General features: G+C 72.2%; 71 protein-coding genes (1 of these 71 running past the window's edge). 48 read left to right on the top strand and 23 right to left on the bottom strand.

Annotated features, from left to right (window positions below):
- The 9 genes from ACGFIO_RS13250 to ACGFIO_RS13210 form a co-directional block, all read left to right on the top strand.
- On the top strand, nt 1-539 hold a 539-nt coding region (locus ACGFIO_RS13250), incomplete at its 5' end, for an FG-GAP-like repeat-containing protein (protein ID WP_392825971.1).
- Between the two features lie 275 nt (nt 540-814).
- Complete coding sequence (locus ACGFIO_RS13245; protein WP_392825969.1) at nt 815-2,695, top strand: glycosyltransferase family 4 protein; 1,881 nt, start codon at nt 815-817, stop codon at nt 2,693-2,695.
- Nucleotides 2,692-3,135 (top strand): hypothetical protein, encoded by a 444-nt coding sequence (locus tag ACGFIO_RS13240; protein WP_392825967.1) that lies wholly within the window; start codon nt 2,692-2,694, stop codon nt 3,133-3,135. Before ACGFIO_RS13245 ends, ACGFIO_RS13240 begins: the two co-directional genes overlap by 4 nt.
- Nucleotides 3,132-3,758, top strand: coding sequence for a hypothetical protein (locus tag ACGFIO_RS13235; RefSeq protein WP_392825964.1), 627 nt, complete (start codon nt 3,132-3,134; stop codon nt 3,756-3,758). The genes ACGFIO_RS13240 and ACGFIO_RS13235 overlap by 4 nt, the downstream gene beginning before the upstream one ends.
- A gap of 13 nt (nt 3,759-3,771) precedes the next feature.
- Nucleotides 3,772-4,380, top strand: coding sequence for a hypothetical protein (locus ACGFIO_RS13230; protein WP_392825962.1), 609 nt, complete (start codon nt 3,772-3,774; stop codon nt 4,378-4,380).
- Nucleotides 4,381-4,383: 3 nt separating this feature from the next.
- Nucleotides 4,384-4,995: a hypothetical protein gene (locus tag ACGFIO_RS13225; protein WP_392825959.1), complete on the top strand. Its 612-nt coding sequence runs from the start codon at nt 4,384-4,386 to the stop codon at nt 4,993-4,995.
- Between the two features lie 4 nt (nt 4,996-4,999).
- Nucleotides 5,000-5,755 (top strand): hypothetical protein, encoded by a 756-nt coding sequence (locus ACGFIO_RS13220; protein WP_392825957.1) that lies wholly within the window; start codon nt 5,000-5,002, stop codon nt 5,753-5,755.
- Complete coding sequence (locus ACGFIO_RS13215; protein WP_392825955.1) at nt 5,755-6,219, top strand: hypothetical protein; 465 nt, start codon at nt 5,755-5,757, stop codon at nt 6,217-6,219. The genes ACGFIO_RS13220 and ACGFIO_RS13215 overlap by 1 nt, the downstream gene beginning before the upstream one ends.
- A 3-nt stretch (nt 6,220-6,222) precedes the next feature.
- Nucleotides 6,223-9,486, top strand: coding sequence for a hypothetical protein (locus tag ACGFIO_RS13210; protein ID WP_392825953.1), 3,264 nt, complete (start codon nt 6,223-6,225; stop codon nt 9,484-9,486).
- On the opposite strand, the gene ACGFIO_RS13205 is transcribed toward ACGFIO_RS13210, so the two are convergent.
- The gene (locus ACGFIO_RS13205; protein ID WP_392825951.1) at nt 9,476-10,342 is read right to left on the bottom strand and encodes a hypothetical protein; all 867 of its coding nucleotides are present in this window, start codon (nt 10,340-10,342) and stop codon (nt 9,476-9,478) included. The two genes, ACGFIO_RS13210 and ACGFIO_RS13205, sit on opposite strands and share 11 nt — an antisense overlap.
- A gap of 114 nt (nt 10,343-10,456) precedes the next feature.
- Here ACGFIO_RS13205 and ACGFIO_RS13200 point away from each other — a divergent pair, with 114 nt between their 5' ends.
- The gene (locus ACGFIO_RS13200; protein WP_392825949.1) at nt 10,457-11,680 is read left to right on the top strand and encodes a carbohydrate-binding protein; all 1,224 of its coding nucleotides are present in this window, start codon (nt 10,457-10,459) and stop codon (nt 11,678-11,680) included.
- Here ACGFIO_RS13200 and ACGFIO_RS13195 read toward each other — a convergent pair whose 3' ends face one another.
- Nucleotides 11,681-12,694, bottom strand: a complete 1,014-nt coding sequence (locus tag ACGFIO_RS13195; RefSeq protein ID WP_392825946.1) for a LacI family DNA-binding transcriptional regulator — start codon at nt 12,692-12,694, stop codon at nt 11,681-11,683.
- Nucleotides 12,695-12,858: 164 nt separating this feature from the next.
- On the opposite strand from ACGFIO_RS13195, the gene ACGFIO_RS13190 reads away from it, so the two are divergent.
- The 9 genes from ACGFIO_RS13190 to ACGFIO_RS13150 all read left to right on the top strand — a co-directional run bounded on the left by ACGFIO_RS13190 (nt 12,859) and on the right by ACGFIO_RS13150 (nt 30,988).
- Nucleotides 12,859-14,079, top strand: coding sequence for an extracellular solute-binding protein (locus ACGFIO_RS13190; RefSeq protein WP_392825943.1), 1,221 nt, complete (start codon nt 12,859-12,861; stop codon nt 14,077-14,079).
- A complete protein-coding gene (locus tag ACGFIO_RS13185) occupies nt 14,079-14,960 on the top strand; it encodes a carbohydrate ABC transporter permease (RefSeq protein WP_392825941.1) in 882 nt (293 codons plus the stop codon). Before ACGFIO_RS13190 ends, ACGFIO_RS13185 begins: the two co-directional genes overlap by 1 nt.
- Before the next feature lie 8 nt (nt 14,961-14,968).
- Entirely contained in the window at nt 14,969-15,772 is an 804-nt protein-coding gene (locus tag ACGFIO_RS13180; RefSeq protein WP_392825938.1) for a carbohydrate ABC transporter permease, read from the top strand.
- Between the two features lie 187 nt (nt 15,773-15,959).
- Nucleotides 15,960-16,733, top strand: coding sequence for a ThuA domain-containing protein (locus ACGFIO_RS13175; RefSeq protein WP_392825937.1), 774 nt, complete (start codon nt 15,960-15,962; stop codon nt 16,731-16,733).
- Nucleotides 16,726-17,799 carry a Gfo/Idh/MocA family protein gene (locus tag ACGFIO_RS13170; protein ID WP_392825934.1) on the top strand — a complete coding sequence of 358 codons (1,074 nt, stop codon included), beginning with the start codon at nt 16,726-16,728 and terminating at the stop codon, nt 17,797-17,799. The genes ACGFIO_RS13175 and ACGFIO_RS13170 overlap by 8 nt, the downstream gene beginning before the upstream one ends.
- A 78-nt stretch (nt 17,800-17,877) precedes the next feature.
- The gene (locus tag ACGFIO_RS13165) at nt 17,878-29,115 is read left to right on the top strand and encodes a fibronectin type III domain-containing protein (protein ID WP_392825932.1); all 11,238 of its coding nucleotides are present in this window, start codon (nt 17,878-17,880) and stop codon (nt 29,113-29,115) included.
- Nucleotides 29,116-29,405: 290 nt separating this feature from the next.
- The gene (locus ACGFIO_RS13160; protein ID WP_392825930.1) at nt 29,406-30,032 is read left to right on the top strand and encodes a DUF3455 domain-containing protein; all 627 of its coding nucleotides are present in this window, start codon (nt 29,406-29,408) and stop codon (nt 30,030-30,032) included.
- A 162-nt stretch (nt 30,033-30,194) separates the two neighbouring features.
- Entirely contained in the window at nt 30,195-30,752 is a 558-nt protein-coding gene (locus ACGFIO_RS13155) for a DUF2975 domain-containing protein (RefSeq protein WP_392825928.1), read from the top strand.
- Nucleotides 30,752-30,988, top strand: a complete 237-nt coding sequence (locus tag ACGFIO_RS13150) for a helix-turn-helix domain-containing protein (RefSeq protein ID WP_392825925.1) — start codon at nt 30,752-30,754, stop codon at nt 30,986-30,988. The genes ACGFIO_RS13155 and ACGFIO_RS13150 overlap by 1 nt, the downstream gene beginning before the upstream one ends.
- 68 nt (nt 30,989-31,056) lie before the next feature.
- On the opposite strand, the gene ACGFIO_RS13145 is transcribed toward ACGFIO_RS13150, so the two are convergent.
- The 3 genes from ACGFIO_RS13145 to ACGFIO_RS13135 form a co-directional block, all read right to left on the bottom strand.
- The gene (locus ACGFIO_RS13145; protein ID WP_392825922.1) at nt 31,057-32,277 is read right to left on the bottom strand and encodes a GNAT family N-acetyltransferase; all 1,221 of its coding nucleotides are present in this window, start codon (nt 32,275-32,277) and stop codon (nt 31,057-31,059) included.
- Nucleotides 32,278-32,299: 22 nt separating this feature from the next.
- On the bottom strand, nt 32,300-33,100 hold the full coding sequence (locus ACGFIO_RS13140; RefSeq protein WP_392825920.1) for a DUF4142 domain-containing protein: 801 nt from the start codon (nt 33,098-33,100) through the stop codon (nt 32,300-32,302).
- 104 nt (nt 33,101-33,204) lie between these two features.
- Nucleotides 33,205-34,137, bottom strand: a complete 933-nt coding sequence (locus ACGFIO_RS13135) for a nucleoside hydrolase (protein ID WP_392825918.1) — start codon at nt 34,135-34,137, stop codon at nt 33,205-33,207.
- A gap of 62 nt (nt 34,138-34,199) precedes the next feature.
- Here ACGFIO_RS13135 and ACGFIO_RS13130 point away from each other — a divergent pair, with 62 nt between their 5' ends.
- From ACGFIO_RS13130 to ACGFIO_RS13115, 4 genes are all read left to right on the top strand, one after another.
- The gene (locus tag ACGFIO_RS13130; RefSeq protein ID WP_392825916.1) at nt 34,200-35,069 is read left to right on the top strand and encodes a helix-turn-helix domain-containing protein; all 870 of its coding nucleotides are present in this window, start codon (nt 34,200-34,202) and stop codon (nt 35,067-35,069) included.
- 60 nt (nt 35,070-35,129) lie between these two features.
- Nucleotides 35,130-35,573, top strand: a complete 444-nt coding sequence (locus tag ACGFIO_RS13125) for an SRPBCC family protein (protein WP_392825914.1) — start codon at nt 35,130-35,132, stop codon at nt 35,571-35,573.
- A 156-nt stretch (nt 35,574-35,729) separates the two neighbouring features.
- On the top strand, nt 35,730-36,863 hold the full coding sequence (locus ACGFIO_RS13120; protein ID WP_392825912.1) for an LCP family protein: 1,134 nt from the start codon (nt 35,730-35,732) through the stop codon (nt 36,861-36,863).
- A gap of 114 nt (nt 36,864-36,977) precedes the next feature.
- On the top strand, nt 36,978-38,270 hold the full coding sequence (locus ACGFIO_RS13115; RefSeq protein WP_392825910.1) for a hypothetical protein: 1,293 nt from the start codon (nt 36,978-36,980) through the stop codon (nt 38,268-38,270).
- Between the two features lie 188 nt (nt 38,271-38,458).
- Here the strand turns inward: ACGFIO_RS13115 and ACGFIO_RS13110 are convergent, their stop codons facing one another.
- The 4 genes from ACGFIO_RS13110 to ACGFIO_RS13095 are packed head-to-tail and all read right to left on the bottom strand — an operon-like array spanning nt 38,459 to nt 42,643.
- The gene (locus ACGFIO_RS13110; RefSeq protein ID WP_392825908.1) at nt 38,459-38,980 is read right to left on the bottom strand and encodes a DUF2267 domain-containing protein; all 522 of its coding nucleotides are present in this window, start codon (nt 38,978-38,980) and stop codon (nt 38,459-38,461) included.
- Between the two features lie 56 nt (nt 38,981-39,036).
- On the bottom strand, nt 39,037-39,966 hold the full coding sequence (locus ACGFIO_RS13105) for an ROK family protein (RefSeq protein ID WP_392825906.1): 930 nt from the start codon (nt 39,964-39,966) through the stop codon (nt 39,037-39,039).
- On the bottom strand, nt 39,963-41,465 hold the full coding sequence (locus ACGFIO_RS13100) for a M81 family metallopeptidase (protein ID WP_392825904.1): 1,503 nt from the start codon (nt 41,463-41,465) through the stop codon (nt 39,963-39,965). Before ACGFIO_RS13100 ends, ACGFIO_RS13105 begins: the two co-directional genes overlap by 4 nt.
- A 38-nt stretch (nt 41,466-41,503) precedes the next feature.
- Nucleotides 41,504-42,643 (bottom strand): ROK family protein, encoded by a 1,140-nt coding sequence (locus ACGFIO_RS13095; RefSeq protein WP_392825902.1) that lies wholly within the window; start codon nt 42,641-42,643, stop codon nt 41,504-41,506.
- Nucleotides 42,644-42,803: 160 nt separating this feature from the next.
- Between ACGFIO_RS13095 and ACGFIO_RS13090 the strand changes: the two genes are divergently transcribed.
- The 12 genes from ACGFIO_RS13090 (at nt 42,804) to ACGFIO_RS13035 (ending at nt 55,823) form a co-directional block, all read left to right on the top strand.
- Nucleotides 42,804-44,552 carry a peptide ABC transporter substrate-binding protein gene (locus ACGFIO_RS13090; protein WP_392825899.1) on the top strand — a complete coding sequence of 583 codons (1,749 nt, stop codon included), beginning with the start codon at nt 42,804-42,806 and terminating at the stop codon, nt 44,550-44,552.
- A gap of 2 nt (nt 44,553-44,554) precedes the next feature.
- Nucleotides 44,555-45,514, top strand: a complete 960-nt coding sequence (locus ACGFIO_RS13085) for an ABC transporter permease (protein WP_392825897.1) — start codon at nt 44,555-44,557, stop codon at nt 45,512-45,514.
- A complete protein-coding gene (locus tag ACGFIO_RS13080) occupies nt 45,511-46,365 on the top strand; it encodes an ABC transporter permease (RefSeq protein WP_392825895.1) in 855 nt (284 codons plus the stop codon). Before ACGFIO_RS13085 ends, ACGFIO_RS13080 begins: the two co-directional genes overlap by 4 nt.
- 12 nt (nt 46,366-46,377) lie before the next feature.
- Complete coding sequence (locus tag ACGFIO_RS13075) at nt 46,378-48,327, top strand: dipeptide ABC transporter ATP-binding protein (protein ID WP_392825892.1); 1,950 nt, start codon at nt 46,378-46,380, stop codon at nt 48,325-48,327.
- 242 nt (nt 48,328-48,569) lie between these two features.
- The gene (locus tag ACGFIO_RS13070; protein ID WP_392825889.1) at nt 48,570-49,781 is read left to right on the top strand and encodes an ABC transporter substrate-binding protein; all 1,212 of its coding nucleotides are present in this window, start codon (nt 48,570-48,572) and stop codon (nt 49,779-49,781) included.
- Entirely contained in the window at nt 49,778-50,512 is a 735-nt protein-coding gene (locus ACGFIO_RS13065; protein ID WP_392825887.1) for an ABC transporter ATP-binding protein, read from the top strand. Before ACGFIO_RS13070 ends, ACGFIO_RS13065 begins: the two co-directional genes overlap by 4 nt.
- Entirely contained in the window at nt 50,502-51,533 is a 1,032-nt protein-coding gene (locus ACGFIO_RS13060) for a branched-chain amino acid ABC transporter permease (RefSeq protein WP_392825885.1), read from the top strand. The genes ACGFIO_RS13065 and ACGFIO_RS13060 overlap by 11 nt, the downstream gene beginning before the upstream one ends.
- Entirely contained in the window at nt 51,530-52,303 is a 774-nt protein-coding gene (locus ACGFIO_RS13055; RefSeq protein ID WP_392825883.1) for an ABC transporter ATP-binding protein, read from the top strand. Before ACGFIO_RS13060 ends, ACGFIO_RS13055 begins: the two co-directional genes overlap by 4 nt.
- Nucleotides 52,300-53,172 carry a branched-chain amino acid ABC transporter permease gene (locus ACGFIO_RS13050; protein WP_392825881.1) on the top strand — a complete coding sequence of 291 codons (873 nt, stop codon included), beginning with the start codon at nt 52,300-52,302 and terminating at the stop codon, nt 53,170-53,172. The genes ACGFIO_RS13055 and ACGFIO_RS13050 overlap by 4 nt, the downstream gene beginning before the upstream one ends.
- A complete protein-coding gene (locus ACGFIO_RS13045) occupies nt 53,162-53,983 on the top strand; it encodes an IclR family transcriptional regulator C-terminal domain-containing protein (RefSeq protein ID WP_392825879.1) in 822 nt (273 codons plus the stop codon). Before ACGFIO_RS13050 ends, ACGFIO_RS13045 begins: the two co-directional genes overlap by 11 nt.
- A 74-nt stretch (nt 53,984-54,057) precedes the next feature.
- Nucleotides 54,058-54,948 (top strand): DUF6282 family protein, encoded by an 891-nt coding sequence (locus ACGFIO_RS13040; RefSeq protein WP_392825876.1) that lies wholly within the window; start codon nt 54,058-54,060, stop codon nt 54,946-54,948.
- Nucleotides 54,945-55,823, top strand: coding sequence for a TIGR03620 family F420-dependent LLM class oxidoreductase (locus ACGFIO_RS13035; RefSeq protein ID WP_392825874.1), 879 nt, complete (start codon nt 54,945-54,947; stop codon nt 55,821-55,823). Before ACGFIO_RS13040 ends, ACGFIO_RS13035 begins: the two co-directional genes overlap by 4 nt.
- On the opposite strand, the gene ACGFIO_RS13030 is transcribed toward ACGFIO_RS13035, so the two are convergent.
- A complete protein-coding gene (locus ACGFIO_RS13030; RefSeq protein ID WP_392825872.1) occupies nt 55,811-56,014 on the bottom strand; it encodes a hypothetical protein in 204 nt (67 codons plus the stop codon). The two genes, ACGFIO_RS13035 and ACGFIO_RS13030, sit on opposite strands and share 13 nt — an antisense overlap.
- Before the next feature lie 69 nt (nt 56,015-56,083).
- On the opposite strand from ACGFIO_RS13030, the gene ACGFIO_RS13025 reads away from it, so the two are divergent.
- Entirely contained in the window at nt 56,084-58,459 is a 2,376-nt protein-coding gene (locus ACGFIO_RS13025; RefSeq protein ID WP_392825870.1) for an alpha-L-rhamnosidase C-terminal domain-containing protein, read from the top strand.
- A gap of 77 nt (nt 58,460-58,536) precedes the next feature.
- Here ACGFIO_RS13025 and ACGFIO_RS13020 read toward each other — a convergent pair whose 3' ends face one another.
- Nucleotides 58,537-59,781, bottom strand: a complete 1,245-nt coding sequence (locus tag ACGFIO_RS13020; protein ID WP_392825868.1) for an MFS transporter — start codon at nt 59,779-59,781, stop codon at nt 58,537-58,539.
- Entirely contained in the window at nt 59,778-60,350 is a 573-nt protein-coding gene (locus ACGFIO_RS13015) for an ArsR/SmtB family transcription factor (RefSeq protein WP_392825866.1), read from the bottom strand. Before ACGFIO_RS13015 ends, ACGFIO_RS13020 begins: the two co-directional genes overlap by 4 nt.
- A 56-nt stretch (nt 60,351-60,406) precedes the next feature.
- On the opposite strand from ACGFIO_RS13015, the gene ACGFIO_RS13010 reads away from it, so the two are divergent.
- Complete coding sequence (locus tag ACGFIO_RS13010) at nt 60,407-61,087, top strand: response regulator transcription factor (RefSeq protein WP_392825863.1); 681 nt, start codon at nt 60,407-60,409, stop codon at nt 61,085-61,087.
- On the opposite strand, the gene ACGFIO_RS13005 is transcribed toward ACGFIO_RS13010, so the two are convergent.
- Nucleotides 61,069-61,434: an STAS domain-containing protein gene (locus ACGFIO_RS13005; RefSeq protein ID WP_392825860.1), complete on the bottom strand. Its 366-nt coding sequence runs from the start codon at nt 61,432-61,434 to the stop codon at nt 61,069-61,071. The genes ACGFIO_RS13010 and ACGFIO_RS13005 overlap by 19 nt on opposite strands.
- Nucleotides 61,431-61,724 (bottom strand): hypothetical protein, encoded by a 294-nt coding sequence (locus tag ACGFIO_RS13000; RefSeq protein ID WP_392825858.1) that lies wholly within the window; start codon nt 61,722-61,724, stop codon nt 61,431-61,433. The genes ACGFIO_RS13005 and ACGFIO_RS13000 overlap by 4 nt, the downstream gene beginning before the upstream one ends.
- 87 nt (nt 61,725-61,811) lie before the next feature.
- Between ACGFIO_RS13000 and ACGFIO_RS12995 the strand changes: the two genes are divergently transcribed.
- Together ACGFIO_RS12995 and ACGFIO_RS12990 are read left to right on the top strand one after the other, a co-directional pair.
- The gene (locus ACGFIO_RS12995; protein WP_392825856.1) at nt 61,812-63,155 is read left to right on the top strand and encodes a sensor histidine kinase; all 1,344 of its coding nucleotides are present in this window, start codon (nt 61,812-61,814) and stop codon (nt 63,153-63,155) included.
- Complete coding sequence (locus ACGFIO_RS12990) at nt 63,152-63,721, top strand: GerMN domain-containing protein (RefSeq protein ID WP_392825853.1); 570 nt, start codon at nt 63,152-63,154, stop codon at nt 63,719-63,721. Before ACGFIO_RS12995 ends, ACGFIO_RS12990 begins: the two co-directional genes overlap by 4 nt.
- Nucleotides 63,722-63,762: 41 nt before the next feature.
- On the opposite strand, the gene ACGFIO_RS12985 is transcribed toward ACGFIO_RS12990, so the two are convergent.
- Genes ACGFIO_RS12985 through ACGFIO_RS12975 form a run of 3 tightly spaced genes read right to left on the bottom strand, consistent with a single transcriptional unit; the run spans nt 63,763 to nt 64,953 of the window.
- Entirely contained in the window at nt 63,763-64,158 is a 396-nt protein-coding gene (locus tag ACGFIO_RS12985) for a zinc-binding dehydrogenase (RefSeq protein WP_392825851.1), read from the bottom strand.
- Complete coding sequence (locus tag ACGFIO_RS12980) at nt 64,124-64,354, bottom strand: hypothetical protein (RefSeq protein ID WP_392825849.1); 231 nt, start codon at nt 64,352-64,354, stop codon at nt 64,124-64,126. Before ACGFIO_RS12980 ends, ACGFIO_RS12985 begins: the two co-directional genes overlap by 35 nt.
- Nucleotides 64,354-64,953: an NADPH-dependent F420 reductase gene (locus ACGFIO_RS12975; protein ID WP_392825847.1), complete on the bottom strand. Its 600-nt coding sequence runs from the start codon at nt 64,951-64,953 to the stop codon at nt 64,354-64,356. The genes ACGFIO_RS12980 and ACGFIO_RS12975 overlap by 1 nt, the downstream gene beginning before the upstream one ends.
- A 104-nt stretch (nt 64,954-65,057) precedes the next feature.
- On the opposite strand from ACGFIO_RS12975, the gene ACGFIO_RS12970 reads away from it, so the two are divergent.
- Nucleotides 65,058-65,669: a TetR/AcrR family transcriptional regulator gene (locus ACGFIO_RS12970; protein ID WP_392825845.1), complete on the top strand. Its 612-nt coding sequence runs from the start codon at nt 65,058-65,060 to the stop codon at nt 65,667-65,669.
- 179 nt (nt 65,670-65,848) lie between these two features.
- Complete coding sequence (locus ACGFIO_RS12965; protein ID WP_392825842.1) at nt 65,849-66,349, top strand: GtrA family protein; 501 nt, start codon at nt 65,849-65,851, stop codon at nt 66,347-66,349.
- A 36-nt stretch (nt 66,350-66,385) separates the two neighbouring features.
- On the opposite strand, the gene ACGFIO_RS12960 is transcribed toward ACGFIO_RS12965, so the two are convergent.
- From ACGFIO_RS12960 to ACGFIO_RS12950, 3 genes are read right to left on the bottom strand one after another with little or no spacing between them, the layout of a single operon-like run.
- Entirely contained in the window at nt 66,386-66,970 is a 585-nt protein-coding gene (locus tag ACGFIO_RS12960; protein WP_392825839.1) for a low temperature requirement protein A, read from the bottom strand.
- Nucleotides 66,910-67,107, bottom strand: a complete 198-nt coding sequence (locus tag ACGFIO_RS12955; protein WP_392825837.1) for a low temperature requirement protein A — start codon at nt 67,105-67,107, stop codon at nt 66,910-66,912. Before ACGFIO_RS12955 ends, ACGFIO_RS12960 begins: the two co-directional genes overlap by 61 nt.
- Before the next feature lie 18 nt (nt 67,108-67,125).
- Nucleotides 67,126-69,093: a right-handed parallel beta-helix repeat-containing protein gene (locus ACGFIO_RS12950; RefSeq protein WP_392825835.1), complete on the bottom strand. Its 1,968-nt coding sequence runs from the start codon at nt 69,091-69,093 to the stop codon at nt 67,126-67,128.
- A gap of 191 nt (nt 69,094-69,284) precedes the next feature.
- Here ACGFIO_RS12950 and ACGFIO_RS12945 point away from each other — a divergent pair, with 191 nt between their 5' ends.
- Both ACGFIO_RS12945 and ACGFIO_RS12940 read left to right on the top strand, forming a co-directional pair.
- Nucleotides 69,285-70,223, top strand: a complete 939-nt coding sequence (locus tag ACGFIO_RS12945; RefSeq protein WP_392825833.1) for a M20/M25/M40 family metallo-hydrolase — start codon at nt 69,285-69,287, stop codon at nt 70,221-70,223.
- An 86-nt stretch (nt 70,224-70,309) separates the two neighbouring features.
- Nucleotides 70,310-70,783, top strand: coding sequence for a hypothetical protein (locus ACGFIO_RS12940; protein ID WP_392825830.1), 474 nt, complete (start codon nt 70,310-70,312; stop codon nt 70,781-70,783).
- Here ACGFIO_RS12940 and ACGFIO_RS12935 read toward each other — a convergent pair.
- Entirely contained in the window at nt 70,746-73,736 is a 2,991-nt protein-coding gene (locus ACGFIO_RS12935) for a BTAD domain-containing putative transcriptional regulator (protein WP_392825828.1), read from the bottom strand. The two genes, ACGFIO_RS12940 and ACGFIO_RS12935, sit on opposite strands and share 38 nt — an antisense overlap.
- A gap of 258 nt (nt 73,737-73,994) precedes the next feature.
- Here ACGFIO_RS12935 and ACGFIO_RS12930 point away from each other — a divergent pair, with 258 nt between their 5' ends.
- Nucleotides 73,995-74,528, top strand: coding sequence for a SigE family RNA polymerase sigma factor (locus tag ACGFIO_RS12930; RefSeq protein WP_392825826.1), 534 nt, complete (start codon nt 73,995-73,997; stop codon nt 74,526-74,528).
- The gene (locus ACGFIO_RS12925; protein WP_392825823.1) at nt 74,515-75,705 is read left to right on the top strand and encodes a hypothetical protein; all 1,191 of its coding nucleotides are present in this window, start codon (nt 74,515-74,517) and stop codon (nt 75,703-75,705) included. The genes ACGFIO_RS12930 and ACGFIO_RS12925 overlap by 14 nt, the downstream gene beginning before the upstream one ends.
- A gap of 59 nt (nt 75,706-75,764) precedes the next feature.
- Here the strand turns inward: ACGFIO_RS12925 and ACGFIO_RS12920 are convergent, their stop codons facing one another.
- Complete coding sequence (locus ACGFIO_RS12920) at nt 75,765-77,684, bottom strand: Xaa-Pro dipeptidyl-peptidase (protein ID WP_392825821.1); 1,920 nt, start codon at nt 77,682-77,684, stop codon at nt 75,765-75,767.
- 70 nt (nt 77,685-77,754) lie between these two features.
- Nucleotides 77,755-78,120: a hypothetical protein gene (locus ACGFIO_RS12915; protein WP_392825819.1), complete on the bottom strand. Its 366-nt coding sequence runs from the start codon at nt 78,118-78,120 to the stop codon at nt 77,755-77,757.
- 70 nt (nt 78,121-78,190) lie between these two features.
- On the opposite strand from ACGFIO_RS12915, the gene ACGFIO_RS12910 reads away from it, so the two are divergent.
- From ACGFIO_RS12910 to ACGFIO_RS12900, 3 genes are all read left to right on the top strand, one after another.
- The gene (locus ACGFIO_RS12910) at nt 78,191-79,072 is read left to right on the top strand and encodes an SMP-30/gluconolactonase/LRE family protein (RefSeq protein WP_392825817.1); all 882 of its coding nucleotides are present in this window, start codon (nt 78,191-78,193) and stop codon (nt 79,070-79,072) included.
- 114 nt (nt 79,073-79,186) lie between these two features.
- On the top strand, nt 79,187-80,410 hold the full coding sequence (locus ACGFIO_RS12905; protein ID WP_392825815.1) for an alpha/beta hydrolase family protein: 1,224 nt from the start codon (nt 79,187-79,189) through the stop codon (nt 80,408-80,410).
- 218 nt (nt 80,411-80,628) lie between these two features.
- A protein-coding gene (locus ACGFIO_RS12900) for a diguanylate cyclase (protein WP_392825812.1) crosses the window boundary here: on the top strand, nt 80,629-81,233 show its start. The gene runs 4,663 nt beyond the window's last position; the window shows 605 of its 5,268 coding nt (coding positions 1-605); the start codon lies at nt 80,629-80,631; the stop codon falls past the right edge of the window.

Raw genomic sequence — 81,233 nt, 5'->3', positions numbered from 1 at the left:
ACCGGGTCAACGCGGGCCAGTGGCACGTGCTCAACCTGCGTAACCGTGAGCAGATCATCGCCAGCTACCCGTACGGCGGAGACCGCAGTGACATCCCGCTGACCGGTGACTTCGACGGCGACGGGTACGACGACATCGCGCTGTACCGCAAGGGTGCGGGTCAGTGGCACATCATGAGCGTGCACCGCAATGTGCAGATCGCCGGCAGCCTGCCCTACGGCGGGGACCCGTCGGACCGGCCCGTGGTCGCCGACCTCAACGGTGACGGCACCACCGACATCGGTGTCTACCGGGTCAACGCGGGCCAGTGGCACGTGCTCAACCTGCGTAACCGTGAGCAGATCATCGCCAGCTACCCGTACGGCGGAGACCGCAGTGACATCCCGTTGACCGGTGACTTCGACGGCGACGGGTACGACGACATCGCGCTGTACCGCAAGGGTGCGGGTCAGTGGCACATCATGAGCACGCACCGCAACGTGCAGATCGCCGGCAGCCTGCCCTACGGCGGGGACCCGTCGGACCTTCCGATTTCCTGACCGGCTGACCGCATCCCCGGGCGGTGGTGGTCACGGCCGCCGCCGCCCGGGTGCCTTTCGCCGGAACAGCGATCAATGTCCGTCAAAAGGATTGGCCGAGGCAATTATTTACGCATGGCAATGATCCCTGGAAAAATCACCGAATTGACCTTGGGAAAGCGATCATTGGCAAATGTATGACTATTGCTAAAAGCGTTTTTCCAAGCCGTTCGGAGGCTTGACGGCCGACCCGTCGAATGCGAATTTCGAGGAGTCGTCAAAAGGGGGGGGCAAGGATGCGCCTGCTGTGGATCTCGGACAGCCCCTCCACGCCGTCGGGCTTCGCCACCGTCACCCGCGAGGTGTGCCGGCGGCTGCGTGACCGCGGGCACCGGATCGAGATCCTCGGCTGGCAGACACGGGGCGCCGCGACGTGGTGGGAAGGCCTCCCGGTGCATCCCGTACGGCACGATCAGTTCGGCGCCGACGTGCTGCTCGGCTACCTCATGCGGATCCGCCCGGACTACGTGGTGAGCCTGGCCGACGTGTGGTGGATGAGCTTCATGACCGACCCGCAGATCCAGTCCTACCTGGACATGTCCGGAACGCGATGGGTGCACTACTACCCCGTGGACGGCGCGGACCCGGCCGGACGCCTGGCGCCGGGATGGGCCGAGCTGCTCCGGTCGGCCGACGTCCCGATCGCGATGAGCCGCTGGGGCCAGGCGGTCTCGGCGGCCAGCGGAGTGCCGGCCGAGTACATCCCGCACGGTGTCGATCTCGACGTCTTCCGGCCGCCCGCCGACCGGGCCGGGGCCAAGGCGGCGCTCGGTTACACCGACCGGTTCGTGGTCCTTTCCGACGCCCGCAATCAGCCGCGAAAAATGTTGCCACGCACCCTCGATGTGCTGCGGTTGCTGGCCGGCGATCCGCGTTACGGCGACGTGATGTTCCACCTGCACTGCGACCCGCGTGATCCGGCGGCGGAAAGCGAACTCTACGCGTACAGCGTGCTCCATGATCTGGAATTGCTCGGTCTGCTCGATCGGGTGCGGTTCACCGCGGGCTTCGAGATGCGCGCCGACGGCGGCGTCACCATGACCGAGCTGAGCCGTCTCTACCAGGCGGCGGATGTGCACCTGCTCAGCTCGTACGGCGAGGGCTTCGGGTTGCCGACCCTGCAGGCGGCCGCGGCCGGCGTGGTGCCGATAGCCGTCGCCGCGTCGGCCAGCCGCGAACTGGTCGGCACCCACGGTGTCGCCGTCCCGGTGGAATCGACCATGCGCGACGAGTTCGGCCTGGTCCGTACCCTGCTCGACACCCGTGCCGCGGCCACCGCGATCGCCGCGCTGCACGAGGATCCGAGCGAGCTGGCCGATCGGTCCGCCCGGTCCCGTGCCTTCGCGCAGGGCTACAGCTGGGAGGATATCGCCGGCAGCTGGGAACGATGCCTGCGGGCGGCGCCGGCCCGGCGGCGGGCGGTGCGGTCCCGGACGTACGCCTTCGTTGCCGGCGCCGCGCCCGACCCGGCCGTACCGACACCGCTGCGCAGCGCCCTCGCACCCGCGGTGGCCGGGTTGCCGGAAGGCGCCAGCGTCGAGGTACGCGTGACCGAACGGCGGCACGGCGAGGCGGCCGGGCGGATCCGCGTGGCCGCGTTCACCGAGGGCGACGAACTCTCCATCCCGGTCCGGCTGCCACCGCTGCTGCCCGGGGCCCGGCGCGCGCACGTCGGATGGGTGCTGGCCGGCCCGGGCAGCCTCGCCGCGCTGGCGCCGCTGCAGACCGTCTTTCCCGGCACCCGGATCGCCGTGACCACGCCGGCGCTCGACATCACGACCGGTGAACGGCTCCCGCTCGAGGAACTGGTCGCCGCGCTGCCGTCGTACGCACTGGTGGCCGACCACGCCGCGGACGCCTGCCCGGGGCTGGACCTGGCCTGTGCGGTGGTGGGCGTCCCGTACCACGGGCCGAGCCCATGGTGGCCACCGGTGACCGGCGAGGTGGAACCGGACGATGTCAGCGCGTTGCGCCGGCTGCTGACCGATCAGGGGTTCTCCCGGTGGCGGCGGGACATCGCCCGGGCGGCGGCGGCCGACACGGTCCCGGCCGATGTCGTACGGCACTTCGAGGAGCTCGCGGCGCCGGCCCGCGAACAGGTCGGCGCGGTCCGATGAGCGCCGACGCGGGCGGGATCGAGATGTTCTTCGTACGGGCCGTACCCGGTCACACCGACGAGGCACTGGACGCGATCGCCGAACACACCGCCGCCCTGGGCGGCGTCGTCCTGCTCAGCACCGCCGGCGGCGGTCTGGTGGTCGGGCTGCCGCCCGGCCGCAAGGAGGCGTTGCAGGCGCACAGCCTGGTCGGCTTCGCCGGCGGCGTGAGTTTCGCCGACGACGCCCCCGGCCTCCGCGTCCTGCGTCAGCGGTTCGCCCTGAACGCGGCCCGCCAGCTGGCCGAGCGGGGCCGGACCGGCCTGACCGACGCGATCCGCCCCGGTACCGCCGCGAGCCCGGCCGAGACGCCGTGGAGCCGGCGCCTCACCGACCCACGTCACTTCCTCTCGTCCGACCGGCGGGAGTCCCCTGAGAACGCGGAAGGAAATCCGGCATGAGCGTCGGCCAAGACCTCCTCGATGTCCCGTTCCCGCAGATGGTTCAGAACCTGGCCTTCGCCATCGCGCGCGGCCAGCTCGCCCTGGACCGATCCTCGATCGAGACCACCCGTCAGCTGGCGCGGGAAAAGGTCAAGATCATCGAAGAGATCCACGAGACGATCACGCCGTCGTTCGAGTCGGTCAGCCTGACCGTCGACGACGGGCAGGGCGGCACTCGCAACGCCCAGGTGGTGATCACCGGCGCGAAGATCACCTCGGAGTCGACCGACCCGGTGGACTACACCCTGCTGCAGGCCGGGCTGTTCCCCACCTTCTACCAGTTCACCGAATCGGTGATCGAGGTCAAGATGTCGATCTCGCAGAAGACCTCGAGCTCGAGCGAGCTCGAAGCCGGCGCGTCGCTGTCCGTGCAGGGCGGCTTCGGCCCGGTCAGTGTGGCCTTCGCGGCGCACGTCAACTACAAGAACTCCAACACCTACTCCTACTCGGCCGAGGGGTCGAGCCTGCTGCGGACCACGCTCAAGCCGGTGCCGCCACCGAGCCGGCTGACGCCGCGCATCATCACCGTCAACACCCTGCCCATGCTGCAAGGTCAGCCGCCCGTCGTCACCACGGTCTGAGAGGGGCCCGCTGATGACCATCGGCCGCGATCTGCTCGATCTCCCGTTCGCCGAACTCGTCCGCAACCTGGCCGTCGCCATCGCCGACGGTCAGACCGCGCTCGACCGCAACTCCCTGGAAACGCTGAAAGCCCTGGCCGAGGTCCAGGTCGAAGTGCTCAGCGGGGTCACCGAGGTGATCGAGCCGACCATCACCCCGGTCACCGTTGCGGTGCCGGGCGGCGACGCGGGGACCGAGACGGTCCAGGTGACCGGGGCCCGGGTGCGGCCGTCCGGCGTCGAGCGCACCACCATGTCCATGCTGCAGGCCGGGCTGTTCCCGACCTTCTACCAGTTCACCGAGGCGTCGATCGAGGTGAAGATCGCGATCACGATGCACGAGGACTCGGCCAGCGACACCACCGGCTCGACCAGTGCGGCGGCCGGTTTCCTCGGGCTGCGGCCGTCGCGGGCGTACGTGTCCACCGTGGACTACCGGACGCAGAACACCTACAGCTACGACGCCAGCGGATCCAGCGTCCTGCGGGCGACGATGCGACCGGTGCCGCCGCCGAGCCGGCTGCAACCGGCGATCACCACGATCAACACGTTCACCGATCCGCCTACCGTCACGACGGTCTGAACCATGACCGATCCCACCCAGCAGGTCGCGGAACTGCTCTCCGTGCCGCTCGAGCAACTGCTCAGCGCTCTCGGCCGTGGCATCGGCGAGGCGCAGTCGGCCCTGGACCGGCACAGCATCGAGATTCAGCAGATGATCGACGACGACCCGGTGCTCGGCCAGTACGGTCTCACCGCCACCTGGTACCAAATCCCCAGCACCGAACTGGACCTGCGGATCGCCGTCGCGGTGGAACAGCCACCGGAGACCGGCGGCCCGGCGGTGCCGCGGATCTGGGCCCAGCCCGTCAACGCCCGGTACGCCAACCAGTTCGGCTACGACGTCCAAGCCAGCAGCAGCGTGCGGCTGACCGTCGTGCCGGTGCCGCCGCCGGCCGTGGTCACCGCGGTCCGGGCCGTCCACTCGGCCGAGGAGGTGGTGGCGGCCGTGCGGACGAGACTCGTCGATGACGACACCGGTGTCCGCGGCCGGGTCAGCGTCAACTTCAGCCCGCCCGAGCGATCCTGGATCGTCCTGCAGACCGAGGGCGAGGGCACATCGGCGCAGCGGCTCAAACTCCTGCGCGTGGATGACGAGACCCTGACCGTCACCCGCGAGGATCCGGCGGAGGGATGAGCGGATGAACTCTGCGTCGAAAGAAGATCCGAAGGGCGACCGGGGCGAGGATCCCACGCCCGAGGAGCTCAAACTGGAGCTCGCCCGGACCCAGGAACGCCTGGCCGCGACCGAACGGGAACGGGACGGCCTGGCCGAGCGACTGGACCGGCTGGTCGGCAAACAGGAGGAACTGCAGCAGGAGTTCTCCCGCCAGCAGGTCGAGCTGGGCCGGTTGCAGCAGGTGGAAGCGGGCTCGGACGAACTACGGCGGGACCGCGACGCGCTGCGTTCGGAACGCGACGAGGCCCGCGGCCGCGCCGACGATCTGCGACGGGAGATCGACGAAGTGCGCACCGCCATCCCGGAGCAGGTCCGTAGTCAGCTCGACGACACCATCGGGCAGGTCAACCAGGCGCACGCCGACGAGGTGGAGGCACTGCGGGCGGAACGCGAACAGCTCCGTGGCCGGATCACCGAGCTCGAGCAGGGCGCCGAAGACTCGGCGCCGCCGGCGATGACGACCACCGGCCTGGCCGGCCATTTCGCCGACGTGCTGGCCGACCTCGGCAACCGGCCGGCCACCGGTGGCCGTGCCTTCGCGGCCGCCCTGACCGGCCTGAACGTCGAGGCCAAGGGGCTGCTGCGGACCAACGAGCAGGGCGACGTGGAGATCATCGCCGCGCAGCCGGGAACCGCTCCGGCCGAGCAGCTGTCCACCGTCCAGATGGAGCTCAAGCTGCTGCCCCGGCTGCCCGAGACGCCACCGGGAACCTCGTGATGAGCGAAGGGACGCAACGGCTGTCGGCCGCGTTCGTCGAGCAGGCGGTCGCCCGCGGCGTGGCCGGCGAACTCGGCCGCAGCCTGGCGACCCGGCGTGACCTGTTGATCGATCAGGCCGGGGCGACCCGGTTCGAGGTCGAGCGGCTGCGGCGGGTGGTGGCCGGCCAGGCCGCGGAGATCGCCGACCTGCGGGACCGGCTGCGGCAGGCGCAGGAGGTCGCGCGGCGGTTGACCGTGCGGCAGCTGGTCGACGCGGTCACCCAGGCCGTCGTGTCCGGGTCGGCCGACCTCGACGGGTACGCGATCAACGACGCCCACGTGCGGGTACGGGCGGCGGTCGAGTTCGCCGGCGAGGCGGTCACCGTCGTCGCCGACCCGGGCGGGCTGCTCGACGCCGCGAGCCTGTCCTCCTTCGAGATCCGGCTGGCGCCGCTGCCCCCGGTGCCCGGCAGCACGGACTGACCCGTGGCGAACGCGGCCGAACAGCAGGAGGAGCGGCTCCGCGAGCGCCGTGAACGCGAACGTGCGGAGCAGCGCCGGGAGCAGAAGCTCGAGGAGTTGCGGGAGAAGGCGCTGGAGGAGGAGCGCGAGCGGGTCAAGGAGGAACAGCGCCGGGTCGACGCGCTGGAGGAGGCCCGCGCCGAGGCCGCCGGGGAACGACGCCGGGCCGACCGGCACGCGAACACGGTGGCTCGCATCCGGGCCCAGCGGCGGGCCGAACGGGACAGCCGCGAGCGGAACGCCGCCCGCCGAGCGGGACGGCTGGAGAGCACCCGCCGGGCGGCGGCGATCGCCGCCCGCGCGATGCGTGCGGCGCTGCTGTCGGCCACGGAACGGGCCGAGGAGGAGCGCGAGCGCCGTCGACGGGAGGAGTCGGCCGCGGAGCGGCGCGAGGTCCGCGATCAGACCGCCCGCGACGAGCGCCGCGAGCAGCTGCGCGACGAGCAGCGGGGGTCGGCCCGTCAGGAGGAGCGCAGGGAACAGGCGCGGGAGAGGCGTCGGGCGGAGGCGCGTGGGGAGGAGCGCCGGGAGCAGGCCCAGGGTGAGGTGCGGGAGAGGCGTCGGGCGGAGGCGCGTGGGGAGGAGCGCCGGGAACGGGTCCAGGATGAGGCGCGGGAGAGGCGGCGGGACGAGGCGCGCGAGGAGGAACGCCGGGAGCAGGCTCGCGGCGAGCGCCGGGACACGGCCCGGGAACAGCGGCGGCAGTCGGCGCGGGCCGGATCCGGGAGCGCGCCGACCCGGTTGCGCGTGCACGGGCCGCTGCTGCTGGACGAGGCGGATCAGCCGGTCCGGCTGCGTGCCGTGCACGTACCGGGCTTCGACCACGCCGTGCCCGGGCCGGACGGGGACTACGCTCCGGCCGTACCCGAACCGGATCTCGACCTTCTCGTCCGCTGGGGCGTCACGGCGGTGAGCGTGCCGATCGCGCTGGACCACGTCGTCGCGGCCGCACCGGTCCCGGACCCGGACCTCCGGCTGCCCGCGGGCGCCGCCCCGATACCCGCGGAAAGCGACCCGGCCGACGACGGCGCCGCCTACCTGGACGCGCTGGACGCGACCGTGCGGGCCGCCCAGGACCGGGGCCTGTACACCATCGTGCAGCTGGCGACCGTGCGGTCCGGCGGCGACGGGCAGCCGTTGTCGTTCGCCGACTTTCGCCGGTTGTGGCGCGTGGTCGGGCGACGCTGGAGCGACTCGCCCACGGTGCTCTTCGATCTGCTGCGTAACCCGGTCGCCGTCGTTCTCGAACAACCCGGCCCGGCCCGCCCGGACGTGGCCGCGCGACAGTTGCACACCTTCCTGCTGGCCATGCTGGGGGAGCTCCGGGCCGAACATCCGGCGGCGATCGCGATCGCCGGTTTTTTGACCGGTACGGCCGGCTCCCGGCCGCTCAGCTACACCGACGGACGGCCGGCGCCCGGCGTCATCACCGGCTTTCGCCCGGGTGCGCGACCCGAGATCCCGCCGGAGCTGACCACCCTGGCCCGGCGGGTGCCGGTGGCGGTGCTGGGCTGGGCCGCGGGCAACGAGTTCCCGAACGACGCCGTCGGCCGCCGGTTGGCCTCCTCCGGACTGCACTGGGTGGCCGAGGGCTGGCCCGCCGCCGGCACCCTGACGCCGGGGCGCGCCCCGGTCGCCACCGAGGCGGGCCGGGCGGTGCGAACAGCGCTGGCCCAGAGCGATGTTCCGGTCGCGACCGGCACCGGCCGGGACGGTCCGGTCCGCCCGGCGTTGCCGGCGGTGGCCGGGGGAGGCGGTGGTGTCGGGCCGATCAACCGGTTGCTCGCCCAGCTGCTTCTGGGGCAGGTCCCGCCGCTGCCGGCGAACATCGCGCCGGGACCGCCCGGTTCGGCGGAACGGGTCTACCTGCCCGGTGCCGTCACGCTGGAAGGGCGGCTACGCCCGCTGTCCGTCGCCGACCGGGAGCGGCGGATCACCGACCTCCGCACGCCGGTGCTGGCCGACTGGCAGCGGGCGCAGGGCGACGGTTCGCTGGCCATGCTGGGCCGGGTACGCGCGGCCGAGCGTACGGCCCGGGCCGCCGGGCCGCGCGTACCGGCCGACCTGACCGGCGCCGTTCCCCGGTTCTTCCGGCAGGATCTGGATCTGGCCGCGTCGTCCGGCGCCGCGCTCGGACAGGCTCTGCTCACCGGCGCGATCACGGTGGCCGACGCGGCCCGCGGCGCTCGGACGAGCAGCCAGGCGATCGTCGGCCTGCGCAAGGTGCAGGACATCATCCTGCGGTTGCGCGTCGCCCGGGCCGCGGCCACCGCGACCGGCGCCTCCCCGGAACTCGTGCTGGCGCTCTACCGGACCGAGGGAGCGCTGGCCCTGCCGCCGTCCGCGGTCAGCATCGACGCCGGTGTGCCCAGCGGCACCACCGACGCGGTGACCTCGCTGCGGCCCACGCCGGACATCAGCAACCTGGTCTGGCTGGCCGCGGCGGCGCCACTCGCCGCGCGTACCGACGCGTTCGTCATGGCGCTGGCCACCAACTCGTACCTGTTGCAGGTCGCCGGGCTGGACATCCTGGCCGGGGACACGCCGGGCGGGGTCGCCTACCGGGACTTCTCGTACCGGACCTGGAAGGCGGCCGGGGTCGACGACCTGGGCGCCGCCCTGGCCCGCGGGCTGGTGCTGCGGGACGCGGTGACCCTGCGCCGATTCACGCCGCCACCGCCGGCCGTGGCCGCGGTCGCCGCGCCGGTCAAGGATCCTGAGCGGTTCCTCGTGACGGTGCTGGGAGACGGGGTGCAGCTGCTCCGGACCTTCACCGGTACCGAGTGGCTGTTCGGGCCGGGTCCGCTGCCGGCCGGTGCGCCCGCCGTTCTCGACCTGCCGTTCGCGTACCTGCGCTACAACATCGGCACCGATCAGGTCCGGCTGCTGCTGGCCAGCGCGCTGATCGCCGCCGGCGGCACGAGCGGCAACCGGTGGCGGGCCCTGCGCACGCGGATCGCGGCGACGCCCGGGCTGCGTACCCAGCTGAACAATCTCGCCACGGCGGCGGGACCGGTGCGGACCGCGGCCGAGAAGGCCACGGCCGCGACGGCGGTCTGGACGCCGTTACGGCCGTGGTGCCTGACGCCCGGCAACCTCGATCTGTTGCTGGCCTTCGTCTACGAGGCGACCGGCGCCGAGTGGTCCTCGGGGTGGCAGCGGCCGCGCGCCAACGTCGCCCGGTTCCGGCTGCTGCACCACTATTACGGCCTGGTCGTCAATCCTTGAGCCAGACCTCGGTGGCGGAGGCCTGGCCCGGATCGAAGGCCAGCAACGGCAACGGATCCGTGGCCTTCGGTGGGCGATCGGTCGTCATCCAGGGACAGTCCAGACAGGACATGAGATCGAGGCCGTTCCGTACGGTCGACCGCGTCCGATGCCCGCCGCTGCACAGGTTGGTCCAGCCCGGCGGTCCCCACGGCTCGGGCTGTTCGGGGTGCCAGGCGAACGGGGGCTCGTGGATGAACACCTGCTCGCGGCCGTGGATTCGCCGGGCCAGGCGCAGCCCGAGGTCCTGGTCCTCGCCCGCGTGCCGGCCGCAGTACGCGAGGTCGAACCCGCCCGAGGCGATCAGCTCGTCCCGCCGCGCCGCGAACATCCCGGCGTAGCAGCTCTGGTAGAGGTGCCAGCGATTCACGCCGAGTTCGCGCGATCGGCCGGCGCCGGCCGGGGTGTGCACCAGTCGTGCGACGAGTTCCGGGTCGGTGCCGACCGCCGACAGGTCGCGATAGCGGTGATGGCCCCAGACGTAGGCGTCCTCGGCCAGCAACCGGCGACAGGCCGCGACGGTGTCCGCGGCCGGCACCACGTCGTCGTCCAGACCGATGATCCGGGCGCACGGTGACCGCCAGATGCCGATGTTGCGGCGTACCGCGACGTCGTGGTCCCCGATCGGGTAACGGGTGCTCGCGGGCCGCAGCAGCCGCACGGTGAGCCCGAACGCCGGCTGGTCGTCGGGCACCTCGTGGCCGATCAGGGTGACCAGATCGGGGCGGTCGTCGCCGGCCGCCAGGCCCATGAGCAGTCGTGACACCGTCGCCGCGCGACGGGCGGGCACCACCACGTCGATGTCGGTTGCGGCCACGGCGACCTCCTGGACCGAAGCTAATGCCGGCCCGCCGGCCCCGCCATCGGCCGGACGACCGGACTAACACTTAAGAGTGTTGACAGTTATTAACTCATCCATCAGTCTCGATGCATGAGAGCACTGCGCCCTTGGGCGGTGGCCGTCTCGGCCGTAACCGCCCTGCTGGCGGGGATGCTGACCGCCCCCGCCGCCTTCGCCGCCACCGCCACCGAAGCGACCGTGATGGTCGCCTGCAACGCCCCGGCCTGGGCCGAGGGCACCCCGTACGCCGTCGGCGCCCAGGTGACCTTCGGCGGCCGCCTCTACCGGGCCCGGGTCGCGCACACCCCGCCGCCCGGCGCCGGCTGGACCCCGGTCGCCGCCGCGTCGCTGTGGGAGGACCTCGGCGCCTGCGACAGCACCCCGCCGACCGACCCGCCCCCGACCGACCCGCCGCCCACCGACCCCCCGCCCACCACCGACGGCCTGTCGCACGCGCCCTACGTCGACATGGGAGCCTGGCCGACGCCGAGCCTCCCGGCCATGGTCGGCAGCGGCAGCCTCAAGCACGTGACGCTGGCGTTCATCACCGCCTCGGCCTGCAAGGCCATGTGGTTCAACGCCTACGACCCGCGGCAGGGCTGGGCCAAGGACCAGATCGACGCGGTACGCGCCCGCGGCGGCGACGTGAAGATCTCCTTCGGTGGCGCCACCGGCATCGAGCTCGCCCAGGCCTGCGGGAGCGTGTCGGCACTGCAGGCGGAGTATCAGGCCGTCGTCAGCGCGTACAACCTGAAGTACATCGACCTGGACATCGAGGGCAGCGCGACCGCCGATCCGACCTCGGTCAACCGCCGGTCGCAGGCCCTCGCCGCGCTGCAGCGCGCGAACCCGGGGCTGCGGGTCTCCTTCACGCTGCCGGTGCTGCCCGAGGGCCTGACCGCCGACGGGCTGGGCGTGGTCCGTTCGGCCCGCGACGCCGGGGTCAACGTCGACCTGGTCAACGTGATGGCGATGGACTACTACCGCAGTGGTGACTACGGCGACTTCGCGGTGGCCGCGGCCAACTCCACCTTCAACCAGATCAAGTCGCTCTACCCGGGCCGCACCGACGCGCAGGCGTGGAAGATGGTCGGCGTCACGCCGATGCTGGGCCAGAACGACGACGGCCACGTGTACGACCAGAACGACGCCCGGCAGCTGGTGTCCTTCGCCCAGGGACGGCACCTCGGCATGCTGAGCTTCTGGGAGCTGGGCCGGGACGCCAACGCCTGCAGCGGGCCGCTCTACCGGTGCACCAACATCGCGCAGCAGCCGTACGAGTTCAGCCGGATCTTCGCGGGCTACACCGGCTGATCAGGTCTTCGCGGGACCCGTCGACGCGCCGATCACCAGACGACCGGTGGCCAGCGTCGGCGGGACCGGGAAGCCGCCCAGGTGTTTGAGCAGGGCCTCGACGCCGAGGGCGCCCAGCTCGGTGCCGGGGGTGGTGACAGTGGTCAGATTGGGCGTGGACATCGCGGCCACGTTGGCCGTGCTGTACATCGACATCACCGAGATGTCGCCGGGTACCGACCGGCCGCGCTGGATGAGCTCGGCGGTCAGTCCCGGGGCGGGCAGTTCCTTCATGACGATCACGGCGGTGGTGTCCGGGTGGGCGGCGAGCAGGCGTCCGGCCGCCGCCCGGCCGTCGACCACGGTCTGGCCGCAGACCATGACGATCGGATCGAGGCCCCACTCGGCCATCAGCCGGCGGTACGCCGCCTCGGTGCGCACGTACGGGCCGTACCCGTACAGGTGGCCGTCCTCGGGATCGCCGTTGACCAGCACGATGCGCCGGTGGCCGAGCCCGGTCAGGTGGTCGAAGGCGAGCCTGACCGACTCGTCGAAGTCGATGTCCACGTACGGCAGCGTGGTGCTGTCCCCGGTCCGGCCGATCAGCGCGACCGGTACACCGAGCTTGCCCAAGGCCTCCACCCGCGGATCGTCGACCCGGACGTCCATCAGCACGACGCCGTCGACCAGACCCTGCTCGGCGAAGGTGGCGAGTTCCGGCCCGTCGTCGTCGACCGGCCACACCACGAGGTTGTGGTCGCGGTCGGAGGCGGCTCGCGCGGCGCCGATGATGAAGTGCCGCGCCGACGGCGACTCGTGCTCGTCGCTGAACGGGTAGGCCAGCGCGATGATCCGGGACCGGCGGCTGGCCAGGGCCCGGGCCACCGGGTTGCGGCGGAACTTGAGCTCGGCCATCGCCTGCTCGATGCGCTGGGTGGTGTCGGGGGTCAGCGGCTTGGTGTCGTTCAGGTAATACGACACGGTCGCGGAGGAAACGCCGGCCGCCCGGGCCACGTCGCGAATAGTCGCCGCCATGCACCGCAGCATACGACAGGGTTATCCGGTTAACCCCACCCTTGACAGGCAAGATTGTGACGGCGCACACTCCCACCACTGGTGATCCGGTTAACCACTTCGTCACAAAGGCGCCGGATCAGTCAACAAGGTTATCCGGTTCACCTTAAGGGGAAACAGTTGTCATGAAGCGCCTCGTGGCCGCGGCCGCGCTGCTGACCGTCGTACCGCTGACCCTCGCCGCGTGCGGTGGATCGGACGACGACGGCGGCGACGCCGGAGCGAAGGTCGACAGCCTGACCGTGCTCGACTACTACAACGACGAGCCCGCCAAGACCCAGATCGGCGACATGCTCAGCGCCTGCGGCACCTCCATCGGTGTCGCGAAAGTCGACCACCAGTCGATTCCCGGCCCGACCCTGATTCAGAAAGTGCTCCAGCAGGCGTCCTCGAAGACGATGCCGGACGTGCTGATGCTCGACAATCCCGACATCCAGCAGATCGCCGCCACCGGCGCGCTCGCCCCGCTCTCGGACTTCGGCCTCAACGCCGACGGTTTCGCCCCGGGCCCGGTCGCCGCGGCCACCTACCAGGGCAAGCTGTACGCGCTGCAGCCCGGCGCCAACACGATCGCCATCTTCTACAACAAGGACATCCTGTCCGCGGCCGGCGTGCAGCCCCCCACGACCTGGGACGAGCTGAAGACCGCGGCCAAGAAGCTGACCAAGGGCAGCCAGTACGGCTTCGCGTTCAACGCCACCGCCGACTACGAGGGCGCCTGGCAGTTCCTGCCGCCGATGTGGACCAACGGCGGCGACGAGACCCAGCTCAAGACGCCGCAGGTGGCTCAGGCGCTGCAGCTGTGGAAGGACCTGGTCGCCGACGGCTCGGCCTCCAAGAGCGTCGTCAACTGGACCCAGGCCGACGTCAACGACCAGTTCATCGCCAAGAAGGCGGCGATGATGCTGAACGGCCCGTGGCAGATCCCGACCATCGAGAAGTCGAAGGTCGACTACGGCGTGGTGCCGTTCCCGGTCAACCAGGCCGGCCAGACGTCGACCGCGCCCCTCGGCGGTGAGGCGTGGTCGGTGCCGCTGACCGCGAGCGAGGCCAAGATGAAGAAGGCGGCCGAGCTGGTCGCGTGCATGAACACCGACGACAACCAGCTCAAGCGGGCCAAGGAGGGCGGCATCGTGCCGACCAAGCTGGCCCTGGCCGACAAGTACAAGGCCGAGAACCCGACGATGGTCGGCTTCGTCGACCCGGTCGCCAAGGCCCGGTCCCGCACCGGCAAGCTCGGCGAGAAGTGGCCCGACCAGGCGAAGATCATCTACACCGGCGTGCAGCAGGTGCTGACCGGGCAGGCCGCCCCGGCCGACGCGATGGCCAAGGCGGGCGCGAGCTGATGCGGAAGGAGGCGATCGCCAAGGTTCTGTTCGTCGTACCGGCCGCCTTGGCGATCGTGTTCCTGTTCGGCTATCCGGTCGTCAAGAACGCGGTGATGAGCTTCCAGGACTACGGTCTGCGGACGTTCTTCACCGGCCAGGCCGACTGGATCGGGTTCGACAACTACGTGGCCGTGACCGGGGAGCACGTGTTCGGTAAGGCGGTCGTCAACACCGCCCTGTTCACCCTCGGCTCGCTGGTCGGGCAGTTCGTCATCGGCATGCTGCTGGCGCTGTTCTTCAAGAAGAACTTCCCGCTCAACGGAGTGCTGCGGGCCCTGTTTCTGCTGCCCTGGCTGCTGCCGCTGATCGTCGGCAGCGTGGCCTGGCGGGCCATCCTCGAACAGGACAGCGGCGTCGCCAACGCGCTGCTGCAGGGCCTGGGCATCGTCGACACGCCGGTGCCCTGGCTCACCTCGCCCAGCGTGGCCCTGATCTCGGTCATCCTGGTCAACATCTGGCTGGGCATCCCGTTCAACCTGACCCTGCTCTACAGCGGGCTGCAGGACATCCCGGACGAGCTCTACGAGGCCGGGGCGATCGACGGCGCCAACGGCTGGAAGGCGTTCTGGTATATCACCTGGCCGCAGCTGCGGGCCGTCGTCAGCATCACGCTGATGCTCGGCGTGATCTACACGCTCAAGGTGCTGGACATCATCCTCGGCCTGACCAAGGGCGGGCCGGCCGACGCCACCCAGACCATCGCGCTGCAGTCGTACCAGCACTCGTTCGTCACGTTCAAGTTCGGGCAGGGCGCGGCGCTGAGCAACATCCTGATCGTCGTCTCGCTGATGTTCGCGGTCGTCTACCTGCGCGTCAACCGGCGCCGAATCGACGAGTAGGGGGAGTGATGGTCAGGAGAAGGATCCGTACCGCGGTCGCGATCGTGCTGCTCGCCCTGATGCTCTTCCCGGTCTACTGGATGCTGAACATCTCGCTGTCTCCCTCCGGAGGAGCACTGCCGGACTCGTTCTTCCCCACCCATCCGAGCCTTGACGGGTACGCCACGGCGATCCGTGACCAGGGCGCCAATCTGGTCACCAGTCTGATCGTGGCGTTCGGAACGGTGCTCGTGACGCTGGTGATCGCCGCGCCGGCCGCGTACGCCCTGGCGCAGTTCCGCTTCCGGTGGATCAACTGGGCGCTGCTGACCATCCTGATCTGCCAGATGATCCCGGGCATCGTGATCGCCAACGCGCTCTACACGCTGTTCGAGAGCATGGGGCTGCTGAACAGCATCCCGGGACTGATCATCGCCAACACGACCAACGCGATCCCGTTCGGCGTACTCATCATGAGATCGTTCATGCTGAGCATCCCGTCGTCGATCGTCGAGGCGGCGCGGGTCGACGGCGCCGGACTGGTTCGCGCCTTCGTGTCGATCGTGGTGCCGATCAGTCGCAACTCGCTGATCACGGTCGGGCTGTTCGCCTTCCTGTTCGCGTGGAGCGACTTCCTCTTCGCGCTGACCATGTCGACCAAGGGCACCATCACGCCGGTGACCCTGGGCATCTTCACCTATCTGGGCGCGCACGTGTCCAACTGGAACGCGGTCATGGCCAGCGCCATGCTCGCCTCCATCCCGGCGATCATCCTGCTGGTCATCGCCCAGCGCTACATCGCCGCCGGGGCCACCGGCGGCTCGGTCAAATAGCCCAGTGGTTTGGGTTTTGGTTTGGGGTTTTGGGGTTTTGGGGTTTTGGGGCGCAACCCATTGCGCACGTGGAGCGAAGCGACCCTCGGCGGGAGCGACGGTCTGTATCACCCACCCCGCTACGACATGAATGTCAAAGGTTCTTGAGAAGGCTGTCCGCGACACCTACGAACACGAAGGATGCACCGTGACCGACAACACCCTGCGCGTCCTGGTCTGGGGCGAGAACCGCCACGAGCAGATCGAGCAGCACGTCCGGGACATCTACCCGGAGGGCATGCACACGACGATCGCGGCGGGCATCGCGGAGAACCTAGGCGACACGGCCCGGGTGTCGACGACCACATTGGACGAACCGGAGCACGGGCTGTCCGCCGAGGTGCTGGCCGACACCGACGTGCTCGTCTGGTGGGGACACGCGGCCCACGACGAGGTGTCCGACGAGGTGGTCGACCGGGTCCACCGGCACGTGCTGTCGGGGCTGGGCCTGGTCGTGCTGCATTCGGGTCACTGGTCCAAGATCTTCGGCAAGCTGATGGGTACGAGCTGCACCCTGCGCTGGCGCAGCGAGCAGGATCGGGAACTCGTGTGGACGGTCAACCCGACGCACCCGATCGCGCGCGGCGTACCCCACCCGATCGTCATCGACCAGCAGGAGATGTACGGCGAGTTCTTCGACATCCCGGCCCCGGACGAGCTGATCTTTCTCTCCACCTTCAGTGGCGGTGAGGTGTTCCGGTCGGGCTGCACGTTCCGCCGCGGCCACGGCAAGATCTTCTTCTTCTCGCCCGGCGACCAGGACTATCCGGTCTACCACCACAGGGACGTGCGCCGGGTGATCGCGAACGGCGTCCAGTGGGTGCGCACCGATCTGCCCGCGCGCAAGATTCCCACCCTGCTGCGGTACGAGACCGGCGACTTCTTCACCGGCCACGGCTACACCGGTCCGATCGATGCCTGAGGTCGTACGCCTGATCCAGGTCGGCGCCGGCTCGATGGGCCGGGCCTGGCTGGACGCGATCCGGGCCGATCCCGGCGTCGAGCTGGCCGGCCTGGTCGACCTCGACGCCGAGGTGGCCCGGCGTGCGGCGGCCGACCACGGTTTCACCGGGGGTTCGGCGGCCGAATCCGGCGTCGACCGGGGGGCCGCGACCGGCCACGGACCCGCTGAGGTCGTGATCGGCACCGATCTGGCCGCGGTCATCGCCGCGGCCCGGCCGGACGCGTTGGTCAACGTGACAGTGCCGGAGGCGCACCGGGCGACCACTGTCACGGCGCTGGAGGCAGGCCTGCCGGTGCTGTGCGAGAAGCCGATGGCGCCCACGGTCGCGGAGGCCCGGGCCATGGTCGACGCGGCCGAGCGGACCGGGCGGCTGCTGATGGTGTCGCAGTCCCGGCGTTACTCACCGCAGGTCGCGGCGTTCCGGCGGCTGATCGCCCGGATCGGCCCGATCGGCACGCTGAACTGCCAGTTCTTCAAGGCGCCGCACTTCGGCGGGTTCCGCGAGGAGATGGCCGAACCGCTGCTGCTGGACATGGCGATCCACCAGTTCGACCTGGCCCGGCTGCTCACCGGGGCCGACCCGCTGACCGTCGGGTGCGACAGCTACAACCCGCCGTGGAGCTGGTTCGCCGGCAACGCGGCCGCCGAGGCCACGTTCGTGCTGGCCGGCGGGATCCGGTTCACGTTCAGCGGCAGCTGGTGCGCGCCGGGCCAGGAGACGTCGTGGAACGGGTCGTGGCGGGTGGCCGGCGAGCACGGCACCGTGACGTGGGACGGCGACAACGCGCCGGTGGCGGAGCTGGCCGACGGCAGCACCGCGGTGGCCGAGCTCGGGGGCGAGCCGGAGGGGATCGCGGGTTCGCTGGCCGAGTTCACCCGTTGCGTCCGCGCCGGTGACCGGCCGGACTCGGCCGCCGCCCGCAACATCGTCAGCCTGGCCATGGTCGAGGCGGCGGTCCGCTCGGCGGCCGAGGGGCGGCCGGTCGCGATCGCGGACGTCCTGACCCCGACGACGGATATGTGATTATTGCTCGTCTTGGTACTTTTTGCGGCTTAGGCTCGGGAAGAAATCCGTCCGAGCTTTCGCCGCGAGGTGCGCCGCATGTCCGCACGACGTACTCGGCGCCGGTTCTTCGCGGCGGTCGCCGTGCTGATCCTGCTGAGCCTGACGTGCGTGGTGGGACTGCCGGGATCGGCCGCGGCCGCCGGTGGATACGCGCTGTCGGTGTACGGCGGCACCGGATCGGCCGGCGCCCCGGTGGCCGGGCCGGTCGGCGCGAGCCCGATCGCCCACCCGGCCGCGATGACCAGGGACGCGAGCGGCACCGTGTGGGCGTTCGTCACCACGGGCTGCCGAGTGGTCAAGGTGACGACGGCCGGGACCCTGTCGGTGGTGGCCGGCAACGGGACCTGTGGGGCCGGTGTGGCCGGCAGCGCGCTCGCGTCACCGCTCTCCAGCACGGTCAAGTCGCTGGCCGTGGACAGCGGCGGCAATCTGTTCATCGGCGACAACGGCGCCGCGAAGATCTTCAAGGTGACGCCGGGCGGGACGCTGTCGGTGTTCGCCGGCAACGGCACCACCGTCGCGCCGGTCAACGGCGCCGCCACCTCGTCGGCGGTGCAGGCGGACAGCATGGCCGTCGACGGCTCCGACAATCTCTACGTCGGGTACATCAGCCGCTCGTACATCCTGAAGATCACCGCGGCCGGCGCGCTGACCCGGTGGGGCGGCACCGGCACGCCCGGCAACACCGGCACCGGACTGATCTCGCTGGCCCCGGTCAACCAGCCGGTCAGCCTGGCCGTCGACTCGTTCGGCAACGTGTACATCGGCGACGCCGGCAACCGCCGCGTCTACAAGGTGGTCCTGGGAACCCTGATCGTCTCCCCGTTCGCGGGTAACGGCACGCTCAACCCCCCGGTGCCGGGCAGCGCCACGTCGCCGGTGCCGTCCCCGAACGCGATGGCGGTCGACAGCACCGACACGCTCTTCGTCTACGAGGGCCTCAGCCACGAGGTGCTGTCGTTCAGCGGCCTGGGCGGCACGCCCACGCTGGTCGCGGGCAACGGATCCACCGGTACGCCCAACCCGGGCCTGGCCACCGGCTCGCCGCTGGGCAACTCGACCGCGCTGGTCGCCCCGGCCGCCGGCACGCTGCTGCTCGGCGACGCCGACAACAACTACCTGCTCCGTCTGGCGCCGCAGACGGTGCCGGGCGCGCCGACCGGGCTGGCCGCCACGCCCGGTCCGGGCAGCGCCACCCTGACGTTCAGCCCGCCGGCCAACGACGGCGGCAGCGCCGTCACCGGCTACGAGGTGACCACCAACGGCCTGACCTGGTCGTCGCTGGCCACCACCGGGGGCGGCACGAAGACCGGTACGGTCACCGGGCTGATCAACGGCGTCACCTACACGGTGCAGGTGCGCGCGGTGAACGCCATCGGGAACGGCGCGGCCGGCGGCAGCACGACGGTGACCCCGGCGACGACGCCCGGTGCGCCCACCGGCGTCGTCGCCACCGCCGGGAACACGGTGATCAACCTGGCCTTCCAGGGACCGGTCAGCGACGGCGGCAGTGCGCTCACCGGGTACGACTCGTCGATCGACAACGGCACCAGCTGGCAGCCGCTGACCGTCACCGGCACACTGCTGGCCCAGACGGCCACACTGAGCGGGCTGACCAACGCGACCGCATACACCGTGATCTTGCGGGCGCGCAACGCGATCGGCACCGGACCGGCCTCGGCCGGAGTGAGCGCCACCCCGCGCGGCTCACCCAACGCGCCGGCCGGGCTCACCGCCACGCCCGGCAACGGCATGCTGAGCCTGTCGTTCACCACGCCCGGCGACGGCGGCTACCCGATCCTCGCCTACCAGGTGTCCACCGATGACGGCGGCAACTGGGCGGTCCTGCCGGTGACCACCTCGGGTACGACCAACACCGCGACGGTCACCGGGCTGGCCAACGGTTCCGCCTATCAACTGCGGGTCCGGGCGGTGAACCTGGCCGGGGCCGGTGCCTCCAGCGCGGCCGTGCCGGTCGCGTTGGACGCGCTGGTGCCGGATACGCCGACCGGGCTGACCGCGGTGGCCGGCAGCACCACCGTCGCCCTGAACTTCCAGCCGCCCGCGTCCACCGGCGGCTCACCGATCACCGGCTACGAGGTGTCCACCGACAATGGCACGTCGTGGGGGCCGATCACGGTCACCGACGCGTTGCTGGCCAAGGCCGCGACCGTCACCGGGCTGGTCAACGGGACCACATACACGATCCGGCTGCGGGCGGTCAACGCGGTCGGGGCGGGACCGGCGGGCGCCGGCGTGACCGCCACACCGGTCGGGACTCCGTACCCGCCAACGGGTTTGACCGCGACCGCCGGCAACGGCCAGGCCGCACTCACCTTCACCACTCCCGGCACCGGCGGCTACCCGATCCTGAGCTACCAGGCCTCCACCGACAACGGCAGCACCTGGCTGCCGCTGACCGTCGCCACCGCGGGCACCACCAACAGCGCCACGGTGACCGGGCTCAGCAACGGGACGAGCTACCAGATCCGGGTGCGCGCGGTCAATCTCGCCGGCGGCGGCGCGGCCAGCACGGCCGTCACGGTCACCCCACCGGTGCTGCCGCCGGACGCCCCGGGCGGCCCGATCCTGGTCGCCGGCAACGAATCCCTGTCGGTGACGTTCACGCCGCCGGCCGCCTCCGGACCGAGCGCGGTCACCGGGTACGAGGTATCGGCCGACGACGGCGCGACCTGGTCGCCGTTCACCACGACGGCGGGCCTCGGCACCCGGAGCGGCACGGTCGCCGGGCTGACCAACGGAACCTCGTACGCCGTGCGGGTCCGCGCGCTGAACACCGCCGGGCCCGGGCCGGCCTCCACCGCCGCCAGTGCGATCCCGCGCGGCGCTCCCTACGCGCCCGCCGGGCTCGCGGCCACACCCGGCGACCGGCAGGCGACCGTCACCTTCACCACGCCGGCCGACGGCGGTTACCCGCTCTTCGGTTACCAGGTGTCCACCGACGACGGCGCGACCTGGGCCGGGCTGACCGTGACCACCTCCGGGACCGTCAACACCGGCACCGTCACGGGGCTGAGCAACGGCGTCACGTACGCGATCCGGGTCCGGGCCGTGAACCTGGGCGGCGCCGGCGCACCCAGCGCGGGCACCGCCGTGAGCCTGGCCGCGCTGCCCCCGGACGCCCCGACCGGGCTGATCGCGACGCCCGGCAACACCACTGTCGATCTCGCCTTCCAGCCGCCCGCCAACACCGGCGGCGGCCCGATCACCGGCTACCAGGTGTCGACCGACGACGGTGCCACCTGGGCCGCCATCGACACTACGGCCGCGCTGCTGGCCCGCACCGCGACCGTCACCGGGCTGACCAACGGTGTCACCTACGCCGTGCGGCTGCGGGCGGTCACCGCGGCCGGGGCCGGTGCCGCCGGCGCCGCCGCGAGCGCCACCCCGCGCGGCGCGCCCTACGCCCCGGGCGGACTCAACGCGGTCCGCGGCAACGGGCAGGCGGTGCTGACGTTCACCACCCCGGCCGACGGCGGGTATGCGATCACCGGCTACCAGGTGTCGACCGACGACGGTGCGACCTGGGCCACGCTGCCCGGCAACCGGGTCGTCACCGGGCTGACCAACGGTGTGGCGTACCCGATCCGGGTCCGCGCCACCAACCTGGCCGGCGCCGGCCAACCCAGCGCGGCCGTGACCGTGACCCCGGCGACCGTGCCCGGCGCGCCGACTTCGGTGGCCGCCGCCGCGGGCAACACCGAGGCCACCGTGGCCTACAACCCGCCCGCCTCGGACGGCGGCGCGGCCGTCACCGGCTACCAGGTGTCGGCCGACGACGGCATGACCTGGGCGCCGATGCCGGCCAACCGGGTCGTCACCGGGCTGACCAACGGGACCGCCTACCGGATCCGGGTGCGGGCGGTCAACGCGATCGGGGCCGGCTCGGCCAGCGCCGCGGCGACCGTCACGCCGGTGGCGGACACGCCCGACGCGCCGACCGGGCTGACCGCCACGCGCGGCGACCGCAGTGCCGTGCTGTCCTTCACGCCGCCGGTCAACCAGGGTGTCGGGCCGGTCACCGGCTACCAGGTGTCGGTCGACGACGGCGTGCACTGGGCCACGCTGGCCGCCGACCGCACCGTCACGGGGCTGAGCAACGGGGTCGCGTACACCGTGCGCGTGCGGGCCCTCAACTCGGCCGGCGCCGGCCCGGCCGGCCCGAGCGTCACCGTCACCCCGGCCACCACACCGACCGCACCGAGCGGGCTGAGCGTGGCCGCCGGCGACGGCCAGGCGGTGCTGTCCTTCACCGCGCCGGCCGACAACGGCGGCGACCCGATCACCTCGTACCAGGCCTCCACCGACGACGGCGCGAGCTGGGCCGCGCTGCCCGCCGACCGGACGGTCACCGGCCTGACCAACGGCACGACCTACGACTTCCGGGTACGCGCGGTCAACGGCGCCGGCCCGGGCGCCGCCAGTTCGTCCGTGCCGGCCACCCCGGCCCGGGTTCCCGGCGCACCCACCGGTCTCACCGCGACTCCCGGCGACAACCAGGCCGTGCTGGCCTTCACCGCACCCGGCGACGACGGCGGCGCGCCCGTCACCGGCTACCAGGTGTCGGTCGACGACGGCGCGACCTGGGCCGCCCTGCCCGCCGACCGGACCGTGACCGGGCTGACCAACGGCACCACCTACACCGTGCGGGTGCGGGCGCTCAACCGGGTCGGCGCCGGTCCGGCCGGCGACAACACCAGCGTCACCCCCGACGACGGACTGCCCGACGCCCCCACCGACCTGCACGTCGTCCGGGGGGACGCGTCGGTCACGGTGACGTTCACGCCCGGCGGGGGCGGCCCGACCGGCTACCAGGTGTCGACCGACGGGGGAACGACGTGGGCCCCGCTCGCCGCCGACGGGGTGGTCACCGGCCTGACCAACGGCACCGGCTACACCGTGGCCGTCCGGGCGGTCAACGCGGCCGGCGCCGGCCCGGCCACGCCCGGCGTCACGGTGACGCCCGCGACCGTGCCGGACGGGCCGTCCGGGCTGGTCGCCACGGCCGGTGACGGCCGCGCGACGCTGTCCTGGACGCCGCCCGGCGACGACGGCGGCGACCCGATCACCGGCTACCAGGTGTCCACCGACGACGGCGCGACCTGGGCCGCCCTGCCGGCGAACCGCGCCGTCACCGGGCTGAGCAACGGCACCACGTACGCCGTGCGGATCCGGGCGGTCAACGGCGTCGGACCCGGTGCCGCGACCGCGAGCGTGCCCGTGACCCCGGCGACCACGGCGGACGCACCGACCGGGCTCGGCGTCACCCGCGGCGACCGCAGCGCCACGCTGACCTTCACCGCGCCCGCCGACACCGGCGGCCGCCCGGTCACCGGCTACCAGGTGTCCACCGACGACGGCGCGAGCTGGGCCACGCTGCCGGCCGACCGGGTCGTGACCGGGCTGACCAACGGCGTCACCTACACGGTGCGGGTGCGGGCGGTGACGGCCGCCGGGCCCGGCGCCGCCGGCGACAGCGCCCTGGTCACCCCGGCCACCACGCCGGACGCCCCGGGCAACCTGGCCGCGTCGGCCGGCGACGCGCGGGCGGTGCTGATGTTCACCGACCCGGCCGACGGCGGCGACCAGATCACCGGCTACCAGGTGTCGCTGAACGACGGTGCGACCTGGGCCTCGCTGGCCGCCGACCGGACCGTGACCGGGCTGGCCAACGGCACCACGTACACGATGCGTGTCCGCGCGGTCAACGGGATCGGCCCGGGTCCCGCCTCCGGCAACGCCACCGCGACACCGATGGACGGCCTGCCCGGCGCCCCGACCGGCCTGACCGCGACCCGTGGCAACGCCGCCGTGACCCTGGACTTCACGGCACCGGCGGGCCCGGTCACCGGCTACGACGTGTCCACCGACGGCGGCGCCACCTGGACCGCGCTGGCCGCCGACCGGATCGTCACCGGGCTGGCCAACGGGACGGCGTACACGTTCCGGGTGCGGGCCCGCAACGCCACCGGTCCCGGACCGGCCAGCGGGCCGGCCACCGAGACCCCGGCCACCGTCCCCGGTGCGCCGGGAGGGCTCACCGCGACCGCCGGGGACCGCAGCGCCAACCTGGCCTTCAGTGGGCCCGGCGACGACGGCGGCGACCCGATCAGCGGGTACGAGGTGTCGCTGGACGACGGCGCCGGCTGGACCGCGCTGCCGGGCAACCGGACGGTCACCGGGCTGACCAACGGCCGCGCCTACACCGTCCGGGTACGCGCCGTGAACTCCGTCGGCGCCGGTCCCGCCTCCGGCAGTGCCACTGTCACCCCGGCGCCGGGAACGCCGGGCGCGCCGACCGGGCTGACCGCGACCCGGGGCGACGCGAGCGTCACGCTGGCCTTCACGCCGCCGGCCGGCCCGGTCACCGGCTACGAGGTGACCACCGACGACGGGGCGACCTGGGCCCCTCTGGCCGCCGGCGGCACCGTGACTTCGCTGGCCAACGGGACGGCGTACACCTTTCGGGTCCGTGCCCGGAACAACGCCGGGCCCGGGCCGGCCAGCGCCCAGGCCACCGCCGTGCCGGCCGGCGCCGCGTCCGCCCCGGCCGGGCTGGGCGCCACCCCGGCCGACTCCGCCGCCCACCTCACCTTCACCCGGCCCGCCGACGACGGCGGAACCCCGATCGCCGGGTACGAGGTGTCGGTCGACGACGGCACGAGCTGGGCCCCGCTGACCGTCGCCGGTACGAGCAGCCTCACCGCCACGGTCACCGGGCTGGACAACGGGACCTCGTATCCGATCCGGGTCCGCGCGACCACCGACGTCGGCCCCGGCGCGCCCAGCGATGCCGCCCCCGTCACGCCGGTGACCACGCCCGGGCCTCCCACCGGCCTCAACGCCTCGGCCGGCGACGCCCGCGCCACCCTCATCTTCACCGCACCCGCCACCGACGGCGGCACCCCGGTGACTGGCTACCAGGTGTCGCTGGACGACGGTGCGACCTGGGCGCCCCTGGCGGCCGACCGGGTGATCCCCGGTCTGACCAACGGCACCACCTACACCGTGCGGGTACGCGCGGTGAACGCCGCCGGCCCGGGCCCCGCCTCCGAGAGCGTGTCGGCGACCCCGGTCAGCGGCCTGCCCGGCGCCCCGACCGGCCTGACCGCCACCGGTGGCGACGCCTCCGCGACGCTGTCCTTCACTCCGCCGCCGGGGCCGGTCTCCGGCTTCGAGGTGTCCACCGACGACGGCTGGAACTGGGCCCCGCTCGCCGCCGACCGCCACGTGCTCGGGCTGACCAACGGCACCACCTACACCGTCCGGGTACGGGCCCTGAACGCCACCGGCGCCGGCCCCGCCTCGGGCAGCGCGACAGTGACACCGGCCGCCGTCCCGGGCCGGCCGGCCGGGCTTCGGGCCGTGTCCGGTGACGGCTCGGCGGCACTCAGCTTCACCGCCCCGGACGCCGGCGGCAGCCCGATCACCGGGTACGACGTGTCCCTCGACGACGGTGCCACCTGGGCTTCCCTGGCCGCCGACCGGGTGGTCACCGGCCTGGCCAACGGCACGACCTACGCGGTGCGGGTGCGGGCGGTCAACGGGGTCGGCGCCGGACCGGCCAGCGCGCGGGCCACTGTCACGCCGGCCGCCGTGCCCGGAGCGCCGACCGACCTGGCCGCGGTGGCCGGTGACCGGTCGGCCACCCTCAGCTTCACCGCCCCGGACGCCGGCGGCAGTCCGATCACCGGGTACGACGTGTCCCTCGACGACGGTGCGACCTGGGCCGTTCTGCCGGCCGACCGTGTCGTCACCGGCCTGACCAACGGCGCCACCTACAGGGTCCGGGTGCGGGCCCGCACCGATGCCGGCACCGGCCCGCCGTCGTCTCCGGCGACCGTGACGCCGCTGGCCGTGCCGGGTGCGCCGACCGGGCTCACCGTCACGCCCGGCGACACCCGGCTGACGCTCGCCTTCACCGCGCCCGCCGCGACCGGCGGCTCGCCGATCACCGGCTACCAGGTGTCCACCGACGACGGTGGGAGCTGGGCTTCGCTGGCGGCCGACCGGGTGGTCACCGGCCTGATCAACGGCACCACGTACGCGGTCCGGGTGCGGGCGGTGAACCAGGTCGGGGCCGGGCCGGCCAGTCTCGCCGGTGCGGGCACGCCCCGAACCGTCCCGGGTGCTCCGGCCAACCTGGTCGTCACGCCCGGCAACGCCGCGCTCGGTCTCGATTTCACCGCGCCCGGTGCGGACGGCGGCGCGGCGATCACCGGCTACCAGGTGTCGCTGGACAACGGCGCCACCTGGGCCGGCCTGCCCGCCGGCCGGGTAGTGACCGGGCTGGTCAACGGGACCACGTACGCGGTGCGGGTGCGGGCGGTGAACGCGGCCGGGGCCGGGGCGGCCAGTGCTTCCGCGACCGGGACCCCGGTCGACGGGTTGCCCGGCCCGCCGACCGGCCTGCGGGTCAGCCGGGGCAACGGGTCGGTCACGGTCTCGTTCGACCCGGGCGGCGGGCCGGTCACCGGCTACCAGGTGTCGACCGACGACGGCGTGACCTGGGCCGCCCTGGCCGCCGACCGGACGGTCAGCGGCCTGACCAACGGGGTCACCTACCGGGTCCGGGTCCGGGCGGTCAACGACACCGGCGCCTCCCCGGCGACCGCCGCCGTCGCTGTCACTCCGGCCACGACGCCGGGCGCGCCCACCGCGGTGACGGCCGCGCGCGGCGACCGCGGTGCCACTGTCACGTTCACGCCGCCGGCCGGCGACGGCGGGGACCCGATCACCGGGTACGAGGTGTCCACCGACGGCGGGGCCAGCTGGTCGGCGCTGGACGGGGACGGGCGGGTCACCGGGCTGACCAACGGGACGGCGTACGCCATCAAGGTGCGCGCCCGCAACGACGTCGGCGCCGGGCCGGCCAGCGTGCCCGTGGCCGTGACCCCGGCCGGCCCGCCCGCCGCGCCCACCGGCCTGGCCGCCGCCCCCGGCAACGGATCGGCCACCCTGACCTTCACCGCGCCGGACGCCAACGGCAGCCCGATCACCGGCTACCAGGTGTCGACCGACGACGGCGTGACCTGGGCCGCCCTGCCCGCCAACCGCATCGTCACCGGCCTGACCAACGGCACCACCTACGCGATCCGGGTCCGCGCGGTCAACGCCATCGGCGCCGGCGCCTCGAGCCGCGTCACCGTGACCCCGGCCGGCGGGCAACCCGACCGGCCCGGCGTGCCCGGCGACGTGACGGTGACCCGGGGCAACGCCTCGATCGTGGTCGCCCACAGCGCCGCGAGTGGTCCGGTGACCGGCTACCAGGTGTCGACCGACGACGGCGCCACCTGGGCCGCGCTGCCCGCCGACGGCCGGGTCACCGGGCTGACCAACGGTGTCACCTACGCCGTGCGGGTCCGGGCGCTGAGCGCGGATGGGCCGGGACCGGCCAGCGCGGCCCGGCCGGTGACGCCGGCGACGGTGCCGGACGCGCCGACCGCCGTACGGGCCGCGGCCGGTGACGCGTCGGCCGGCATCACGTTCACCGCCCCGGCGTCCACCGGCGGGTCGGCCGTCACGCGGTACGACGTGTCCCTCGACGACGGCGCGACCTGGGCTCCGCTGCCCGCCGACGGGGTGGTCACCGGGCTGACCAACGGCAGCACCTACGCCGTACGCGTCCGGGCCGTCAACGACGTCGGCGCCGGCCCGGCCAGCACCTCGGCGACGGTGACCCCGGTCCTGGGCCGGCCGGGCGCGCCGTCCGGCCTGACCGTGGCCCGCGGTGACGGGTCGCTGACGGTCACGTTCACCCCGGCCGGCGGCGACCCGACCGGCTACCAGGTATCGGTCGACGGCGGTGCGACCTGGACGGCCCTGCGCGCCGACGGGGTGGTCGCCGGGCTGACCAACGGCACCACCTACGTCGTCGCGGTGCGGGCGGTCAACGCCTCCGGCCCCGGACCGGCCACTCCCGGCGTGACGGTGACGCCGGCGACCGTTCCGGCCGCGCCGACCGGCATCGTCGTCGTCTACCGGGGCACCGCCGCCACCGTCACCTTCACCGCTCCGGCGTCCACCGGTGGCGCCGCGATCACCGGCTACCAGGTCTCCCTGGACGACGGCGCGACGTGGCGGCCGCTGCCCGTCACCGGGACCGACCGGCTGACCGGGACGGTGACCGGGCTGACGGCCGGGGCGGATTACACCGTGCGGGTACGCGCGGTCAACGACGCCGGCGCGGGCCCGGGCAGCGACGACTACGCGGTCGGGCGCACGCCCGCCGCCCCGACCGGCGTGCGGGTGGCACGGGACGGGAGCACGGCCACGGTGACGTTCACGCCGCCGGAGGACGAGACCGTCACCGGGTACGAGGTGTCGTTCGACGACGGCGCGACGTGGGCCACGCTCGACGGAAGTGGCCTGGTGACCGATCTGTCGGACACGGCGACCTACGTCGTGCGGGTGCGGGCGGTCAACGACTTCGGCGCGGGTACGCCGAGCGAGGCCGTGGTCTCCGCCCTGACCCCGGCCCCGGCGACGGGTCTGGTCGCCACCGGGGGAGTGGCGTCGATCGTGGTCGGCTGGACCGCCCCGGCCGACAGCCCGGTGCCGGTCACTAGCTACCGGGTCGTCGCCGATCCGGGCCCGGCGACGTGCACGGCCGACGCCGCCACCACGTCCTGCCTGCTCGGGGCTACGGCCGGCGTGACGTACACGATCCATGTGGTGACCGTGGCCGGCGACCGGTCGACGACCTCGGCCGAGTCGGTCACCGCGACCGCCGCCGCGCCGACGGTCCCGGGCACACCGCCGGCCGCGACGCCAACCCTGACCACCGACCGCGGCCCGATCACCCGGGCCGAGCCGGGCGACCGGTTCGTGGTCGAGGGCGACGGGTATGCCGCGTTCTCGAGCGTGACGATCGTCGTCTACTCCACGCCGCGCATCCTGGCCCGTACGGTCGCCGACATCGACGGCCACATCGCCCAGGCCGTCACCCTGCCCACGGATCTCGCCGCCGGCCGGCACACGCTGATCGCCACCGGCGTCGATCCGCGCGGCGCCGTGCTCGCTCAGAGCCTCGCCTTCACGGTGGCCGCCGCCGCGCCGACGCCGGCGCCCACGAGCCCGTCGCCCAGCGCCTCGACCGGCTCGCCGGCCACCACCCCCGCCCCGGGCCCGGCCGCGGGTGGAGGGGGCGACGGCTGGATGCCGAAGACCGGTCAGAACGTCGCGCTCGTAGCCCTGGCCGGTCTGCTCCTGATCGCCGCCGGCGGCACCCTCCTGCTGATCCGCCGACGCTGATCTTCAACACGGACAGTATCTGTCCGAGGATCGGCGAGCCGCTTCAGAAGACGTTGCTTCCCATGGTGATGGCTTATTTAGACAGGAGTCGGAGCGCTCCCATGACTATCACTCACAGTGATCTGAACTCATCCGAACGGACGGGATCGCCTCGGGTGAACGGGGGATTCGTGATCTTCCCTCGATCCGGCTCCGGCGTCGGCCCGTACGGGCAGGCAACGAAGCGCGGGTTACGCCCCGATGGCACAACCCCCCAACGCCGCGCTCCACACAGGAGGAGTTCAGACTCCATGGCAAACTCCACGCGCCGGACGATCCTCGGCCTCGGCATCGCGGCCGTCACGATCACGATGGGCGCCGTGACCTACACGGCCTCCGCCGCCGAGCAGACGCGGCCGCCGCGTCCGGTCGCCGGCCGGCCGACCCCCGGGCGGCCGGCACCGAGCCGCCCGGCTCCGGGGCGGCCGACGCCGACGCCGGTCGCCTCCGCGCCCGCCAACCTCACCCCCGACCCGGCCCTGGGTGAGCGCCCGCTCTTCAGCGCCCGTGTGGTGGACGGGGTGCAGACCTACACGTGCTCCGGCGGCCAGTACGGCGGGGCGTCCGTCCCCGAGGCCGACCTGGTCGGTGCCCGCGGCCTGGAGATCCACCACTTCAAGGGCCCGAGCTGGCAGTCCGAGGAGGATGACTCGCTGGTCACGGCCAAGGCGATCGCCAACTCGCCGGTCACCGGCTCGATCCCGCAGCTGCTGCTCGAGGTGACCAGCCACAGCGGCCCGGCCGACGGCATCATGGCCAAGGTCAAGCACATCCAGCGGCTCAACACGTCGGGCGGCACCCCGGACCTGACCGACGAGTGCACCGACGGCGACACCGACGACCGCGACTACCGGGCCACCTACGTGTTCTGGGGCTGATCGGGGGCGGGCCGCCTCGCCGGAAGTGACGGCGGGGCGGCCGCGCGGTAGCGGACACGTCCGGTCCTGCACGTGGGTCAGGCTCGTCGTTTGCTCTGAGCGCTTGACACGCACGCGCTCCTTATCGATTATCAATACATCGAGAATCGATAAGGAGGCGCCGTGAGGTTGATTCGTGGACTGCTCCGGCTCATGGCCGCGGGCGACATCCTGGCCGTCGCCGCCATCGTGCTGCAGCTCGACGGGCCGGGCACCCGCCGCTTCGAGGTTGCGCCGTCGGCCCTGCCGGTCGGCCAGCCGTCGACCGGTCTGCGGATCCAGGCCGTCAGCGTGACCGTCGAGCACCCCACCACCGGCCAGACGCTGCTCGACCTGCTCGCCGGCCCGCTGCCGTTCGCCCTGGCCACCCTGCCGATGATCTGGTACGCGCTACGCCTGCTCGACCGGATCGCCGACGCGCAGCCGTTCACCGAGGCCGTCGCGGCCGGACTGCGCCGCCTGGGCGTGATCGTGCTGATCGCCGCCGGGGCGTCCGAGGTGGTCCGGGCGGCCGGCCTCTTCCTGCTGGAGTCCACGGTGGTCCCGCCCGGCGAGCGGATGGTCCTGCTCGACTTCACCTTCAGCGCGTGGTGGGTGGTGCTCGCGCTGGTGCTGTTCGCGTTCGCTCAGATCATCGGGTACGGGCGGCAGCTGCGCGCCGAACTCGACGAGGTCATCTGATGCCGCCGGAGGAACAGCACCGCGTCGTCCTACACCTGGACGCGCTGCTCGCCGAGCGCGGCCTCACCCTGACCGAGCTGGCCGACCGGGTCGGCCTGACCCTGGCCAACCTGTCCATCCTCAAGAACGGCCGGGCCAAGGCCATCCGGTTCAGCACGCTCACCGCCCTGTGCGACGTGCTCGCCTGCCAGCCCGGCGACCTGCTCGAGGTCACCGGGCGGCTCACCCGGCGGTGACGGGCGTGCCGGTCGCCCGGCCCGACGTCAGTGGGCGGTGATGGGCGTGCCGGTCGCCCGGCGCGATGTCACTCGCCGGTGAAGACGGGGGTACGACGCCGCAGGCTGGCCTCGATCCCCTCGGCGCTGTCCCGGGTCGCCCAGAGCACCTTCTGCTCGGCCAGTTCGTGGTCCAGGGCCGCGCGGACCCGGGCCGCGAGATCGCCGCGCAGGGTGGCCCGGACCGACCGGACGGCCAGCGGGGCCGACGCGGCGATCTGTGCGGCCAGGGCGTGTGCGGTCGCCCGCAGGGTGCCGGGTTCGGCCAGGCGGTCGGCCAGTCCGAGGCGTACGGCCTCCTCGCCGCCCACTCGGCGGGCGGTCAGCAACAGGTCGGCCGCCGCCTGCCGGCCCACGATCGCGGGCAGCGTGACGCTCAGCCCGAAACCCTGGTGGAAGCCGAGCCGGACGAAGTTGGCCACGAACCGGGTCGACGGCTCGGCCACCCGGAAGTCAGCCGCACAGGCCAGCCCCAGCCCGCCACCGACGGCGCTGCCCTGCACCGCGGCGACGATCGGGGTGCGTACCTCGAAAAGCCGTATCGCGCTGCGGTAGAGACCCTCCGCGGCGGCGGCCCGGTCGCGGACGAAGTCGCCGGTGCCGAGGTCCGCGCCGGCACAGAAGTGCTTGCCCTCCGAGGCCAGGACGATCACCCGGCAGCCGGGGTCGTCGTCGAGTTCGGCGGCGGCGCCGGCGATCCGGGCCAGCAGCGCCTCGTCGACGTGGTTGGCCGGCGGACGCCGCATCTCCAGCCGGGCCACGCCGTCGGCCACGGTCACCGACAGATCCGCGGGCGCGGCCGGATCGCGGGTGAAGAAGACGCGGCGGAAGCCCTCGTCCTGGGTGCGGTGCGTCTCGCGGTAGCCGCGGCGGGCGTACCAGGCGAGGTTCTCGGTCATCGCCTCGTTGGTGTAGAGCCGCAGTTCGGCGTACCCACCGGAAACCGCCTCCTGGTCGGCCAGCGCGAGCAACCGCCGGCCGACGCCCGTGCCCTGCGCGCCCGGGTCCACCGCGACCGTCTCCACGTGCAGGTAGCCGTCCTCCGGGACGAGGACGAGCACCCCGGCGATCCGGCCGTCGATCTCGGCCACCCGGCAGTGCCCACGCCCGATCGGTACGGCGTAGTCGACGCCCATCGGCATCGGCTCCCGCCCGATCCGCGGGACGTACTTCTCGAACGCCCGCCGCACGACGTCCAGGACGGCGGCGGTGTCGGCGGGCTCGGCGGGGCGCAGATGTACTACGGGCATGTAGCCATTAAAGGCGGCCCGGTCAGCGGTCGTAGTGATACGGGCGTCGCGAGCGATAGGCCGGCCGCCGGTTCCGCAGGTCCCGCCGCACCATCCAGACACCGAACCCGACCAGGACGACCAGCGCGCCGATGATCACCGGCAGGCTCACCCAGGGCTTGTCCGGCCGGGTCTGGGCCACCGGGTTCAGCGCCGCCGGTGGACTCGACGCCGCCGACGGATCCGGTGCGGCCGGAAGCTCCTTGTAGTCGACCAGCCCGCTGCTCTCCAGCAGCGTCAGGTGGGTCATGACGAACTGGTTGGCCTGCTGCGCGAGCTTGCGTACGACGTCGTTGCGGGTGCTCGTGCGGACCGTCGCGATGGCCGGGAAGATCTTGCCGTGCGCGGCCCGCAGCCGGTCGACGTAGATCTGGTCGAACTCCTTGCCCTCGGGCGCCTCGCGCATCTCGGCCAGCCACCCCTGCTGGTCGGCGTTGGGCTTGTCGGGCAGCTTGACCTTCAGCTTCTTGGCCGCGTCGCGGGCGAACGCGTCCAGCCGCCGGTGCTGGTCGGCGATGTCCCGGCCGATCTCGCGGACGCGCGGGTTCTTGGACTTCTCGACCGCCATCTCGCCCGCCGGGATCTCCCACAGCCCCGCCAGCCGCACCTTGACGACCAGGTCGCGGTCGGCCGCGGAGATCGCACCCCGGTTGGTGTCGTCCTGCAACTCGCCCGGCGGCACCGGCACGCCCGGCTCGGCGGCGTCGGCCGCCCGCCCCGGCTCGAGCAGGAGCAACGCCACTGCCGCGAGCGCGGGCCCCCACAGACGACCCCAGCGACGCATAAGATCTCCTCCCGCCAGCGGCACACCGACACGCCTGTCCGGCCGGTGATACGCACCACAGCATCGAAGAGATCAACGTTGCGAGAAATTCTCGCGGCCGAGCGTCACCCGAGGTTGGTGACCGCGGCTCGCAGCAGGGGCCAGAATCGGTCGACGTCGAGGCCGACCGCGACCTCGGTGGCGGCCGGGCGGCCGGTGCGGTGGTGCAGGTCGACCACCGTCGCCCCGCGGGTGTACGCGCCGGCCAGCTCGACCGCGACCGGAGCGGTGACGGTCCGGACCAGCGACGGGTCGATCACGGCGGCCACCGCGATCGGATCGTGGACGGGCGGGTGCGGTATCCCGAAGGTCCGCAGGTAGGCGCCCGCGAAGAACACCATCAGATCGGCGCAGACGTCGCCGAGCCGGGTGCCGATGGCGCGGAACCCGGCGATGACCTCGGGCGTGGCCAGGGCCTGATGGGTGACGTTGAGGCCGACCATGGTGACCGGGAGCCCGGAGCGCAGCACGACGTCGGCCGCCTCCGGGTCGGTGACGATGTTGAACTCGCCGTACGGTGTGGTGTTGCCCCGCGCGGTCGAGCCGCCCATGAGCACGATCCGGCGCAGGTTCCGCCGCGCCGCCGGATGCGTCCGCAGCAGCATCGCCACGTTGGTCAGCGGGCCGGTCGGGATCAGCGTGACCGGCTCGGGGGAGTCGGCGATCAGCCCCCGCATCAGCTCGACCGCGTGCTCGCCGGCCACCGGCGCCACCGGCACGTCCAGGTCGGGCCCGTCCAGCCCCGACTCGCCGTGGATGTCGGCCGCGACGTCCAGCTCGCCGACCAGCGGCCGGTCGCAGCCCGCGGCCACCGGCACGGCCGAGGCCCCGGCCAGGGCGAGCATCCGTTGCGCGTTGCGGGTGGTCTTGTCGAGGGTCTGGTTGCCGGCCACGGTCGTCACCCCGAGCAGCCGCAGCCGTGGGTCACCGGCCGCCAGCAGCAGCGCCAGCGCGTCGTCATGTCCGGGGTCGCAGTCGATGATCACCGGCACCGTCACCACTCGACGATAATCACCGGCGGGGTGAGCGGGCCCATCTTCCCCGCATTCGGGAGCGGCCGATGTTCGACTCGGATCTGTTCGACGTGGCGCCCTACGCCGGCTTCGATCCCGGGCCGGTGGTCCGCCGGACCAGGTGCAGCTGGACCGACGCGGGCTGGCGGTCCCTGCTGGTGCAGCACTTCACGCACGCGCCCGCGGCCGACGAGCTGATCCTCCCGGCGGTCGCCGACCTGCACCTGGTGCTGGTCACCGGGGGCGAGGCGACGATGGAGACCTCGATGGCGCGGGGCTGGCGGCGCCGGCGCTGGACCCCGGGGCACCTGGAGGCGATGCCGCCGCACCGGGCGACCCGGCACCGGTACCGGGGCGCGCGGTCGCTGCGGACGGTGCAGGTGCATCTGCCCGGCGTCACGCTGGCGCGGGCGGCGGCCGAGCTGGAGGTGCGCCCGGCCGACCCGGAGGTGCTGCCGGCGGCGGCCGGGCCGCTGGTCGCCGAGATGATCCGTACGCTCGGCAGCGCCCCTCCGGCCGGTGACCTCTACGCCGAGTCGGCGGCCGCGTTCCTCGCCGCGCATCTGGTCGCCGGGAACGCGGCCGAGCGCCGGCTGCCGGCCGAGGACGCACGGGTCCGCCGGGCGCTCGTGGTAATGCGCGAACGCCTGGCCGAGCCGCTGACCCTGGCCGAGCTGGCCGGCGAGGTGCACCTGAGCGTCTACCACTTCGTCCGGGTGTTCCGGGACGCGGTCGGCGAGACGCCGCACCGGCACCTGACCCGGATGCGGATCGAGGAGGCGCGGCGGCTGCTCGACGGGACCGGGCTGACCGTGGCCGCGGTGGCCGAGCGGTGCGGGTTCGCCGGCCCGGAGGCGTTCTCGGCGGCGTTCCGGCGGCACACCGGGGTGCGTCCGTCGGCGTACCGCAATTCCTGACCGGCCGGAGCGCAAGCGTACGCATGGGCTCACGATCTTGATCTGCCTAACGTCGGCCGGGTGACCCACTCCTATTCCGTGACCGCCGCCTCCGCCGCGTCGCCCGAGCGGGTCTTCGACGTCCTGACCCACGGCGCGACCTGGCCGTCGTGGTCGCCGATCGACGAGTTCAAGCCGGCCGGCGGTGGCGACCCGGACGGGCCGCAGGGCGTCGGCGCCGTCCGGCTGTTCCGCACCGGACGCCAGGTCAGCCGCGAACCGATCGTCGAGCTGGTGCCGGCCCGCCGTTTCGTCTACGTCAACGAGTCGCCGCCGTGGCGCCACTACCGCGGTGTCGTCGATCTCGCGCCCTCGGCCGCCGGTGGCACGCTGATCACGTGGTCCGGCACCTTCACGCCGCTGACCCGGGGCACCGGCTGGTTCTGGCGGCTCTTCCTGACCGCCTTCATGCGGCGGATGGCCAACGGACTCGCGGCGTACGCGGCCGGTCCCCGGCCGGGATGACGGTCGCCCGGGCAGGGTCCACCATGGACTTCCGAGGGCCGGCCGAGGTTGCCCCGGAACGGTCGTTTGCGCCCGGTGGTTATCGTCGGCCCCCGGCCGGGGCATCGACCATGTACTCTCCCCGGTCGAGTTGTTGATCACACGGGGGCCGCAGCGATGAGCAAGAAAGTCCGGAAGACGCCGGTGTGGGCGGTTGTCCTCATCGTGTTCGGCTCGTTGCTGACTGTGGGTGGCGGTGGCGGCGCGGTCGCCAGTCAGGCCCTGGCCGCCCGTTATGCCGGCGCGGTGCAGACTCAGGACCTGTTCGGCGAGGCGGTCACCGAGGAGGAAGCCAAGAGCGACATCAAGGGTCCGCTCAACTTCCTGCTCGTCGGCATCGACCCGCGTAAACCCGAGACGCCGCCGCTGGCCGACTCCATCATGGTCGTGCACATTCCGGCGACGCTCGACGCGGCGTACATCTTCTCGATCCCGCGCGACACCTACGTCGAGATCCCGGCCTTCGCCAAGTCCGGCACCGGCGCCCAGCGCGGCAAGATCAACGGCGCGATGTCGATCGGCTCGCAGGTCCGGGGCAAGCCGCTGCCCAGCGCCGCGCAGGGTTTCGAGCTGCTCAGCAAGACGGTGTCGAAGCTGACCGGGATCAAGAAGTTCGACGCCGGCGCGATCATCAACTTCGACGGCTTCAAGCGGGTCGTCGACGCGATGGGCGGCATCGACCTCTACGTCGACGAGCGCACGGTCTCCGAGCACCTGGCGCCGGACGGCAAGGGGCGCCCGTACCATCCGCAGTTCCGCGGCGACGAACACCCGTACACCGGCCCGAAGAAGACCTACGAGATCGGCAACCATCACTTCAAGGGCTGGGAGGCCCTGGACTTCGCCCGGCAACGTTACGGCCTCAAAGGCACCGACTACGGCCGCCAGCGGCACCAGCAGCAGGTGATGAAGGCGATCGCCAAGAAGGCCGGCAGCAGCGACGTGATCACCAACCCGGTCAAGCTGGACAAGGTGCTGACCGCGGCGGGCAAGTCGCTGACCTTCAACGGCCGCGGCAAGACGGTCCTCGACTACGCCTTGGCGATGAAGGGCCTGCGCCCCGACAACATCACCACCATCAAGCTGGTGGGCGGCCGCTACCCGGTCAGCGGAACCTACCTGGGCGAAAAACTGGTACCCGCCACCGACGACCTGTTCGAGGCCATCCGCACCGAGAAGATCGACGAATTCCTGCTCCTGAACCCGGAATTCCTGAACACCAACGCGGCGGCCAAGAAAGGGTCGGACTGATCGGAGTCGGCATTCCGCGCCGGTCGGGAACACGACTGGGCGGAACGCTCGCCCCGCACCGGCGTGCACCTTGTATTCCGACGGAATACGGAATGCGCGTGGGCGGGGGACGGCATGGATCGGCTGACATCGGGGCAGGCGTTACCGGCGGGTGAGCGGCTCGTCGCCCCGGCGGGCTTCCTGGAACTCGTCGTGCAGGGCGACGGCAACGTGGTGCTCTACCGGGTCCAGACCGCTCAGGTGCTGTGGGCCAGCAACACCTTCGGGCAGGCGGTGACCCGGTTGGTGCTGCGGTCCGACGGCAACCTGGTCGCCGAGACCGCGCACGGGGTCGCGTTGTGGGAATCCCGGACCGCCGGGCATCCGGGTGCCCGGCTCGTCCTGCAGAACGACGGCAATCTGGTGATCTACGACGCGGGTGGCACCGCCCGGTGGGCGACGAACACGGTGCGGAACTTCAACCTGCCGACGCTGCGGACCGAGGACGACCGCGGATACTCCTATGTGGAGACCTCCGAGCGGTGGAAGCTGCTGTGCCAGGGGCTGCCGTGCTTTACGGCGTTGCAGTGGCCGGGCTACGCGACGACCGTTGTCGAGGACGTCATCGACGGCGAGCCGGTGGTCATCCAGCTGTGGCGCGGGTGGTGCCAGAAGTTCCTCGGCAACCCCGTCTTCCCCGGCGGCATCGGCGCCGAGGTCGGCATCTATCGGCGCGTACCCGGCAAGACCCGGCCCGCGTCGCTGGACTTCCTACCCGCGCCGCTGGACTCCTTCTACTCCGGCGCGATCGCCGGCCTGAGCGACACACAGCTGTGGTGGCCCGCGCCCGATCTCGGGGCAGAGCTCGAGTTCTCGCTGATCAACCCGGTGACGAAGGAGGTCGCCTTCCGTGCCGGCCCGCAGCGCGGCTACTGGCTGACCAGGTGGATGAACGAGGACGCCTACCTCAAGTACACCGCCGACCAGGGGTTCCGGATCCCGTTCCTTCCCGACGCGTACATCCTGGAATACAAGGTCAACGGCCGGGTCCGGCGCTGGCCCAACCAGTCCTCCGCGCCGTCGGCGAGCGGCAGCACCATGCGACCGGACCAGGTCCTGAACAGCAACGGCACCCTGTTGTCGGTCAACGGCCGGTTCCGCCTCACCTACCAGGACGACACCAACCTGGTGCTGTACCGGACAACCGACGACAAGCCGCTCTGGGCGACGGGCGTCCGCCCCGGCGGCGTGGGCGCGTGCATCATGCAGGCCGACGGAAACCTGGTGCTGTACAACGCGACCGGCAAGGCCGTGTGGGCGAGCAACACCAACGGCAACCCCGGCAGCCGGCTGACCGTACGCGACGACGGCGACGTGGTCGTCACCCGCCGGGACGGCGCGGTCATCTGGAGCAGCGACCGACGCTGATCCGGTGGTCAGCCGACCGGCGGCGCCCAGCCCGGTCGCGGGATGAGGCAGAACGGGTGGCCGGCCGGGTCGGCGAACACGTGATCGCCGGGCAGCCGGGTCGCTCCCAGGGCGGTTGCTGTGTCGCGCGGTCACCAGCTCGGCCATCACGGTGACGGTGCCGAGCGCATGTCCTCAGGAGCGAACTTTCACACTGAGAGTCGCGGAACCGGCTTCAGGGCGGCCGGCTGCTCCCGCGCGACCGGAGCCGCCAGACTGAGCGCCGTCACCGCGGAGCCGAACGTGCGCAGCAGCAGCCGTGGCCGCAGCGACGGGTCGTCGGCCCGGGCGGTCAGCAGCGACCGCATGTCGTCCGGCAGCTCCGCCGCCAGGCCCGCCGGGGTGACCCCGCGGCAGTAGGCGTTGAGATGCTCGAACGTCACACGGGCGTAGAAGACCGCGTCGGTCGTGCCGACGTGCAGGCGGCGGGCGACGTCCGCGACGAAGTCGGCGCAGCGGCCCGGCGCCGCGTCGGCCGGCGTGGCCGCGAGGCCGGTCGGCAGCTGAGTGACGAGCTCACGGAACGTCGATGGCGGGACGTACGGGCGGAGTGCTTCCAGCACAGCCGTCATGACGCGGCCGGCCTGGCTGCGGCCGTACAGATGGGCACGGATCCGGATCTGGGTCAACGGGTCGTCACGCTGCATGATCACCGGTTTTCTGTTGTCCACGTGGGACACTCACCATTTCCGGTAATCGGACCGCTAAACCATGGCTTGGGCCACATTCAGTCCTCGGTGTCAGCCGCCCAGCCGGACGGGGCCGGGAGTCCGGCCGCGCGGCGGGCCATGACGGCCGCGCCGATCAGGGCGGCCCGGGCGCCGAAGACCGAACGCCCCACCGGCGGCGGTTCCCGCCAGACCAGCGCGGCCCCGAGGTGCTGCCGGACCGGGTCGAGGAACAGGTCACCGGCGTCGGCCAGGCCACCGCCGAGCACGATGCGGGCCGGGTCGAGGGTCAGCGTCAGGGTGGCCAGGGCCGTGCCCAGCGCGGCGGTGGCGTCGTCCCAGACCTGGCGGGCCACCGGATCCGTGCCGATGGTGGCGGCGATGGTGCGGCTGTCCGCGCCCGGGGTGCCGCCGCGGCGGGCGTAGCGGCGGGCCAGGCCGCCGGCCGAGGCGTACACCTCGAGACAGCCGCGCTGGCCGCAGCTGCACCGCTCACCGCCGGGGTAGACCGGCATGTGACCGACCTCGCCGGCCGCGCGGGTGGCCCCGGCCAGCGGGACGCCGCCGACGACGACCGCGGCCGCGATGCCGGTGCCCAGCGGCAGCAGCAGGAAGTCGTCGAGGCCGCCGGCCATGGCCTCGGCGATCCCGGCGGCGCGCACGTCGTGCCCGACGGCCACCGGCAGCCCGAGGTCGGCGGCGATCAACGCCCGCAGCGGGACGTCGCGGAAGCGCAGGTTGGCGGCGTACTTCACGACGCCCTCGTCCTCGTCGACGATGCCGGGCGTGACCACGCCGATCGCCTGGGCCGCCCGGGTTTCCCCGGCCGCGCTCAGTGTGTGGAGACGGGCGCACAGGGCCCGGACCGCGCCGACCGGGTCGTCGTCGGCACTGGAGGGTGCGGTCAGCGAATGCCGGATCCGGCCCGCGTCGTCGACCACGGCGCCCTTGATCGTGGTGCCGCCGACGTCGACCGCGAGGACTGTCACGCGACGACCACGGCGAGAGCGACGTCGAAATCGCGCGTCAGTGGAAAGAGCGGTCGTTCCACCTTCTCGTACGGCAGCCGGGCGAGGTGCTGGTCGACGCCGCCCGGTGTGAGCGCGAGCATCCAGTCGCCGGCCGCCTCGAAGAGCTCCGGTTCCAGATAGCCGATCTTGACCGTCACGATCTCGGCGGCGCGCACGTCGACACCGAGCCGCCGGTAGGACTCGAGCAGCCGGTACTGCATGCGGCGGGAGGTGAGAAAGACGCTGAGACCCTTGACGCGTACGCTCACGCAGCGCCCGCCGTCCGGATCGTCGGCGACCGCCTCCAGGGTGCCGACCAGCTCGACCGGCCCGGGGTCGCGGCGGTCGATCCGTCCACCGGCCGTCACCCGCACCGGTGAGCCGACCGGCCGCCCGGCGACCGCGGCGACGGCCTCGGGGTCGACCAGGGAGGCGAAGACGGCACGCCGCTCGGAGGCCCGGGCCAGCATTCGGGACAACGCGTAGGTGACGTCGTCGGCCCCGCCCGCGCCGGGGTTGTCGCCCGAGTCGCTGATGAAGAACGGCCGCTTCGCCGACGCCTCGGCCGCGTCCAGGCACTCGTCCATCGACCCGGTCGGCGCGACGAAGGAGAACCGCTCGCGCGCCGCCCAGAACAACTCCGCCAGCTCGAGAGCAGCGTCGGCGACCGGCGAAGAAGACCCGGTGGGCGAGGCCGCGGCGGGTGAGTCGGGGGTAGGCGTGGCCGCGGTGGGCGGCTCGGGGGAGTCGTAGCCGGTGACGACGACGGCGGCGCGGCAGCGGGGCTGGTCGGCCCAGGCGAAGCCGATCCAGATGGCCGCGTCGACGATGCCGGGGCGGGACTCGATCTCGGGGATGCGGGCGTACAGGCCGCGGGCCGGTTCCTCGCGGGTGCTGGTCTGCTCGCCGGGCAGCAGGATCGGGACGTGGACCAGGGCCTTGCGCGGGCGTTCGCCCCGGCGCAGCGCCTCGGCCAGGTTGCGGGCGGCGCGCTCGCGGGTCTCCCACACGTCCACGTGCGGCGCGGTGCGATAGCAGGTCAGCAGGTCGCAGGCGTCGAACAGGACCCGGGACACGTTGCCGTGCAGGTCCATCGCCGCCGAGATCATCGGCTCGGGGCCGAGCACCGAGCGGATGGCGGTGGCCAGGTCACCCTCGGCGTCGTCGATCGTGTCGCCGGCCACGCTCATCGCGCCGTGGAAGTCGAGGAGCATGCCGTCGAGCGGGCCGGCCGCGGCGAGGCCGTCCACGATCTCGGTCTTCCAGGCGCGATAGGCCGCCGGATCCACGGCTCCGCCGGGAAGCGCTCGGGCGTGCACCAGCGGGATCCACTCGATGCCGGCGGCCCACGGCGCCGTGAGCCAGTCGTACCGGGCCAGTAACGCGTCGCCCCGGGTGACCTCGAAGTCCTCGGCCGTGCTCAGGTGCGGCGAGAACGTGCTGGACTCGATGTGGATGCCGCCGACGGCGACGCGCATGTGGTCTCCTCGATCTCGACCGGGTCGTGGAACACGACTTACGACGTTCGGGCGTCGGCGGCCGTGCGCAGCAGCTGACCCAGGCCGACCAGGGCCGCGTCGGGGCCGGCGACACTGGCCTCGATGGACAGGGACTCGGTCATCGACGGCAGGCAGCGCTCGTAGAGCACGCCCTTGGTCGCCGCGACGTAGACGCCCAGGCTGGACAGGGCGCCGCCGATGACGACGGCGTCGGGGTTGAGGAAGTTGACCAGGCCGCTGAGGGCCACTCCGAGCAGCCGGCCGGCCTGGCGGACCGCTGTCACCACGGCGGGATCGCCGTCGGCCACCGCGACCATGATGTCGGGCAGGCCGGGGGCGGAGAGTTCGCGGGCCAGGGCGGCGCCGCTGGCCACCGTCTCGAGGCAGCCGCGGCTGCCGCAGGAGCACTGCCGCTCGCCGCTGTCGGCCACCCGCACGTGGGTGACGTCGCCGCTCAGGCCACCGCCGCCGCGGTAGATCTGCCCGTCGCTGACCAGGCACGCGCCGATGCCGGTGCCGGCCTTGACGTAGATCATGTCGCGGGCGGCGAGGGACCGGGTGACGTACTCCCCGATGCCCGCGGCCTTGGCGTCGTTGTCGACCAGCACCGGGCCGGCGAAGCCGTCGAACACCGTGGAGAGGTGCCGGGCCGGGTCGAGGCCGCTCCAGCCGGGCATGCGGGCCGGGCCGACCACCCGCCCGCCGGGAAACTCCACCGGACCGGGCAGCGCGACGCCGACGCCGAGCAGCGGCTGCCCGGGCGCGTCGGCCGCCTGCAGCCGGGTGAACGTCTCCTTGAAGGCGCCGAAGACCTGCTCGGGGCCGGCGGCGATGTCGATCGGCACCTCTTCGGCGCGGCGGAGCACGCCGGCGGGGGAGAGCAGCCCGACCCGGGCGTGCCGGCCGCCGAGCTCGGCGACGGCCAGCACCCCGTCGGTCGCGCGCAGGCGCAGGATGCGGGGCCGGCGCCCGCCGGTGGACCGGCCGACGCCCTCCTCCAGCAGCACGCCCTCCTCGATCAGCCGGCGCACCACCGCGGTGACCGTGGACGGCGCCACCCGCAGCGCCTCGACCAGGTCGCTGCGGGAGGTGGCCGCGCCGCTGGACAGCAGGCCGAGGGTCTGCTCGCGCAGCGTGGCGGGGATCGAGGGTTGCACGGGCCTCTCCTGGTTCCGGGGCCGATCTTGCGATTCAGTCTGCCCGGCGAGAAGTTCGGTCGAAGCTTCGGCCGACTTCGAACGTAGCACGGCGAAAGTAACCGAACTAAGCCCCTAGTTTTCGTTGACCTGAAACTTTTGCGGGTTTAGGTTCACGGCCATGAAGAGCAGAGTTGTGCTGGCCGCGGCCGGTGCTGTCGCCCTCGTCAGCGGGCTCGGGGCCTGCGGCGGCGGTGACACGGCCAAGAACGGCCAGGGGGCGAACAAAGACTCGGCGACGGTGGCGCTGCGTACCCCGAACTGGATCCTGCCGATCTCGGCGCCCGGCTTCACCCAGGGCGAGAACGCGATCTTCGGCCAGGCCCTCTACAAGTCGCTGTACTCGTACAAGCTGGACGGCACGGCCGAGTTCAACATCGACCCGCAGCGGTCCCTGGCCGAGCCGCCCAAGGTCAGCGACGGCGGCAAGACGCTGACCATCACGCTCAAGGACGCCAAGTGGTCCGACGGCACCCCGCTGACCACCAAGGACATCCAGTTCTGGTACGACCTGGTCAGCAACAACAAGGACAAGTGGGCGTCCTACCGCGAGGGCAGCCTGCCCGACAACCTCGCCAAGTGGACGGTCACCGACGGCAAGACGTTCTCGCTGACCACGACCAAGGCGTACAACACGGCCTGGTTCGTCGACAACCAGCTCAACCGGATCACGCCGCTGCCGCGGCACGCCTGGGACGCCGACGGGCAGGCGGCCCAGCCGGACGGCGCCAAGAAGGTCTTCGCGACCCTGACCGCGGCGTCCAAGGACCCCAAGACGTACGACTCCAACCCGCTGTGGAAGGTCAACAGCGGGCCGTGGAAGCTCGAGAAGTACGTGCCCAACGGCGAGGTCACGCTGGCCCGGCAGGACGCGTACACCGGCGCCGACAAGGCGAAGCTGTCCAAGATCGTGCTGCGGCCGTTCACCGGTGACGACGCCGAGTTCAACGTGTTGCGGGCCGGCCAGATCGACTACGGGTACGTGCCGGCGGCCAACGTGTCGCAGAAGTCGTACCTGGAGTCCAAGGGCTACAAGGTCGCACCGTGGTACGGCTGGTCCATCACCTACCTGCAGCTCAACTACAACAACCCGAAGACCGGGGTGCTGTTCAAGCAGCCGTACCTGCGCCAGGCCATGCAGATGCTGATCGACCAGCCGTCCATCAGCAAGGCCATCTGGTCGGACACCGCCGCGCCGACCTGCGGCCCGGTCCCGCCCAAGCCGGGCACCACCGACAGCACCGGCTGCGTCTACAAGTTCGACCCGGCCGCCGCCAAGCAGCTGCTGGAGAGCCACGGCTGGAAGGTCACCCCGGACGGGCAGACCACCTGCCAGACGGCGGCCCAGTGCGGCACCGGCGTCGCCGCCGGCCAGCCGCTGACCTTCACTGTCACCAGCCAGACCGGCTTCGCCGCCACCACCAAGATGTTCGCCGAGATCAAGTCGCAGATGGCCAAGCTCGGCATCACGCTGACCATCAAGGAGGTACCGGACTCGGTCGCGGTCACCCCGGCCTGCAAGCCCTCCGAGGCCAGCTGCTCGTGGGACATGTCGTTCTTCGGTTCGCAGGGCAGCTGGTATTACCCGGCCTTCGCCAGCGGCGAGCGGCTGTTCGCCACCGGCGCCCCGGTCAACCTGGGCAGCTACAGCAACCCGGAGGCGGACCGGCTGATCGACGCCACCCAGTTCGCCACCGGCGACGGCGCGAGCTCGCTGAAGGAGTACAACGACTTCCTGGCCAAGGACCTGCCGGTGCTGTGGATGCCCAACCCGGTCTACCAGACCTCGGCGTACCGCTCGGGTCTGCAGGGGGTCGAGCCACAGGACCCGATGAACTACATGTACTTCCAGGACTGGTCCTGGAAGTAGCCATGGTCCGCTACCTGGTCACCCGCGTGGGACAGGCGCTCATCGTGATCGTGCTGGTCACGGTGATCGCCTTCGTCCTGCTGCACCTGCTGCCCGGCGGGGCGGCGCGGGCCACGCTCGGCAAGGAGGCGACGCTGGACCAGCTGGCGGCGTTCAACCACGACATGGGGTACGACCGGCCGTGGTACGTGCAGTACGCGCTCTACCTGCGGCGGCTGGTGACCGGGGACTTCGGGTACTCGTACCAGCTGAACCAGTCGGTGCTGGAGGCGATCGAGCAGCGGCTGCCCAAGACCATGGTGCTGTCGCTGCTGTCCACCGTGCTGGCCGTCGTGGTCGCCATCCCGCTGGGCGTGGTGCAAGCCGTACGCCGCAACCGCTGGCCCGACTACGCCATCACGTCGCTGTCGCTGCTGGCCTACGCCACCCCGATCTTCTTCATGGGTCTGCTGATGATCATCCTGTTCTCGCAGGTGTGGCCGGTGCTGCCCCCGGAGGCGCCGCAGGGCTTCACGGTCGGTGAGATGTTCGCCGACCCGGCCGGGCTGGTGCTGCCGGTGGTCACCCTGGCCGTCGTCACCGTCGCGGTCTATTCGCGATACGTGCGCTCGTCGATGGTCGACAACCTCAACGAGAACTACGTGCGTACGGCGCGCAGCAAAGGCCTCCCCGAATGGCGGGTGGTTCTCGTGCACACCCTGCGCAACGGCCTCTTCCCGGTCATCGGCCTGCTCGGCATGTACCTGCCCGCCCTGTTCAGCGGCGCGCTGGTGGTCGAGTCGCTGTTCAACTTCCCCGGCATGGGCCAGCTGTTCTGGCAGGCGGCGCTGAAACGGGACTACCCGATCCTGCTCGGCGTCACGGTCGTCATCACCATCGCCACGGTGGTCGGGGCCATGCTGGCCGACCTGCTCTACGCCGCCGCCGACCCCCGGGTCCGGCTGCGGGGGACCTCCACATGAGCACGCTCACCTCGTTCCGGCGCGGCGCCGGCGTCTTCGTGGAGAACCGGCTCGCCCTGGTCGGCGCCGGCATCTTCGTGCTGCTGGCCGCGGTCTGCTTCCTCGGCCCGCTGGTCTACCACACCGACCAGGTGCACACCGACCTCGCCTCGGTGCACCTGCCGCCCGGCGCGGGGCATCCGCTCGGCACCGACGGCGTCGGCTACGACCAGCTCGGCCGCATGATGCTCGGCGGACAGACGTCGATCATCGTCGGGCTGGCGGCCGGGCTGCTCGCCACCGCGGCCGGCACGCTCTGGGGCGCGGTGGCCGGGTTCGCCGGCGGTTGGGTCGACTCGGCCATGATGCGGGTGGTCGACGCGATGATGTCGATCCCCGCCCTGTTCCTGTTCATGCTGCTGGCCGCGATCGTCACCCCGAGCGTGCCGATGCTGATCGTGATCATCGGCGCCTTCGCCTGGCTGGGCCCGGCCCGGCTGGTCCGCGGCGAGGCGCTGAGCCTGCGGTCCCGCGAGTACGTGCAGGCGATGCGCGGCATGGGCGGGACCGGCGGCCGGGCCGTGCGGCGGCACATCGTGCCCAACGCCATCGGCACGGTCATCGTCAACGCCACCTTCCAGGTCGCCGACGCGATCCTCTATGTGGCGTACCTGTCCTTCCTCGGCCTGGGCGTGCCGCCGCCGGCGGCCAACTGGGGCGGGATGCTCTCCGACGGCCTGGCCGACACCTACAGCGGCCACTGGTGGCTGCTCTACCCACCGGGCATCGCCATCATCCTCATCGTGCTCGCCTTCAACTTCATCGGCGACGGCCTGCGCGACGCCTTCGAGGTCCGCCTGCGCCGGCGCTGAAAGGAACCCCCAGTGAGTACGCCTCTGCTTCAGCTGCGCGACCTCGACACCGGCATCAGCCTGCGCCGCGGCACCGTGCACGCCCTCGCCGGCGTCAGCCTCGACGTCAGGCCGGGCGAAACCCTGGGCGTGGTCGGCGAATCGGGCAGCGGCAAGACGATGACCGCACTGTCCATCATGGGCCTGCTGCCGCACGGCGGCCGGGTCACCGGCGGCGAGATCGTCTTCGAGGGACGGGACCTGCGCACCCTTCCGGCCGACGAGGTTCGCCGCATCCGCGGCGTACGCATGGGCATGGTCTTTCAAGATCCGTTGACCTCGCTCAACCCGACCATGCGCATCGGCGCCCAGGTCGCCGAGCCGCTGCGGGTGCACAACAAGGTCGGCAAGGCCGAGGCCCGGGTACGCGCGATCGACATGCTGCGCCGCGTCGGCATGCCGCGGCCCGACAAGATCGCCGACAACTACCCGCACGAGCTCTCCGGCGGCATGCGGCAGCGGGTGGCGATCGCGATGGCCCTGGTCTGCTCGCCGCGCCTGCTGATCGCCGACGAGCCCACCACCGCGCTCGACGTCACCACCCAGCGGCAGATCCTCGAGCTGATCGACGACCTGCGCGAGGAGTTCGGGATGGCGGTCATCCTGGTCACCCACGACCTGGGCGTGATCGCCGGCCGCGCCGACCGGGTCGCGGTCATGTACGCCGGCCGGGTGGTCGAGACCGCCGCCACCCGCGAGCTGTTCCGCGCACCCCGGCACCGCTACACCGAGGCCCTGCTGGAGGCGCTGCCCGAGGCGGCACACGGCGAACGCCTCTACAGCATCCCCGGTCTGCCGCCCGATCTGTCCCAGCCGCTGACCGGTTGCCCGTTCGCCCCGCGCTGCCGGCATGCCACCGACGAGTGCCGCTCCGGCGACATCCCGCCGACCGGAACCGATCACCGGTTCGCCTGCCTGCACCCGGCGCCGCCGCGGACCCGCGTGACGATCCAGGAAACCCCGCGGGCGGTGCGGGAGTTCGACGCTGAGCCCGTCCTGGCCGTCCACGACCTGGTCAAGAACTATCCCGTACGCCGGGGCGCGGGCCACGTCAGCGCGGTTGCCGGCGTCTCGTTCGAGGTCGCTCCGGGTGAGACCTTCGGCCTGGTCGGCGAGTCCGGCTGCGGCAAGTCCACGGTCGGCCGCCTCGCCGTCGGTCTCGAGCAGCCCACCGACGGCAAGATCGTTCTCGAGGGTACGGATACAGCCGGCCTGACCGGCCGCGAGCGCCGTCGCATGCATCGCCAGGTGCAGCTGATGTTCCAGGACAGCTATGCCGCCATGAACCCGCGGATGCGCGTCGACGCCATCCTGGCCGAGCCCCTCGAGATCCAGAAGGTCGGCGACCGGCGGGCCCGGATCAGCACCCTGCTCGACCAGGTCGGCCTGTCCCCGGGCGTGCTGGAGCGCTACCCGCACGAGTTCTCCGGCGGTCAGCTGCAGCGCATCGGCCTGGCCCGATCCCTGGCCCTGCACCCCCGCCTGATCGTCGGCGACGAGCCGGTCAGCGCGCTCGACGTGTCGATCCAGGCCCAGGTTCTCAACCTGATGCGGGACCTGCAGCGCGAGCTCGGCCTGGCCTACGTGTTCATCAGCCACGACCTGGCCGTCGTCGACTACATGGCCGACCGGATCGGCGTGATGTACCTCGGCAAGCTGGTCGAGGTCGGCCCGGCTCGCGACGTGGTGCGCGCCGCCCGGCACCCGTACACCCAGGCCCTGATCGACGCCGTCCCGACCGTCGACGCCCCGTCCCGCGAGCGCGTCGTCATCGAGGGCGAGCTGCCCAGCGCCATCGACCCGCCGACCGGCTGCCGGTTCCGCACCCGCTGCCCGCGCGCCGCCGACATCTGCACGACCGAGCCGGCCCTGACCGGGACGCCGCACCAGGTCGCCTGCCACTTCCCGCTCCGCCCGGCCTGACCCGCCGGCGCCCGCCTCCGGTCCCGGCCGGGCCCTTCCCTCCGCCGGCCCTTCCTGTGTCGGACCTGTGTCGATCTAGTTTCAAAATCGTGTTCAACGTTCTTGACGATTGTCGGACAATCATGCAACGCTCCCTGTGCGCAAATGAAGCTGGTTGTGCGCACTGCGCACAGCTGACCCCCGGGTCGCCGAGCCACAACGTTGAACCAACAGCAGCTTTCATGTCCGAGAGGACGTCAGCCATGACATATGCGTCCGACCCATTACGCTCACGAGCCCATGTCCGGTGGCTCGCCCCGGCCCTCGGTGTCGTTCTCGCCGGCGCGCTCGTCGCGTGCGGCGGCAACAGCGACAGCAACAGCGGAGGCGGTGGTTCCGGCGGCGGCACGGTCAAGATCGGCCTGGCCATCGGGAAGACCGGTTACCTGGCCGCCGTGGACAACCCGTTCGGCAACGGCGTCAACCTCGCCGTCGACTACCTGAACAAGAACGGCGGCGTCAACGGCAAGAAGTTCGAGGTCGTCACCCAGGACATGCAGTCCAACGCGGCCAAGGCCGTACCGGTCACCAACCAGCTGATCAACCAGCAGAAGGTCAGCGTGATCATCGGCGGTTCGACGTCGGCCGCGACCGCCGCCGACGCCCCGATCATCGAGCCGCGCAAGGTGCCGATGATCGCCGCCTCGGTCCTGCCGCCGAACAGCAAGTGGATCTTCTCCACGCTGCAGCCGGTGTCCAAGACCAACCAGATCGACCTCGACTACGTGAAGTCGCTCAAGGTGACCAAGGTGGCCGTGCTGTACTCGCAGACCCCGTACGGGCAGGGCGCGGCGGCCGCGATGGGCGCCGCGGCCAAGGCCGGCGGTCTGACCGTGGTGGCCTCGGAGGCGGTCGAGACCAGCGCCACCGACGTCACCCCGCAGCTGTCCAAGGCCAAGGCCCAGGGCGCGCAGGCGATCATCGACGTGCTGTCCGGGCCGGTGCACATCGTCGAGGCCAAGGGCGCGGCCACGCTCAATCTCGACATCCCGATCGTCATGGGCACCGACGAGGTGGCCACCTTCGAGCCGGCCGCACAGGCGTACCCGAAGGCGTTCCTGACCGCGATCGCACCGCAGATCTCGCCCAAGAACAACGACCCGCAGATCAAGGCGGCCAACGAGAAGTTCCTGCCGATCTATCAGGCCGCCTACGCCGACAAGCCGGGCATCGGCAACGCCGGGCGCGGCTGGGACTCGGTGATGATCCTGGCCGAGGCCATCAAGGCCAGCGGCGCCACCACCGGTGAGGAGCTCCGGGCCGCCCTGGCCAAGGTCAACTACACCGGCACCATGTCGGCCTACAAGTTCTCCGAGAGCGACCTCACCGGGCAGGGCAGCACGCCCAACCCGCTGGGCATCGTGAAGATGAACGCCGGCAAGCTCGACGTCGTCTACACCCCCGCGGCCTCATGACGACGACGGCCCCCGTGCTCGAGGTGCAGGACGTGGGCGTGCGCTACGGCAACGTCCACGCCCTGTCCCCGTTGAGCTTCTCGGTCGGGCCGGCCGAGCTGGTCCTGGTCCTGGGCACGAACGGAGCGGGCAAGACCAGCCTGGTGAACGCGATCGCCGGGCTGGTCCCGGTGGCCGGGGGAGAGGTGCGGGTCGAGGGGGTACGCGTCACCAAGGTGCCCGCGTACCGCCGCGTCCGCCGCGGGGTGTCCCTGGTGCCCGAGGGCCGCGGCCCGCTGCCGGGGGTGAGCGTCGCCGACAACCTGATCCTGGGCTGGCGGGCCCGGCGGCGCGGCGACTACCGGCAGCACCTGGCCCGCGCCATCGACCTGTTCCCGATTCTCGGCAAGCGGCTCGACCAGGACTGCTCGACCCTCTCCGGCGGCGAGATGCAGATGCTGGCCATCGCCCGGGCGCTGCTCAGCGACCCGTCCGTGCTGCTGCTCGACGAGCCTTCGCTGGGCCTGGCCCCGCAGCCGGTCGGGCAGGTCTACGAGGCGCTCGGGCGGCTGGCGGCCGACGGCCTGTCGATGATCGTGGTCGAGCAGAAGGCCGTGCCGCTGCCGGTCACCCCGGCCCTGACCCTGGTCCTGCACCACGGTGAGGAACTGGAACGACGGGAGAACGGCCGGCCCTCGGACGCCGAACTGGCCGACCTCTACCTGGGAGGAGGCGACGGGCATGCGCGTTGACGTCCGGCAGCTCGCCCGCACTTACGCCGCGCCGCTGATCGTGGCGATCATCCTGCTCGTGTTCTTCGCGGGCAACGACTCATTCTGGATCTACAACCTGACCCTGGTCGCGATCTACGCGATCATCGTGGTCGGGTTGAACGTCTTCGTCGGCTACGTCGGCCTGGTCACCTTCGCGCAGACCGCGTTCATGGCGGTGGGCGGGTACAGCCTGGCCATCCTGACCGTACGGCACGTCTGGAACCCATGGCTGGCCCTGCTGGCCGGGATCGTGCTGTCCATGGTGGCGGCGACCATCGTCGGTGTGCCGTTGCTGCGGTTGCGCGGGCATTACCTGACGATGGCCACGTTCGCCCTGGCCCTCGGGACGTTCGGCTACCTGACCGGCGCGACCGGGTTCACCGGGGGCAGTGTCGGCATCTCCGGCGTACCCCCGCTGGCGATCGGGTCCTTCTCTCTGGCCGACCCGCGGCAGGCCTTCGTGGGGTGCTGGATCCTGGTCGCGGTGGCGACGTGGATCGGCGTGCGCGTGCGTGACTCGCACATCGGCCGCGCGTGGCAGACCATCTCCAGCCGGGAGGAGGCCGGCGCCAGCCTCGGACTGCGGGTTCAGCGCTACAAGGTGCTGGCGTTCATCCTGGCCGCGGTGTTCGGGGCGGTCGGCGGCGCCCTGTACGTCGGGTTCACCACGTACGTCAGCCCGGACCTGTACGACTCGTCGATCGGCGTGAACCTGTTCGTGATGCTGTTCCTCGGCGGGCGCGGCCGTACCCTGGCCCCGATCGTCGGCGCGGCCGTGATCCTCCTGGTGCCGCAGGAGTTCGCCGCCCTCGCCGACTACCAGACCATCCTCTTCGACATCGTGCTGCTGCTGATCATCCTGTTCCGGCCGGGCGGTCTGCTCGACCCGCCGCACTGGCTGCAACGCCTGGGCCGCGGCGGCGGTGACCGGCCGGCCACCGCGCCGCCGGGCGCCCCGGATCCCACCGGCACGCCCGAGCCGGTCGGAGCGGACCGGTGACCGGGCTCGCCGCGACCGCGGTCAGCAAGCGCTACGGCGGCGTGCACGCCCTGCGCGACGTCAACCTGAGCATCCCCGAGCGGGCGATCGTCGGCCTGATCGGCCCGAACGGCGCGGGCAAGTCGACACTGCTCAAGTCGCTGGCCGGGTTCGTCCTCCCGGACGCCGGGCGGATCATGCTGGGCGAGACCGACCTGACCGGGCTCAACCCGTCCCGGATCGCCCGGTCCCGGCTGGTCACCACGTTCCAGCACGCCACCCCGATCGCCGGGCTCGGCGTACTCGACAACGTGCTCGTCGGCATGACCGAGAAGCACACCGGCGGCCTGCTCGCGGCGCTGTTCGGCACGCCCGGCTACCGGGCCAGCGAGCGCGCGCAACGTGAGCGCGCCCGCGGCCTGCTGCGGTCCTTCGGGCTGGAACAGCTGGCCGGGCTGGACGCCGGCGGCCTCAGCTTCGGGCAGCTCCGGTTGCTGGAGATCGCCCGCGCGGTGGCCGCCGAACCGCTGGTCCTGCTGCTCGACGAGCCCGCCGCCGGCCTGAACCGGCTGGAGATCGACCGGATGACCGAGGCCATCCGGAGCCTGCGCGACGAACACGGCATGAGCGTGCTGGTGGTCGACCACGACGTGCCGTTCGTCTTCGGCATCTCCGACCGCATCACCGCGATGAACTTCGGCCGGGTGATCGCCGAGGGCACCCCGGACGAGATCGAGGCGAACGAGGCGGTCCGGTCCGCGTACCTGAGCCTGGACGGAGAGAACTCATGACCGTTCTCATCATCGGCATCGCCACCGGCAGCGTGTACGCCCTGGTGGCCATCGGCTACTCGCTGATCTACCGGACCACCGGGATCGTGAACTTCGCCCAGGGCGGCTTCGTCATGGTCGGCGGGATGGCGACGTGGTGGCTGACCCAGCACCACCTGAGCTATCCGCTGGCCGCGATCGGCGGGGTGCTCATCGCGGCCGCGGTCGGCGGGGTGCTCTGGGTCGCCCTGGTGTCCCCGCTGTGGCGCCGCAACAGCCCGGCCGTCGTGGTCATCCTGGCCACCCTGGTCTTCGGTGACCTGGTCGCCAACGTGGTGGCCAAGGGCATCAGCGCCGACCCGCAGACGCTGCCGCGGTGGATCTCCGGTTTCCGGGTTCCGGTCGGCGGCAGCAGCATCGACGGGCAGTACGTCATCGTCATCGCCGTGGCCCTGGTGTCGATCGTGTCGATCGCGGCGGCCCTGCAGCGGTCGAACATCGGCCGGGCCATGCGGGCCTGCGCGGCCAACACCCAGACGAGCCAGCTGCTCGGCATCGCACCCCGCCGGGTCGGTGCGGCCGCGATGATCTTCACCGCGGGGCTGGCCGGGCTGGCCGGTGTGGTCTTCACCCCGGTGCAGTACACCGACTACGCCTCGGCGCTGACCTTCGGCATCTACGGTTTCGTGGCCGCGACCATCGGCAGCTTCGGCGACCTGTGGGGGTCGATGCTGGGCGGTCTGCTGCTGGGCGTGGTCACCCAGCTGACCGGCCGGTACATCAGCACCAACTACACCCTGGTGATCGCGTTCGGCATCCTGCTGGTACTGCTGATCTTCAGGCCGCAGGGTCTGCTCGGACGAAGGAGCGCGGCCGCCCATGCCACCTGAGCGCGAGATCAATCCCCGGGACCGGGTCGTCTCGCTCGAACGTGGCCTGGCCGTGCTGCTCGCGCTCGGGCAGGGCGAGACGATGAGCCTGCGCGAGGTCGCGGAGAGCGCCGGGGTGAGCCGGGCCGCGGCCCGCCGGTCGCTGATCACCCTGATGAGCCTGGGGTACGTGGGCGAGCGCTCCGACGGCTGCTACGAGATCCGGCCCCGGGTGTTCGAGTTCGGGTACGCCTACCTGGGCCGTCAGCCACTGACCGCGGTGGGTACGCCGTACCTGCTGGAACTGGTCGGCCAGATGGACGAGTTCGCCTCCATCGCCGTGCTCGACGACGCCGACATCGTGCACATCGTCCGCGAGACCCCGGCCAACCGGCTCATCTCGGTCGACATCAACGTCGGCAGCCGCTACCCGGCCTTCTCCACCGCCCAGGGCCGGGTGCTGCTGGCCGACCTGTCGCCCGAGCACTGGAAGGCCGAGCAGAGCCTGCTGGAGTTCAAGCGGTACACCCCGCACACCCTGGAGACCATGGACGAGCTGGAGAAACAGCTCGACGCGGTCCGCAAGAACGGCTACGCCGTGAACGACCAGCAGATGTCCAGCGGGGTCCGGTCGGTCGCCGTGCCGATCCGCGACCAGAACGGATCGGCGGTGGCGGCGCTCGGCGCGATCGTCAACGCCGCCAGCTGGACCCTCAAGGCGATCCGGTCCGAGCTGGTGCCCGAGCTGCGCCTGTTCGCCGAGCGGATGAGCCACGACCTGCGCGCCGCCCCGATCCAGCACCGCACCACCCGCAACGGCTTCACCCGCTAGATCGTGTCGCGTGGGCCACGCCGCAGCACCGGCCGGCCCACGAACACGACCTCACCGCAGAAGGGGACATCACCGTGCCCGACGCCATCGACCAGGTCCTTCACGGAGCCGTCGACCTGCACTGCCACTCCGGCCCGTCACCGATGCCCCGGCGGATCGACCACGTCGAGGCCGCCCGCCAGGCCGAGGCGGCCGGGTTCCGCGCCATCCTGGTCAAGTGCCACTACCACAGCACCGTCTTCGACGTGCTGGCGATGAGGAACGAGCTCGCGCCGATCAGCACCCAGGTCTTCGGCGGCGTGGCCCTGAACAGCCAGGTCGGCGGGCTCAACCCGCACGCCGTCGACCTGAACCTCAAGATGGGCGGCCGGATGATCTGGTTCCCGACCATCTCGTCGGGGGCGCACCTGGACAACTCCGAACGCGACCCGCACGTGCGGGAGCACTTCGTGCCGCGCGGGATCCGGCAGAGCGACCTGGTCGACATCCTCGACGACCGGGGTGAGCTGCGGCCCGAGGTGCCCGAGATCCTCGACCTGGCCAAGGAGGCCGGTGCCCTGGTCAGTGCCGGGCACATGGCGCCCGACCGTACCCTCGCGATGCTGACCGAGGCCCACCGGCGTGGGTTGACCCGTCTGATCGTCAGCCACCCCAACTACGTGCTGAACGCCGGCACCGGTGACGTGCAGAAGTTCGTCGCCCTGGGCGCGGTGATCGAGCACTGCGTGATCATGTACGACGACGAGGAACGGTTCTTCCCGTTCCAGACCCTGCTCGACTGGATCGACCTGATCGGACCGGAGCACACCTCGCTCGGCTCCGACCTCGGGCAGGTGGGCAACCCGCTGCCGATGGACGCGTTCCGGCGGGTGGTCGGCCGGCTGCTCGACAGCGGGATCAGCGAGCGAGACGTACGGACCATGATCGTCGACAATCCGACCCGGCTGCTGGGCCTGGATTCGTGACCTCGCTGCGTTCGGTGCAGCCGCGGTACGCGGTGACCACCGGCGACCTCGACCACCTGACCGCCGCCCAGGCCCGCGACTACGTCCGGGGCGTGGAACGGGCCGGCTTCGGCATGCTCTGGCTGGCCGAGGTGCTCGGTCGCGAGGCGTTCACCACCGCCCAGCTCGCCCTGGCCGCCACCTCGACGATGATGATCGGCAACGGCGTGGCCCGGGCGCTGGAACGGGAGCCCAAGAACGCGGCGGCGGCCCAGGCCGGCCTGTGTGAGGCGTACCCCGGCCGGTACGTGCTCGGCCTCGGGGTCAGCGGGGCGGTCCGCGATCGGGGCGTCGGTCCGGTTCCGTTCATGGCCGGCTATCTCGACGAGATCGACCGCAACCTGGCCCGGACCGGGCACACGACGCCGGCCTGGCGGGTGCTCGGCGCGTACTCCGAGGGGCTGACCCGGCTGGCCGCCCGCCGTGCCGACGGCCTGCTGACCTTCCTGGTCACGCCCGAGCACACGGCGTGGGCCCGTTCGGTGCTCGGGCCGGAACCGTTCCTGGCCGTCGCCCAGTGGGTGGTGCCGTCCACCGACCGCGACGAGGTCCGGGCCGTCGCCCGCCGGGCGCTGCGGTACTACCTGGGACTCCCGCACCAGCTCAACAAGCTGCGCCGGCTCGGGTTCACCGACGACGATCTGGCCCCGCCCGGGTCGGACCGGCTGATCGACACGCTGGTCGCCTCGGGGCCGCCGGACCGGATCGAGGCGCACCTGCGGCAGCACTTCGACGCCGGCGCCGACCAGGTGGCGATCTCCCTGCTCGGGCCGGCGCCGGCGGACAAGGCCGCGAGCTACCGCGACCTGGCCGTGGCCCTGGGTCAGGCGGTCTGACCGGCGCGGCCGACCGGGGCGAGCTGGAGGACCGCCGGCCCGCCCTGGAAGACCCGAGTTGCCGCCGGCCCGCCCTGGAAGACCGGAGTTGCCGCCGGCCCGCCCGGGAGGGCCGCGGTCGTGCCGCCGCCCCGCTGCGCGGACCGTTCGCCGGCGTAGCCGGCGGCGGTCACGGCAATCCCCGCGCGCATCTATCGAAGTCCCTGAATGAGGTCCTAGAATCGAGCCATCGATTTTAACGTTTCAATCAGGGGGAGCGGATGCGCCGGAGAACGTTGTTGCAGGCTGGGCTGCTGCCGGTCGGACTGATGCACCTGCCCGCCGGCGACGTCACGGACTGGCGCTCGTACGTGGTCGCGCCGGCCCGGCGCACTGTCGCGCCGGCCCGGGTCCTCGCCACCACCGGCGACGTGCGGAACCCGGACGGGCTGCTGCGCGCCGGGGGAGCACGGACCGTGCTCACCGGACGGAAACCGCCCGAGCCTCCGGCCTGGCCGGCCGGCACCACGGCCACCGCATCGTCGTACCACCCGCCCAACAGCGGCAACGACGGCCAGCCGCGGACCTACGGGCCGGACAACGCGATCGACGGCCACCTGGGCACCTTCTGGAACGACGCCGAACCGGCCACCTACCCGGCCGTCCTGACCGTCACCGCGCCCAGCGCCCTGACCCTGCCCGGGGTCACCGTGCGATCCAACGCCGACGGGGTGCCGGTCGACTTCACCGTCGAGGCCGGCGACGGCACCACCTGGCGGCCGGTCGGCACGGTCACCGGCAACGCCGCCGTCCAGGTGCCGGTGCCGTTCGCCGCCCCGGTCACGGCCACCGCCTTCCGGATCGTCATCACCCGCACCCAGGACTCCGCCCGCGGCCAGTTCGCCCGAGTCAACGAGCTGTGGCCGGGACTGGTGGCCGCCGACGAGACGCCGAGCGTGACCGTCGACTTCGGGAAGGTCGTGGTCGGCTGGCCGCGGCTGCGGTTCGCGGCCGCGTCGGACACCAGTCCCGGCGTGCTGCTGGCCTTCTCGGAGACCACGCAGTTCCTCACCGACCGCTCCGACTTCGACCGGCAGGACTTCGCCGGTGGGCCCGGCACGGACGCGTTCACCGTGCCCGCCGCGGGCGCCGACTGGACCGACGAGCTGCACGGATTCCGCTACCTGAAGGTCAGCCTCGACCCGGCGACGAGCGGCCGGGTCGCCATCGACTCGGTGCTGCTCGAGTTCAGCGCGTTCCTCGGCACGCCGGACACCTACGAGGGCTGGTTCGTCTGCTCGGACGACGAGCTGAACCGCTACTGGTACGCCGCCTCGTACACCAACGAACTGACCCTCGACACGTTCCGCGCGGCCGACTGCGACCCGCGCGGCGCCGCCAGCCCGTCCCTGGAGGGCAAGCTCGTCCTGCACGACGGCCCGAAACGCGACCGGGATCCGTACGTGGGCGACCTCGCCGTCTCCGGCCGTACCCTCTACCTGACCCACCCGGCCGCGGCCGAGGCCTCGCGCAACGTGCTCGCCGACCTGGCCGACCACCAGCGGGCCGACGGCTGGATCCCGCCCGCCTCGATCAACGGCTACACGCTCAGGCTGTTCGACTACCCGCTCTGGTGGGTGATCACGAGCTGGGACTACGTGCTCTACACCGGCGACGTGGACTACGCGCGGGCGTACTGGCCGCACCTGGTCAAGGTCCTCGACGGCTGGTACCCGAGCGTGACCGACGCGAACGGGCTGCTCAGCCGCGGTATGAACGCGACCGGCGACTACGGCGACTACGCGTTCCTGCCGCGGTCCGGCGCCATCACCTACTACAACGCCAACTACGTGCAGGCGCTCGGCGACGCGGCCCGGCTGGCCCGGCTGCTCGGGCACACCGCCGACGCGGAGCGCTGGACCACCCGGGCCGGAAGTGTCGCCGCCGCGGTCAACGCCCGGCTGTGGGACGCGGCGGCCGGCGCCTACCTCGACTCGGCGGCCGGCCCGGTGCGGCACGGGCAGGACGGCAACGCGATCGCGGTCACGGCCGGGGTCGCCGACCCGGCCCGGGCCGGCTCGGCGCTGTCCTATCTGGATGCTTCGAACCGGCTCCCGTACGGGAACGCGTTCATGGACAACGACACCCTGCCCGGCGTCGGCGGAGCGTCCGAGCGGGTGTACGCGTTCACCTCGTACCCGGAGATCGTGGCCCGCTTCCGCACCGGCCGGGCCGAGTCCGCGATCGACCAGATCAAGCGGACCTACGGCTGGATGCACACCCACGACCCCGGCCTGACCCAGTGGGAGGGCATCGGTCCCGGCGGTACGCCGTACGAAGGCTCCTACACCAGCATGGCGCACGGCTGGTCCACCGGCGTGCTGCCGGCCCTGACCAACGAGCTGCTCGGCGTCACCCCGACCGGCCCCGGCTTCACCACCTGGGCCGTCACACCGCGTCCGGGCACGGTGACCTGGGCCCGCGGGCGGGTTCCGACGCCGCACGGCCCGATCACCGTCGAGTGGCGCAGCACGCCGTCGTTCACGCTCAAGGTGACCGCTCCGGAGGGCACTACCGGCACCGTCACCCTGCCGACCCAGGATCCGGCGGCCCGCGCGTACCTGAACGGCCGGCCGATCACCACCGACCGGCGTTGACCCGTCCGCGACCCCGATCCAGTGGTAGCCCCGGGCGGTATCCGGGCCCCGGACACCGCCGGGGCTACCACCGGGTTTCAGGCGTCGGGCAGCTCGCGCAGGCGGGGGACCGGGGACGCCAGGACGAAGAGCACGCCCGTGACCGCGCCGACCGCGCCGATCCACAGTGCCGCGTGCACCCCGATCAGCTCACCCAGCACCCCGCCGAGCAGGGCGCCGATCGGCCGTACGCCGTAGTTGACCGTACGCTGCGCACCCTTGACCAGGGCGAGCCGCGACAACGGGGTGGCCGCCGTCTGCAGCGAACCGACGGTGATGTCCAGGATCATCACGCCCATCGAGGAGAGGAAATCGGCGATGAGCAGCATGGTGATCGCCGTCGGGCGGGAGCCGTCGGCCAGCGGGACCAGCACCAGCGGGAGCGGGAAGGCCACGTATCCGAGCACGGCGACCGGGCCAATGCCGAACCGGCGGGTGAGCGGTCCGGTGATCGCGGCGCCGGCCAGCCCGCCGACCGACGCGATGCCGAGGAGCAGGCCGAGCAGGCCGGGGGAGAGGCCCAGCACGGTCGTCACGTAGAGGATCAGCAGCGCGTGGAAGACGTAGTTGAACAGGTTGAGCACGCTGACCCCGAGCAGCAGCTGCCGCAGCACCGCCGACCGGGCGATGAAGGCGAGGCCCGAGCCGATCCGCAAGCGGCCGCCGGCCGGGGCGGAACCGGCCGTCTCGGGCGGGGCGATCCGGCTCAGCAGCAGAGCCGATCCGAGGTACGAGACCACGTCGGCCACCAGCGCGAACGGTGCCGTGAGCAGTTGGACCAGCATGCCGCCGACGCTCGGACCGGCCATGAAGGACATCGCCCGGGCGCCGTTGGTCAGCGAGTTCGCGGCGATGTAATCGGGCCGCCGGACCACCGAAGCGAACAGGCTGCCGTCGGCGACCTCGTAGAAGACGGTGAGCGTGCCGACGGCGAAGGACAGCGCACAGAGGTGCCACAACCGCAGCACGCCGGCGAACGCGAGCACCGGCACCACGGCCAGCAGCGCGGCCCGGCCGAGGTCGGCCCCGATCATGACCCTGCGCTTGTACGGCTGCCGGTCCACCCATGCTCCGGCCAACAGCGAGAAGAAGAGGTTCGGGATCAGCGCGGCGGCGGTCAGGTAGCCCATCTCGGCCGGGCCGGCACCGATGGTCAGCACGGCCAGCAGCGGGATGGCGATCAGCGAGATCTGGTCACCGATCAGCGAGACGACGTGCGCGGACCAGTATCGCCGGAACACGCGGTCGCGGAGCAGCGGTGCCGGTCGGGCCGCGGCGGTCACGGCACCTCCGGCCCCGGCGTCGGTATCGCCAGCTGCACGACCATGACCGGCCGCGAGCCCTCGGCCCGGCCGGTCCGGTCGCGGTACGGCTCCAGCAGCTCCTCGACCCGCCGGGTGAGGGCGGTCAGCTGGCCGGCGGTCACGTAGATCAGGTCGTCGCCGAAACCGGCGGCCGCGCGCCATTCGGCCGAGTCCTCGCCGCGGGTCGCGAGATAGGCCTCGGCCCGGCGGACGTACTGCCCGAGGATCGCCGCGTTGAGCTGATCGGTCGCGGCCCGCGTCTCCGGGTCGTCCGAGTCGTCGGTCCACGAGGTGCTGTTCGCGGTGGCCCGCCACGGGCGTTCCCGCCCGTCGGCCGCCGGTGCCCGCTCGGCCAGCCCGTACTTGGCCAGCTGGCGCAGGTGGAACGAGCAGTTGGGGACGTTCTCGTCGAGGGCGGCGGCGCACTGGGTGGCGGTCATCGGCCCGTTGCGCCGCAACATCCCGATCAGGCTGAGCCGCAACGGATGAGCGTAGGCGCGCAGGGCACGCGGATCGGCGAGCCGGATCGCCTCGGTCCGGGAAGACACACCCTAGAGAATGCTTTATAAAGAGTTCTTTAGCAACGCCGTGTGATGATGGACCGGTGTCTGGCGTGCTGATCGTCGAGGACGATGACCGGATCCGGCTCTCGCTGCTGATGGCCCTCGAAGAGGAGGGCTACACCGCCACCGGCGCGGCGACCGCCGAGGAAGGGCTGATCACCCAGGCGAGGCATCCGTCCGATGTGGTGCTGATCGATTTGATGCTGCCCGGCGTGGACGGCTTCGAGTGCATCCGGCGGCTGCGCGACGACGGCGACGTGCCGATCGTGGTGATCAGCGCGCGCGACGACAAGGACGACATCGTGGCCGCGCTGGAGGCGGGCGCGGACGACTACCTGGTCAAGCCGGTGTCGATCAAGGAGCTGACGGCGCGGCTGCGGGCCCTGCGCCGGCGGCTGGGCCCGTCCGGCCGCGCCGACCAGCTGACCGTGCTGCGCTTCGGCGACCTCGAGGTGGTGCCCGAGGCCGGTGAGGTACGCGTCGGGGGCCGCCCGGTCGCGCTCACCCGCACCGAGTTCCAGCTGCTGTGCGAGCTCGCCGGGCACCCCGGCCGGGTGCTGTCCCGTCAGCAGCTGCTGCAACGGGTCTGGCAGTACGACGGCGGCGACGAGCGCCTGGTCGACGTGCACGTGGGCCGGCTGCGACAGAAGATCGAGACCGATTCGGGTACGCCCCGGCACCTGGTCACCGTGCGCGGCCTGGGCTACAAACTCCAGCGCTGAGCGGTCACCTCGACGCGCGCGCCCAGGGCGGTGTCGAGGTCGTCGTACGTGGTGAAGGCCGTGTCCAGGCGCATGGTGTGCAGCACCGTCCGCACGAAGCGGGACGGCGCCACCAACGCGAAGGTGCCGTGCTGCTCCCGGGTGCGCTGATGCGCGCGGACCAGCAGCCCGAGCGCCGGGCTGTCGATCAGGTGGACGCCGTGCAGGTCGACGATCACGTGGCCGCCGTGCTCGGCCGCGGTCATCAGCTCGTGCCGCAGCACGGCGGCCGCGTCGGCGTCCAGGTCACCCATCGGGGTGATCACGACGGCGCGCGGGTCGATGTGGTGGCGTACCGAATAGGTCATCGCGGCGTCCCCTTCCGATCGCCGGTGGTGGATCGCCGGTCCGCGCTCAGGCCGGCCGCCGTCACGGCCGCGCCCGCGAAGGCGACCTGCAGAACGATCTCGGCCGCGCCGACCCGGGGACCGTCCGCACCGGACAGCCGGGCCACGATGGTGCCGAGGACGGCGGCGCCGACCCCGGCGGCCATCGCCACCCAGGCGGGCAGGCCGCGACCGGCCGGAGTGATCAGCCGCCCGCCGAGGCCGATGGCCGCCCCCACGAGCACGGCGGCGATCAGACTGGTGGCCGTCATACGCTCCAGAGTGCGCGGCGAGGCTGGCAAACCCTTACCAGCCCCATGACAGTTCCATGACAAAACGGAGCGGGCATCATGGTCAGCGTGAGGCGGATGGGTTTGCGGGCACGGGTCACCGCCGCGTTCGCCGTGGGCGCCCTGCTGCTGTCGGCGTGCGTGACGCTGGTCTCGTACGAGCTGGCCCGCCGCAACCTGCTGGCCGAGCGCGAGCGCACCGCGATCCGGGCCACCTACTACGACGCCGCCGTGGTCAAGGCCGAGCTGGCCGGGCGGTCCCCCGACATCCGCGAGATCCTCCGCTCGCTGGACACCGGCGCCGACCGGTTCGTGCTGCTCTACCGCGACGGCACCTGGTTCGCCCGCAGCGCCGACGCCTCGGCCGGGGCGGCGGTGCCGGCCGAACTGCAGCGGATGGCGCTCGGTGGCGAGGCCGGCGCCCAGCGGATCCGCCGCGGCGGGCAGCTTGCGCTGGTCGTGGCCGTGCCGCTCGCGCCGACGGCGGTGTTCTACGAGATGGTGTCGCTGGACGAGCTCAGCCGGACACTGCGGACGCTGGCCCTGGTGCTGATCGCGGTGGCCGTCATGGTGGCCGCCGGGGGAGCCGCGGTCGGCTGGTACGTGACCCGGCACGCCATGCGGCCGCTGGACGCGGTGGCGCGTACCGCCCGCGACCTGGCCGACGGCGACCTGACCGCCCGGCTCGACCCCGAGCTCGAACCCGACCTGGCCCAGCTGTCGGCCTCGTTCAACCGGATGGCCGACGAGCTGAACCGGCGGATGGAACGGGACCGCCGGTTCGCCGCCGACGTCAGCCACGAGCTGCGCTCCCCGCTGCAGACGCTGTCCGCTGCGGCCAGCGTGGTCGACCGGCGGCGGGAGGGCCTGGACCCGCGGGCGGCGGCCGCGCTGGGGCTGATCACCGAGGAGATCGCCCGGTTCCAGTCGCTGGTCGACGACCTGCTCGAGCTGGCCCGCGGCGACCGCCCGGTGAGCCGAGAACCGACCGGCATCCGGGCGGTGGCGGCGGCCGTGCTGCGCGCCCACGACCTCGGCGAGGAGCTGATCGAGGTGCTGCCCGGTACGCCCCGCACATGGCTGATCGACCGCCGGCGGGTCGAGCAGGCCCTGGAAAATCTGGTGGCGAACGCGATCCGCTACGGCGGTGGGCTGGTCGCGCTCCGGATCGGGCCGTTCTTCCTGGAGGTCGACGACAACGGCCCCGGGGTAGCCGAGGAGGATCGGGAGACGATCTTCAACCGTTTCGTACGCGGACCCGCCGCGAATTCGCGCGGCGGCACCGCCGGCACCGGGCTCGGACTGTCCATCGTGGCCCAACACGCGGCCGCGCACGGCGGCCGGGCGAGCGTCACCGACCGCCCCGGCGGCGGCGCCCGGTTCCGCGTCGACCTGGACGGGTGCCCGCCATGAGACGGGCCGTGGCCGCCGTCGCCCTCGCCGTGGCCGCCGCGCTGACCGGGTGCGGGGTGGCCGCCCAGGACGCGCCGCACGCCGTCGAGCTGCCCCGCCGCGCCCTGACCACGAGCGATCCGGTGTCCACGTCGGCGGCCCGGCCCGGCGAGGTGGCCGAGGTGCTGTGCCTGGTCCGGGACGGCAGCCTGGTCGAGGTGGTCCGGCGCATCGCCGGCACCCCGCGCCCGCAGGAGCAGCTCGACCACCTGCTGGCCGGCCCGGCCGACGCCGAACGCAACGCGGGCCTGTCCACCGCCACGACCGGCATGACGCTGACCGTGTCGTTCCCGTCCACCCCCGGCGCGGCCGAGGTCGAGGTCACCGAGGCGAACGAGGACACCGCCCGCAGCGACGAGACCCTGCCGTACGGTCAGGTCGTCTGCACCCTGACCTCCCGCCTCGACGTGGTCTCGGTGCTGTTCACCAAGGGCGGCGAGACGCTGGAGGTGCCGCGGGCGGACGGTTCGCTGTCCCGCGGCCCGCTGTTCGGCAGCGACTACGCCGGTCTGGTCGTCCCGCGCTGACCTCGGCCGTGGTGGCGGTCGTCCTGGTGCGGTGACCGGTGTCAGACGGTGATCACGACCTTGCCGATCGTCCGCCGGCTCTCGACGAGTTCGTGGGCGGCTCTCATCGTGTCCACGGTCAGGCCGTCGAGCACCGTCGTGGTGATCGGTCGCAGCCGGCCCGCGCCCAGTTCGGCCAGGATCCGGCCCTGGCCGATCCGGCTGAAGACGTTCTCGGCGTGCAGGGACAGCGACTTGGCGGCCAGCGGTCCGACGTCGAGGGCGCCGTCCAGGTCGACGGCGGCCAGATGCCCGAACGGTCGCAGGATCTCGGCGATCCAGTCGACGTTGGCGGCGGTCCCGGACGTGGACAACACCAGGTCGACCTGGTCGACGCCGGCGGCACGGAGCTGGCCGGGCACGTCACCGGTGTGGTCGACGACCACGTCCGCCCCCATGGCCCCAGCCCAGGATGATCCGCCCGCCCGGTTCGGCGCTGCGGAGTCCCCGGATCATCGCCTCGCCCGGGTTGATACCCACGGCGCGGACCCCGACGAGCAGATCTGAGTCCCGCAGGCGCGGTTCCGCCGTGTCGACGAGCTCGATGGCGAACGCGTCGAGGGAGTGGGCCTTCTGGTACGCGAGGGCTTTCATCAGTCCTGCTTCACGGCGTGAAGGGCGGAGAGCAGTCCGCCGACCTGCATCAGCCGGCCGCCGTCGGGCAACGACCCGGCGTCCACCGGCGCGAAGCCGATCTGGTCGGCCACCGCACGGAAGCCCGCTTTCGCGTCCACGTCGTCGCCGGCGTAGAAGAGCAGCTGGCGGCCGTCAGCGTGCCGCGGGTCGGGCACGATGTACCGGGCGAACAGTGTGTTGAAGGCCTTGACCACGCGTGCGCCGGGAGCGTGGCGGGCGACGAACTCGCTTCCGGTCTCCGTACCGAGATCGACGTGGTTGCTCGGATCCGGGCCGGTCATCTGATTGGTGGTGTCGACCAGGATCCGGCCGTCCCAGGCGGGCAGGCCGGCCAGCGCGGCCGGGATGTCCGGCCACCTGACCGCGAGGAACACCATCGCGGCCGCGGCCGCCTCGGCGGTTGTTCCGGCGGTGGCCCGGGGGCCGAGCCGGGCCACCGTGTCGCTCAGCGCGTCGGGGCCGCGCCGGGCGCTCAGGACGACACGATGCCCGGCCCGCACGAGATGTCCGGCGATGCCTTGCCCGACCGTGCCCGCCCCGACGATTCCGAAGTCCACCGACGACCTCCTCGTTTTAATGTCGTACAACATCAAAAATAATGATGGTGATCGACACTATTGCTTGTCAAGCTGGAGGCCACGTCTCGTCGAGGAGGGGCCGAGTGCCACGCATCACCCAGGAGCAGAAGAAGCTGAACCGCGAGCGGATCGTCCAGGCGGCGAGCGAAGGCTTCCGGCGGCACGGCGTCGACGGGATCGGCATCGAGGAACTGATGAAGACCGCCGGGATGACACACGGCGGCTTCTACAATCACTTCCCGTCGAAAGAAGACCTCGCCCTCGAGGTCTACCGGCAAGGCTTCGCCGACTCGCTCGACGCGCTCGCCGCCATCCGGGCGGCGCACCCCCGGTCGGCCCGGGCCGCCCTGCAGGACATGGTCGACCGCTACGTCTCGGCCGCCCACCGCGACCACCCCGAGACCGGCTGCGCCTCGGCCGCCCTGGCCGTCGACGCCGGCCGCCACGGTGCCGCCTCGCAGGCCGAGTACCGGCGGGGGCTCGACGGCTACCTCAGCGCCATCACGGAGATGGTGCTCGACCACGCCCGCCAGGCCGGCACCGAACCGACCGCGGCCGAAGCCCGGGAACGGGCGCTGGGGCTGTTCTGCCAGATGGTCGGCGCGCTGGTGGTCGCGCGGGCCGTCGCCGAGGCCGACCCGGTCCTGTCCGACGAAGTCCTGAGCGCCAACCGCGGACAGCTCAGACCGAGGTGAAGGCTTCGAAGGCGGCGGACGCGGGTAGGTCTCGCTCATGCTCGCATTGCTTCGTACGGCATCGTCTGTCTCACCGGTGTCTCCGACGACATCAAGGTTGTCCTCGACCTGACCGCGTGAAGCGCGACGTCAACCCTGCTGCGCCCCGCCGTCTGGATCAATGCGGCTACTGTGGCCGGGTGCTCCGCCGAACAGCTGCCGTCCTGAAGCGGGGCGTCCGGCACTCCCTGACGCGCTATCTCGCCCTCGCGGGCCTCGGGTTCGCCGTCGACGTGGGGTTGCTGGCACTGTTGCACCGGTTCACCCCACTGCCGTCGGCGGCCGTGGTCAGCATCGCGTTCTGGCTGACGTACGCGCTGAATTTCGTCCTCAACCGCCGCCTGGCCTTCCACGCCGAGCGCGGTCCGATCGGACGCCAGCTGGTCCGGTTCCTGCCGCAGGTGCTGCTCGACTTCGTCCTCACCCTGAGCGCGGTGCTGGCGTTCCAGGCGCTCGGGCTGGCGCTGCCGGTGGCCCGCATCGTGGCCGCGGGGGCCAACCTCACCCTCAACTACGTGCTCTACCGATGGTGGACCTTCCGGGGTACGCGCAAGACGTCACCGGAAGTTCACCCGCGCCCGTCGTTCACGGCCCACCACGCGGAGCCCCTGCCCCACTCCGAGCCCGCCGCCCGCCGCTGAACCCCAGTGGTAGCCCAGCGCGGATAGCGCCCAGGGCTACCACTGAGGGGTGGGGGACGCGGTGCGGCGGCGGTAGAGGACGTGCCAGAGGGCGGCGGCGAACAGGATCGCGGCCAGGACCGAACCGTCGAGGCGGCCGCCGAACACGCCCAGCAGCACCGACGCCGCCACCGCGGGCAGGCCCCAGCCGAGCAGCCAGCCGACCGAGGCGTCGCCGCGGGCGCCGAGCAGGCTCACCACCAGGAAGTAGGTGGCCGCACCGCCGCACAGCACCCAGCGGTTGGCCGTCGGCACCGGCTCCCCGTTGTGCCCGGCGGGCACGCCCAGACCGGCCGCGACCAGCACGATCGCCCCGGTCATGAGGTAGTGCGCGGGCATCGTCAGCCGCAGCGGCAGCATCCGGACCGACGCCGCGCCTGCCCCGTACCGCAGCGTCAGCCACCACAGCGCGACCAACAGGCCGAAGCCGGCCACCAAGGTCACGATCAGCCCGTGCCCCCAGTCGGGCACGTCGGCCGCGGCGTCGACCAGCTGCGCCATCGCCTCACCGAGCACGATGATCACGAACAGGCCGAGCCGCTCACCCAGGTGCGGCCGGTCGGGGGCGGCCGCCCGCAGCACCTGCGCCGGCGGGGGTTCGTGCCAGCCGGCGCCTCGTGCAACAACTCGGCGAGCCGGGCCACGGCCACGACGATGACCAGATCGAAGAACAGCTCCAGCCAGGTGGCATGGCGTTCCTCGACGGCAGGTGACGGCATGATCAGGAACTTAGCGTGTCACCAGACGCGGGTACGCCCTCTGCCTGCGGTCAGCGCCGCGATCGGACCGGGGGCGGCCGGTGCGCCGGCCGCACGACGCTCGCCGGTCAGGTCGACGTCGATGACCGCCGGGCTGCCGTCCGGTTCCTCGAAGTCGGCGTCGGCGAAACGGACCCGGGGCAGGTCACGGCCGCCGACCACGCCGACCCGGGCCTCGCCGAAGCCGGCCGGAAGGTCGGTCTCCAGCCAGACCTCGTCGCCGTCCTCGACCACCGACACGGCCGCCTGCTCCAGGACGTGACCGTCGGTCTCGCCGGCGAACGGCCGGGCCCCGGCGGCGTACACGTTGTCGCGCGCCCAGACCGCCTGCAGCACCGGGATGAAGCGCTGGTGGTCGCCGGGCGGCTGGGCGTCGAGGCGGGCCCGGTACTCCTCGAACGACGCCGGGTACTCGTCGTAGTGGGCCAGGCCGTACCCGCGTACGCCGCGCGGCTGGGCGGTCGGACCGTACGCCGCGTCGGGGTCCCCGCCGAGGAAGACGTTGCCGACGAAGCGGTTGTCGCCGCCCCGGATGAACGCGTAGCCGGCGACCTGGGTGCTGTGCGGGAGGTGGTAGGGGGTGGCCCGGTCCATCACCGGCTCGTCGAGCAGCGTGCCGGCGAACAGGTTGCCGACGAACGCGCCGCCCTGGCTGAACGACTCGAACGAGACGCGCGAGGCCAGCACGTTGTGGTCGACCAGGTAGGGGCCGTGGCTGACCTCGACGAACAGGTCCCGGTGGTTGCGGTAGTAGACGTTGCGGCTGATCCGGGTGCCCTGGGTCTGCCAGTCCAGCCAGGTGCCGAGCGAGCAGTCGTGGATGCGGTTGTGCCGGATCACCACGTCGACCGCGGCGTGCAGCTTGATGCCGCCGATCTCGTACCCGTAGAACTCCCGCTTGAGCGCGATGTTGTAGATGTGGTTGTCCTCGATCGTGGAGAAGACACAGCCGAGGTGCCCGACGATCGCGTTCTGCCCGCAGTCGTAGATGGTGTTGCGCCGGATCACGTGCGAGCCGATGTGCTCGCGGTCCCAGCCGATCTGCCGGGCCGCGAAGACCGATTCGAGCTGGTACTGGTAGCCGGGCTTGTCGCCGCGCTCGGTGGCGTAGTTGTGCCCGGTGGAGGCTTCCTTGCCGATCGAGACGGCCGAGCACTTGGCGTCGTGGATGACGTTGTCCTCGATGATCCAGCCCTTGGCCCAGTTGGGGCCGATCAGGCCGGGCTGGTCGGCCGTCGGTGGCGTCCATGGGCTGGCCGCCTGGGCCAGCTCGAAGCCACGCACGGTGATGTAGTCCAGGTGCGGTACCAGCGGGTAGAACACCGACCGGCGCACGTTGATCTCGACCAGTTCGGCGTTCGGGTCGGCGCCCTGGAAGTTGGCCCAGACGGTGGTGGTGCCGGCGCCGACCGTGGCCGACCAGACCAGCCGGGTCTGCTCCGGATCACGGATCTCGTCGGGTACGCCGGTCCAGTGGTCCAGGACCTCGGTGCGCAGCGGCGGATCGTCGAGCTCGGCCCGGCTCGCCACCTCGAAGAAGCTGCGCCCGTTGAGGTAGACGTCGCCCAGGTGCTTGCGGGGTGTGCCCTCGGGATGGACGACCCAGTCCCCGGCGACCTCTTCGGCGAACGGGTTGAAGTCGCCGAACAGGGTGTTGGGCACCTCGGCCCGCCACACCGTCCCGCCCTCGTTCGCCCAGCCGGTGATCCGCTCCGACCCCTTGATCACCACGTGCTCGCCGTGGGCGGCGGTGTAGGTGATCCGCCGGTTGTCACTGAGCCCGCCGTGCCGCGGCGTCACCCATTCCCGGTACTCCCCGGCGTGCACGACGACGGTGTCGCCGGGCCGGGCGGCAGCCGCCGCGCGGTTGATGCTGCGGAAAGGCTCCTTCGACGACCCGTCGGCGTCGTCGGAGCCGGTGGTGGCCACGTGGAACTCGAACGTCATGGCGGCAACGTAATCAGCCGAAACATTCAGTGTCAACGCCTGAAACTTCCAGGAATTTTCCGGACCAGCAGTCGCCGGCCTTGCGCCACACCCCAGGGGTGGAGCGGAATGATCGGCCCGGCCCTCTTCTGCGGTCGCACATGGGTGCGTATCGTTCGATATGTTTCGATATCTGTCCCCATGGAGGAACGATGCGGGTACGCAAGTTCGCCCTGGCCGGCGCCGCCGCCACGCTGGCCACCACCCTCTCGCTCGTCGGTGCGACCTACGCGGGCGCGGCTACCGTCGCCGCCCCGACCGCCCCCCACGCGGTCGCTGAGCCGCCGGTCATCAGCGCCGACGTACCGATGGCCCATCTGGAGCAGCTGATGAGCTTCGCCCGGGCCGGCAACAACACCCGGGTCATCGGCAGCACCGGCTTCACCTCCACGGTCAGCTACATCCAGGCCCAGCTCGACGCGCTCGGGTGGACGACGACGGTGCAGAACTTCACCGTCCGCGGCAAGCAGGCGTCCAACGTCATCGCCGAATGGCCGTACGGCGACGCCACCCAGGTGGTGATGGCCGGCGCTCACTCCGACTCGGTGGCGGCCGGCCCGGGCATGAACGACAACGGCTCCGGTGTGGCCGCGCTGCTCGCTAACGCCTCCGCGATCGCCGGCGCCGACCTGCGCCCGGCCAAGCGGATCCGATTCGGCTTCTGGGGCGCCGAGGAACAGGGCGACGTCGGCTCCGCCTACTACGTGTCACACCTGCCCGGCGGGGAGGCCGACAAGATCGACGCCTACCTGAACTTCGACATGGTCGGCAACAAGCCGGAGAACGGCCGGGCGGTCGGCTGGAGCCTCTACGCCGAGGGGCAGTCGAACGGCCTGAACACCACGTTCCAGGCCTACTTCGCCGCCCAGGGCGTGACCGTCAACCCCTCGCTCGACACCGACGACCGCTCCGACCACGCCGCTTTCAAGCAGGCCGGGGTCGAGGTCACCGGCGTCAGCTCGGTGCGCAGCCTCAACGAGCTGGGCGCCTGCTACCACCGGGCCTGCGACGACCTGACCGACGTCGACAGCGGCAGCATGGCGCTGGCGTCGAACGCGATCGCCGACGCGGTGTGGACGCTCGCCGGCTGAGGCCGTACGGACGGGCGGACCTGCCCCACCGAAACCGGCCGGAAGCCGTATCGTCAGGGCCTCCACATCAGGGACGGGGGACCCAGGTGCGATTCGGTGTCACCGGTCATCGGATTCTGCCGCCGCGGATCGCCGCGTTCGCGGCCGACCGGTGGCGTCGTGAGCTGCCCGCCGGCGCCGGGCTGCACGGCGTGTCGAGCCTGGCCGACGGCGCCGACCAGCTGTTCGCCGAGCACGTGCTGGCCGCCGCGGGCACGCTGCACGTGGTGCTGCCGTGCGAGGGCTATGCCGGGTCGCTGATCTCGGACGACAGCCGGACGCGGTTCGAGCAGCTGCGCCGGGCGGCCGGGTCGGTGGTCACGATGCCGTTCGCCGAGCCGTCGGAGCAGGCGTTTCTAGCCGCGGGCAAGGCCATGGTCGACGCCTGCGACCATCTGTTCGCGGTCTGGGACGGGCGGCCCGCCCGCGGCCCGGGCGGGACGGCGGATGTCGTCGCGTACGCCCGCAGCCGCGGCCGCCCGGTCACGATCCTGTGGCTGGACGGTGTGCTCCGGGACTGACCGCCGGCGGCACGACCAGGTCGATGAAGATCGCCCGGGCCTGGTCGGCGTGGCCGAGGCCCTGGTGGGCGCGGGCCTGCTCGTAGCGGTCGCCGATCTCCTGGGCCAGGGCCATCGCCTCGTCGTGCAGGCGGCGGGACCCGGCCGGCTCGCCCGCCGCGTGCAGCACCCGGCCCAGGTCGTTGAGGGCCTCGGCCTCGCTGGCCCGGTCGCCGATGCGCCGGTGCAGCACGATGGCCTGCCGCAGATGGCCGGCGGCCTCGTCGAGCCGGCCGGCCCGGACCAGGATCGCCGCCAGGTCGGTGCGGACGTAAGCCTCGGCGGTGCGGTCACCGGCCTGCCGTACGGTGGCCAGGTTGTCCTCCAGGCGGGCGGCGATCGGCTCGGGCGCGTCGGTGCGATGCGGCAGCCGGGCCAGCAGCGACAACACGTACGCCTCACTGAAGCCGGCGCCCAGCCGCGCGTAGATCTCGCAGGCCGGCCTCAGCCGCTCCTCGGCGTCGAGGTAGTGACCGAGCCGTTCGTCCACCAGGCCCAGCCGGACCAGCGCGTCGGCCTCCCCGGCCTCGTCCTTGACCTCCCGGAACAGATCGAGGGCCTGCTGGTAACGGTCGGCCGCGGTGCGGTAGTCGCCGCGCCGCCAGTGCACGCTGCCGAGGTTGCGCAGGGCCACCGCCTGCGCGGCGTGCTCGCCCAGGTCGGCGTAGAGCGCCAGCGCCTGCCGATAGGTCTCGGCCGCGCGTTCCAGGTGGCCCTGCCGGCGGTGCAGCCGGCCCAGGTTGGCCAGGGCGCCGGCCTGGGCCAGCCGGTCGTCGGCCGAGCGGGCGGCGGTGACCGCGGACGCGGTGACGGTGACCGCCTCGGCGACCGGTCCGCCCGCGTCGAGGTAGCGGAACAGGGTGTCGGCGAGCGCGACGGCGTGCCCGTACCAGCCGTGGGCGGCGCCGTATGTGCAGGTCGCGGCCAGGTTGGGGCGTTCCGACTCGATCCAGCGGCGGGCCGCGTCGGTGTCGCCGGCGGCCGTGCCGTCCTCGGGGTACAGCGCGCCCATGGCCGCGGTCGCGCCGGCCAGGTAGTGGTCGAAGAGGCGGGTCACGGCGGCTTCGCGGTCCGGTTCCGGGTCGTGCGTCTCGGCCAGTTCCGCCGCGTACGCCCGGAGCAGATCGTGCATGCCGTACCGTCCGCCCGCACCGGCGTGCACCAGGCTGGCCCGCACCAGCACGCCGAGCAGTCGCCGCGCCTCGCCGACGCTGGTCCCGGTCAGGGCGGCCACCGCGTCGAGGTGCGCGCTGACGCCCGGGTGCAGGCCGAGCAGCCGGAACATCTTGGCCGCGCCGGCCGGGAGGTTTTGGTAGGACCAGGAGAACACCGCCCGCACCTCGGCCCGCGGGTCGCCGGCGTCCAGCAGGTCGAGCCGGTCCTGATGGTCGCCGAGCTCGGCGACCAGCTCGGCCAGGGGCACGTCGGCCCGGTCGGCGGCCAGCTCGGCGGCGATCCGCAGGGCCAGCGGCAGCCGGGCGCACGCGTCGGCCAGCTCGGTCGCCGCCTCGACTTCCTGGTCGACCCGGGCCCCGATCAGCCGGCGCAGCAGCCCGAGCGCGTCGTCCAGCGGCAGCAGGTCGAGGTTGACCCGTTCGGCGCCGTGCACCGCGACCAGCCCGGGCAGCGAGTCCCGGCTGGTGATCAGGACCAGGCAGGAGCCGGTGCCGGGCAGCAGCGGCCGGACCTGCTCGACCGAGGAGGCGTTGTCCAGCAGCACCAGGATCCGCCGGTCGGTCAGCTCGGAGCGGTAGCGCGCGGCGCGCTCGTCGACGGCCGGCGCGATCTCGGGCCCGGGCACGCCCAGCGCGGCCAGGAAGCCGGCCAGCGCGTCGGCCGCCGCGACCGGCTGTTCGGCGTCGTAGCCGCGCAGGTTGACGTAGAGCTGGCCGTCCGGGAAGGCGTCGCGGACGCGGTGCGCCCACCGGACCGCCAGCGCCGACTTGCCCACGCCGGGGGTGCCGGAGAGCAGCGCGACGGTCAGCGGTGGTTCGCCGCCGTCCGGCGGCGCGAGCTGGCGGTCGAGGGCGGCGAGTTCGGCCGTACGCCCGGTGAAGGCGCGGACGTCGGCCGGCAGCTGGCCCGGTATCGGCGCCGCGGGGGGCTGACCGGCGCCGGGGCGGGTCTCGGGCGCGGGCGCGGCCAGGGCCGGGTCGGCGGCGATGATCCGCTCGTGCAGCTTCCGCAGCGTCGGACCGGGATCGCTGCCGAGTTCGTCGGCGAGGTCGCGGCGGATCCGGCGGAACCGCTCGTCGGCGTCGGCCTGCCGGCCCGCGCGGTAGAGGGCGAGCATGGACTGCTCGGCCAGCCGCTCGTCGAGCGGGTGCGCGTCGGTGGCGGCGGCCAGCATCGGCAGCAGCTCGCCGTGCCGGCCCAGCCGCAGCAGCACGTCGTTGCGGTCGAGTTCGGCGGCGAAGCGTTCGCCCAGCAGCATCCGGCGGGTGGCGCCCAGCCAGGTGGTGTCCAGCCCGGCCAGCGGTTCGCCGCGCCACAGCCCGAGGGCCTCGGTGATCAGGTCGGCCGCGGTCAGGTCGGATTCCGCCTCGCGGGCCCGGGCGACCAGCCGGCGGAACCGGTGCAGGTCGACCGACTGCGGGTCGGCGGTCAGCTGGTAGCCGCCGGGGCGGCGCTGGATTTCGACGTCGCCGGGGGCCAGCGCGCCGCGCAGCCGGGACAGGTAGCTGTAGAGCGTGTTCGCCACCCGCTGGGGCGTGTCCTCACCCCAGACCCGGTCGATCAGCTGGTCGACCGGGACCGGCCGGCCGGCCTCGACGAGCAGTACGCCCAACACGTACCGCTGCCGGGCGTGCCCCAGGTCGACGGGCCGCCCGTCGATCCTTGCCTCCACCGCGCCGAGCACTCCGAAATCCGCCGCCAACTGCCCGCTGCACATCCTCTCCCCGTCACCGGCCACCAGGGGATTCAAGATTCCCTCAAGGCCGGATACGAGTCTCCCACGCTTCGTTCAAGGTCCGCCCGTGAGTATTGACCTCGTTGCACGGCAGGCAGGTCCTCCTCCCGGTTGCGTACGGGGGAACCGGGCGGACGACCTGCCCCCGGGCACTTGATGAGCTGGGCCCCGCGAGTTGGGGCCCAGCATCTTTTTTTCTCCGGTCGTGCAACCCTTCGGCGGGACGGCACCGTTCCACCTCCGTCATGAGGAGGCAGCCGATTGAAAGCCGACGACGAGCAGGCGTTCCGCGAGTTCGTGACGTCACAGATGGCGTCCTTGCGGAAACTCGCCTACGTGACCTGCGGGGACTGGCACGCGGCGGAGGACGCCGTGGCCAACACGCTGGTCAAGCTTTACCCACGCTGGCGCAAGCTGGAACGACCGGATCTGTACGCCAAGACCATGGTCCTGCGGGCCGCGATCGACGAGAAGCGCCGTCCGTGGCGGCGGGAACGGTCGGCCGGCGACGCCCTGCCCGACACCGCGGTGAGCGACGCCAGCGGGGTGACCGCCGAGCGGATGCGCCTGCGGTCCGCGCTCGCGGCGGTGCCCGCCCGCCAGCGGGCCGCCGTGGTCCTGCGGCACTACCTGGGACTCAGCCTGGAGGACACGGCCGGGATCCTGGGCTGCACCGTGGGCACGGCCAAGAGCCAGGCGTCACGCGGGCTGGCCAAGCTGCGCGCACTGCTGGCGGCCGAGGGCATCAATCTCACCGGGGAGACGATCGAGGAGTGGACCCATGCAGCTGCGTGAATTCGTGGACACCGTGACCGCCGGCGAGCCGCCGCTGACGCACAGCGCGGACGACATCGTCGCGGCGGGCCGCCGGGCCGAGCGGCGCCGCCGGGCCGCGCTGGCCTCGGCCGGCGCCGCCGGGCTGGTGGTGATCGCGGTGGCCGGTGCCTTCGCCCTGCCGGCGCTGGCCGGCCGGGACGCGACCGGGCCGGCCACGGGCGGTGCGGCGCCCGCGGCGGTTGCTCCGGCGCCGGCCGCCTTCGACTTCACCTTCCAGGGGTACGAGGTGGGCAAGTTCCAGGTCAAGGATCCGGTCGTGGTGTCCACCGCGTACCAGATGTCGTCGATCTACATGGATGGGCGGTACACCAACGACGAGTCGGTGGGCGACGTCAGCGCCGCCGAGCTGGCCGCCAACCGCTCCCGGCCCAGGCTGAACGCCTTCCTGACCGTCTACCGGCCCGGTGCGTTCGACCCCAAGGGCATCGAGAAGGGCACCGAGCTGACCGTGGCCGGTCACCGGGCGGTGCGGGCGACGACCCAGGTCTACTCCGACCCGCCGGACGTCCCGGGCGGCGACAAGCTGCTGGCCTGGGAGTACGCCGACAACGCCTGGGCCACCGTGACGTCGCACTCCAACGACGCCGAGGAGCCCTCCTTCGCCGACCTGGGCACGCTGGTCCCAGGCCTGAAGCAGGGCCCGGCGCGGCCGGCCACGCTGCCGTTCACCGTGGGTCACGTGCCCCTCGGGTACCAGGCGGTGCAGGTCAGTTCGCACGCGTCGATCGGGCTGGGCGGCATCAACCTGGCCCGCGACGGCGTCTACGGTGCCGTCGAGTACGGCCGCGAGGCGCCGCCGGCCACCGGCCTGACCAAACCCTGGGAGCAGGGTGAGCAGGGACGGCCCAGCGGCACCTTCATGATCACGGTCCTGCCCGGCGAGAAGTCCAACTCACCGGCCGAGGCCGGGAAGACCCGGTGCTTCAAGTGGCACGCGTGCAACATCTGGAGTGCCGACGGCAAGGTGGTGATCGAGGTCGCCGCCGGCGGTGCCGGCACGCCGTCGAGGACCTCGACCCCGTCCCGCGGTGACCTGACGGACGCCGAACTGACGAAGATCGCCAAGTCGGTCAAGCTGGCCGATCTGACGAACGACCGCGGCTGGACGCCGGCCACCCGGGCCGTACGTCCGTAACCGAACCGCCCGGGAACGGCGGCGCCACGGGTGACGCGGCGCCGCCGTTCCGTGTCACATCAGGGCAGCAGCGGCCGGGCGGTCCGGCGCGACAGCTTCGCGGCGGGCGCCGGCTCGGTCGTGACCGGCGGTGCCGTGGCCCCGGCGGGCGGCAGCGATCCGTTGGCCAGCGGCAGCGTGAGGGCGCTGCGGGCCAGGTCCAGTTCGACCGTGGCCCCCGAGGTCGACGGCGACGAGTACTCGTTGTCGCTCTGTTGCAGGATCAGCCCGAGGACGTGCCCGGAGCGCACGATCTGGTCGGTGGCCTGCAACGGCACTGTCACGTCGTACCAGCGGCCGGGCTGGAGCGGCGTACGGAAGGACAGCGACACGCGGTGGGCCGCGTCCCGCCAGCCGCGGGTCAGGACCGCGTGGTCGCTGGTCACCACGTCCTCGGCGGCATCCAGATAGCACGCGTCGTCGGCGGCGGTCGACGCACCCCAGCACGACTCGGTGCCCAGCGTGGTGATGCCCTCCTCCGGGCCGAGGTAGTTGACCCGGGCGGCGGTGCCGTAGTCGACCAGCCGGGCCGTGAGCTCGGTGGTCGGCTGGTCCACCCGCACCCGCAGCGTCGCCGCCGGGATGCCGGAGATCCGCAGGTCACGCCGGAGGGGGGCGGACAGGAAGGCCACCCGGCCGGGCACCGGCGTGTTCGGGGTGGCGGTCGCCTCGGCCTCGGACAGGTTCGGGTTGTCGGTCCAGGTGCGCTTACCGCGGCTGGGTGACGCGCCGAGCGTACCCGTCATACCGTCGCCCTGACCGAGACCGACCCGCACCGGCCGGGCCCCCACGGCCGGCCAGCTCGGCTGGTCCACCCACGTGCCCGGCGCCGTCTCGATGCTGGCCCGCGGCTCCCGGTCGATGCCGTTGTGCAGCCCCTGCAGGTAGAAGTCGAACCAGCGGTGCAACGTCTCGACCCATGCGGCCCGGCGGAAGTCGAACGGATCGACGTGGCTCATCTGCGACAGCCAGATCTTGCGCGGCACTCGCAGCTGGTTCCACCACAGCGCGAACTCCGAGGTCGGGACGTTGGTGTCGTTGAGCCCGTGTACGACGAAGACGCTGGCCCGGACCTTGCTCGCGGCCGGGCGGTAGTCGCGCTCGGCCCAGAACCGGTTGTAGTCGCCGGTCTCGTCGTCACTGCCGGTGGCGAGCTCCTCCAGGTTGGCCGCGCAGGCCCCCTCGGGACGGCCGCTGACCACCTCGCTGAGGAACGTCGCGTAGCCCGGCGAGCGCAGCACACCGTTGTAGCGGGTGTAGTCGTACCAGCTGGAGATGCCGGCGATGGGCACGATCGTGGCCAGCCCGTCGACGCCGGTCGCGGCCACGCCGTTGGCGATCGAGCCGTCCCAGGACTTGCCGATCATGCCGACCTTGCCGGTGGTCCAGCGGGTCGCCACGGCCGGGGACCCATCGGCGTACGAGGCCCGCGCCCGCCCGTTGAGCCAGTCGATGACCGCCTTGGCCCCGAGCACCTCCTCCCGCCCGCCGACGTCCTCGCACCCGGTCGAACGGTTGGTTCCCGGCAGGTCGACGGCCACGAAGGCGTACCCGCGGGGCACGAAGTAGTTGTCGTAGAAGAGCGGCTCCTTGGTGATCGTGCCGCTCGCGTCGTACTCCTTGAGCTCGCCCTCGTTGCCGCGCCCGCAGCAGGAATAGTAGGGAGAAGCTTCCATGACCACGGGTACGCGCAGGTGAGCGGCTGCCGTCTCCCGCGGCCGGACCAGATCCACCGCGACCTTGTCGGGCGTGCCGTCGTGGTCGCCGTCGAGCGAGGTCTGCACCCAGACGCTCTCGCGGATGGCGTTCTCGTAGGAGTAGACGGGCACCGTGCCGGTGCCGCGGACGTGCGGAACCCCGGGTGCCGCCTGGGCGGGAGCAGCCAATAAGGCCGCGGTGACCGCCGCCCCCGCGACAGCGGCAAGGATGGATTTCATCATGGTCTTCGATGTAAGAGCAGTGCGCCGCCGACCGCAATGACTAGACACCGTCGACTTTGATCGGTCCGTGTCATTCGCCCTCGCGCGCGTCTCGCAGCACCAGCAGGATGTATTCGACGCCGAGCGTGAGGACGGCCAGCACGACCGCGACCAAGAGCGCACGCAGCGCACTCGCTTCGAGCCAGGCGACGCCCGGCGAGGGTGCGTCGACACTGGCCGCCCACCGCTGCACCGCGCCGCCCGGGCAGGACGAGGAGCAGCCCACGCCGGCCTGGGCGCCCGCCCCGAGCAGGCCGGCGACGACACCCACTAGGCAGGCTGTAGGGGCCAGCAGAGCGAACCACAACCGGAACCGCCGGGTGCCGCGCCACCACGAGAGGACCCACGTCGCCAGGATGAGGATCGACGGGAGCCAGTCGGTCAGCGTCGGCTCCACCGGCTGATGATATCGGCGCGGCGCTCGCCGAAGCTTGATGCGGCCCACCGGCGGAGGAATAGTCGACGCCATGGATCTCAGGGTGATCGCCGTGCCGGGCCACGGTGCCGAGGACGTCGTCGTGGCCCCCGGCGGTGTGGTGTACACGGGCACCGAGGACGGCGTGATCCATCGGATCGACCCCGACGGACGGCCGGCCGCCGTCGCCGACACCGGTGGCCGGCCGCTGGGCATCGAACTCCTGCCCGATGGCCGCCTGCTGGTCTGCGATGCCCGCCGCGGCCTGCTGGCCGTCGAGCCGTCCAGCGGGGCGATCGAGGAGCTGGCCGGCGGCATGCGCTTCTGCAACAACGCCGCGGTGGCCGCCGACGGCACGATCTACTTCTCGGACTCCTCCACCGTCCACCCGATCGACGAGTGGAAGGCGGAGATGGTCGAGGTGACACGCACCGGCCGTCTGCTCCGCCGCACCCCCGACGGCGCCGTCACCGTCCTGCGTGACGGCCTGGCCTTCGCCAACGGCGTCGCTCTGGCCGGCGACGAGTCCTTCGTGGCGGTGGCCGAGACAGCGGTACGCGCCGTCGCCCGGCACTGGCTCACCGGCCGCGACGACTACCTGGTCGAGAACCTGCCCGGCTACCCCGACAACATCGCCCGCGGCAGCGACGGCCTGATCTGGGTGACGATCGCCAGCCCGACCGACCCGGTGGTGGAACGCATCCAGCGCGGCCCGATGTGGATCCGCCGCCAGATCACCAAGATCCCCGAGGCGCTCCAGCCGGCGCCCAAACGCACGGTCCGCGTCCAGGCGTACGACGACGCCGGCCGTCTGGTCCACGACCGCACCGGCGACAGTCTCCACTTCCACATGGTCACCGGCGTCCGGGAGCACGACGGCCGCATCTGGATGGGCAGCCTGCACGAGTCGGCCATCGCCGTCCTCACCCCTTGAGAAGCCCCGTTTCCCGGGCCGGCGTTCGAGAACATCCACAGTGGTGCTGACCCCACCTGAAGTCTGCGGTCTTCAGGATGGTGGCGGGTACCGCGCGGAAAATAGCGTTCTCGCATGACCAGACGCATCTTCTCGTTATGCATGATCGGCACTCTCGTCGTCCTCGCCGCCGTCGCGCCGGCCGCCGCCGCTCAGCCCGCTACCGCTGGCGGGCGCGGTGAGGTCGTCGCCGTCAACGCTCTCCGATCGCTCGAGCGGGTCGCCGACGTGCGCGCCGAGCTGGCCGGCGCCGGGTTCGGCACCGATTCCGTCCGGTTCGGCGTGGACACCTTCCAGGTCGTCTACCGCACCGTCGATCCGGCCGGGCGGCCCACCGTCGCCAGCGGGTTGCTGTCCCTGCCGCGCGGGGGCGGCAAGGCTCTGCGCGCGGTCGTCTACACGCACGGCACCGAGATCAACCGGCTCGACGCGCCGTCGATGTGGCGGGACGGCTGGGGGGCCGGCCCCAACCTGACGTACGCCTCCGCCGGTTTCGCCGCGATCGCGCCGGACTATCTCGGGCTGGGTCTCGGGCCGGGCACCCACCCCTTCCTCGATCTTCCGTCCGAGACCAGCGCCTCGCTCGACATGCTGCGGGCGGCTCGCCGTCTCGTCGCCGACGGGGGCCGCACGCTGGACCGCGGCGTCCTGCTGACCGGCTTTTCGCAGGGCGCCAGTGCCGCCACGGCTTTGGGCCGCCACCTGCTGGCGGGCGGCGACCCGTGGTTCCGGCTGAGGGCGCTGGCCCCGATCTCCGGCGCCTACGACTTCCGCCGGGTCGAGCTGCCCGCCCTGCTCGGCGGCACGGTGCCCCGACCGTACAACGTGGGCTACCTGTCCTACCTGGTCGTGGCCTGGAACAGGTTGCACGGCCTGTACGCCACACCGGGCGAGATCTTCGCCGCGCCCTACGCCGCGACCGTCGAGAAGCTCTTCGACGGGTTGCACGCCGGGCCTGACCTGGCCTCGGGCCTGCCGGCCACCCCGCCGGAGCTGTTCACGCCGCGCGGCCTGGCCCTGCTCCGCCACCCGACCGGTCCGTTCGCGGCTGCCCTGGCCGTGCACGACGCCTCGTGCGGCGGGTTCGCCGGCCGGGTGCCGGTGCGGCTGTTCGTGTCCCGGGCCGACGAGCAGGTGCCGGCGGCGAGCAGCGACCACTGCCGGCGGGAGCTGGCCGGGGCGGGCATCGACGCGCCGATCGTGGATGTGCCGGTCCCGCCGGATGCCGAGACGGCCCACCTGACCAGCAACATCACCGGGACCGCGCAGGCCGTCGCCTGGTTCACCGGCCTGGCCTGAATCGCGGACCGCCGAGGCGGAGCCCGCTCGTTCCGACCTCGGGCGAAGTGAGACCGTTGAGGCGGCGCGGGCGGGCGCCGGCTTCGGCCGAGGGGACCGCTCGGGTCGCTGTCCGGTTCATCGATCTCGATTGAACCGGGTCAGCGGCTGGTCGGAGGTGGTGCCAGCGGTGGCCTGGGCGTAACGTCCGGTGGACCGGTCGGGAATGGAAGGACACGGTGACCGCGATCTTTGGTATGCCGCCGGGGTCCTTCTCGGATCTCGAGGTGATGTCGCAGCTCGGGCGGGGTGCCGAGACCGTCGTCTACCGTGTTCGCCGGCACGGCGGTGAGTACACGCTCAAACTGCTGTCGACCGCCGACCCGGAACAGGCGCTGACCGACGTGCGGCGGGAGGCCGCCCTGCTGGGCAGCGTCGGCCATCCGTTGCTGCCGCGGATCTTCGAGGTCGGGCGTACCACCGCGGGGCCCTATCTGATTCTGGAGTACATCGACGGGCGGCCGTTGTCGCAGACGCTGCGGCGCGGCCGGCTCGACGAGGAGCAGACCGTGCGGCTGGCGATCGACCTGGTCGGGCCGCTGACCGCCGCGCACCGGGCGGGGCTGGTGCACCGCGACGTCAAGCCCGACAACGTGATCATGGAACCGGACGGCACCGCACGGTTGATCGACTTCGGACTGGCGGCGCGCGGCGGGACGCAGGACGACCGCGTCGCGGGGACGCCACGGTACAGCCCGCCGGAGCAGACCGGCATGCTGAAACGGCCGGTCGACGGGCGCTCCGACCTGTACGCGCTGGGCGCGCTGCTGCACGAGGCGGTGAC

This window comes from Actinoplanes sp. NPDC049265 (assembly GCF_043197135.1).
Classification (GTDB): Bacteria; Actinomycetota; Actinomycetes; order Mycobacteriales; family Micromonosporaceae; genus Actinoplanes.
This window is presented reverse-complemented; position numbering and strand designations above follow the sequence as displayed.

Bases quoted from the DNA above. Each gene is read 5' to 3' on its own strand.
- ACGFIO_RS13245 (WP_392825969.1), top strand. From the start codon at position 815: ATGCGCCTGCTGTGGATCTCGGACAGCCCCTCCACGCCGTCGGGCTTC.
- ACGFIO_RS13240 (WP_392825967.1), top strand. From the start codon at position 2,692: ATGAGCGCCGACGCGGGCGGGATCGAGATGTTCTTCGTACGGGCCGTA.
- ACGFIO_RS13235 (WP_392825964.1), top strand. From the start codon at position 3,132: ATGAGCGTCGGCCAAGACCTCCTCGATGTCCCGTTCCCGCAGATGGTT.
- ACGFIO_RS13230 (WP_392825962.1), top strand. From the start codon at position 3,772: ATGACCATCGGCCGCGATCTGCTCGATCTCCCGTTCGCCGAACTCGTC.
- ACGFIO_RS13225 (WP_392825959.1), top strand. From the start codon at position 4,384: ATGACCGATCCCACCCAGCAGGTCGCGGAACTGCTCTCCGTGCCGCTC.
- ACGFIO_RS13220 (WP_392825957.1), top strand. From the start codon at position 5,000: ATGAACTCTGCGTCGAAAGAAGATCCGAAGGGCGACCGGGGCGAGGAT.
- ACGFIO_RS13215 (WP_392825955.1), top strand. From the start codon at position 5,755: ATGAGCGAAGGGACGCAACGGCTGTCGGCCGCGTTCGTCGAGCAGGCG.
- ACGFIO_RS13200 (WP_392825949.1), top strand. From the start codon at position 10,457: ATGAGAGCACTGCGCCCTTGGGCGGTGGCCGTCTCGGCCGTAACCGCC.
- ACGFIO_RS13195 (WP_392825946.1), bottom strand. From the start codon at position 12,694: ATGGCGGCGACTATTCGCGACGTGGCCCGGGCGGCCGGCGTTTCCTCC.
- ACGFIO_RS13190 (WP_392825943.1), top strand. From the start codon at position 12,859: ATGAAGCGCCTCGTGGCCGCGGCCGCGCTGCTGACCGTCGTACCGCTG.
- ACGFIO_RS13185 (WP_392825941.1), top strand. From the start codon at position 14,079: ATGCGGAAGGAGGCGATCGCCAAGGTTCTGTTCGTCGTACCGGCCGCC.
- ACGFIO_RS13180 (WP_392825938.1), top strand. From the start codon at position 14,969: ATGGTCAGGAGAAGGATCCGTACCGCGGTCGCGATCGTGCTGCTCGCC.
- ACGFIO_RS13170 (WP_392825934.1), top strand. From the start codon at position 16,726: ATGCCTGAGGTCGTACGCCTGATCCAGGTCGGCGCCGGCTCGATGGGC.
- ACGFIO_RS13165 (WP_392825932.1), top strand. From the start codon at position 17,878: ATGTCCGCACGACGTACTCGGCGCCGGTTCTTCGCGGCGGTCGCCGTG.
- ACGFIO_RS13160 (WP_392825930.1), top strand. From the start codon at position 29,406: ATGGCAAACTCCACGCGCCGGACGATCCTCGGCCTCGGCATCGCGGCC.
- ACGFIO_RS13150 (WP_392825925.1), top strand. From the start codon at position 30,752: ATGCCGCCGGAGGAACAGCACCGCGTCGTCCTACACCTGGACGCGCTG.
- ACGFIO_RS13145 (WP_392825922.1), bottom strand. From the start codon at position 32,277: ATGCCCGTAGTACATCTGCGCCCCGCCGAGCCCGCCGACACCGCCGCC.
- ACGFIO_RS13140 (WP_392825920.1), bottom strand. From the start codon at position 33,100: ATGCGTCGCTGGGGTCGTCTGTGGGGGCCCGCGCTCGCGGCAGTGGCG.
- ACGFIO_RS13130 (WP_392825916.1), top strand. From the start codon at position 34,200: ATGTTCGACTCGGATCTGTTCGACGTGGCGCCCTACGCCGGCTTCGAT.
- ACGFIO_RS13120 (WP_392825912.1), top strand. From the start codon at position 35,730: ATGAGCAAGAAAGTCCGGAAGACGCCGGTGTGGGCGGTTGTCCTCATC.
- ACGFIO_RS13115 (WP_392825910.1), top strand. From the start codon at position 36,978: ATGGATCGGCTGACATCGGGGCAGGCGTTACCGGCGGGTGAGCGGCTC.
- ACGFIO_RS13100 (WP_392825904.1), bottom strand. From the start codon at position 41,465: ATGCGCGTCGCCGTCGGCGGCATCCACATCGAGTCCAGCACGTTCTCG.
- ACGFIO_RS13090 (WP_392825899.1), top strand. From the start codon at position 42,804: ATGAAGAGCAGAGTTGTGCTGGCCGCGGCCGGTGCTGTCGCCCTCGTC.
- ACGFIO_RS13085 (WP_392825897.1), top strand. From the start codon at position 44,555: ATGGTCCGCTACCTGGTCACCCGCGTGGGACAGGCGCTCATCGTGATC.
- ACGFIO_RS13080 (WP_392825895.1), top strand. From the start codon at position 45,511: ATGAGCACGCTCACCTCGTTCCGGCGCGGCGCCGGCGTCTTCGTGGAG.
- ACGFIO_RS13070 (WP_392825889.1), top strand. From the start codon at position 48,570: ATGACATATGCGTCCGACCCATTACGCTCACGAGCCCATGTCCGGTGG.
- ACGFIO_RS13065 (WP_392825887.1), top strand. From the start codon at position 49,778: ATGACGACGACGGCCCCCGTGCTCGAGGTGCAGGACGTGGGCGTGCGC.
- ACGFIO_RS13060 (WP_392825885.1), top strand. From the start codon at position 50,502: ATGCGCGTTGACGTCCGGCAGCTCGCCCGCACTTACGCCGCGCCGCTG.
- ACGFIO_RS13050 (WP_392825881.1), top strand. From the start codon at position 52,300: ATGACCGTTCTCATCATCGGCATCGCCACCGGCAGCGTGTACGCCCTG.
- ACGFIO_RS13045 (WP_392825879.1), top strand. From the start codon at position 53,162: ATGCCACCTGAGCGCGAGATCAATCCCCGGGACCGGGTCGTCTCGCTC.
- ACGFIO_RS13030 (WP_392825872.1), bottom strand. From the start codon at position 56,014: ATGCGCGCGGGGATTGCCGTGACCGCCGCCGGCTACGCCGGCGAACGG.
- ACGFIO_RS13025 (WP_392825870.1), top strand. From the start codon at position 56,084: ATGCGCCGGAGAACGTTGTTGCAGGCTGGGCTGCTGCCGGTCGGACTG.
- ACGFIO_RS13005 (WP_392825860.1), bottom strand. From the start codon at position 61,434: ATGACCTATTCGGTACGCCACCACATCGACCCGCGCGCCGTCGTGATC.
- ACGFIO_RS13000 (WP_392825858.1), bottom strand. From the start codon at position 61,724: ATGACGGCCACCAGTCTGATCGCCGCCGTGCTCGTGGGGGCGGCCATC.
- ACGFIO_RS12990 (WP_392825853.1), top strand. From the start codon at position 63,152: ATGAGACGGGCCGTGGCCGCCGTCGCCCTCGCCGTGGCCGCCGCGCTG.
- ACGFIO_RS12985 (WP_392825851.1), bottom strand. From the start codon at position 64,158: ATGGGGGCGGACGTGGTCGTCGACCACACCGGTGACGTGCCCGGCCAG.
- ACGFIO_RS12980 (WP_392825849.1), bottom strand. From the start codon at position 64,354: ATGAAAGCCCTCGCGTACCAGAAGGCCCACTCCCTCGACGCGTTCGCC.
- ACGFIO_RS12955 (WP_392825837.1), bottom strand. From the start codon at position 67,107: ATGCCGTCACCTGCCGTCGAGGAACGCCATGCCACCTGGCTGGAGCTG.
- ACGFIO_RS12950 (WP_392825835.1), bottom strand. From the start codon at position 69,093: ATGACGTTCGAGTTCCACGTGGCCACCACCGGCTCCGACGACGCCGAC.
- ACGFIO_RS12945 (WP_392825833.1), top strand. From the start codon at position 69,285: ATGCGGGTACGCAAGTTCGCCCTGGCCGGCGCCGCCGCCACGCTGGCC.
- ACGFIO_RS12925 (WP_392825823.1), top strand. From the start codon at position 74,515: ATGCAGCTGCGTGAATTCGTGGACACCGTGACCGCCGGCGAGCCGCCG.
- ACGFIO_RS12920 (WP_392825821.1), bottom strand. From the start codon at position 77,684: ATGATGAAATCCATCCTTGCCGCTGTCGCGGGGGCGGCGGTCACCGCG.
- ACGFIO_RS12910 (WP_392825817.1), top strand. From the start codon at position 78,191: ATGGATCTCAGGGTGATCGCCGTGCCGGGCCACGGTGCCGAGGACGTC.
- ACGFIO_RS12905 (WP_392825815.1), top strand. From the start codon at position 79,187: ATGACCAGACGCATCTTCTCGTTATGCATGATCGGCACTCTCGTCGTC.